A 115,343-nucleotide genomic window follows, 5' to 3' on the forward strand; every position below is an offset into this window, starting at 1 on the left:
CTGACTGGCCAGCTGTGACTGGATCCACCAATCCCTGAACCTGTGCATTACCGGACCCACCGGGTGCGGTAAGACCTGGCTGGCGTGCGCCCTGGGCAACCAGGCCTGCCGGCAGGGGCTCTCGGTTCGCTACCTGCGGGTACCGCGCCTGTTCGAACAACTGCGCATCGCCCATGGCGATGGCAGCTATGCCCGGCTGATGAACCAGTTGCTGAAAACCGACCTTCTGATCCTGGACGACTGGGGCATGCAGAAGGTAACCGCGCAACAGCGACAGGATCTGATGGAAGTGATTGAGGACCGCCACGGCAGGGGCTCAACTCTCATTGCCAGCCAGTTACCAACGGAGCATTGGCACGATTACATCGGCTCCGCCACGCTCGCCGACGCCATCCTGGACCGGCTCCTGCACGGCGCTCACCGGCTCAATCTGAAGGGGGAATCACTGCGAAAAGCGAAAACACAAAAGACGGAATCGGTTGACCCATCGTGACCGCTCAGAGTACAAAATCGACTCCAGCGTGATGGCCGTGTGCAAATCGGTCACGATCCCCGGAATGACCGGTCACGTTCGCCGGAATACGCAGCCTGGTACAGGGCAGCGTCTGCACGCGCCAACCAGCTGTCGACACTTTCACCCGGCTTGAGCAGGGCCACACCGAAGGAGGCAGTGACCGTACCCCCAGGGTGCTTCATATACTTGCGCAGCACCTGTTGCAGGTTATTCATCACGGCTTTGAGACCAATCCCATCCACCCCGGGCAGCAGAAGCACAAACTCCTCGCCGCCAAACCGGAAAAGCTGATCCGATTTCCGCGTGTTCTGGGCCAGCAACGCCACCAGATCAACCAGCACATCGTCGCCGACGCCGTGGCCATGCTCATCGTTAATCTTCTTGAAATGATCGATGTCCAACAGCACCAGGGCATAGGGCAAACCGGTGCGCACGGAGTTGGCCACCGCCAGCTCCAGCTCCTCATCCATGGAACGGCGATTCTTGATGCCGGTCAGGGGATCAACCGTGGCCAGATGCTCCAGCCGCTCACGCTGGTTGTGATTCCTGTAGGCGAACACATAGGCGCAGGCACTGACAACCAGAGCCGTGGCAACGAAGGTCCACATGTGCACTTCCGAGCGAAACGCGCCGCCGTGGACCACGAGGGCAACCACAGACATAATATTGAGCACCACGGCAATGCGCGGGGTGGTCAGGAAGAAAGTGGTCACGAGGCACGGATAGAGCCAGAAAAGGCCCGGTTCGCCGACCACGGCTCCCACCGTCACCGCCCCGCCGCAGGCAATCAGGGCACAGACCAGACCGCTTCTGCGGGTGTCGCCGGTCATCCATGCATAGACGACAGAACCCGTGATACCCAGCAGAATCAGGGTATCAACAATCCCGGCCACCACGTTGCCCTGCAGGAATCGCATAACGGCAAACGGCGTGATGCCCAGTACCGCACTGGCACCGAGCAAGGTAATGATTGACAGTCTGAAATCGGTTTTCAGGCGGTAGAGCATTCAACTGGCTCGTCTGACAAAAGTATGATCTAGGATCCCAGAATAGCGGAAGAATTTTGAGCGGTCGTCAAAGCACTACGTTTTTTAACAATATTTGCCCAATCAGTTTACAGATCCCTATCAAGGAACTCCCGGAAGTTCTCGTCCAGGTCTCCCTCATACTGCTCCAACACGGCTCCCACATCTGCTGCAAGGACATCCAACAGCACAAAACTGTTAACGCCGGAGTCTTCCTTCTGGCCCGCCCGCAATCGTTTGCTCATCGCATGATTCAGTACACGAAGGTCTCGATAGATAGTCTGAAGGCCGTCCATGCTCCAATCTGCGACTTTGCCATGCTGGGCCCTGAGATACTGACCCACAAGGAAGGTACCAAAAACGCGAGTCAGCGTTTCGTCTGGATTGCTCAGAGGCAGATGAAACCGGGCCATGGGCCGAAGAATGGCTGTTACCGGGCAGCCAGAAAACGGCCCGATCAGACCCAGCAGCGAACCCATCGCTCTTTGCAGCGTTGTCTCCGCATGAATTTGCCGACCGCGAGTGCTGACTTCGAGAACAACAGCCTCGTGTGACGCTCGCAACGACGTCTGTTCAACAGGCTCTACCAGGGCAAGCGCGTAGGGGCAGTAACTATGGTCATCGGGCAAAAGCGGGCAGTGGCTGCACTGATGAAAATCCAGCTTCGCCCAATGCGGAATATCATTGGGCAGTGATGGTGCAGAGTCACACCCATCGGCATCAACGACATACCTCCAGGTCACCCCGTCCTGAAACAGAAACTGATACTCAACCGATGCTTTCGTCAAACCATCTCTCCTCCGCAATCCTTCAATTCGGGCGAAGTTACCTGATCAGGTCTACCTTACTCTGTGAGCCCCTGTAAACCCAGCGCCGGGCATATAACCTAACGCTGGAGAAAATATACATTTTTTTACGAGTCAAGGAATTCACACTAGATATACTTGAACTGGCTCACAAAAACGTTATTTGGATAGCATGTTTTGTTGGATCGCCGCCACCATGCCGACATTACTGCAGACAGTCATCAGGATCGAAAAATGTCCAAAGCAGCAAGCCCAGAATCCGAACAGGAAAGGATGAATGCCCAGCTCGAGCAGGCCAGGCGCCAACTGCTCCAGTCGGAAAAGCTCGCCGCGATTGGCCAGCTCGCTGCGGGCGTCGCCCATGAAATCAACAATCCGGTGGGGTATGTCTATTCCAACCTGCAGAGCCTAGAAAGCTACCTCACCGATCTGTTACGGCTGACCGACGCGATTGATAGCGCAGAATCCCTCGACAGCCTGAGGGCGATAAAACAGAGCATCGATTATGGCTTTGTCAGGGACGATCTCAAGGACCTGTTGGCCGAATCCCGGGAAGGCATTGAGCGAGTCAAAACCATTATCTCGGCGATGAAGGATTTCTCACACATTGAGGAGGAAGAGTTCAAGCCGGCGGATATTCAGAGGGGCATCGAAACCACGCTGAACGTGGTGAATAACGAACTGAAATACAAAGCCGACGTCGTCCGGGAATTTGGCGAGCTTCCTCCGGTGGAATGCATCATCTCCCAAATCAACCAGGTGGTTATGAACCTGCTCGTGAATGCAGCCCATGCCATCGATGATTTCGGAAAAATCCATATCCGCACACGTGCCGAGGGTAGCAGCGCCGTCATAGAAATTGAAGACACCGGCAAAGGCATTGCGCCAGAGAATATGAACCGGATCTTCGAGCCTTTCTTTACCACCAAGCCGATCGGCAAGGGCACGGGGTTGGGGCTTTCGCTGTCATTCAACATCATTGAAAAACACAATGGCCACATTGAGGTCGACAGCCAGCCCGGCAAAGGTACCTGTTTCCGAGTCACCCTCCCGGTCAAACAGCCCACGATATCCGAAAACGAACGATCATGAGCGCATCGGAATCTCGGCCCGAAGAGGCGGCAGACGCCAAACCTGCTACAGCAAGGCTGCTGATGGTAGACGACGAGGACAATATTCTTCGCAGCCTGAAACGGGTTCTGCGCAAGGAGCCTTATGAGTTGACCACGGCGGGGTCGGGAGAGGAAGCGTTACAACTGCTGGAAAGCCAGCGGTTTGACCTGGTGATTTCGGATGCCCGGATGCCCGGCATGGATGGGCCCACCCTGCTGGCCAACATCAGGAAACGATTTCCCTGGTGCATCCGCATTCTCCTGACCGGCTATGCGGACATCAATTCAACCATCGCTGCGATTAATGATGGGCAAATCTATCGTTACATCAGCAAGCCTTGGGATGATGATGAACTCCGACTGATTCTCCGTCAGGCCCTGGCCTTTCAGCAATCCGAACGCCGGCGGCTGGCGCTTGAGAAGCTGACACGAAAGCAGAACCGGGACCTGAAAGAACTGAACGCCACCCTCGAGGAAAAGGTTCGTGACCGAACCGCAGAACTCAAGGAAACCGCCGACATGCTCGACCTGGCGTATCAGGAGCTTCGCCAGAGCTATGTGACAACCACGGAGGTGTTCTCCTCCCTGATCGACAAACGACTGCCTGCGAACCGCCAGCCCAATACCAAGGTGATCGCCCTGGTGAAAGCCTTCGCCGACTATCACAAACTGGATGAGGAACTGACCCGAAACCTTACCATGGCGGCAGCCCTCTACAATCTTGGCAAGCTCAGTTGGCCGGATGAGCTGTTTACCGCGCCGTCAGATCTGCTCACCAAAGACCAGAGGCTGGAGTATATGAAATATCCGGTGGCCGGCGAGCAGTTGTTGATGGCACTCGAACCACTACGGGATACCGCCAAAATCATCCGCCACCACCAGGAGAAGTGGAATGGCTATGGCGTGCCCGACCGACTGGCGGGAAAGGATATTCCACTCGGGTCCCGCATCCTGAGGCTGGCGGTAGACTTCATTGAGCTGCAGTTCGGGCTGATTCTGGAACGGCGGGTGCCCAGGGATAATGCCATCAAACTTATCAAGCGCTACCGGGACCGGCTTTACGATCCGGAAGTGGCCGATCAGTTTCTCGAAATGGTGCTGGAAGTGGCCCCGGACATCGACCACGAAGATCCGGATGTTCTGGTGTTAGACACGCTGAGACTGAAGCCTGGGATGGTTCTCGCCCGAAACCTGTATGCCGCATCGGGCATGCTGCTGTTAAACGAGGGCAAGGTACTCACCTCCCTTCTCATCGATAAACTTGCAGCCTTTGAAAAAGGCGAACCGGACGGGCACCGCTACACTCTCTATGTGCATCGCCCGGACGAAGAAACGGAGAGCACCCAATGATCAAGATCCAGCTAGTGGACGACGAGCCAAACATTCTCAGCGCCCTACGAAGGCTCCTCAAGCCCCAGGGCTGGGAAATTCACACCTACGACACGGTGGAATCAGCCCTCGGCGGTCTGCTTGAACACGACTTCGCCGTCATCGTGTCGGACTACCAGATGCCCACCGCCGATGGCGTCACCTATTTACAGTTTGCCAAGCAACGGCAACCGGATGCCATGCGACTTGTGCTGAGCGCCCATGGCGATCGCAATTCCATGATCAAGGCAATCAATCACGCAGAAGTGTACCGCTACCTGTCCAAGCCCTGGGATGACTACGAGGTGGTGGCGTCCATCAAGTCCGCTATCGACCTGTATCAGTTGAAAGTGGAAAACCGGCAGTTACGGGAGGAAGTGGATACCCAGAAGGCCATGCTCCGGGTCCGTGAGGAGGAACTGTTGCGACTGGAATCCGAAAATCCCGGGATTACCCGCGTGCATCGCGACGCCGACGGATCGGTACTCATCGTTGACCCGGACTGAAAAAGCGACGATCCATGCCTGATTTTCAAGTAGACGACAACAAGCTGACGCTCAAGGTTGTATTCTATGGCCCGGCCCTTAGCGGCAAGACCACCAACCTGATGCAGCTCCATTCCCTGCTGAATCCCCAGCGCAAGGGCGAGCTTATGGTGCTGGAAACCCGGGACGACCGCACCCTGTTCTTCGACATGTTGCCCATCGGACTTCGCGGCCGTTCCGGGTTGGATCTGCGCCTGAAACTTTATACGGTGCCCGGCCAGGTTCAGCACGACAGCACTCGCAAGGCGGTGCTTTCGAGAGCGGATGGTGTGGTCTTTGTGGCCGACTCACAACCTTCCCAGCAGGATAATAACGCCACGGCATTCGGAAACCTTGAAGAAAACCTGGAAAAGGTCGGCCTCGACATTGACACCCTGCCGCTGGTGGTTCAGTTCAACAAACGGGACATCCCCGGGGTTATCGGTGAACAGGAGCTCCAGACGCGCTGGGCGGCGACTCCCTGGGCGCCATTGATGATGGCCTCTGCGCTCCGAGGTGAAGGGGTGATCGAGACCTTCAGAGTGCTTCTGGATCGCCTGTATTCTTTCGCGGATCGTGAATGTCACCTGGAACAACAACACGGCATCAGCCGGGAGACCTTCGTAGAGGGCCTGAGCGCCGGTTATGGGGAGCGCCATGCGGAGCTTTGAAGACGACCCCACCCTGAAAGACCTGCTCGCGTCCGATCAACTGGATCGTCTGAACAGTCTCCTTACCAACCTGTGCAGCGAACCGGTTCGGTTAAGTGAGGAGGCATCGGAAGGCTCGGTACCGGTGGAGTTCAACCTGGAGACCATCGGGTGGTTGTCCGGCGGTTCCGTCCAGCAGCGGCATGCGGCCGCAAATCTGGTGAGCTTCATCATGATGTTCGTGGCGAAATACCGACTGGCGGCAAATCTCCACCACGACACCACAGAAGCCAGCTACGCCGAGCTTCAACGCCAGAATGACGCCCTGAAAGCCTCGGAAGCCCGTTACCGGGAGCTATCCGAGCAACTTCAGAACAGGGTTGATGAACAGGTCCGCGTTATACAGAAGAACCAGCAGGAACTCTTTGAAAGCGCACGATTGCGATCGGTAGGGCAACTTGCCGCGGGCGTAGCTCACGAGATCAACAATCCGATCGGATTCATCAGTAGCAACCTCCGGGTCGCCGAGGATTACCTGGAGGACCTGGGCGCAGCAATACCTGGCACACCCGCAAATCGGGAGCTCCTGGATGACTTCCGGGATTTGCTCGCTGAATCCGTTGAGGGTACCAGCCGTGTCGCACGCATCGTCGCGGACCTGAAAACCTTCTCCAGCATTGATCAGGCGGACTACTCCCTGTGCAACATCAATGATCTTCTGCACAGTGCAATTCATCTGGTGCAGACCGAATTCAGTCACACCCTTCGGATTTCTGAACGCCTGGCCGAATTGCCACCCATCGAAGGCCACCCCGCCCGGCTGTCACAAACCTTTTTCAATCTGCTGGACAACGCCGCCCAGGCGATCAGGGATTCGGAGCAGGATCCGGCAAAGGGGCAGATTGTTGTCCAGTCAAAGCGTGAGGGGAACTCCATCCAAATCATTATTCAGGATAACGGCTGCGGCATTCCGGAGACTGATCGGCCCCGCATTTTCGATGCTTTTTTCACCAGCCGGCCGGTAGGCTCGGGCACAGGTCTTGGGCTAACGGTGGCACGAGATACTGTGAGGGCCCACGGGGGGCAGATTTCCATCAACAGTCGGCCCGGCACCGGCACCCGGGTAACGCTGGACCTGCCCACCGAATCCACAGGGGGCAATCATGGCTAAGCGCTACGCGTCGCTCTTCCACAGTGAGACAGCCGAGACCAGTTCTGACCGTGCACCAGAGTCAAAGAAGGCCCCGTACAGGCTCCTGCTGGTAGATGACGAACCCAACATTCTGACATCCCTACGCCGTGTGTTTCAGCGGGAAAACTACGAGCTTCTGTTTGCCCGTAGCGGCGAGGAAGCACTGAGAATCATGCAGAAACAGCCAGCAGAGCTGATCATGACCGATTTCATGATGCCGGGCATGAACGGCAGTGAATTACTCCGGGAGGTGCGCGAACGGTGGCCGCAGACCATTCGTATCATGCTGACCGGACACGCCAATACCGACGCCGTCATGGGATCGATCAAGGATGGCGCGGTATATCGGTTCATCCTGAAACCCTGGAACGATGATGACATCCGGCTCACCATCGCACTGGCGCTGGAGCAATACGAACTGATCCAACGAACCCGTGCGCTTGAACAGCAAACCCAGAAGCAGAGCCGGGATCTGGAGACCATCAGCAAGCTGACCGCGACGAATCGCAGCCAGCTCGCCATTTTGCTGCACAAGAAAGGCTGGCTGAATCCACAGCAGATCCAGCAGCTACACCGGGAAATGCAAAGCCAGAAAACTCCCGTGGTCCGGCAGTTGCTGAAGCACGAATGGGTCGATTTTCGAAAGGTGTTTGAGCTGCTCCGGGACGAAATGCTCTTCGAAGAGATTGATCTGAGGGAGTTCCAGCCCGATCCGAGCCTGCTGTCATTGGTGCCTCAGAAGATCTGTACCCGCCAATTGGTACTGCCGCTGCGCACGAGCGGCCAGCGCCTGCGCCTTGCCATGGTCGACCCGATGGACATCAACCTGATTGATGAACTGGGCTTTATGACCGGTTACACCATCCACCCCCTGCTCTGTGAGACCTCACAGATGCAAGCCAAGCTTGCTGAGATATTTGGTGAAGGAACCGACCTGGACGACATTACCACCAAGGTAGGTACCGACGATCCCTACGAAGGGATCGAGATTGTCCTGGACGAGGACTCCGATCAGGAGTCGCTTGAGCAGTTACTGGGAAGCTCTGAGGAGCCGCCTGCAATCCGACTGGTCAATGCCATCATTCTGGAGGCCCTACGGCTGGGCGCCAGCGACATACACGTGCATCCTCGTACGAAATCACTGGTTGTCCGCTACCGGATTGACGGCGTACTGCAGGACAAAATCCACATTCCCACCAATCTGTTGATGTCGGTCGTCTCAAGGATCAAGGTGATGGCAGAACTGGACATCACTGAACGCCGCAAGCCGCAAGACGGACGGATTACCGTCAAGACGCCCATGCGAATTGTGGATCTTCGGATCTCCACCCTGCCAACGATAAATGGCGAAAAAGTGGTGATGCGGGTCCTGGAAAGACAGTCCTCTGCCCAATCCCTGGGCGATCTTGGCCTCTCGGAACACAATCTCAAAAGGCTGATGCATGTGGTCGCCAAGCCTCAGGGCATCATTCTGGCCACAGGTCCGACTGGCAGTGGCAAGACCACGACCCTGTATGCATTGCTGCAGCATAACGCCTCACCAGAGCGTAACTACGTAACGATTGAAGACCCCGTGGAATTTCACGTGGACATGGCGGGCCAGGTACCCGTTAAAGAACGAATCGGTCTCAACTTTGCCAGCGTTCTTCGGGCGATACTCCGTCAGGATCCGGATGTCATCCTGTTGGGCGAGATCCGGGATGAAGAGACCGCCGATGTCGCTTTCCACGCGGCGATGACAGGGCACCTCGTATACTCGACACTGCACACGAGCTCAGCGGCGGCAACCGTCGCACGCCTGCTTGATCTTGGACTGAAGCCCTTTGTGCTGGCTTCTGCCCTGGAGGCCATCATTGCACAGCGTCTGGTCCGGCGCATCTGCACCCATTGCCGGGAGCAGACACCGCCGCCTTTTGACGTTCTAAACCAGTTGGGCCCTCAATTTCAAAGCCCCGATCTGGTGTTTTATCGTGGCCGGGGATGTGAGAAATGCCACAAAGGCTACAAGGGGCGTGTGGCCATCCACGAAGTACTTACCATGAACGAAGATCTGCGCATTGCGATTACCGAGGGGGCCAGCGCCATGCAGATCGAAACCATTGCCAGGGAGCAGGGCATGCAGGTGCTGCTGGACGACGCCCTCGAAAAATTGCGGGCTGGGCTGACGACAGCGGACGAAGTGCTGCGGCTCCTCGGGCCACAGGTGCTGAATGATTAGCACCCGAAACCGGGAGATCTTCTGGTTTTGCCTGGCTCTGGCCCTGGCAATCTCGCTGGCGTCGGTGGGCGCCATCATCCTCTATGATTTCTTGAGCGGCGGCCCCGACACGCCGGGCAGGATATCCCTGCATCCCGGCAGTGGCGTTCTTTCGCTACTGCTGAGCGCAACCTTTCTGGCGCTCCTGTTCCAACGCCCCAGACTATCCACCACGACAGCAATCCTCGGCCTTGTGACCGCCCTGGTCATGGGAAGCATGCCGTTTTGGCCGGTCTCCCGGGATCTCTCAGCCATCGCGATCACCCCTGCCTTGCTTCTGGTCACCCTACTCATTTTTTCGAGTGCTCTGGCTGCCATGCACTCTTCGAAGGGATGGCGCGTCGGCCTGATTGCTATGCCCGTCGTGTTCAGCATTGGCCTGTTTTCGCTACTATCCCGCTGGCTCCCCCAAACCGACGGTAGTGGGATTGGCAGTCTTTCCGAATCCTCTGTGGTGATCAGTCCATTGATGATGCTGATCGGTCTGACCCTGCCCTTTCTGCGCCGGGTATACCACCGGGATATTCCCGTTGATTCCCGAGTACTCATCCTGCTCGGTGTACTGGGTATTTTCGCCACCACCATGACCTGGCATGTCATGCGGCTCCAGCATAGCGAAAACCTGATTACGAGGGCTGAGAGCCAGTCCGCGCAGCTCGCAGCGAGCACTGCCTCCGCCTTTGCCATAAAACTGGCTCTGATCCGGCGGTTGGCGGAGCGTTGGGAACTGTCAAGCACCGCCCCCTCGGAATTACTGTGGCAGCTTGAAGCCAGCAGTTACCTCCGAGACTTCCCCGAGTTGAAAGTGATAGCGCTTCTCGATAATCGGTTGACTCACATACGCATTGAATCCAGAACACCGGAATACCGTTATCTGCTCGACAGTTTTTTTGCGGACGCGAGGGCGAGGAAATGGCTGAGCCACACGATTGAGTCCAACAGGCCCCACCTGAGCGAGCCGATAGAAGACAGACAAGGCAGCGCTCATGCCATCATCTCGGCTCCCGTTACACCCCATGCTGGGGACTCCCGGGTAGTGATTGCAGTGGTCAATCTACAGAGTGTGTTCGAAGAACTTTCTCTGCCTTTCGGTGGCAATATCGAACAGGCAGTGTTCCACGAGCATAAGAAGGTGTTTGACTCTTTACCGAGGCTAACCGAATCGAACAAGGTTCAACTCACAGCGGCGATTGTGGAGTCGCACCACGACCATGATTGGCGGATTGAAAGCTATATCGCCAAAGGAACGTTGGCAACTGACCAGCTTTATCTGCCACCCCTGATTCTCTTCGGCGGAATCGGGCTGACCTTCCTTGTCATGCTCAGCCACCTTTTCTGGCGTGAATCCGAACGCCGCTCCATGGTGTTGAGTGACCTAAACAACACCCTGAACCATCATCTTGAGCAGGAGCGAAGCCTTCGAAAGACCAACGACCGGATCATGCAGTTTTCAAAAGATCTTCTTTGCTCTATCAGCCCAGCAGGTCGCTTCCTTGCGGTCAGCCCAGCCAGTCGGGCAATGCTCGGCTACGAACCAGAAGAACTGCAAGGCAGGCACTACGGCGCTCTATTGGCGCCCGAGGATCGAGACTCAACGGTAGAAGAATTCCAGAGGCTGGCCTCGGGCCAGCGCGACACATCCACGGGCTTCCGTACAAGGCTTCGGCACAAAGACGGTCACACGGTAACCGTGTCCTGGACCGCTGAATGGTCAAAGGAAGACCACGCAATGTTCTGTGTCGGCCGGGATATAACCGACGAACTGGTGGCTGAAACCCTTTCCCGGGAGCGGGATCAGTTTTTCTCCCTGTCTCCGGACATGTTCTGCATTGTCGATCTGAACAGTCACTTTTTTGAGATGAACCTCACCTTCCTGGAAACGCTTGGGTATACCCGCGAGCAGTTGTTGGGCACCTCGTATATGCAGCTCATCCACCCCGAAGATCATGAAAAAGTCGTGAGTGCCGTCAACTCTCTGACCGAAGGTAACACTGTGCAGGACCTTTCCGTCAGGGCCCTGGATGCCCGTTCCGACGTACACTGGCTTCAGATCAATGCGATCCTGAGCGCTGATGACCTCATCTACGTAGTCGCCAGAGATATCACAGATGCACTCGAAACCCAGGAGCGTCTGGCTCAAAGTGAAGCGCTGCTGAGGATTGCCGAGAAAACCGCCATGATCGCGGGATGGAACCTCGATATTTCCTCCGGCAAGCTCACCTGGACTTCCGCCATGTTCGATATTTTCGAAGTCCCTGAAGACGCGGAACCGGACCTTGATACAGGGCTGGGCTGGTGCACCGACACGTCCCGAGAAAGCCTTACCGCGGCAATCGAGCTGTGCATCAGCACCGGCATCCCTTTCGACGAGGAAGTACAGTTCCGAACGCTTGGCGGAAGGCTCCGCTGGGGTAGGGCTATTGGCCATGCTGTCAAAGACGAGACCGGCAGAATCGTGCGATTACAGGGCGGTTTTCAGGATATCACCGCATCCCGGCAAACAATGGACCAGATCAGACGCTACGCCGAGCGCCAGGCGGTCATCTTCGAGAGTATCACCGATGCTTTCTTCACAGTGGATAGGGACTGGCGCTTTACCTATGTGAATCGGCGATCAGAGGAAATTCTGCAAAAACCCCGCGAAGAGCTGCTCGGCCACAGCCTTTGGGAGATGTTCCCGGCGGCCGTTGGCTCTGAAATCGACCGGCAATATCGATACGCCATTGAAACCGGCGAATCGGTGTTCTTCGAAGCCTACTACGAGCCTCTCGATAATTGGCTGGAGATCAGCGCCTACCCCTCCGAAGAGGGCCTCGCGGTTTATTACCGCAGCATCCGTGAGCGGAAAGAGGCCCAGATGAGGCTTGAAGCGACGATGGAAGAGCTGGAGAGAAGCAACCGGGACCTACAGGATTTCGCTTTTGTTGCGTCCCATGATCTTCAGGAGCCCCTCAGAAAAATCCGAACCTTCTCGGATCGACTGCTGGTGAAGTCCAACCAGCTTGGTCCTGATGAACAGGATTACCTGAGGCGAATGCAATCCGCGGCTGCACGGATGCAAGCGCTGATCTCAGACCTGCTCACTTACTCCCGGGTAACCACTCGCGCAAAAATGTTCGAGGAGTGCGACACTCATGCCATTTTTCAGGGCGTTCTTCAGGACATGGAAACGTCCATTGCCAATGAAAAGGCAATAATCGAAATAGCTCCGTTACCCTTGATCCTTGGCGACGAAAGCCAGTTAAGGCAGGTTTTCCAGAACCTGCTCAGTAACGCCTTGAAATTCCACGAGCCAGGCAAGCCACCCAGGATTATGGTCTACCCTGAAGAGGTAACGTCCACTTCGTGGGTTATGGTGGTGAAAGACGATGGCATCGGTTTCGATCAGAAGTACGCCGACAAGATTTTTCATCCGTTCAAGCGCCTCCACAATCGGGACACTTATGCGGGTACGGGGATCGGCATGGCTATTGTCAAAAAGATCCTGGACCGTCATGGTGCGGATATTAGCGTCTCCAGCGCTGCCGGAGAGGGCACCACGTTCCGGATCCATTTCCGCCACCGGGGCTCGCGCAAGGAGGCGAACCATGGCCGCTCTTGAAAAGCGCCCCTACGTACTGATCGCCGAAGATGACCCCGACGACCGAGAGCTTCTCAAGGAGGCTTTTGCCGATCGCTGCCGGGACTGTGATTTGCAGTTCGTTCAAAACGGCGAGGAGTTGCTCGACTTTTTGGCAACTCGGGCCCAGAAAGGCACGGTCGCGACCGGTTACGTTTTTCCACACCTGCTTTTGCTCGATCTCAACATGCCCCTCAAGGATGGCCGCGAAGCCTTGTTGGCGTTAAAGGCAGACGAGCAGTATGCGGCCATCGACATCGTTATCCTGAGCACCTCGGAGAGCCCTGAAGACCGAGTGTTCTGCATGAAACATGGCGCCAGGGAGTACCTGATCAAACCTCCGGGCTACACCCAACTGCTGGAACTGGTCGCTCGCCTGTCGGTGTACCTGCGACCTGAAAAACACGAACCATATAAACCCGAGCATCATGAGTAGCAAAGACCCTATTCTCCGAATCCTGCTGGTTGAGGATGACGAAGACGACTTTCTGATTACCCGGGACCTGCTTGTCGAAGCAAGCCCGGTCCCCATTGAGCTGAATTGGCGCAACAGTCTCGACAGCGGCATTCAGGCGCTGCACGAGTTGTCCATCGACGTGGCACTGGTCGATCTCTTACTTGGCCCCGACTCAGGGCTTGATCTGATCCAATATGCACGAGACGAGGGCATCACCACTCCCTTCATTCTTCTGACCGGCCAGGGCCAGAAGGAGCTGGATGCCAGAGCCGTGGCACTGGGGGCTGCCGACTACCTCACCAAGGGAGAGACAGACAGCCATACTCTTTTACGAAGCATCCGTTATGCCATAGACCGGGCACAGGCCAATGAGAATCTGGCCAGCAGCGAGGCGCATTACCGGCTGCTGTTCGAGAACAATCCGGCGCCCATGTTCCTCGTTGCACCCGACGAGGACACCATACAATCCATGAATCACTCTGCCAGGGAACTTTATCAATTTCCCGCTGATGACCTGATCGGTAAACGCTGGGGAACCCTGCAGAGCCCTGACAATGACCTGCCGACGCATCTACATGGTCTTGTTCTGCGGAAGCATGGCACGCTTGAACATCACCGGACCCGGGACGGTCGAAACCTGTATGTTGAGGTTTTGTCCGAAGAGATTGTCATCAATCATCGAAACCTGGTCCTGCGGATGTTGACGGATCTGACGGAACAGATCGCCAGCAGCCAGAAACTTCGTTTGCTTCAGCGCTGCATTGAGTCCAGCTCCAATGGCATTGTGGTGTCGGATGCACAGCAACCGGATTTTCCACTGGTTTACGTCAATCCAACCTTTGAAAAAGTCACCGGTTATTCCAAAGAAGAAGCGATTGGCAGGAATTGCCGATTCCTTCAGGGCTCGCCTCCAGACCCTGACAACGCGCAGGCACTAGCGGAAATCCGCGACGCCCTCGACGGTGGGCGGGAGGTCGTCGCGGTGCTCCGCAACTACCGGAAGGACGGAACCCCATTCTGGAATGATCTTTATTTGTCGCCCGTCAAAGACGAAGAGGGGCTGATCACTCACTATGTCGGCGTGCAGAACGACATATCCGAGCGCAAGTTTGTTGAGAGCGAACTTGCCTACAACGCGAGCCATGACGTTTTGACCGGTCTCCCGAACCGGACACTTTTGGAAGATCGCCTTGTCCAGGCATGCCAACTTGCACAACGTTATCAACGGTTTGTTGGGGTGCTTTTTGTCGATCTTGACGGATTCAAGCTGATCAACGATTCCCTCGGACATCGGATTGGAGACCAGATCCTGGTGGAAGTCGCCCGCCGGCTGAAAGATATGGTGCGGTCCGGCGATACAGTCTCACGCATCAGTGGTGATGAGTTTGTCCTCGTTCTTCCTGACATCGCCCAGGTCAACGACATCATCGGCATCGTCGAGAAGGCCCAGTCGGTACTTGGCGCTCCTTACAGACTGGCCAATGACACCCTTCATCTGACGGCCAGCATCGGAATTTCAGTAACCGATGGTTCAATTGGAGAACCCATGGAACTGATCCAGCAGGCGGATCTGGCCATGTACAGTGCCAAACAGCTCGGCCGCAATACCTACCAATGGTTCGCCGAACAACTGAACGCCTCTGCAAGCTATCGGGTCAAGCTCCGGAATGAACTACAGGACGCGATTGATAACGACAGTCTCGCGGTCTTTTACCAACCGGTCGTCGATTCCCGCTCGGGCCAGGCACGCTCCGTGGAAGCGCTGGTACGCTGGGAACACCCCTCCAGGGGGCTTGTTTCTCCGGCGGATTTTATCTCGCTGGCAGAAGATACAGGACAGATTATTGCCCTGGGCAAACAGGTGCTGCGCAAATCCTGCAGAGATATGGTGACCCTTCGGGCTTCTGGATTCAGGGACTGCCGTGTGGCGGTCAACGTATCGCCCATACAGATTCGCAAAGGGGACTTTGTCGGGACAGTGCGTGAAGCTCTTACCGACTCGGGCCTGCCACCGGAAATGCTGGAACTGGAGATCGTTGAATCGGCAGTGCTCCAGGACACTGATCAAGTCTTCAGCGTCCTGCATGAGCTCCGAAATATTGGAGTTCGACTCGCCATCGATGATTTTGGCACCGGCTTTTCCAGCCTGAGCTATATAAAACTCATGCCTGCGAACAAAATCAAAATAGACCGCACATTCATCACCGATGTCATCCAGAATCGAAGCGATGCCGCTATAACCCAGGGTGTGATTTCCATGGCCCACCATCTCGGCCTGGAAGTGGTTGCCGAAGGTGTTGAAACAGAGGCCCACGCTGCTTTTTTGAGAAAGCACCAGTGTGATCTGCTTCAGGGGTTCGCCTTTGCCAGACCGATGCCCTTTGAGGACCTCAAAACCTATATGGCCCAGTCTGGTGTCAGGCCGACAGATTCAAGAGAACTCCAAGATCAGGGCCAGGAAACGCTGCTGCTGCTTGATGACGAGGAGAATATTCTGCGCGCACTTGTGCGAGTTTTCCGAAGAGACGGCTATCGCATACTCTCCACAACGAGTATCAGCGAAGCCTTCCGGTTGCTGGCAGAAAATGAAGTGCAGGTGATTGTTTCAGACCAAAGGATGCCCGAAATGTCCGGTACTGAGTTCTTTAGTCAGGTAAAAGCAATCCATCCGGATACGGTTCGAATTGTTCTGTCCGGATACACAGACCTGAAATCGGTAACGGATGCCATCAACCAGGGCGCCATCTACAAGTTCCTGACCAAGCCCTGGGATGATAAACAGATACGTGAGCACATCCAGCAGGCATTTCAATACCATGCCGCCATGCGTTCCTCCTGAGACCATGGCAGGAGCGGCCCGCGTTGACTGGAGTTAAATCCGGGTTCAGGGGTAGACTGTAGCGACCATAAGCAGTATTCAGGAAACATTGATTTGAACGACCTCGTCCGAATTGCTCCCGGCGCCCTGACCATTGGCCGCCCATTGCCCTGGACCGTTTATGATACCGACGGCAATGTATTGCTGCGCCAGGGCTATGTGATTCAGACCAATTCCCAGCTGGAGCAGCTGTTCGAGCGGGGCCGGTTCAAGCCCCGGAAAATCGAACGGCCCCAGGAGGAAGTGTTCGAGGACAACCGGGAACGCAATCCCTTTGCCGACTACCCGGATCTGCTCCAGGCGCTGGAAACAACACTGAACGCCATTACCGAAGGCGATCCCTCGGCCCAGAAGCGGCTGCTTGGCCTGGCCCGGATGGTGGAACGCTCCTGCACCGAATCGCCAGAGGCGACCCTCGCATTGGTGCACCTCTACTCCATCGGGCCGGTGATCTACGAACAGATCCTGTTCTACGCCATTCTGTGCCAGTTCGTCGGTCGCCAGTTCGGGCTCGAGGAAAAACGCATCAGTGTGCTGACAGCCGCCGCCTTAACGGCCAATCTGGCGCTGGTGCCCATTGCCGACAAGCTCAACGCGTCCAACACCATTCTTAACGAAGAACAGCGCGGGGTGATCCGACGGCATCCGCACCGAAGCATCCAGGCCCTGCGCGATGCCGGCATCGACAACAAGCTCTTGCTGACCATCATCGCCCAGCACCACGAACAGGCCGACGGCAGCGGCTACCCAAAGGGTCTGAGCGGTACCGAGATCCGGCCGGAAGCAGAGATTCTGGCCCTGGCCGAACGCTACGTGGCCATGATCACCAAGCGGGCCTACCGCAACCGGATGAACATCGCCCAGGCCCGCAAACTGATCGCCAACCTGGCCGACGGCAAGTTCCGCCCGGCTATCCCGAAGGCGCTTCTGCAGGTGTTGGGGGAGTATCCGCCCGGCGTTCTGGTGCGGCTGGAAAACAACGAGGTGGGCGTGGTCACAAAACGACCGGTGCGGGCCCGTGGCCCCTTCGTCAAAGCCATCTTCGGCCCTCGTGGAAATCGCTACACCGGTACCTTTGAGCGCGACACCAGCCTGCTGGAGTTCAATATCCGGGCCCTGGAAGAGCCCGAGATCATGCCGTCCATGGACTTCAGCCTGGTATGGGGCTTCGGTTCCTGACGTCGCCTCTACAACCCCAGCGCCCGGGCATGATGTTGCAGATGATCCTCGATGAACGACGCGATGAAGAAGTAGCTGTGGTCATACCCACGGTGCATGCGCAGGTTGATGTGATGGTGAAACTTCTCGCAGACATCCGCCAGGGCGTCCGGGTTTAACTGGCTGTCCAGGAACTCGTCGGCCGTGCCCTGATCCACCAGCAGCGGCAGTCGCTCACGGGCGGTGGGGATCAGCAGCGTGGCATCCCATTCTTCCCAGCTTCGCGGGTTGTCGCCCAGGTATCCCTTGAACGCCTTCTGGCCCCACGGACACTCGGTAGGATTGGCAATGGGCGCGAACGCCGACACCGATGCATAACGCCCCGGATTCTTGAGGGCACAGATCAGCGCCCCGTGACCACCCATGGAATGCCCGCTGATGGCGCGCTGATCGGTCACCGGCAGCTCGTTCTCAATCAGCTGCGGCAGCTCCTTGACCACATAATCGTACATCCGGTAGTGAGGCGCCCACGGCTGTTGCGTGGCGTTGATGTAGAACCCGGCGCCGGTTCCGAAATCATAGCTGTCGTCCTCGCCGGGCAGGTTCAGGCCCCGGGGGCTGGTGTCCGGGCACACAATCGCCAGGCCCAGCTCGGCCGCCTTTTTCTGGGCACCGGCTTTCTGCATGAAATTCTGGTCTGTGCAGGTCAGGCCCGACAGCCAGTACAGCACCGGTACCGGTCGGGCCCTGGCGCCTACCGCACCGGGCGGCAGGTACACCGCAAACTCCATGTCGCATTCGAGGGTCGCGGAGGTGTGGCGATAACGCCGGTGCTCACCATCGAAACAGACGTTGGTGGATAAAAGTTCCATAGTGTCCTCAGTCGGTGAATGGGAAGTGGATCAATCCTCGGCGCTGGCGTACCTGGGCAGCTCCAGGCCACAACCGGTGCGCGCCAGTTCCGACAGGATAGCGGTACGAGTAACAATGCCCACCAGTTTGCCGTGATCCACAACGGGATACACTTTCGGTTTGCCCGCCCCCAGGTTCTGGGCCAGATCCACCACCGCCAGTTCCGGAGAAATGGTCAGCGGTTTCCGGAACATGACGTCGTCAACAATCGGTTCGCCCTCGCTGTGGTAACTGCTGACCAGCAATGAGTGAATGCAGTCCTGTTCGGAGACAAACCCCAGTACCTGCCGTTTGTCGTCCACCACCGGCAAGCCGGTCACGTGGTTGTGCAGCAGGGTTTTAACCACGGAGGTCAGCGGGGTACCGCACCGGATCGGCTCGATGTGGTTCCACATGACATCAGAGACCTTGAGCGAACGCATGGGCAGAGTCCCTCCCATTGATGAATGTTGCTGCGGCCCGAATGTTCCCGACCGCCTTTGCTATAAACATAGGCAATCCTCAGCTGATACACCACTTTTCGCCGACTGTCAGTTTACAAGGCAAATTATCTAATTAAACTCAAAGGGTTATCCCCAACAGGGGCTCACTATCAAACCCATCCATGGCACATTCAGGGAGACCCCATGGAAGCGATATCCGCATTTGTAGGCGAAATAAACGGACTGGTCTGGGGCCCGCCCATGCTGGTCATGATTCTGGGCGTCGGCCTGTTCCTGAGCATTGGCCTGAAATTGATGCCCATCCTCAAACTGGGCGCCGGTTTCCGGCTGATGTGGAGCGGCCGGGCCCGGGGCGATGCCTCCGAGGGTGAAATACCCCCGTTTCAGGCCCTGATGACGGCCCTTTCAGCCACGGTGGGCACCGGTAACATCGCAGGTGTTGCCACCGCGGTGTTCCTGGGCGGACCTGGCGCCCTGTTCTGGATGTGGCTGACCGCCCTCGTGGGCATGGCCACCAAGTATTCCGAGGCCGTCCTGGCCGTGCGGTTCCGGGAGGTGGACGAACGCGGCGCCCACGTAGGCGGCCCCATGTACTACATCCGCAATGGCCTTGGCAGCAAGTGGGCCTGGCTGGGGATCCTGTTTGCGGTGTTTGCCTCGGTGGCGGCCTTCGGCATTGGCAACACGGTGCAGGCCAATTCGGTGGCGGATGTGCTGGAAACCAACTTCGGCCTTCCCCACTGGCTGACCGGCCTGATCCTCATGGTGCTGGTGGGCCTGGTGCTGATTGGCGGCATCCGGCGTATCGGTCAGGTGGCCAGCGCGCTGGTGCCGTTCATGGCGGTGTCCTATGTGTTCGTGGGCCTGGTGGTTCTGGCCATCAACGCCCATGACATACCAGACGCCTTCGGGATGGTATTCACCCACGCCTTCAGCCCAATCGCCGCCCAGGGTGGCTTCGCGGGCGCTGCCGTGTGGGCCGCTATCCGGTTTGGCGTGGCCCGGGGCATTTTCTCGAACGAGGCCGGCCTGGGCTCGGCGCCCATCGCCCACGCGGCGGCCCAGACCAACAACCCGGTCAAACAGGGCATGGTGGCCATGCTCGGTACCTTTATCGACACCATTATCGTGTGCAGCATTACGGGCCTGGTTATCATCACCTCCGGCGCCTGGACTTCCGGCGAAACCGGCGCGGCGCTCACCTCCCTGGCCTTTGAACAGGGTCTGCCGGGCTTCGGCAACTACCTGGTGGCCATTGCCCTGGCGATCTTCGCGTTCACCACCATTATCGGCTGGTCCTTCTACGGTGAGCGCTGTATCGAATTTCTGTTCGGGGTAAAGGCCATCGTGCCCTACCGGGTACTGTGGATACTGGCCATTCCGGTAGGCGCGACGGTAAATCTGGGCTTCATATGGCTGGTGGCGGACACCCTGAACGCCATGATGGCTCTGCCGAACCTGATTGCGCTGCTGTTGCTGAGCCCGGTGGTATTCAGGCTGACCAGGGACTACTTTGATAAAGAGAAAACTCTTGGCGTTAAATGAACGCCCGATTAGAGCGTCTGTTCATAAGGATGTGAGCAGACAATCGAATGATTGAGGCCGGGAAGGCTTGTTTTAACGGCCTTCCGCACCAAGGTTTTACCTGTACAACACAGTGTCTAAGTTAACCTGACAAAGGAAAGGAGAGCATCAATGACTCTGCGTCTTGGAGATACCGCACCGGATTTTGAGCAGGATTCCAGCGAAGGCAAAATTTCCTTCTACGACTGGCTGGGCGACAGCTGGGGCATTCTTTTCTCACACCCAGCAGACTTCACCCCGGTGTGCACCACCGAACTGGGCCTGACCGCCAAGCTCAAGGACGAATTCGCCAAGCGCAATGTGAAGGCCATCGCCCTGAGTGTCGATCCGGTCGATTCCCATCGGGAGTGGATCAAGGACATCAACGAAACCCAGGGCTGCTCGGTGAACTTCCCGATCATTGCCGACCAGGATCGCAAGGTGTCCCAGCTTTACGACATGATCCACCCGAACGCTGACAGCAGCCTGACCGTGCGCTCACTGTTCGTGATTGATCCGAACAAAAAAGTGCGCCTGATCATCACCTACCCGGCCAGCACCGGCCGCAATTTCAACGAGGTGCTGCGGGTGGTCGACTCCCTGCAACTGACCGACAGCCACAAGGTGGCCACCCCCGGTAACTGGGAGCGTGGCGGCGACGTGGTGATCGTGCCATCACTGCAGGATGAGGATGAGATCAAGGAGCGTTTCCCCAAAGGCTACAAAGCAGTGAAATCCTACCTGCGGATGACACCGGACCCGAAGGCCAACTGGAGCGGCGAGTAACTCGCCACGTTTCAGGGCCCTGAAAACACAAAAGGCCGGGCAGCGTGGCTGCCCGGCCTTTTTCATGTCCGACCACCCGGTGATCAGAACGCCGGCACAACCGCACCTTCGTACTGCTTCTTGATGAAGTCACGAACCGCATCAGAGGTCAGCGCATCCGCCAGCTTCTGCATGGCCTCGCTGTCCTTGTTGTCCGGACGGGCCACCAGGATGTTCACGTAGGGGGAGTCGGAGCCTTCAATCACCAGCGCATCCTCGGTGGGGTTCAGACCCGCTTCCAGCGCATAGTTGGTGTTGATCAGGGCCAGGTCCACCTGGTTCAGGATACGCGGCAGGGTCGCTGCTTCCAGTTCCTTGAAGTCCAGATCTTTCGGGTTCTCCGCGATGTCCCGCGGTGTTGCGGTGATCTTGCTCTCATCCTTCAGGGTAATAAGACCCGCTTTCTGGAGCAGCAGCAGGGCACGGCCGCCGTTGGTGGGGTCGTTCGGGATGGCCACTACCGCGCCTTCTTTGAGTTCGTCCAGCGAGTCGATCTTGCTGGAGTAGGCGCCGAAGGGCTCAACGTGCACCCCGGTGACGGTCACCAGATCGGTGCCACGGCCAGCATTGAACTCATCCAGATACGGCTTGTGCTGGAAGAAGTTGGCGTCCATCCGCTTCTGGTCCACCTGAATGTTCGGCTGGATATAGTCGGTGAATACTTTCACATCCAGCTCAACGCCTTGCTCGGCCAACTGGGGCTTCACGAATTCCAGGATTTCGGCGTGGGGTACCGGCGTGGCCGCTACGGAGAGTTCCTCGGCAGCAACCGCACCGGAGAAAGTCGCTGCGGCAGCCAGTGCCACGAAAGTTTTCTTCAGATTCATAAATCAGTTCTCCTGTTGGCAGTTAGAAAAAATCTTGTTGGCTCACCTGACAAGTCCGGGCCGCTGGCGGGAAAGCCCTTCCGAAAACGTGGAGCGCCAGGGATGGCGCGACCGAGCCCTACAGGGACGTATTTACGGGCGTTTTTCGGAAGGGCTTTCCCGCCAGAGGCTTGCACCCAGGCATGCCTACTTCCGGCTGAAGTACAGGACCAGGCGGTCACCGACCATCTGGAGCACCTGTACGAAGATGACCAGTAAAGCGACTGTAATGACCATTACGTCGGTCTGGAATCGTTGATATCCGAAGCGGATGGCCAGGTCACCGAGGCCACCGCCACCGATCACGCCGGACATGGCGGCGTAGGAAACCAGGGTTATAGCCGTTACGGTGATGCCGGCGATGATGCCGGGAAGGGCTTCCGGGAGCAGGGCACCGAAAATGATCTGGCGCACGCTGGCGCCCATGGCCTGGGTGGCTTCGATGATGCCGCGGTCCACTTCCCGCAGGGAGGTTTCCACTAACCGCGCGAAGAACGGGGCGCCGCCAGCAACCAATGGCGGAATCGCGCCGGCCACACCTAGTGACGTGCCGATCAGCATCACTGTAAAGGGAATCATCACGATCAGCAGGATGATGAACGGCACCGAACGCAGTACGTTCACCACGAACGACAACACCGCGTAGGCGACTGGCTGTTCCAGAAGCTGGCGTTTGCCGAACAGGAACAGCAGCACGCCGATGGGCAGGCCGATCAGCACACTGAACAGCAGGGACATACCCACCATCACCAGGGTATCCCAGCTGGCCCAGCCGATTTCGGTCCAGTCCACGTTACTCAGCAAGGCTTCCATCAGCGCAATACCTCCACGTGTACGTCGGCGGCCTCGAAGGCCTGCATGGCCACGTTCAGGTCACCGCCCACCAGCGACAGAGTCAGCTGCCCGTAAGGGATGTCCTTGATGTGATCAATTCGGCCGGACAGGATGCTGAAATCGACACCGCTCTGCCGGGCCACGCTGCCCAGCAGCGGCTTGTAGGTGGATTCGCCCTTGAAGGTCAGGCGCAGGATTCGGCCGTCAGCCTTGCTCAGGTCCTCCTGCAGCTCGTCCCGGTCGATGCTCTCGCTTTCGAACACGAAATCCCGGGTGGTCTGGTGTTTGGGGTGCAGGAACACCTCGCTCACCGGGCCCATTTCCACCACCTTCCCTGCGTCCATCACTGCCACCCGGTCGCAGACCCGGCGCACCACGTCCATTTCATGGGTAATCAGAACGATGGTCAGGCCCAGTTCACGGTTGATGTCCGCCAGCAGCTTCAGCACAGACTGTGTGGTTTGCGGGTCCAGGGCGCTGGTGGCCTCGTCGCAAAGCAGAATGGTGGGCCGGCAGGCGAGGGCCCGGGCAATGCCCACCCGCTGTTTCTGGCCGCCGGATAGCTGGGAAGGGTACTTGTTGGCGTGGTCGCTGAGGCTGACCCGTGCCAGCAGTTCCTCAACCCGGTTGCGGATCTCTGCCTTGGAATAGATACCGGCGAGCTTCATGGGGAAGGCGATGTTGTCCGCCACGGTCTTGGACGACAGCAGATTGAAGTGCTGGAAAATCATGCCGACCTTGCGCCGGAACGCTCTCAGCTCGGCGGCATCGTAGCCGGTGATGTCCTCGTCGTCGATCAGTATACGCCCGCCGGTGGGCGGCTCCAGCAGGTTGATCAATCGCACCAGAGTCGACTTGCCCGCCCCGGAATGGCCAACAATGCCGAACACCTCGCCGGTTTCAATGGTCATATCGGTGGGATTAAGCGCGGGGATCGCCCGGCCGCCTACCTGATACGATTTCTGTACCTGGTCAAATACAATCACGGTCAGCGCCTTGTGGGTGCAGCGTTAAAACCGGCGATTATAGCCCATCCGGCGGGCAAACCCGAGTTCGGGCACCCCCGGCTTTGTGGGTAGTTGTCCCTACACAAACCGTTACCTGACACGGTTCACCCGCTGGATTAAACTTGGATCGTAAAAGAACCTTCAATTTCTCCAGAGGCGCCGGCCCCAGAGGCTCACAACCGTGACCACCGAAAAACCAATCGCTCCCGCAAGAATGAACTCCACCCAGGCCTGGGTAACCTATCTCAGCAAAGTCGAGTTGCCGGTTCTTGCCAACACCCTGCGGCGCATCAATGAGCTGACCGACAGCCGCAACAGCACCGTCAACGAGCTGGCCAACGTGATTCTCAACGACGCCCAGCTCACCTCCCAGGTGTTGCGACTGTCCAATACGGTGTTCTATAACCAGACCCGCACCCAGGTCAGCACCGTCAGCCGAGCCATTACCCTGATCGGCTTCGATGCCGTCAAATCCATGGCCATCTCCTCACTGATTGTCGATACCCTGCTCAAGCGCAACGATCGGCCGCATCTCCTGAGGTGCCTCGCCCGGGCCATTCACGCCGCTGTTCAGGCCCGATGCCTGATGCCCAAGCGCAACGAGACTGCCCTTGAGGAGGTGTTCATCGGGGCCCTGCTGATGAACATCGGCGAGCTGGCATTCTGGTCCTGTGAAACCGAGCAGGCAACGGAACTGGAGGAGCGCCTGCGTCTGGATGAGACTCCCGTCGAGGCGCAAAAAGCGGTGCTGCATACCACCTTTACCGAGATCACCCGCGGACTGGTAGAGGCCTGGTCCCTGGGCCCTTTCATCAAGGATGTGGTGTCACCGGGGCAGGCCAATTCTCTGGGTTCCAGCCTGGTTCGCAACTGCGTCGATATGGCCCGGCTGTCCGAGCAGGGCTGGAGCGGGCCGCATATGGACAAGGCACTGGAGCGGTTGGGCAAGGACATTGGCGAAAGCCCGGCGGTGGTTCGGGACCAGCTCAAGGTGAACGCCTCAGAAGCGATGCGAGTTGCCGTGTCGCTGGGCATTCCGCAGGTTACCGCGCTGATGCCGGGAGCCTCGGGCGCTGCCGGGGAGGCGGTCCCGGAGGCACCGACCATGGACCCGGAACTGCAACTGGAAATCCTGCGTGAATTGAGCCAATGCCTGGCGGAAAAGCCCGACATCAACGAGGTCTGTCAACTGGTAATCGAGGGCATACACAGGGCCATCGGTATGCAAAGGGTGGCGCTGCTGATGGCCGACCGAGCGGGGGACAAGCTGGTACCAAGGAAGCTTGGTGGCCGGGGAACTGAAGAATGGCGGCAGCACTTTCTGATCCACAAGGATGGCACAGGGTCCCTGGGCGGACTGCTTCCCCATGCCCATGCGAGCATCTACCAGCCCAAACCAAACGCCGAAGGGGTACCCTACGACCGATGGCTCGGAAAAGTACCTGCCCTTATCGGCCCCATCAAGGCCAATGGCCGGCTGGTCGGCCTGTTCTATGCCGACAATGCTGGGGGTGGCTATGTGCCCTCGAATGAGCAGCTGTCCGCCTTCGGCCACTTCCTCCAGAACGCCCAGCTTTGCCTGACCCTGATCTCTGGCCGGTAACCGCCCTAGAGATCGTAGAGTTTGGCCACGTGGAGTATCGGACCGGTCGGAGTGCCGGTTGGCGAACCGCCTGAGGGTTCAAGGCTGATGGCCAACGTCCTGCTACGAACAAGCTCCCTCATGGCCTGATCGGACAAACGGATCTGGTGTGTGCCACCAATCGGCACCACGCCGAGAGACAAAGGCGCCCCATTCTCCGGCACGACCCACAGTTCATAGTCTTTGCTGGCACCGGCCGCTGTTGCCGAGACCGGTTTCAGTCTGAGCAGGTTATCGCGACCTGCTTCGCTAATCAGCCACAGGGGCGTGTCGCTGCCAGACTGGACAATGGCTCCCGCCAGCTGCTGTTGCTCAACATCGGGCAAGGGCCGCTGAACCAGCAGAACCGCAAGCACCAGCGCAACTGCCGTCGCCAGCAATCCCCATCCGGGCCAGAGCCAGTGCGGTCGGCCCAGGCGCTCTGCCGACTTCGGTGTCTCTTCGGGCCACAACCGCCGGGTCAGTGCCGACCAAATCTCCGCAGGCGGTTGCTCCGGTTCGGCGGAATTCGAAAGCGGCCCCAGGGTCTGCTCCCAGAACCAGACCTCCTGACGAACCCGACCAGACTCCATCATCCAGCCCTCGAAACGTCGACGCGCCTGGCCCTGCAAAGAGCCCAGCACGTATTCCGCCGCCAGTTGTTCAATGCGCTCAACAGATTTTTTCATGGTTCCAGACACCGTTTCAGAGCAGCGAGCCCACGCCTTACCCAACTCTTGACCGTACCGATCGGTTTACTCAGTGCTGCCGACAGTTCGTCGTGGGTCAAACCGCGGTAATACACCAGCAGGATGCTGTCCCGCTGAACGTCGCTCAGCTGCTCGAGGCAGCCGGTGAGCTGGTTCGCACCGTCGCGGCGAAGGGACTCATCAAGTGGGCCGTGCCCGGCATCCTCAAGCTGGCTAAGCTGATCATCGCTGTCAGACAGCCTCGCTCTGCGTGCACGGATCAGATCCAGGGTCCGGTAGCGCGCAATGGTCATCATCCAGGCCAGTGGTGCCCCGCGGTCGCTGTGATATTCACCCGCGTGATGCCATATCTGGATAAAACTTTCCTGAAGCGCCTCTTCGGCCAGCTCCCGCTGGTTGGCAAGCTTCAGACATAGCCCAAACATGCGCGCCGCAACCTGGCCGTATAGTGCCTCAAAGGCCTTCCGATCTCTCGCCGCGACCCGTCGCAACAAACGCATCAGCTCGTCCTGGTTTACGCTCCCGGCCGACATACCTTCTCCCGAATAACAGAGCTTTCTCTGCAGTACGGGCGAGAGCCATGAATAGTTGCAGTTCAACAGTCAACTTTCTTCCGAAGCGAGTGCATCTTTTTGCAACCCTGCCTCGTTCCCTCCCTTGCAACACCTCAGACCTTCATGAAAGGAGTTTGGTATGAACACGATTTTCAACCGCGCCGGTCTGGCCGCAGCCGTGGCAGGAGCCTGCCTGACGGCGGGCCTTGCCCATGCGTCAAGTCACCGGGAGGCACCGTTTATCACGGAGATGCCGAAAGTCGACGGCACCGATTTCTACATGTTTCGCAGTTACGAAAGCGGTCGGGAAGGCTTTGTTACCCTCATTGCCAACTACCTGCCATTGCAGGATGCCTACGGTGGCCCGAATTACTTCGACCTCGACGATGACGCCATCTACGAGATCCATATCGATAACACCGGGGATGCGGTCGAGGACCTGACCTTCCAGTTCCAGTTCTCCCCCGTCGAGAATCCGATCGTGCTGAACGTCGGCCCGGCTGGCGACCAGAAAGCCGTGGCCATCCCGTTGAAAGGCGCCTCGGCTGGTGTTGGCACTACCCCTGAAGAGGGCGACAAGTTCCAGGTCAGCCAGGAGTACGAGCTGACAGTGATCTCTGGCGACCGCCGCACAGGCACCCGGCAAGCGGCCATGAATGTCACCACCGGCCAACCCACCTTCCGAAAGCCCATCGATAACATCGGTGCGAAAACCTTCAGCGATTACGAAGCCTACGCCAACAGCCATATCTATGACGTTGCAATCCCGGGTTGCACGTCCAACGGCCGGGTGTTTGTGGGTCAGCGTAAAGAAGCGTTCGCGGTCAATCTGGGCGAAATATTCGACCTGGTGAACACCGACCCGATTGCGGAAACCGAGATTGAGCGCAACGACGAGCAAAACGATCTGGCCGACAAAAATGTCACCAGCTTTGCTCTGGAGGTGCCCGTCGCCTGCCTCACAGGTTCTGCCGTGACAGGCACAGGCGACCCGGTTATTGGCGCCTGGACCACCGCAAGCATTCGCCAGGCCCGCGTCATCAACCCGGCGCCCAAGGCCAATGACAAAGGCGCAAGCATCGAAGGTGGTGCCTTTACACAGGTTTCCCGTCTGGGCATGCCGCTGGTCAACGAAGTGGTGATCGGCCTGCCGGACAAGGATGCCTTCAACGCCAGCGAACCGAAGGACGATGGCCAGTTCGCCACCTACGTCACCAATCCGACATTGCCGGAGCTGCTGGAAATCCTGTTCAGTTCAGCCGGCGCTACGGCCCCGAACAATTTCCCCCGCAACGACCTTGTTTCCGCCTTCCTGACCGGTCTGACAGGCCTCAACCAGCCCAGCGGCGTTACCGCCTCGGAAATGCTGCGACTCAACCCTGCCATTCCGGCGGTTGCTGAGAGCAGCCAGGATGATCTGGGCGCCCTCGCGGGCGACAACGCCGGCTTCCCGAACGGACGCCGTCCCGTTGACGATGTGGTGGACATCGCGCTTCGGGTGGCCATGGGCGCATTGACCACGGATGCACCGAATCGGGACGTACCCTTCACCGACGGTGTACGCGTTGATCCCCTGAACCTGCAGGAAACCTTCCCATACCTGGCAACACCGATTGCCGGTTCACCGAACGGTACGCCGTAAGCGCGGGAGGACACCATGAAAACGACCATCCACGTTCTGGCATCCACGCTGGCCGTCATGGCGCTGGCCGGCTGTTCGGATAACAGCCGTGCGCCCAGGGAGGCCTTGCCGGTCGACTTTACCTCGTTCGTGAAGACCGAGGTTCAGAAACAGGCGGTCGACCTGCAGCCGGTCAACATCAACCCGTTGGAGTTCACCTTCAATGACCAGAGCAATGAACAGGCTTACGACGAGCTGTTCTTGCAATAAAAACCACCGGCGGCACTCGTGTATGGAGACTGCCGCCGTCGACGCTCCTGCCCGCTCAGGCAGGAGCGTTCGTTGTGGTTTTGTATTGCTGATCGGTTTGCTGAATGTCGGAGCTGGCGCCAACGCGGCGCCGGCCCCCATAGATACCCACTTTGCTGACAGTGAGGTGCTGATAGCGCTGCCGGATGCCTCCCTGACCACCAGCGACCTGCCATCAAACCCGGAACAACTGGCCGATCGGGTCAGGCAACAGATCGATGAGGCCCGAGCCACGGGCGATCCCCGCTTCTACGGCTATGCCACCCGCACACTACAGCAGTGGCAAGGGCCCATGACGGATCGTCTGCTGGTACTCAGGGCCACGGTTCAGCAGAGCCTTCATAACTTCGACAATGCCCGCGGTGACCTATCCACCGTCATCAGCCGGGCGGCCGACGCCCGCCAAGCTGCGCAAGCCATACTGTTGCTGGCAAACCTTGAGACCGTCCAGGGCAATTATGGACGCGCCCGACAACACTGCAAGGACCTGCAAAGCCGCATGCCCGGCCTGATTTCCGCGAGTTGTCTCGCCCAGGTTGACGCACGCACAGGCAATGCGCCCGGCGCCTATCGGGCACTGTCCCGATACCTGGAAACGACCCCGGCCGACCGCACATCGCAGCTCTGGGCCGAGGGAACCCTTGGAGAAATCGCGGCACAACTGGGAATGCCTGAGGCAGCGGCACACTGGCAAAGGGTGCTCGTGGCAAACCCGGACGACCTGTATACCCGGGCACAGCTGGTGGACTGGCTGATCCGTCGGCAACAGTTTGATCGGGCATTGGCGCTTACCAGCAACTACGAGCAAGTGGATGCGTTGGCAGTGCTACGGGCCGTTGCCATGCGCCAGTCTGGTCATCCGGAAGCAGACGACCTCACAGCCAGTCTGGATGAACGCTTCGCCGAAGCTCGCTGGCGCGGGAATCTGCTCCACGCCCGGGACATCGCCCGGTTCGAGCTCGACGTCAAGGGCAACGCCCAGGCCGCCGTTGCCCTGGCACTGGACAACTGGCAGGACCAGCGCGAACCGGCGGACACTCGCCTGTTGCTTCGCGCGGCAGAGGCGGCAGGCAGCCCATCCTCCGCACGTCTGGCGAGGGCCTGGCTGGCAGAGCAACGCCAGGCCGACGTTCGTTATCCGGAGGAACAGCCATGAGTGGCTTCTCGCAGGTACTGCGCTTTATGGCCTTCGGGCTGTTGCTATTCGCCAGCCTGGCCTACGGGCATAAGGCCAGCGACAGCTTCATATACTACGATCAGGACGAATCGACCCTGCGTGTCGACGTGGCATTGCGTGATCTGGCCCTGGTGCTTCCGCTGGATCGGAACCACAATCAGCTGCTCAGTGGCGCTGAATTGCGGGCGAGCCGAGGGGACATCACGGGCTGGACTGAACAGGGCCTCCGGCTATCGAATGACAGCGGTGTCTGTCGCCTGAAAGGCCAGCAGTGGGGACTCTCCAGCCACAGTGACGGGCCCTACGCGGCTGCCCTCTACCAGGTAATCTGCCCAGACAAGGGGACGCCCACCACGCTTCAGTACAATCTTCTTTTTGAACAGGACCCCTTGCACCGCGGCTTGCTCAGTATCGATACCGGAGCGGCAACAATGCTCAGGGTGGCGACTCCGGATCAGAGGACTGTCGCACTTGCCGTCAACGGAGACGGCACAGCCCTGGCCCTGTTTGGCACGTTCCTGTACGAGGGGGTTCTGCACCTGCTGATCGGGCTCGACCACATGCTGTTCCTGCTGGTTCTGATCCTCCCGGCCACATTTCGGAAAGACGACGGATTTCCGGGGAGCGGACCGAGCGACACGTTCCGCTCGCGGCTGTGGAACCTCGCGGGTATTGTCACGGCCTTCACGGTGGCCCACTCGATCACCCTGGGCCTCGCCGCATTCGATGTGCTTGCACTGCCCATTGCCTGGGTGGAAACCGTCATTGCACTGTCCATCGCGCTGGCAGCCCTGAACGTGGTGTGGCCGGTGCTCGGCCGGAAGACCTGGAAGCTGGCTTTTGGTTTCGGCCTCGTACACGGCTTCGGATTTGCGAGCGTTCTCGGCGACCTGACGAATGGTGTGAGTGACCTGGCGCTGGCTCTTGCCGGCTTCAATATCGGTGTCGAGCTGGGGCAACTGGCCCTGCTGGTGGTGGCGTTCCCGGCACTTTACCTGCTGGCCAGTCACAGGGCGTATGAGAAGGCCGTCGTGCCTGTGCTCCTGGTGGCCACCGGTGCCCTCAGTCTGCTCTGGGTGGTGGAGCGTGCGCCCGTTTTCTGAGCGCACGCTGCCCCCGGTTAATGCAGCGCCCGCATCTGCCGTGGGTAGAGTGCGGCACTGACCTCGGGTTCCTCCAGAAGGTTGGCCAGTTCCTGATCCACCTCAGTCTCGGCACCTTCCTCCGGCAGTGGCTCGAACAGGGTGCTGAGCCAGGACGCTACGGATGGCGCTTCGTCACGTTTGTAGTCTGTGGACAGCGCCTTGATCCGGCGGAAGCCGATGATGCGCTGATGCTTGGGATCTCGAATTTGCTCAAACCCGCGCCAGTAGACATGGTCCCGGGTGTGCAGCTGTACGAACAGGGTATCGATGGGTCCGTCTGCGCCCTCGTTATCCTCCTGTGGGTCTTCCTGGGCAGCCTCGACTTCGAGATCGGGCTTCTTGTGACGGATGGTGGTCCAGGCGGGGTAGAGCACCGCCACGGCGTCTGCTTCCACATGCTCGCGGGCGGCGCGGAGGATCAAACCCCAGCGGGCCTTGTCGGCATCGGTTTCAAGGGAATTAATGGGCAAGTCGTAGCTTTGTTCGCTGGACAGGACGATAGCCATCATCGGGGCATCAAGCTCCCCCATGGCCTCGGCCTGTGCTACTGATACCAGATCGTCGATTGCCATCGGTTGGTTCATAATACGCTCGCCTCCTCGATGCCATCAGGGTCTGTCAGGAAGAAAGGGTCTTCCTGACTCACAGCATAGCCTGTTCCCGCTACAAAGATAAACGTGGAGTTTCGCCCGCCGGATCACAACCCCGGGGTGGTTTGTCAAAAGGCGTTGTCGAGTTTCTCGTACTGGCCGAACCAGGGCCGGGCCTCTTCCAGCTGCGCCGCCAGTTGCAGCAACCGGGCCTCGCCACCATGGGGCGCGCCAAACTGCACACCCACCGGCAGTCCCTCTTTGGTCCAGTGCATGGGTACCGACATGGCCGGGGTCCCGGTCAGGTTGGCCAGCTGGGTGAAGGGCGTGCGCGCCAGGCTCTCAAGCGCCATCTGATCCACCTGGCCGGTGCGGTGCACCAGTTTGCCGGCCTTCAGTTTGAGCATGATACTGGCTGCGAACTTCAGGTGAGCCGGTGTTTCCAGCTGTCCGATGGCGGCCGGTAACTGTCCGGTGGTCGGACACAGGTACAGATCGTACTGGCCAAAATAGGCGCCCAGGGCCCGGGCAAAGTCGTTCCATTGCTGCCGGCGGCGTACGTAATCAGCCAGGGGCATGGTGTCACCCAGCATCCCGATCAGACGGGTGTCCAGCTCGAAGTCCTGGTCGCTGGCCCCGAACTGTTCCCGGGCCCGGGCCATCAGTGCAGATACCTCGCCGAAATAGAGCCCCAGGTAACAGCGGGCCAGGGCCATGCCGTCAAACTCCGGCGCCGCGTATTCCACGGTGTGGCCGAGGCTTTCCAGAATCCTGGCGGTTTCATCAACGGCGGCCACGCACTCGGGGGCGACCTCGGTGTCGTAGGGCGAGGAGGTGAACACACCAATGCGCAGATTGCCGGGCGCCTGTTGCATGAGATCGGCGTAAGCCGCCAGCGGCCCGGGGATCACGAACGGATCGCCCGGCGCCGGGCCCTGGAGCACGTCCAGCATGGCCGCGCTGTCGCGGACCGTGCGGCTCACCACGTGATCCGTGGACGCCCCGGTCCAGGCCTCGCCCACCAGTGGTCCTGACGAGATGCGGCCGCGGGAAGGTTTCAGACCGAACAGACCGTTGTAGGCCGCGGGTATGCGAATGGAGCCACCGCCATCGTTGGCCCCCGCCATGGGCACAATGCCCGCCGCAACCGCGGCCCCTGATCCGCCGCTGGAACCACCCGGGGTCAAATCGGTGTTCCACGGGTTGAGCGTGGGTCCCCACAATGCCGATTCGGTAATCGCTTTCAGACCAAACTCAGGGGTCGCCGTGCGGCCCAGGAACACCAGGCCACCGTTGCGGGCGCGACGCACAAACTCCGAATCCCGGGTCGCAACGTTTCGCTTCAAACTACGACTGCCATAAGTACAGGGGTGACCGGCCTGTTCCTGGGCCAGATCCTTCAGCAGCAGGGGTACACCGGCAAAGGGTGCCTGCTGCGGGTACTCCTGGCTCAGGGCCTCGGAGAACTGCGGGTGGCAGATAGCGTTCAGCGTGCCGTTTACGCGGGTTGCCCGCTCCACGGCGGCTTCGCACACTTCCCGGGAACTGACTTTGCGGCGCCGGATCAGGTCGGCCAGGGCAGTGGCGTCGTATCGAAGGTATTCGGATTGCTTCATGGCGGGTTCCATTTTGTTATTCTGGTTTGGCAAACGTCACGGGTATAACGTTTATGGTCCGATTTCTCAAGCGCTTACACTGGCTGGTTCTGTTCCTTGGCCTCAGTTGCCCTATTCTGGCCTCCGGGGCTGAGCAGACCACTGGAAACCAGGACAGGAAGGACTGGACTGACATCGTTCGAACGTCCCCCTACTGGGTCAGCCAGGGCGTCTTCGACAACATTCTCACTATACGGCGCTGGGTACTCAAGGAAACCGGATACTGTGCCGAGAGCGATCGCCACGTGCTCTTTGACATGCGCGGACGGTTTCTGGCCTGGATCAGCGACGGCCTGACGCGGGAGATCACCCAGCGCCGCCTTAATGAAACCCGACAATCTCTGCACGAGCGGGGTGAGGTGGATCACTGGGTGCCGGGCGACACCGGCCAGACCGGCTACCCCTTTGCCCTGGCCTGTGACCAGCCCCACGTGAATCTTGATGAGGCGGTTGCCCGCTACCTGGGCACCCTGCCGCCCGATCGGATCTGGGGCGCCTGGGATGACCTCGTCTTTGCCTCCAGCGACGCCCCCGGCGCGCTACACGAGGCGATGATGTATGTGGTGGAACGGCGCAACAGTCAGAACCGGCTGACACTGCCAGAAGCACTGCCCCGGTATCTGGCCGGCCAGATCCTGATTGAGAGCGGTGGCCAGGCCCGCGCCCACTCCAGGGCCAACGCCCGCGGCATACTGCAACTGTCGCCTTCAGCCCTCGCCGATTGTCAGATTGCGCCGGACAACTACTGGCACCGCCTGGCCCAGATCGATTGCGCCCTGCGCCTGATGAACCAGAATGCCCGCAACCTTCAACCGGTGTTCAACCAGCGCTTCGGTCACCTGCCAGAGGACAAACGCAACCGCCTGTTCACTCTGCTTTTGATTCAGGCCTATCATGGCGGCGCCGGTCGGGTCCAGGCGCTGCTTGAAGACCCACTGCTGTCGAAGCCGGCCGACTATTTCGCCGACAACCACGAGCGCTTCAGCGCCGGTGACATTGCCTTCGGCCTGATATTCCACAATCTCGGCCGCGACCGGCTGGGGCTGGCGTCCCTGTATTACGTGGCCGATGTGCAACTGGCCACTGAAGCCCTCTGTCGCACTGCCCGACTCAAATCAACGGAATTCTGTGAATGGAACTAGCCCTCTCGCCCGCCGCCTTCCTGCCGGAAAGCCTGAGCCTCACCGTTGCACTGTTCCTGTTGGCCTGCTCCACCATCACCTCCATGATTACCGCCAGTCTCGGCGCGGGCGGGGGCGTTCTGCTGCTGGTTCTGATGGCCTCCTGGATGCCGCCGGCGGCGATCATCCCGGTCCATGGCATGATTCAGCTCGGCTCAAACGTCGGGCGGGCGGCCCTGACCTGGCGGCGGGTGGACTGGCGGGTGATTGCGGCCTTCGCTCCCGGGGTTCTGGCTGGTGCGGCACTGGGCGCATGGCTGCTGGTCAACCTGCCTGCGCACATCTGGCAGCTGACCATCGCACTGTTTGTGCTCTACCTGTGCTGGGGGCCACCCCTGCCCAAGGGTGCACTCGGCACCCCCGGGGTTTTTGTGGCATCGGCGTTAACCAGCTTCGTGAGCCTGTTTGTAGGCGCCACCGGCCCGCTGGTCGCGGCGTTCATCAAGCAGATCCACACCGACCGCTTCCGGACCGTAGCCACCTTCGCCACCGCCATGTCCCTCCAACATGCGCCCAAGGCACTGGTTTTCGGGGCAGCCGGTTTTGTGTTCCTTGACTGGCTGCCCTTCATCCTCGCGATGATTGTGTGTGGCTTTGCCGGCACCTGGCTGGGCCTTCACGTGCTCCGCACGCTGAGCGACCGGCGCTTCACGCTGATTTTCAATGTTGTTCTGACGGCCCTGGCCATCCGTCTGTTGTGGCAGGCCAGCGGTTCAGCCGGCTGGTGGTGAGGGAACAACGACAACCGCATTGCGGCCATGGGATTTGGCGATGTAGGAGCCCTCATCCGCCCGGGACATGACTTCCCGGGGACTGCTGTCCTGAGGCGTCAGCGCGGTGAGGCCGATACTGGCGGTCACACCGAACGAGCGCCCATCGTGTTCAATGCGCAGGCTCTCCACTCCAGAACGTATGCGCTCGGCCAGGGCCTCGGCCCGGGCCATGCCACAGGCCGGCAGGATAATCCCGAACTCGTCCCCACCCAGGCGGGCCACGGTATCCGATTGGCGCACAGATTCCCGGAACAGCTCGGCCAGCCGCTTGAGTAGATCGTCCCCGACCAGATGCCCGCCCTCGTCGTTTACTGGTTTGAAGTGGTCCAGATCAATCAGCATGAGTACCGAGGGAGCCTCCTGGCGGGAGGTCTCGCCCAGGCATTTGATGAGGGAGGCGTTGAAGGCCCGACGGTTCAGGAGGTGAGTCAGGCTATCGTGGGTCGCCTCCCAGGACAGCCGCTCTTCCTGCCGACGCCGATCGCTGTCGTCCCGAAGCACGAACACCAGTCGCTCGTCCTCCCGGCCCCGACGAATGTGCAGCATGGTCAGATCGATGGCAAAACTCTGGCCCTGGTTATTGGCCAGCGTTATATAGAGGCTGTCCAGGTCTTCTCCGGCAAGGAATCTGTCCCGTTGCAGGGGACCTTCTTCGTTCTGAATGGTCACGAGTTCGAAGAAGTTTCTCAGCACACATTCGCCTTCGGTGCCCAGGAAACGGCAGGCTGCGTCGTTGGCGTAACGGATCACACCGGTGACATCCACCATGAGCACCCCTTCCTGGAGCACGCCCAGAATGCTCTCCGCCCGTTGCTGCTCGTCCCGGAGCGCCTCTTCCACTTCCAGTTCACGGGAGATATCACGCACCACGGTGATGGTACCCAGAGCCTTCTCCGGCGTCTGGATCGCCGCTGTCATGACATCGCCCCAGACCACCTGATCCGGATTGATGGTCTCCAGTCTCAATCGGCCACGGAACACGCTCTGGTTCCGGATCGCCTGCTTCCAGCCGGCCACCGCCTGTGCCCGATCGGCCTGATCCACCCGGTTTGCCAGGTAGCTGTAGGTGAGCTCCTCGGCAGGCAGCCCGATGATGGCCTCGAAGGCCGGGTTGGCAAACTCGATGCGCCCCAGGACATCGGTCTGGACAATGCCGATTGGCGCGCTCTGGGTCAGTGAACGGAAGAAGGCCTCGCGCTCCGCCAGCGACCCCAGCACCTCGTCACGCTCGTCCATCACGGTGTTGAAAATCTCCGCCACCTGGCGGATTTCGGTGCCACCGGAGACACTCACCGGTTCCGACCGCATGCCCAGGTGGCGCTCGCGGATCTGCTCGCCAAGAGCCGTGAGGGGCGCCATCAAACGACTGAAACGCCAGAGAGCCAGAGGCGCGATCAGCAGGATAACCCCCAGCAATGTCCAGACAAACGCGTCCAGCGTCCGGGTGATCGGCGCCAGCGCTTCCCGGGCCGGCCAGGAGGCTGCCACGAACCAGGGCACCTGGCTCATCTGCTGCACCGAAAGAATCGTGCGTTCACCGTCAGCAGCCCGGGTTTCCAGGGTACCTTCAAAGCCCCCCATGGCGTCCTGAAGCACCGGATTGGCAACCCTCACCGGAGACATGATCCGGCCATCCCGCTCATCGGCCACCACAATGCCACTGCGCGTGGCCAGACTCAGCCGCCCGGTTTCACCAATGCGTAATCCGATAAACTGTTTGAGAAAATTGTCACCTTCCAGAAGGATGGCCCCACCGATCATTCCGATGAAGCGCTGCCTGTGGTCAAAAATCGGCGCCGCAATCATCACCGCAGGCTTGTTCTGATAGTTCGAGCGGTATGGCTCACTGATCACCGGCGTGAGCATGGACGACACTCGCTGGAAATACTCCCGGTCGCGCACACTCAAACCGGTCTGCCGGAACGCCTCCGGGTGTTCGGCCACGACGCGGCCGTTCTCGTCCACCAGATAGATACCGTCAAAAAGGTGCTGCAAGGCGGTTTGCCGCCGCACCAGAACCCGCGCACGGGTCTTGAGTACCTGGTCGGACATGGTGAGGCTCTGGGCCACGTGGTTGAGCGCTTCGAGCCGAAGGGCAAGCTTATCGTCAAGTTCTTCGGCCACCAGGGTGGCAATGGTCTGGACCTGGATTTGCGCCTGCTGTTGAAGCTCCGCCCGACTTAGCAGGGAGCCGGCCACCGTCACCAGCAGCGCCGAGAGCAGAATGCCGCCAATAACCAACGCGACCGCCCGGTTGACCAGACTGCCAAACCAGCGATGTCTCAGCATGACAGCCGCACCTCAGGGCGGACCCGACAAACAGCGATGATCTGTTCCTCCTGACTGCAACGGCTTCTTGTGGTTCTGTGGATGCTCCAAGTCTATCCAGCGGAAGCTCTCATGTCAGGCCACTCACTTGCATTTTTAATGATAATCGTTACTATTATTATCCATTTCAGTATTCCGTGAGCGCCTCGAAACATGAGCTCTTTTTTATCCCTGACCGACGGCCCCATTGCCCAACTTATTGATATGGGAGGCCCTGTCATGGTGGTGCTGCTCGCACTTGCCGTGTTCGGGCTGGTGACTTTCGTGTATCTGATGCTCCTGGGTACCTGCTACGCCCCGCGTCTGTCCGGGCGTCTTAAACAAACCGTAATGAACTGGCAGAGCAATCCCGACTCGGTGCGGCCGGCCGAGGTCCGTAGCCAGGCCGGGCGCTGGGGACGGATGAATCCGCTCCTGCACCTGGTGACTAACACCATTGAGGCCCTGCAGAACCGCCAGGACGACCGGCAGATCCGTGAAACCGCAGCGCGGGATGCCCAGCACGCCCTGGAGCCCTTTGAAGCGCCCCTGAAGATTATTGAGGTCATCGCAGCGCTGGCGCCCCTGCTCGGCCTGCTGGGTACCGTGCTCGGCATGATGGAGGCATTCAGCGCCATGGCGGCCACCGATGGCCGGGCCAACGCCACCCAGCTCAGCGGCGGTATCTACGAGGCGCTCACCACAACGGCTGCGGGCCTGGTGGTTGCCATTCCGTTTGCTGCTCTGGCCGCCTGGATTGAATTCCGTCTGCGCCGGATTCACAAGACCATCAACAGCACGCTGGTTTCCATCCTGCACATTGTCCCGGAACAGACTCTGGACGCTCCGGAAACCAACGGCACGGCCTCACAGAGCCGGCTCGCAGGAGAACCGGACAGCGAGCCTGCCGACAACTACGCTACAGCACAGGGTCAGCGATTCGCCCATGCAACTGGTTGAACCGCGGCCCAGCCGGCCGATTCCGATCCGCATCACGCCCCTGATTGATGTGGTGTTCATCCTGCTGGTGTTCTTTATGCTCACCACCCGCCTGCTGCCGGTGGATTATCTGGAACTGGCCAACGACACGGCCAGCCGAACTTCGGTAACCGGGGAACCTCTGCCGGAGCTGACCGTTATCGCTTCGGGCGAAGTCCGCTGGCGGGAGCAGTCCTTCACACTCGATCGGCTGGTCAAGAGCCTGACAAGCGCCGGCATCGGGGAGGTTAATCTGGCAACCACAGACAACACGCCGCTGGGCGCCTTCACCCGTACCCTGAGTGTCCTGAATGACGGTGGCATCGAAACCCACTGGCAGCGGACCAGGCCCCAGACACCATGAGCGATCTGGTTCCACCTCCGTTCACCTCCGGCAAGACCCTGATGGAACGGGTAGAAGATGCGCTTCTGCCGTTGATCAATCTGGTGTTCCTGCTGCTGATGTTCTTCATTGTTGCCGGCCAGCTTGCCGACGCGCCACTGCCGCCACTACCCGGCACCGGAGAGGTCGAGGACCGCAAGGCCCCCGAGGCCGACCTGATCGTGACGGCCGAGGGTAACTGGCAGGTGGGGGAAACGCCGGTTGATCGGGACTCCCTGATCGCACAACTACCTCAACCCGATGCCCAGCAGCCGCTGAAGATTGCCGCCGCAGAAAACACCACCATGGCGGATCTGGAGTCGCTGTTCAGGCTGCTGGAGCGCGCCGGATACCGGGACATTCTGTTGCTCACGGAGCCCGGCCAATGATGCCGCGACCACCTGCCTTCCGCTGGGTGCTTCTGCTACTGGCCGGGGTGATTACCGTGGCTGGCCTGGTGCTCGCTGCACCGGAGAAAACCGTCGAGCTCCACACCCTGGGTGAGTCTGCCGTGAACACCGCACCGGCTATCCGCATCAGACTGGCCGGAGAACCTGCACCAACACCGGAGCCAGAGCCCGAGCCAGAGGTGCAGCCGAAGCCGGCGCCGAAACCAGAGCCTGAGCCAATGCCGGAACCTGAACCGGAGCCAGAACCAGAGCCGGAGCCGAAACCCGAGCCGGAGCCGAAACCCGAGCCAAAGCCTGAACCCAAACCCGAACCGGCACCGGACCCGGAACCGGTGAAACAGCCAAAGCCGGTGCAGGACACCACACCCGAGCCGGAAGTATCCGAGCAGGCCGGCGAGGATGCGGCTGCCACGCGCACCGAAGAGCCGCAGTCCCAGGCAACGGTTCCACTGCAGAATGCCGGCGTTCGATCGGCGGTTGATAACTACCTGTCGAAGCTGAGCCGCCACCTGTCCCGTTATTACGAATACCCGCGGCGGGCCCGGCGACTCGGCCAGGAGGGCACACCGGTGATCGTGTTCGAGTTCCGCCGGGACGGCTCACTGATAGGCCATAGCCTGAGAACCAGCTCCGGGCACCAGCTTCTGGACGAATCCGCGCTCGCGATGCTGGAGCAGGCAGCCCCACTGCCCACCGTACCGGACGACATCAGCGGCCAGAAATTCCGCTACGCGCTGCCGGTTCGCTTCAGTCTCCGCTAACCGACAGGGCCATGCGCCAGCTTGCAGCAGTTGCCGCCCAGAGCGCACCAATCAGGTGCCTCGGGCCCTCGCCCCTCATCTCCCCGGACTCTTTACCGGCAACCAAAACCGCGGCAATCCATTGAATTAACTGTGCTTTCAACGGTTGACATTGTTCTGGCATGGTCCCTGCAATCCACCCTGTATCGAAGCCACTGGCGGTTTCGTTCACAGCGACAGATACATTCAGACGACGGCGTCTACTTGCACCTGCACTTTGCAGGCAGCAGGCAGCGCCGTTTTTTTATGGCCGGAAAAATACGCGGCCAACGAACAGAAGTCAGGGGAAACCAATATGTCCTACATAGCGCCTTCGGAATTCGTCACCAAAATGGTCGACGCCGGCGAATCCAAGATCTACATGTCCACCCGCGACACACTCATCCGGGCCTTCATGGCCGGCGCCATCCTGGCCCTGGCTGCGGCCTTTGCCATTACCGTTGCCGTAGAGACCGGCGTCTTCCTGATCGGCGCCGTCCTGTTCCCGATCGGGTTCATCATGCTGTACCTGATGGGCTTCGACCTGCTCACCGGCGTCTTCATGCTCACACCGCTGGCCCTGCTGGACAAGCGGCCGGGGGTAACGCCGGCGGCCATTCTTCGCAACTGGGGCTGGGTCTTCCTGGGCAACCTGGGCGGCGCACTCACCGTGGCGGTGATGATGGCGTTCATTTTCACCTACGGTTTTAACACCGACCCGGGCGCGGTCGGTGCCAAGATCGCCAGCGTTGGCGAGGCCCGCACACTTGGCTACGCCGAATACGGCGCCGCCGGCTGGGCCACCATCTTCATTCGCGGCATGCTGTGTAACTGGATGGTGTCCATGGGCGTTGTCGGTGCCATGATCTCCACCAGCGTCAGCGGCAAGTTCCTGGCCATGTGGATGCCAATCATGCTGTTCTTCTTCATGGGCTTCGAGCACTCCATCGTCAACATGTTCCTGTTCCCGTCCGCCATCATCATGGGCGGCGAGTTCTCGGTGATGGACTACCTGTGGTGGAACGAGATTCCCACCGTGCTGGGTAACCTGGTGGGCGGATTGGCATTCACAGGCCTGACGCTTTACACCACCCACGTGCGCACGGCACCCAAGCGTCAGATGCCGGGAGCCTACAATGACGGAGCCCTGGCCCGCTCCAACTGAGCCAGAGCTTGCCCGAGCACTCCGGCGGCACAGCCGCCGGAGTTTTTTTGAAGGAAGCCACGCAAACCATGGCCTCAACCCTGTCGATTTCCACAGGCCAGCACTCCCAGGCCGGCCGAAAGACGGTAAACCAGGATTTTCACGGGTTACTGGTGCCAGACAACCACCAGCTTGTCACCAAGGGCGTTGCCGTGGCCCTGGCCGACGGTATCAGTTCCAGTAACGTCAGCCAGATTGCCAGTGAATCGGCGGTGGCAGGGTTTCTCACCGACTACTATTCCACCCCCGACAGCTGGTCAGTCAAGCAATCCGCCCAGCGGGTGCTGCGGGCCACGAATGCCTGGCTCCATGCCCAGACCCGGCAGAGCCAGTACCGTTACGACCGCGACCGCGGCTATGTCTGCACCCTCAGCGTGATGGTGCTGAAGTCCGCCACCGCGCATCTCTTTCACGTGGGCGACTGCCGCATCTATCGGGTTCATCCGAACCGGCTCGAACAGCTCACCTCGGACCACCGGCTCTGGCTGTCCCCGGAGCAAAGCTGCCTGACCCGGGCCATGGGTATCGGGCATCAGCTGGACATTGATTACCACCAGATTGGCATTGTTCCCGGCGACACCTTCCTGCTGACCACCGACGGCGTTCACGAACACCTGGAGGATCGCACCATGGCGGCCACGATCCGTGCGGCGGGTGACGATCTGGACAAGGCCGCGCAAGCGCTGGTGGCACAGGCCCTGGAAAATGGCAGTGACGACAACCTGACCGCTCAGGTGATCCGGGTCGACTCGGTGGCCTCCGACACCGACAACGCCGAACTCTTCCGTGAACTCTCGGAGCGGCCCTTTGCCGATGAGCTGCGTCCGGGGCAGCGGTTGGACGGGTACCAGATCCTGCGGCAGATTCACGCCAGCAGCCGGAGCCATGTCTACCTGGCACAGGATGAGGACAGTGGCGCCCGCGTGGTGCTGAAGCTGCCGTCCATGGAACAGCGGCACGACCCGGCCTATCTGGAGCAGTTTTCCACCGAGCAGTGGATTGCCCGGCGCATCAACAACCCCCATGTGGTACGGCCGTTCGAGCCGGATCGGCGCGGCACGGTACTGTATCAGGCCACCCGGTTTGTTGACGGCTGCACCCTGCGCCAATGGATGCTGGACAACCCGAAACCCGCACTGGAGACCGTCCGGTCGCTGGTGGAGCAAATTGCCCGGGGTCTGCGGGCCTTTCATCGGCTGGAAATGGTGCACCAGGACCTGAAGCCCGAAAACATCATGGTGGATACCCACGGCACGGTAACCCTGATCGATTTTGGCGCCACCCGGGTCGCCGGTCTGGAAGAAGCGGCACCGTCGATCAAAGGGGGGCCAAGGGGCGCCGCGCTGTATAGTGCGCCGGAGACTCTCTTCGGAGAACCGGCCACCTGGCTGGCCGACCAGTTTTCACTGGGCGTGATCAGCTACCAGTTGCTCACCGGCAACCTGCCGTATGGCGCGGAAATCCCCAAGGCCCGGGGTACCAACGATTTGAAGCGTCTGAGCTACCGGCCCGCACGACAGCTGCGGGACGATGTTCCCGGATGGGTCGACCATGCCATTGCCCGGGCGGTGCACCTGCAGCCGTACAAGCGCTACCCGGCGCTGTCAGAATACCTCACCGAGCTGCGCCGGCCCGGACAGGACTGGCAACAGCGTCAGCAGCAACCCCTGATGGAACGCCAGCCGGTGGTTTTCTGGCAGAGCGTCTCGGCCATCCTGCTTCTGGTCCTCCTGACGGTACTGGCAATCCGCTGACCCATCCGCTGACCCATCCGACGAGCAATTTCTTGCCCAGGCAGCAACCACTTGCCCGGCTTCCGGGTACGGGATTGCCCCGCCCGTGAGCCGGACTGCCCGAAAACAACCTAGTAAACTGTTTTCAATGACTTTTCTGCACCTGGCATGGCACTTGTAACCGTCCCCGGTGTCCAGGGAGTACCCCAGGGACTTTTTTCATTCACACGTCACGGAGCAGACTATGCCAACTCCTTGTTATATCAGTATCGAAGGCCAGACCCAGGGCAACATCACCGCCGGCGCATTCACTTCCGACTCGGTCGGCAACATCTACGTGGAAGGCCACGAAGACGAAGTGCTGGTGCAGGAATTCAGTCACGTTGTCACTGTACCGACCGATCCCCAGTCCGGTCAGCCCTCCGGCCAGCGCGTACACAAGCCGTTCAAGTTCACCTCGGCGCTGAACAAGGCCACCCCGCTGATGTACAACGCCCTGGCTTCCGGCGAAATGCTGCCGAAGGTTGAGCTGAAGTGGTACCGCACCTCCGTTGAGGGCAAGCAGGAGCACTTCTTCTCCACCATCCTGGAAGATGCCACCATCATCGACATCAACTGCAACATGCCGCACTGCCAGGACGCCAGCAACGCCGACTTCACACAGCTGGTCACTGTGTCCCTGTCCTACCGCAAGGTCACCTGGGAGCACGCTGTTGCCGGCACCTCCGGTGCCGACGACTGGCGCTCGCCGATCGAGGCGTAATTCGTCCGATGAGCAACAACGGCCGGCACTGCCGGCCGTTGTTGCTTTTACCCCGGCTCCGTCACGGGGTATGATCGCCACAGACCTTCTCTTCACTGTGCGATCCATGGAAACCACCACCCCTCTGGTACTTGGCAAACTGATGTGCGCCGTCACCCGCGACCACCTCTGGCAGCCCGCCAAAGCGTGGATTCGTGAGCGCCATCCGGGCAGCCTCCTGCACTGCCGGGTAGGCTCGGGCCAGGCCACCTATCATCGTTTCGATGCCCACACCGGGCAGCACCTGATCACCTATGGTGCCCGTATGATTGCCGCCAAGCACCGGCCGGAAACCGCCAGTGGCTGGCTGTCAGGGCGGGAGATTTGCAAGCGGGGGTATTTTGACGGCCAGCTGAGCACCCTGAATCTTCTGGCCCACACCTGTTGCCATGAATTCGCCCACCTGTTGCAACAATGCGCCGGCCAGCGCTACCGGGGCTCGGTGCACAACCGACATTTCTACACCATTCTCGATGAGCTGCACGAAAGCGGGGCAGCCCGGACCACGCGGACAGCATTGGCGGAGCTGGCTGGCGAGCAGGGCGTGGCGCTGCCAGACACGCCGTTTGCGCCCGTCGATACCCGCCAGCAACTGGCCCGCTGGCAGGTTGGCGATACCGTGCGTTTCGGCACCGGTCGGCGGGAACTGCACGGAGAGATCGTCCGGGTCAACCGCAAGACCTGCACAGTGGACGGTATTGGCCCCTCGAAAGGGGTGCGCTACCGGGTACCGGTGCAGATGCTGAGCCCACTTACACCGCCTCGGTAGCGACCGGCAGCAGGCTACGGATCTCCGGCAGGCAGGAACCACAATTGGTGCCACACTGCAACGCCTGCCCCAGGGCCTCCACGCTGTCGGCGCCCTGCTCGATGGCTTTCTGGATCTGGCGGTCGCCCACCTGAAAGCAGCTGCAGACCAGGTTGCCCATGTCATCGCCATCCAGGGCTCTCGCCGCCAGCAGGCCTCTACGGGTGGTCTCATCAAGCTCCGGCAGGCTGAAACACTCCGCCACCCAGTCCATGGCTGGCAGGGCGTTCGGATCACGGTCCACCATCAGCACCGCCTCCAGCTGACCGTTGCGAATCCGGGCCGCCCGGAAACGCTCCTCCCGGGCATCCTGCATCACCAATTGTGGGGGACCACCCAGCCAGTCCGCCACCGCCTCGGGCCAGTCCACGGCGGATCGCCCGGCCACAAACCAGCTCTCACATTGAGCGATTGGCTGGTGCGCCCAGTAATCCGCCTGCCAGCGCAGAGGCCGGTTACGGCGAACCAGCAGACGACCGTGCCAGCGAGCCGGCCATTCGGCGAGGGCGGCGCGGCCGTGTTTGGCCTCGGGCTGACCCGACACCGGGTCCACCAGGCTGTCGGTGAGCGCCGTGGCCAGGCCCTGGCCGGTGAACTGCCGGTTCCAGTGAATGGGTACAAACACTTCGCCCCTGCGCTGCTCGGGCGCCACTCGCACCCGGCCAATAAACTGGCCATGGGCGCTGGTGAGTGTGGCCAGCCCGCCGGGCGAAAGCCCATACGTGCGGGCATCGTTCGGATGCACGTCAATGAATGGCTCCGGTCGGTGAGCCAGTAGGCGTCCCGAGCGCCCGGTTCGGGTCATGGTGTGCCACTGGTCGCGGATACGGCCGGTGTTGACCACCAGGGGGAACACGTCTGTGGGCGGCCGAACCGGCAGCCGGGAGCCTACCGGTACCAGTCGGGCCCGTCCGTTACTGGTCGCAAAGCAACCATCCGTGAACAGCCGTTGGGCGACACCCCCGGCGCCTGAACCCGCGCTCCGTATCGGCCACTGGGTCGGCGCCAACTGCTCGTACTGCCAGTCGGTGAGGTTCGCTAAACCGGAAATGTCGAAGAAGCGCCCGCCATCATTCTCAAAACCGGAGAGTCGGGCATGTTCCCGGAAAATGTCCGCCGGCCCCTGGTAATCAAACTTGGGGCCATAACCCAGCGCCCGGGCCACCTGGCTGACAATCCACCAGTCCGGCCTGGCCTGCCCCGGCAACGGAAGAAACCGGCGCTGGCGCGAAATGCAGCGCTCGGAATTGGTGACCGTACCGTCTTTTTCGCCCCAACCCACCGCCGGCAGCAGGATATCCGCGTAGCGCGCAGTATCGGTTTCCCGCACGCAGTCCGAGACAATCACAGTGGGGCATCGGGCCAGCGCCTGGCGGATCCGATCGGTCTCCGGCAGGCTCACCGCGGGGTTGGTGGCCATGATCCACAGCACCTTGATCTCGCCCCGTTCCACCGCATCAAACAGATCCACGGCTTTCATGCCAGGCCCGTCGGCCACGGAGTCTGTGCCCCAGAAACGGGCCACCCGGTCCCGGGCACCGGGGCTGTCGTAGTCCATGTGGGCGGCAAGGGTGTTGGCCAGCCCGCCGACTTCCCGGCCGCCCATGGCGTTGGGCTGTCCGGTCAGGGAAAAAGGCGCCGCACCAGGCTTGCCGATCCGGCCGGTGGCCAGATGGCAATTGATGATGGCGTTGCCCTTGTCGGTGCCGGCCGAGGACTGGTTGATACCCTGGGAAAACGCGGTCACGGTGCGGGGGTGCTCCGAGAACCATTCATAGAAGCGGGTTACTTCCGCTACCGGCAGATCACAGAGGCTGGCCACCGCCTCCACGTTGGGCGCCACGGAGCGGGCAGTGGCGAGGCTGTCGTCATAACCCTCGCAGTGGGCGTCAAGGTAGTGGTTGTCCACCAAACCGTGGTGATCGAGCCACACCAGCAGACCGTTGAACAGGATGGTATCGGTGCCTGGCCGCAATGCCAGGTGCAGGTCCGCCAGGTCGCTGGTGGCGGTCCTGCGTGGATCGATCACCACCACCCGGCGGCCCGGGCGGGCCGAGGCCTGCATACGCTGGTACAGCACCGGATGCGCCCAGGCGGCATTGCTGCCAGCGACCACCAGCAGGTCGGCCAGCTCCAGGTCCTCGTAGCAGCCCGGCACCAGGTCGCCCCCGAAGGCACGCTTGTGGGCGGCCACGGCCGACGACATACAGAGGCGGGAGTTGGTGTCCACATGCGGGGTACGGATAAAGCCCTTGGCCAGCTTGTTGGCCACATAGTAGTCCTCGGTCAGCAACTGACCGGATAAATAGAAAGCCACCGAGCCGGGCCCATGCTGCTCCACAGACGCCCGGATCGCCCCTGCCACCTCGTTAATGGCGGTGGGCCAGTCGGTGTCGCGCCCCCGCACAGCGGGCTTCAACAGGCGCCCCTCCGGCGTCAGGGTTTCATGCAGGGCGGAGCCTTTGACACACAGCCGACCGCGATTTGCGGGGTGCGTCTGATCGCCCTCAGTTCCGGTGGCTGTGGCGTTGACCCCGCAGCCCACACCGCAGTATGGGCAGGTGGTCTTGACGGGTGCGGACGAATGATCGGTGCTGGTCACGGCGCTTCCTCATGCATCAAACACAAAAAAGCCCGCCGGATTCAGGCCGTGGGGCCGTCATGGGCGGGCTTCTTTGCCAGTGGAATCAAATTGTCTCGAACGTAGTCAGAAGTACCTGCAATAACAGGGCCAGCCGGCACCGATAGCACTCCAGGCCAGCCGGGCGCGCCTGACAAGGGTTGTGCTCCGGCGCAGCCCTGACGCAACCCCGGCGCCGGGGTGCGCTCCGGTTTCAAATTGGTGCAAATTTACGCAACGCCGCACTAAAACAATCCGGGTCTTTGCCCGCATTCTCCACCACGCCTTCCCCGTGATTTTGTAGGTCCATGTTTTAAATGAACTTTTCAATATGGCATAGCACGTGCAGGGTCTGACTCAGAGACGCGCGTTCACGAATTAACAGACAACTGATCCCCAGGCACAGGCGCCTGCTTTCCGGAGACGGAGAGCGGGCGTTTTTGCGTTTGGGCCAAACAGAATGAGGTAACGCCATGTACACACTCATAAACCGAACCGCTCGATGGCTCTGCAGCCTGCTGCTGGTGACATCGCTCTGGGGCACCACTGCCCTGGTGCACGCTGAGGTGGGGCCGGCGGAAAAGCCGGACCTCAAGCTGGGCTTTATCAAACTGACCGACATGGCCCCGCTGGCTGTGGCCTGGGAGCAGGGCTTCTTTATGGACGAGGGCCTGTTCGTTGAGCTGGAAGCCCAGGCCAACTGGAAAGTGCTGCTCGACCGGGTGATTACCGGGGAACTGGACGGCGCCCACATGCTTGCGGGCCAGCCGCTGGGTGCCTCTATTGGCTATGGCACCCGGGCGGACATCATCACCGCCTTCAGCATGGACCTTAATGGCAACGCCATCACCGTTTCCAACGATGTCTGGGAGACCATGCGTCAGCAGATCCCGGCCAACGCCGAGGGAAAACCCCAGCACCCGATCAGCGCCAGTGCCCTGAAGCCGGTGGTAGACGCCGCCCGGGAAAAGGGCGAGCGGTTCCGGATGGGCATGGTGTTCCCGGTGTCCACCCACAACTACGAGCTGCGTTACTGGCTGGCGGCCGGCGGCCTTAATCCGGGTTTCTACGCGCCACAGCGGGGCGACACCAGCGGTACCCTGGAGGCCGACGTCCACCTGTCGGTCACTCCACCGCCGCAGATGCCGGCTACCATGGAGGCCGGCACCATCCAGGGCTACTGCGTGGGCGAGCCCTGGAACCAGCAGGCAGTATTCATGGGCATCGGCGTGCCGGTGATCACCGATTACGAGATCTGGCCGAACAACCCGGAAAAGGTTTTCGGCGTGACCCGGCAATGGGCCGAGGATTATCCCAACACCCATCTGCGCCTGTTGCGGGCCCTGATCCGCGCCGCCCACTGGCTGGATGAAAACAACAACGCCAATCGCGAGGAAGCGGTGAGCATCCTGGCCCGGCCCAGCTACGTCGGCGCCGATGAGGCCGTCATTGCCAACTCCATGACCGGCACCTTCGAGTACGAGAAAGGCGATGTTCGAAAGGTCCCTGATTTCAACGTGTTCTTCCGCTATAACGCCACCTATCCGTACCCGTCAGACGCCATCTGGTACCTCTCCCAGATGCGCCGCTGGGGTCAGATTCCTGAGGCCAAGCCGGATAGCTGGTACATGGAAACCGCCGGGCGTGTGTATCGGGCGGACATCTACGAGCAGGCTGCGCGCTCTCTGATCGCCGACGGCACCCTGAAGGCATCGGATTTCCCGGATTTCGAGGCCGAGAATTTCCACCGCCCGCATCAGGGTGAGCTGATCGACGGTGTGGCCTTCACCCCGCGCACACCCAATGCCTACATCGACAGTTTCGAGATCGGCCTGAAAGGAAGCCAGACCCCGTAACCGGGCTGGCAAGGAGGAGTTAAGCCATGACCACCATCACATCTGCCACCCCGGGGTCGCAACCGCCCCGCTGGCTGAAACACCGCCTGCAGGCAATGGCCGAGGCGCTCTCGCCCGCCAGGCTGGCCGCCACCGGCCGGCAAATGCTGCTGCCGATCATTGGCATCCTGCTGTTCGTCGGCTTCTGGCATCTGGCCGCGCCCCAGGTGGACACCTCCCTGGGCAGCTTTCCCGGCCCGGCCCAGGTCTGGGAGCAGTCGGGCCAGCTCTGGCAGGAGCATGCGAACCAGCGGGAGCGGGCTGACAAGTTCATTGCCATGCAGGAAGAACGGAACGCCCGCATCCTGGCGGACAACCCCGACGCCGAGGTGCGTATCCGGCCCTATCCCGGAGCGCCGACCTTCATCGACCAGATCCGGACCAGTCTGTTCACGGTGCTGGCGGGATTCGTGCTGGCGACGGCTATTGCGGTGCCCCTGGGGATCGTGGTGGGCCTGAACCGGCACTTCCAGGCCGCGGTGAACCCGCTGATCCAGGTATTCAAGCCGGTGTCCCCCCTGGCCTGGCTGCCCCTGGTGACCATGGTGGTGTCCGCCACCTACGTGAGCGATGACCCGATGTTCGAGAAGTCGTTCATCACGTCGATGATCACGGTCACCCTGTGCAGTCTGTGGCCCACGCTGATCAATACCAGCGTTGGCGTGGCGGCGGTCAATCCGGACCTGCTGAATGTGTCACGGGTGCTGCGGCTGTCGTTCTGGACCCACGTGCGCAAGGTGGTGCTGCCGTCCTCGGTGCCGATGATTTTCACCGGTCTTCGGGTGTCGTTGGGCATTGCATGGATGGTGCTGATTGCCGCCGAGATGCTGGCCCAGAGTCCGGGGCTGGGCAAGTTCGTGTGGGACGAATTCCAGAACGGCAGCAGCCAGTCCCTGAGCCGGATCATGGTGGCGGTGCTGGCCATCGGGTTTATCGGGTTTGTGCTGGACCGGGTGATGCTGTTGATTCAGCGCAAAGTTGCCTGGAATGAGTGAGTTTTTCTTTGGAGCAGGCCGCACCGGGTGGGTCACGCCTCCCGAAACACGCGGCGAGTACATCCCTGTACGCTCCGCAAAAACATCCATGTTTTTGAGGGTTTCGGGAGGCGTGACCCGCCCGGCGCTCCGATTACTGAGAGGTGCTTTCCATGGGTAAGTCTCATCTTGAATTAACCGGTGTTGAAATGGCGTTTGATACGCCCAAGGGCCCCTTCGTGGCCCTGGACAACGTCAATCTGAAGATCCAGAAAGGCGAATTCGTCTCCCTGATCGGGCATTCCGGTTGTGGCAAATCGACGGTGTTGAACATCGTCGCCGGGTTGCTGCAGGCCACCAAGGGCGGCTGTGTGCTGGATGGCCATGAGGTGAATTCGCCGGGGCCGGAACGGGCGGTGGTGTTCCAGAACCACGCGCTCATGCCCTGGCTGACGGTGTACGAGAACGTGGAACTGGCGGTGCAGCAGGTGTTTCGCAAGTCCATGGGCAAGCAGGAGCGGCGGGACTGGATTCATCACAATCTTGAGCTGGTGAACATGGCCCACGCTGCGGACAAGCGGCCGGGAGAGGTGTCCGGTGGTATGGCCCAGCGGGTGGGGATTGCCCGGGCGCTGGCCATGAAACCCAGTGTGCTGTTGATGGATGAACCCTTCGGGGCGCTGGATGCGCTCACCCGGGCGCATCTGCAGGATTCGCTGATGGAGATCCAGCAGGAGCTGAACAACACGGTGATCATGATCACCCACGACGTCGACGAGGCGGTGCTGCTGTCAGACCGGATCATCATGATGACCAATGGCCCGGCCGCCACGGTGGGCGAGGATCTGCGCATTGAGCTGCCCAGGCCCCGCAATCGGGTGACCCTGGCAGACAATCCGGAATACGTCCATTACCGGCAGGAGGTGTTGCGCTTCCTGTATGAAAAGCAGCGCAAGCTGGAGCATCTGTCGCCCCGCCGGTCCGGAACCAAAGGCACCGGCGAGCCGGAGGAGGGCAAGACCCAGACGCGCGTCGCCCGGGCCTGAGCCGGGCGATTCAGCGCCTGAGGATCACTGGAGGAACGTCACTTCAGAACATCCGCCATGGACACCAGGGCCCGGGCAACCTCGGGCAGTTTGCGGCCCTGGTCCATGGCCAGTTTGCGCAGTACCCGGTGGGCCTCGTCGTTGCTGATCTTGCGGTGTTCCATCAGCAGCAGCACGGCCTTTTCCTGGGTCTTGCGGTCTTCCAGGGCCTCCCGGGCGCTCTGCAGTTCGTCGGTCATCTGCTGCAGGCGCCGGGTCTGTTCCTGCACCAGGTCAAAGATGGAGCGTCCGAACTGCTGGCCAACGCCGTCGCTCTCCCAGGTGTCACCGCCCGGTTGCTCGCCGCCGGAGTCGCACAGTACCAGCAGTGGCCTGGAGGCTGGCTCCCGGGCATCGCGGGCATCGAGGGAGGCGATCAGGGTTTCCTGATGCGCGAGGGAGTTCCGGGCATCGGCGAAGCGCTCGGTGCAGCGGGCGTGGAAGCAACCCTCCACCGAATCCTCCACGGTTTTCAGCTCGTCCATCCGTTCGGTCATCAGCCGGAACCACTCATCGGCCAGGGCCGGATCCAGATCCTTGAAGCGGCCAATGGCGGTGCCCCGTTGCCGGAGTTTTTCGATCTCGCTCTCGCGAGGGTTCTGGCGCAGCTTTTCCCAAAGGGCGAGGGAATCGTCATCGGCGAAGCTGGTAAACACCTCGAAACAGCGTTCTTGCGCTTCAATCAGGTGCATCATGCGCTCCGACAGTGCACGATCAAACCGTCCGCTGGAAAAGCCCGCCGAACCCACCGCCCGCTCCTGGCCGCAGAATTCCTTGCCGTTCATCAGGTGCACCATCGCCACCAGCAGGCCGGCAATGGTGGGGTCCACGGCGGTATCCGCCGCCTCGAACACCACCGCAATCAGATTGTGGATCAGGCTGCTGTAGTCCTCGGTGGCCGATGCCGCCGTCACCTTCCGGGCCAGAACACAGCGGCGCAGTTCCTGCAGGCCGTCCAGGCCGTGCAGGGCGCTGGCCAGCTGGTTAAGCAGCCGGCTGCTGACCGGATGAGCCGTCAGTTCCCGGTGGATTTCGGTCAATGCCTGATAGAAGTCCGCCAGCAACCGGTCGGATTCAGCCACCATGCTCTCGCGCTCACTGGCGAACCGCTCACCACCGGAGCCCAGGAAAACGTTGGATGCCCCGCGCTCGCACTGGAGCGCGTGCACCAGATTGCTGATGCACTGCACCAGTTTGCCCATCTGCAAAAAGTACTGGAGGTTCATCAACTCACAGCTTTTGGAGGCGATCAGATAATCGCCCGCGGTGGGTGCTTTCGCGGCAGGGGCTCTTTTGGCATTCATCACAGACTCCGGAGGCCGGTTGGCCTCATTTCCAGTATTCGTTGGCGGCGCCGGGTTGTGCTCCGGTATTCATTGGCTCCACCTCTGGTCAGACCACAGCAATTACCGGGCCACCGCACTGGCCCCAAACCCGTGCAATCTGCCCTGTTGCGGGGCAGCAATCGCGGGTACAAAGCGGGCATCATCGGCGCATTTTACGGCAAATCACTGTTTTTAAAGGATTTAAAAAACTGGCACGAAGATCGCTAATTCAAAACCATGGACGAATGTCCCGGCCAAGGATCAGGCCGGACCATCAGATCATTGTTGTTGGCATTGGCGCCGGACCATCGACTTCCCTCGGGAATAGATGCTCCGGCTTTTTTTGTTGGCCAGAAAACAGGCGGGTGTAGTCGGAAATGAGTGCAATGAAGGAACAACGGGAATCGGTACTGGTGATCTGCGGCCACGGCATGGTGTCCCAGCGCCTGCTCGAGTCCCTGTGTCGCGATCAGGACCAGCCGTTCGACCGCATTGTGGTGTTCAACGGGGAACGGGCGGACGCCTACAACCGCATCCAGCTGTCCGTGCTGCTGGCAGGTGACACCGACGAGGCCGCCATGGCCCTGCAGTCCGAGGGCTGGTTCCGGGACCGGGGCATTGCCGTCTGCAACGGCGAACCGGTGGTCGCGATTGACCGCCAGGCCCACACCGTGACCACCGCCACCGGTCGCGTCCAGCACTACAGCCACCTGGTCCTGGCCACCGGCGCCGAGCCGGCCAAGCCGCAGCTCCCGGGCGCCGACCTGCGGGGGGTAATGACCTTCCGGGACCTGGAAGACGCCCGGTCCCTGATCGATACCGCTCGCTACCAGCGCCGGGCCGTGGTCATCGGAGGCGGCTTCCTGGGACTGGAAACCGCCGATGGCCTGCGCCAGCGGGGCATGGCGGTGACCCTGCTTCATCGAAGCGGCCACCTGCTGAACCGGCAACTGGATCCGGTCGGCGGCGCGTTGTTGCAACAGCACATGGAGGCCCGAGGCATCAACGTGCTCACCGGAACCTCCCCCAAGGCCCTGCTCGGGCGCTCGCGGGTGCGCGCTGTGCAGCTCGATAACGATACATTGATCAGTACCGATCTGGTGGTGTTCGCCACCGGCATTACCCCCCGCGCTCAGCTCGCCCGGGAGGCGGGGCTGGCCTGCGACCGGGGTATTCTGGTGGATTCCCGGCTGCGCACCAGCGACCCCTCCATCTGGGCCCTGGGCGAGTGCTGCCAACTGGAGGATGTCATCTTCGGACTGGTCGAACCCGGCTACCAGCAGGCGGACGTACTGGCCGAGGTTCTGGTTGCGACTGTACAGGGCCAGGACTGCGGGGCCAGCTATACGCCGGTGGATACCCCGACCCGCCTGAAAATCAGCGGTGTTCCGATCTTTTCCTGCGGGCAAATCAGCGCAGACCGGGACACCGAATCCGTGATCTGGCAAGACCATGAACACAACCACTACTGCCGGCTGCTGATCCGCAACCAGCGGCTGGCCGGTGCGGTGCTGCTGGGTGATACCCGGGACGGCCCCTGGTACAGCCAGCGCATCCAGCAACAGGACGACATCTCCCGATACCGGGACCACATCGCTTTTGGCAAGCACTACTGCGAGGCGGCGGCATAACGCCCGGGCCATCCGCTCGGAGCGCCCTTCGCCCGGAAAGAGGAAAGACCCATGACTAAGAAAACCCTGATCGTTGTCGGCAACGGTATGGTCGGCCACCACTTCCTGGAGCAGTTCTGCGCCAGCCCGGCGGCCGCCGATTTCGAGATCATCGTGTTTGGTGAGGAAAAGCAGCTGGCCTACGACCGGGTTCACCTGTCGGAGTACTTTGGCGGCTCCACCCATGCCGACCTGGCGATGGGCACCCTGGAGTGGTACACCGAGCAGGGCATTCAGCTGCACCTCAATGAGCAGGTCACCGGCATCAACCGGGAGCATCGCACCCTGGAAACGCCCCGGGGTGAGTACCGGTACGATGAACTGGTGCTGGCCACCGGCTCCTATCCGTTCGTGCCGCCGATCGAGGGCAATGACCGCCCCCACTGCCTGGTTTACCGCACCCTGGAAGACCTGGACGCCATTCGCGCCAGCGCCGAGGGCGCCCGCGCCGGTGTCGTGGTTGGCGGCGGCCTGCTGGGCCTGGAGGCGGCTAATGCCCTCAAGAGCCTGGGCCTGGAGGCCCATGTGGTGGAATTCGCGCCCCGGCTGATGCCGGTTCAGCTGGACGCCGACGGCGGCGCCCTGCTGCGCAGTAAGATCGAGGAGCTGGGCGTGCAGGTGCACACCGAGAAAGCCACCACGGCGATTGTCGAAGGCCAGGACGCCCGACTGCGCATGAATTTCAGCGACGAATCTTTCCTGGAAACCGACCTGATCGTGTTCTCCGCCGGCATCCGGCCCCAGGACGCCCTGGCCCGGGCCAGCGGTCTGGAAATCGGCGAGCGCGGTGGCATCGTGATCAACAACCAGTGCACTACCTCGGACCCCCACGTTCACGCCATTGGCGAGTGCGCGCTCTGGGAGCAGAAAATCTTCGGCCTGGTGGCGCCCGGTTACACCATGGCCCGTACCCTCTCGGCCGCCCTGAACAGCGACCGGGAAGCAGCCTTTACCGGCGCCGACATGAGCACCAAGCTGAAACTGCTGGGTGTCGACGTGGGTTCCATCGGTGATGCCCACGGCCAGACTCCGGGTGCCCGCAACATCCGCTTCAACGACGAGCCGGCCGGCCACTACCGGCGCATGGTGATCAGCGAAGATGGCAAAACCCTGCTCGGGGCCATCCTGGTGGGCGACAACAGCCATTACGATACCCTGCTGCAGTACGCGCTGAACGGCATCACCCTGCCGGAGAATCCGGAGACCCTGATCCTGCCGGAAAGCCAGGGCGGCGCGCCCACTCTGGGCCCGGATGCGCTGCCGGAAACCGCTTCCATCTGTTCCTGCCACAACGTTACCAAGGGCGATATCTGCAGCGCCATTGATGCCGGCTGCGCGGATCTGGGCAGCGTGAAAGCGGAGACGAAGGCCAGCACCGGCTGCGGCGGCTGTACCGCGCTGCTCAAGAACGTGGTGGACAGCGAGCTGGAAAAACGCGGCGTTGAGGTCAGCAAGGACCTGTGCGAGCACTTCCCCTACAGCCGCCAGGAGCTGTTCCATATCGTGAAGGTGAACGGCATCCGCACCTTCCGTACCCTGATCAACCAGCACGGCAAGGGCCACGGCTGCGATATCTGCAAGCCGGCAGTGGCCTCAATCCTGGCCACCTGCTGGAACGAGCACATCCTGGCCACCGATCACGTGCCGCTGCAGGACACCAACGACACCTTCATGGCCAACATGCAGAAGAACGGCACCTACTCGATTGTGCCGCGCATCCCGGGTGGTGAGATCACGCCGGACAAGCTGATTGTGCTGGGTGAGGTGGCCAAGGAGTACGACCTGTACACCAAGATCACCGGCGGCCAACGGGTAGACCTGTTTGGCGCCACCCTGAGCCAGTTGCCGGAGATCTGGGAAAAGCTGATTGCCGCCGGCTTCGAGACCGGCCACGCCTACGGCAAGTCCCTGCGTACGGTGAAGTCCTGCGTGGGCAGCACCTGGTGCCGCTACGGTGTGCAGGACAGCGTGGGCATGGCGATCCTGCTGGAGAACCGCTACAAGGGCCTGCGCGCGCCGCACAAGGTGAAGATGGCGGTCTCCGGCTGTACCCGGGAGTGTGCCGAGGCCCAGAGCAAGGACTTTGGCGTGATTGCCACCGACAAGGGCTGGAACCTGTACGTGTGCGGCAACGGCGGCATGCGCCCCCGGCACGCGGACCTGTTCGCCACGGATCTGTCTGACGAGGAGCTGATCCGCACCATTGACCGGGTGGTGATGTTCTACGTGCGTACCGCCGACCGGCTGCAGCGCACCAGCGTGTGGATGGAGAACCTGGAGGGCGGCCTGGACTACCTGAAACAGGTGGTGCTGGAGGACAGTCTGGGGATCTGCGCGGAGCTGGAGGAGCATATGGAGGGCATTGTCAGCACCTACCAGTGCGAGTGGAAATCCGCCGTGGAGGATCCGGAGAAGCGCAAGCGCTTCCGGGAGTTTGTGAATGCGCCTTCGCAGAGTGATCCGGTGCAGGAGTGGACCGTGGAGCGGGGGCAGCGGCGGCCTGTTTTGGAGACTGAGTCTGCGTAGCCTGCGGATTTGGCGTTTTGAGCAAGGCGTCATGGGGATACTTTTCTTCTGGGAAAAACAACTCGCTTCGCTCAGACATCTTTTTCCCGCCAGAAAAGCACCCCCATACCACCTCGCTCGCCAAGCTTTGGTGGTATCGCATCAGAAAATCGTTGAGATAAACGCGGAAGGATTAGGAGAAACACAATGAAACCACGCACTCGTTGGGAAGCGGTTTGCACGGTAGACGACCTGGTGCCGGAATCCGGCGTCGCGGTCTGGACTGACGAAGGCCCGGTGGCGGTGTTTTACCTGCCACATAGGCTGCCGGCCCTGTTTGCAATTAGTCACGCTGACCCGTTCAGTGGCGCCAATGTGTTGGCCCGGGGGATTACCGGGGATCTGAAGGGCGAGCCGGTGGTGGCCTCGCCCCTGTACAAGCAGCATTTCAGTCTGCGCACCGGGGTCTGTCTGGAGGACGATTCGGTGCGGGTGAAAACCTATCCGGTGCTGCTGGATGGCAACCAGATCCGTCTGGAGGTCCGTGCCAGCCAGCGCGACTCAGTGGCGGCCTGACCGCCAGCGTTCCCGCCAGCCCAGGGCCATGATGGTCAGTGAGGGCAGGAAGGTGACGGTCACTATGGCCGCTCCCAGCAGGCCGAACAGGACGATGGCGCCGACGCCCCGGTAGAGTTCGGTGCCTTCGCCCGGCAGGAACACCAGGGGCGAGAGGCCGCAGAGGGTGGTCAGGGTGGTCATGGCGATGGGTCGCAGGCGGGTCTGCACCGCGCCGGTGACCGCCTCTACCACGGTCACGCCTTTCTGGCGCAGGTTCTGGCGGGCCTGGTCCACCACCAGGATCGGGTTGTTCACCACGGTGCCCATCAGGATCAGAAAGCCCAGCATGGTGATCATGTCAAACGGCTGTCTGAGCGGCTGCAGGCCGATCATTGGCATCAGGCTGCCCACCAGGTTCATCAGCGCCAGGCCCACGATACCGCCGGCCACGCCCAGGGGGATGGCGGTCATGATCAGCAGCGGGAAGCCCCAGTGGGCGAAGATCGCCACCAGCAGCAGATAGACGATGGCGATGGCAATGATGAAGTTGCCGGTCAGCGCCTCCCGGGTGGCGTTAAGCTGATCGCTGGCGCCAGAGATGTCCACATCCACGTTGGCCGGCAGCGCGCCGCTGTCGCGAAGGTACTGCAGCAGATCCGTGCGCACCCGGTCCACGCCCGCTTCCAGAGGCACGTCGCCCGGGGGAATCACGTTCAGGGTCACGGTCCGACGGCCGTCCACCCGGCGCACGGTGCTGGTATCCACGGTTTCCTCAATGGTGGCCAGGCTCGACAGGGGCAGGGTGGCGCCCTGGGGCGTGTGCACCATCACGTCCGGTAAATCGTCCAGTTCCGGGTTCCGACCCTCGCTGCCGTACACATAAATATCGATCTTCTCGTCGTCCAGAAAAAAATCGTCCACATAGCTGCCCTCGGTCAGCGAGGCGACGGTGAAGCCGATGCCTTCGGCCCCCAGGCCCAGTTCCGCCGCCCGGTCCCAGTCCGGCAGGATCTGGATCAGCGGCTGGGCCAGGGACAGGGTGGAGGGCTGGCTCTGGATTCGGGGGTTGTCGAAAATTTCCTCGGCCCGCCGGTAGGCGGCGTTGGCGGCGCTGTACACCGACACCAGATCCGGCCCGGCAATGTCCAGGTTGATGCTGCGGGTTCCGCCATCGTTGCTGGAGATGATCGAGCCCTTGGCGGCAAAGGCCCGCATACCCGGGAACTGTTCGTAGAACCGGGTGATCTCGTCCATCAGCGCTTCGATATGCCTGGGATTCAGGGTCTCGGCAATGATGCGGATACGTGTGGGCGTCACCTGCATGTTGAGGTAGGCCATGGGTGGCACCCGGGTTTCGCCGGCGGCGTAGGCGTCGCCATCGGCGTTCACGTGGGGCAGGAAGTAGTCCTCGACCTGGCGGCCGATGGCCCGCATTTCCGACAGGTTATACCCGGGCGGCGCCGACATGGCGGCGAAGGTCTTGGGTTCCTCCCCTTCCGGCAGGTACTCGGCCGGCGGCGTGAGCACAAAGATGATCCAGAGACTGGTCACTGACGTGGCTACCACGACGACCACCCGACGTACCGATCCGTTCACCAGCCAGCGGACCACCCCCATCACGCCCCGGCTCCAGCGACCGGAGATCTCGTTGCCGTACTGGTCGGTATCCGCAGCCCTCCGACCAAAATCCAGGCGCGCACAGAGGGTGGGGATGATGGTAATGGCCACCAGCATGGAGGCGAGGATGGCGGCGGAGATGGCGATGGCGACATCGGAATAGAGCTGGCCCGCCTCCTCTTCGATGAACAGGATGGGCAGGAACACCAGGATGGTGGTGGTCGTTGAAGCGAGCACCGCCGGCCAGACTTCCCGAACGCCCTTGAGGGCCGACTCGAACCGGTCCAGCCCCAGCCGGCGGTGTCGTTCGATGTTCTCCAGCACCACGATGCTGTTGTCCACCGTCATGCCGATGGCAAAGGCAATGCCGGCCAGGGAAATCACGTTGATGGTGCGGCCGGTGATCAACAAGCCGATGAATGCGGCAATGGCACACAGGGGGATGCCCACCACTCCGGCAAAGGTGGCCCGCCCCGAGCGCAGGAACAGGAACATCACGAGGGTCGCGAAGACGGCGCCGATACCCAGGTTGGTCCAGACATTGGCCACGGACGCTTCCACATAGCGGGCATCGTCCGCAGTCAGGCTCAGGTTCATGCCGGCCGGCTCCAGAACTTCCCGGTTGATGGCGGCCACCTCGTCCATCATCGCATGTTTGATATCGATGACGTTGGAGCCGCTCTCCCGGCGCACCTGCAACCCGATGACCCGCTGGCCGTTGACCAGCGACAGTTCGCGGATGCGGGAATGACCCTGCTGAACCCGGGCCACCTCGCCGAGGCGGATCACGTTGTCGCCCTCACGCCGGACCACCAGTTGCTCCAGCGCGGCAATGTCATCGAACCGACCAACGGTGCGTAGCAGGTAACGGCGCTTGCCGGAGTCGATCTCGCCACCGGAAATATCCCGGTTACGGGACACGATGGCATCGCGAACATCCAGCAGGTTCAGACCCCGCTGGGCCAGGGCGGCTTCATCCACGATGACCTGCATCTGCCGGTCGGCACCCCCGCCCACCGTCACCTCGGACACCCCGGGCACGCTCTCCATCCTCGGCCGCACGCGGTCCTCGATGAAGTCGCGCATCAGTTCGATATCCAGCTCCCGGGGGTTGCCTTCCAGGGTGGCAATCCGGAAATACATGAAGGCGTTGGACGAAAAGGACGCCGCCACAATGCGCGGCTCGTCCACGTTGCGGGGGTAATCGGGGACCTGACTGAGGGCATTGTTGATCTGGATCAGCGTCTCGGTGATGTCCACGCCGAAGGGGAACTCCAGTTCGATCTCGGCGGCGCCACTGGAGGCGGTGGCGGTCATGCGGCTGAGATTGGGCACGTTGCGCAGGAAGCGTTCCTGCTCGATCAGGATGTCCTTCTCGATGTCCTGGGGAGTGGCGCCCGGCCAGCTGGTTTCCACGGTAACCGTGCGCACTTCCAGATCCGGAATCATCTGTACCGGTATCCGAAGCGCCGCTGCAGCCCCCAGAATGGCCACAATCAGCGCGACGACGGTGACCAGCGTACCGTGTCGGATAATACCGGCAAACATCAGCGGCTCTCCCGTTCGGAGATCTTCACCCTCATACCCTCGGTGAGGGATTCATTGCCGCGCACCACCACCTTCTGGCCTTGCTCCAGGCCGCGAGTCACCTCCACCTTGCCATCAAAGCCGGCTCCCAGGTACACCCGTTTCTCGCGCACGGTCCAGGTGTCGCCATCATCAGGCTCCGCCAGCCACACAGTCACCCGGCCTTCCGGATAACGGTTGATGGCATCCCGGGAAATGGTGAGTCCCTGCTCACCGGTGGTAACCTGCAGCGTTGCCTGCACCGCCATGCCGGGCAGCAGCCGCACCGGCTCCGGCTTTACCCCGCGAAGCAGGAACGTCCGCGCCTGGGGGTCATTCACCGGCACCAGCAAGTCAATGTTCGCCGGAACCCTGTCGCCGCCGGCGTGGACGAGCAGGCGGGTGTTGTCGTCAACGCGGGCGTAGAAGTCCTGGGGCACCCGGAAATCGAGCCTCAGATTGCCGGTGTCCACCAGGGTCAGCAGTTGATCCCCGGGGGTGACCCATTCGCCGATGTCCCGTGAACGCTGGCTGATCACGCCGTCGAACGGCGCCGTGACCCGGTGTCGCTCCAGATTAACGGCCACCTGACGGCGGGTTGCCTCAAGCCGCGCCAGGGCGGCGCGGCTGGTCTCTACTTCACTTTCCCGGGCACTGACCTCGGTCGCTGCGATGTTACGACCGGCGCCCACCGAGCGGGCCTCGGTGAGCCGGCGTTCGGCCTCCTCCAGCCGGCTTCGGGCTTCCTCGACCTCGGCACTCGCCGCCTCCAGCTCCCACCGGGCCAGTTCATCATCCAGCGCCACCAGGGTATCACCCCTGGCAACCCGATCCCCGGTCTCCACCTCTACCTGCTCCAGCAACCCCGCCACCGAGGCGGAAATGCCGGATACCCGAAGCGCTGTCACCGTGCCGTTGAGGGTGACCTCCTGCCGTATGGTGCCGGGGTTCACGGTTTCCAGTTGCACGCCCGGAAGGTCCTGAGCCGCGACGCCCGGAGACACCACGGACAGAACCAGCAAGACGATAGCCGGAATGGATTTCAACGGATGACCCACTGACCTCTCTCCCTGTGACGTTTCAAATGGATGCAAGTGCTAACCTTACGCTTCAGCTTACGACAGAAACGGCGCTCCGGACCTCGTCTCCGGTTGACCGCGCCTGAGCCCGCGGTTTTTAAAGAAGTCAATTCCGACCGCCCGATTGTGCGTTACCATGAGTCTGTCACCCCGCAAACTCGCCATACAAGGACGCCCCGTGAAGCCCCTCAGCCCCACTGATCAACTCTTCCTTTGGCTGGAAAAACGCCAGCAACCCATGCACGTGGGTGGTTTACAGCTGTTTTCCTTTCCCGAGGGTGTGCCGGACGACTATGTTGCCCAACTGGCCGAACGACTGAGGCAGTACACCCGGGTGACGCCGCCCTTCAACCAGCGGCTGGATTACCGGTTTGGCCAGCCGGTTTGGGTGGAAGATGAGCACCTGGACCTGGAGCACCATTTCCGGTTCCAGGCCTTGCCCACGCCGGGCCGGGTCCGGGAGCTGCTGTCGTTCGTGTCGGCGGAACATTCCCACCTGATGGACCGGGAACGTCCGCTCTGGGAGTTCCACCTGATTGAAGGTCTGGGAGAGCGGCAGTTTGCGGTGTACACCAAGGTGCACCACGCCCTGGTGGATGGCGTGTCGGCCATGCGCATGGCCACCCGGATGCTGTGCCAGGACACCGGCGAGCGGGACATGCCACCGATCTGGGCAATGCCGCCGCGCCATTCTGGCAATCGAGAGGAGAGCGCTTCTTCCCTGTGGCGCAGCGTCGGCCACCTGCTGGGGGAATCCGGCAAACAGCTGGGAACGGTGCCAACGGTCGCCCGGGAACTGCTGCGCACCATCAACAACGCCCGCAAGGACCCCGCCTATTCGTCGATCTTCCACGCCCCCCGCAGCCTGCTTAACCAGAAGATCACCGGTTCCCGGCGCTTCGCCGCCCAGTCCTACGACCTGGCACGAATCAAGGCCGTGGGCGCGGCCTATGGAGCCACGGTAAACGATGTGGTGATGGCGATGTGCGCCAGTGCCCTGAGAAGCTACCTGATGAACCAGGACGCGCTGCCGGAGAAGCCATTGATCGCCATGGTGCCGGTATCCCTGCGCAAGGACGACAGCTCCGGCGGAAACCAGGTCGGGGTGATCCTCGCCTCGTTGCACACCGACATACCCAGCCCGGTCACCCGGCTGATGCAGATCCACGAGGATGTCAAAGTGGCGAAGGAGCGCTATGCCCACATGAGCGCCGAGGAAATCATCAACTACACCGCCCTGACCCTGGCCCCGGCGGCCTTCCATCTGCTCACCGGCATGGCTCCCAGGTGGCAGACCTTCAACGTGGTGATTTCCAACGTGCTGGGGCCAAAGGAGACCTGCTACTGGAACGGCGCCCGGCTGGACGGCATGTACCCGGTGTCCATCGCCATGGACCGCCTGGCCCTGAACATGACCCTGCTCAGCTACGGCGACCAGGTGGAGTTCGGCCTGATCGGCTGCCGCCGCACGCTACCGAGCCTGCAACGGATGCTCGATTACCTGGAAGAAGGCCTGACCGACCTGGAGGCCGCAGCAGGCCTGTGATCGCTGGCGCTTAACCGAAGCGGCGCTCTTCGTTACGGATGGAGATCTGGTTGTTCAGTGTCCAGAAATCGTAGAGCACACCGATCAGGAACAGACCGCCAGTGAGCAGGTAGATAATCCCGGTAATCCACTTGCCCATGTACATGCGGTGAATCCCGAATACACCGAGGAAGGTCAGCAGGATCCAGCCGATGTTGTAGCTCACCTCGCCCTCCTTGAAGCGCAGATCGGCTTCCCGGTCCATGGCCGGTATCAGGAACAGGTCGATGATCCAGCCGATGAACAGCAGGCCCAGGGTGAAGAACCAGATGGTGCCGGTGACCGGCTTGCCGTAGTAGAACCGGTGGGAGCCCAGGAATCCGAAGATCCAGAGCAGGTAGCCGATCACTTTGCTGTGGGTGTCTGGGCGGTCTGTCATGGTTTTAGGGTCCTATTCTTGGTTGGTTCGTGTGCTCTGTTCTTGCCCCAGCCTGAATGTTTCTGGGGCTGGCCGGGGGGAAGGAATATTTTCCCTCGGGAAAAACAACTCGCTGCGCTCAGACATCTTTTTCCTGTCGGGAAAATATTCCTTCCCCCCGTCCGTCCAAACATTGTGGCATAGGAAAGAAAAGACAAATTAAGACAGGGCAATAAAAAACAGGACGGCAGTCTGAACTGTAAGCAGGGCGTGGGGTGGGGGATTATTTTTTCGGGGAAAAAGATGTCTGAGCGAAGCGAGTTGTTTTTACCCGAAAAAATAATCCCCCACCCTGCGACCACGCTCCAAACCAAGAGGTCCCTAAACTCAAGGTCCAACCTCAGGCGCCGGATCCGGACCACCCTCCCGAAACTCGCTGGCCGACTTGCCAGTCCACTTGCGGAACGCCCGGCTGAAGTTGGACAGGTCTGCGTAACCCAGTTCATAGGCAATTTCGCTCACCGACTGGTTGGTGTACCGCAGCAGCTGGATGGCCCGGTCTTTCAGCACCGATTCGAGGATTTCCCGGTAGCTGGTGTCTCGATCCGCCAGGCGGCGTTTCAGGGTGCGGGACGACACGCAGAAGCGTTCGGCCATGGCCTCCAGGGACGGTAGTGGGCCCGGCATCATGCGCAGCATGTTGCGGATCGCCAGTACGATGTCGCCCTGCTCCTTGAGCGCTTTCTGCAGCTCGAATTCGCACTGGTCCCGGGCCATGCGCGAGGCTTCGGCGTCGGCCAGGCGCATGCGCACTTTCAGCAGCTCCTTCGGGAACACCATCATTTCGTCCTGCTGATCGTATTCGAACCGCACCGGCAGCTGGTGGGCGAACTGCCGGTACCAGGGCGGCTCGGGCGCGCTCAGGCAGACGGTGACGCCGGGCAGTTTGCCGTCTTCCAGGGCAAAGCCGTGTCTGGCGGCGTCATCGCGGTCCAGCAACTGTTCGGTCAGCAGGATCAGGGTGGCGCAAACGGTTTCGGCCAGAAACGGGTAGAGCCCGGGCACCTGGAATTCGGTGCAGAGTTTCACCAGCACCTGATCCCCCGCCTCGGACTGGCTCATGCTGAGGAACGGCACGCGGAGGTGCAGGTAACGACGCACGGAATCGAGGGCATCGGCGAAGGTGGGGCTGGTAAGGGCTGCGAAACCAAGGGTGCCATGGATGGTGAGGCGCAGCTCCCGGGCCAGCAGGAAGCTCAGGCCGTCCTTGCCAGCCAGTTCCAGGGCCCGCTGCGCCATGACGATGGCGTCGGTGACGAACACCCGGCTGTCGTTGGTTTTCAGGTCCTCGGGGCTGAACTCCAGGCCGTCATAAAGTGGCCGGTCGTTGTAACCGAGCTGGCGAACGGTGTCAGCCAACACCCGCATGTACACGCCCGGCACCAGGAACAATCCCAGCATCTGCCGTTCTCTGTCTGGTCCGCTTGCGCTCATTGCTGATCCTTGTTGTTGTGCTGGTTCTGGCCCATGGACTGACTCTATCAGAAGGCCCGGGCGGCGACAGTGGGGCCAGACGCACCTGCTGCGCCGTCAGCTTAGCCAATCCATCGTCGGGCTGGGGCCGATGGCGAGCTGTCCCATTTTGATAGATCCCAGTCCTCTTTGCGCATTCCTGCCGGGCGTTGACTTCCCCACACTGGAGCCATGACATCCCCCAGAGTGAGGAGTACACACATGCTGAGTAACAAGACGGCAGAAAACCGCAAGGCCCCGGCAACCCGGGCCTCGAACACGCCGGAGCAGGTCACCATCAAGCCCCAGCGCATGGGCTTCGAGTTCGGCGAGCAGGTGCCGCAGTACTGGCTCGACAACAGCTATTTCCTGAGCCACATGATGAATGCCCTCTCGGTGCTCTTCCCCCAGGGTGAGCAGTTCTTTGTGGATTCGGTGCGCGCCTATCGCGACCAGATTTCCGACCCCAAGCTCAAGGCGGAGGTGCGCGGATTCATTGGTCAGGAAGCCATGCATTCCCTGGAACACGTGGCCATGAACCAGCACGTGCGGGATCAGGGCATGCCGGTGGAAGAGCTGGAGAAGCACCTGGAGGTGGTTCTGGGCATCGCCAAAAAGCTGCCCAAGCGCCACCAGTTGGCCATTACCTGTGCCCTTGAACACATGACCGCGATGATGGCCGACATGCTGCTGGAGCGCAGCGACGTGCGCGAGGACATGGACGAATCCATGCGTCCGCTGTGGGTCTGGCACGCCATCGAGGAAACCGAGCACAAGGCGGTGACCTACGATGTGTTCCAGCAGGTGGGCGGCACTTACGCCGAGCGCGCTTTTTACCAGGTGTTCAGCACCGCAGCCCTGGGCGTAATGGCCAGCTATTTTACCGGGCGCATGATGCTCAACGACCGGAAGAATTTCTCATTGAAGGACAGCGCCCGGGGACTGTGGCGCATGTGGGGCAGGAACGGCACTTTCTCGAGCCTGATTCCGACCTGGCTGGAATACTTCAAGCCCGGTTTTCACCCCTGGGATCACGACAACAGCGAGCTGATTGCGCGGTTCAAGGCCGAGATCCAGGCGCACATTGCGCCTCAGTACCAGAATGGCAATCGGCGAACGCTTCAGTAATAAACATTAGTAACCCTCAGGCTCCGCGGGCAGGCCCGAACAGCCTTCCGGAATACGCTGTGGATACGTCCATGTACGCTCGGCTCCGCCATCCATGGCTCCGCACGATTCCGGAAGGCCGTTCGCGCCCACCCGCTACGAGTCCGGCCTCAAACTACTGACTTACCGGAACGCACCACCACTCCCTTGCGCCACAAACGCCATTCCTCCGGCTGGTAGATATCCCACCGCTCATCGCTGGTGAGCGGTTCGGTCACGATCACGCTGACGATGTCGTTGGGGGTGGTTTCCGATTCAAAATCCACAGTGACATCCGCGTCTTTCAAACGGGCCGGGCCGAACGGGGCGCAGCGGGTAATGCTGGCCATTTTGGTGGTGCAGTAGGTGAACAGCCAGTCGCCGTTGCTGAGCAGGAGGTTGAACACGCCCTGGCTGGCGTAGGCCTGCGACAGGCGCACCAGGCGCTCGACGATGTCGTCGGTGGCGGTGTTGCGGTCGCAGTGGCTGCGCAGGTGGTTGAGGATGTCGCAGAACAGCGCTTCGCTGTCGGTGCTGCCCACCGGTTCGTAGAAGCCCGGTTGCGGGCGGAAGCCGGACAGCTGGCCGTTGTGGGCGAAGACCCAGTAGCGGCCCCAGAGTTCGCGCATGAACGGGTGGGTGTTGGCCAGGCAGATCTCGCCGACGTTGGCCTGGCGGATGTGGCAGATGGCCACTTCGCTCTTGATAGGGTGGGTCTGGACGACTTCGGCGATGCGGGAACTGGCGCTGGCGTCGGCGTCGTGGAAGGCGCGCACGCCCTTGCCTTCGTAAAAGGCCACGCCCCAGCCGTCCTTGTGGGGGCCGGTGGCACCGCCTCGGCGAGTCAGGCCGGTAAAGCTGAAGCACAGATCGGTGGGGGTGTTGGCACTCATGGCCAGCAGTTCACACATGGTTCGGATCAGTCTTGCAGTGGCATGGCCTTACCAGAGTACCGCAATTATCCGGTCTCGCCAGCCAGAATCTCCATCTGCCGCGGATTGGATCCGGCAGCGGCCACCCGGTTGCGGCCTGCCCGCTTGCCGCTGTACAGGCAGCGATCGGCCACCCGCATCAGGCTTTCCGCCTGCCGGCCGTGGTCCGGCCACTGGGCAATACCGAAGGAAGCGGTTACCCGGATCCGGGCCTCGCCGTAGGCCAGTTCGCTGCTGGAAATTCGCTGGCGCAGTTCGTCCATGAGCTCGAAGGCATCGGCCGGTTTCACATCGCGCAGGATCAGGCCGAACTCCTCGCCCCCTAGCCGGCCGACAAAGTCGGTACCCCGGAGGCGCTCGGTCAGGCACCGGCTGATGTTTCTCAGTACGTAGTCGCCCGCTTCGTGGCCGAGCGTGTCGTTCACCACCTTGAAGTGGTCAATGTCCATCACCACCAGCGCAAACCCGGTGCCACTGCGCTCGCACTCGGCGATGGTCCGGTTCAGTGTTCCCTGGAAGTTACTGCGGTTGGCCAGGCCAGTGAGGGCATCGGTCTGGGCCATGTCCACGAGCCGTTGTTCGGCTTCCTCCCGGCGGACTTCATACAAATGCACGAACACCAGCATCAAGGCGCCACACAGGACCATGTTGAGCAGGTCGATGAGCGCGTGGGGGCTGGCGACATTCTCCAGGTACAGGTAGTAGATAACGCCACCGGCAATCATGAACGGCACACTGAGGATCAGGCCCTCGCGTTTGCCCAGCAACAGGTAGGCCAGCACCGGCATCATCAGGACCCACACGAAAGCCGCCACCGAGGCGTTGGGCAGCACAATGATTACCAGGAAAAAGCTGAACAGTGTCAGCAAGTAGGCGTAGATACAGGCCTGGAGATGGCGGGTGGTTTTCAGGCGCCATGTGCCCACGAACAGGACGACACTCGCCGCCAGCTCCCCCAGACCGAGCCACAGGAAGCCGCTGAGAATCTGCAGGCATGCGAAAACCACCAGTGCAGAGCCGGTGGCCACAAAAAGCAGCCGCATCAGCGAGCGGCGATGGTTATCGCGCAGACCGGAGCGGCTCTGTTCCAGTGTGGCTCCCAGATCCGCATGGTGAGACGTTTTCATGCTGACACTTCCCTGAATCAGCTTTCGAGTATAGTCCTGAATACCTGTTTGTAAAATGTACAGGAGAGGCCAATGTCCGGGCCACTCCTGCCACGGCATTCAGGCGCTATACGTACAGATTCTTTCGGGAGAAGCGCTCCACCAGGGGCTGGTAGGCGGCGCCCAGCAGGCGGTTGATGGCTTCAATGCCCCAGGCGTCTGGCCCCACAAGAATGCGGGATTCGTCCTTCAGAATGCCTTTTACAATGGTTTCTGCGGCCTTTTCCGGCGTGGTCATGGCCAGCTTGTCGAACCCCTTGCGCTGGGCCTCGGCGTTCTCGGACTTGCCCATGCGCGCCGCATTGGCGATGTTGGTGCGGATGCCGCCCGGGTGCACGCAGCTGACAGCCACCGGCTGGTTCTCCAGTTTCATTTCCTGGCGGAGGGATTCGGTAAAGCCGCGAACCGCGAACTTGGCGGCGTTGTAGGCGCTCTGCTTGGGTACGCCGATCAGGCCAAACACGCTGGAAATGTTCACCACGTGACCATCGCCGGAGGCAATCAGGTGCGGCAGGAACGCCCGGGTGCCGTGGGCCACGCCCCAGAAGTCGATGTCCATCACCCATTTGAAGTCCTCATCGGTCATTTCCCGCACCGAGGCCGACAACGCCACGCCGGCGTTGTTGATGATGAGATTGACCTGTCCGAAGTCGCTGGCAACCTGCTCGGCATGGGCGTATATGGCGTCGCGGTCGGCCACGTCCAGACGGTAGGTTTTTACCTCGGCGTCCTTGAGGCTGCTGGCTGTCTCGGCGAGACCCGGCTCGTTTACATCGGAAAGCGCCAGCCGGCAGCCGCGCGCGGCAAGCGCCTGGGCCAGGGCCCGGCCGATACCGGAGCCGGCACCGGTTACTACAGCAACTTTGTCCTTCAGTTTCTTCATGGTCACAGGCCTCTTGTTATCTGCTCTGTCAATTAAAGCAGATACTCTAACAGTTGGCTGTGAACCGGATATGGCTCTCGGGCGCGCCCCTACCGGGCGCTCCGGCCACCCTCTGTCAGGCCTCTCCGAGCAGGTTATCGAGGGGTTGATCGTAACTGGGGGCAAATACCCGGAGAAAATAGTCCACCTCGGGAAGCGCGTCCTGCTCAAGGCGACGACGAATCTGCGAGGCGGCCGGTTCGAACTCCTGGTTGCCGGCCCGGATCTCGGCCTGGCACTTGAGCCATGCGGACAGGCGATCCGCCGCCTTGATCAGTTCTTTCTCCGCCGCTGGCAATCCGGATTCCCGGACATAAGGCGCAAAATCCTCCCGGAGATCGTCCGGCAACAGGGCCAGCAGCTCGCCCGCCGCCTTGTGCTCGATGTCTCCGAAAGCCTCACGCATTACCCGCGAGTGGTACTTGACCGGCGTTGGCATGTCACCGGTGATCACCTCGGTGGCATCGTGATACAGGGCAGCAGCGGCAATACGATCTGCACTCACCTGGCCTCCGAAATGCCGGTTGCGGATCAGGGCCAGGGCGTGGGCCAGGGTGGCCACCTCCCAGGAGTGCGTGGCCACGTTTTCCTCAATGGCATTGCGCATCAGGCCCCAGCGCTTGATCCAGCGCAGGCGGGACACATAGGCAAAAAAATGGCTGGCAGCTGTGCCCATAGTCACTGTTCCTGTTTTACAGAAGTTCATGATCTTTTGCTTCAGGTGGTCAAAACGCCCGTGGTATCCTGAACGAGTATTCAATTACTACATAACCGGTGAAAACGGTGCCCGCTCGAGACATTGCCCGGACGATTCTGTTCACACTGTTTGCCATCCTGCTGCCGGCAATAACACAGGCATCAGCGCATCAGACCAAGATCAACCTTGGCGTCTACCATTTCCCCCCCATTGCCAGCGTGGGCCAGAACGGCGAAGCGGAGGGTCTGCTGGGCGATCTTCTGAAGGCTCTTGAACAGACCCACCCCGGCCTCTCCTTCCAGATTGTTCATACCTCGCCCAAGCGCCGCCACCTGGATTTTGACGCTGGCCTGTATGACGTGATCTTTTTCGAAAGCCCCCATTGGGGCTGGTCAGAAAGACCCGTTGATATCACCGCGCCGGTCCTTGAAGACGAGGAACGGTATGTCGCCCTGAACAAACCCGGGCGGGGACCCTCCTTTTTCGAGAACCTCCACCAGCGCACCATTGTCGCCATCTCGGGTTACCATTACCGACTGACGGGCTATGAGACCGACACCCAGGCGCTGGAGGATCAGTTCAACATTGAATTCTCCGACAGCCACAGCCGCAACCTGAAGCTGATTATGGCCGACCGGCCCTCGGTGGCGGAAGTGGCCATCGTGAGCGAGTCTTACCTGCAGCGGTATCTTTCGGAACATCCCGGTGACCTCGACAGACTGCTGATTGCCGAGGAGCCGGATCAGCGCTACCAGCTCAGTATCATCGCACGGGAGAACGCCGCGACCGGGGCCGACGAATTTCTGCGACTGCTGGCGCCGCTGGTACGGAGCGGGCAGTACCAGCGCCTGGTCGAGAAATGGAACCTGGCGGCACCAACGGCCCTGATGGAAGACCTTACCGATCATTGATCAGCGAACATCCAGGGTAAACGCCACCACCACATTCCCGTTACTGCCGAGGTCTGCAGTGCGGGCGGGGTCCAGCAGAAACAGCTGATCCTGCGGCACACCGTGGGTCTCCCGCAGCACCTTGCGAATGGCAACGCCGCGGGCAGACGCCAGGTTGCTCAACGCCTCCGGCGCCAGGGACCGCTCACCGGCAAGATAGGCCTCCCGCGCCGCCTGCCAATCCCCATCCGACAGTGTCCGGGCGCCTCCGTTCGTCAGTTCTTCTCGCAGCAGGGCCAGGCCGTCGGTCTCCGGTGCCACACTGCCACGGATGTTCAGGAGCAGGTCGGGCCGGTCCAGCAGCGCATCCGCCAACGCGGCCAGCTTTTCAGCCTCGCCCTCGGCCAGCCGGACACTGCCTGGCACGAACGCCACCTTGCCAAGCTCCTCACCACTCAGGCCCGCCAGCTCGGCGATGGAGCCCAGCATGCTGAACGGTGAGGCGGCGGCCTTGGCCAGCAGGTTGACGAACGCCCGCATGACCACTTTGCCAACACTGAAATCCGGATTGGCCAGATCACCGCTGATCGGCAGGTCGACCTCAATGACGCCCTTGCGGTCCCGCAGCAGCGCCAGACCAAGCTTGACCGGCGCGTTAACCGCCTGATCACTGGCAACCGCCGAGCCCAGCTCCAGTTGGTCCATCACCACCAGGTTGGTCGCATCGATACGGGTGCCGGCAATTTCGTAATCGAGGTTCAGGTCCAGTTTGCCACTGTCGACACCGTAGCCGAGATACCGCCCGAAATAAGGCGACAGCACTGGCAGAGAAAGATTGTCGATCAGCAGTTTCAGATCACTGACATCTTCGGTGCCCAGAGTGCCGATGGTGCCCTGGAAATCGAGGTCGGCCACGCCACCAACCCGGCCGCGCATGGACACCTTGCCCTGTTGCGGCGAGATGTTGCTCAACCCGGTTACGGTGCCACTCAGGGATTCGAGGCGAGTTGTAAACGCGGGCTGCAGGGTGCGGTCGGTGTAGGCCAGCTCTCCGTCCTCAAGCAGTAATTCACTGATCCGGAAAATGAATTCCGGTTCGTCGTCCGCCGTCTGAGAGGCCCCTTCCGCCGGCTCGCCATCGCTCGTCGGGCCGGACTTGCGGGCGATGCGCTCCACGTTGTGGACACCGTCGGCGTTGCGAACCATGTTGAAAAAGGGCTCAACCAGGGTCACCGTGCCGATTTCCAGCCGGGCCGGGTGCACGTTGTACTCGATCGGGGCCAGACGCAGGGTTTGCCAGGCCATCAACGGCTCCGGCGCCCCGGGCAGTTTCAGATCAAGCCCCGCCACCTCGGCGGTGCCGCTGAAGGTGCCGGTGAGCGGGTCCTGCTGCCCATCCAGGTCGAGATTGCCGTCCACCGACAGGGTGCCACTGGTAACGGCGAGATTGGCGCCTTCGCGGAGGTAGGGCTCGAACGCCGCGAGCGTCACTCCCGAACCGGCAATGGCCGCTTCCAGGGTGAAGGGCGCCGGCGTCACCTGACCGGTCAGGGACAGTTGCCCGCCACTGGCAAGCGTGCCCTTCAGCTCGTAGGTCACCGGCTCATCAAGCTGGTGACTGATGCGCCCGGTCGACACTGACAGTGACTCCAGCTCAATCTCTGCCGCGGTCTCGGGCACTCTGTCCTGCCACAGCACCCGGCCGTTGGCGACGGACACGCCGGCCAGCGACCAACGGAAGGATTCGCCCTCCGGCGGGCTTTCTTCGGCAGTGTCGGCGCCGCGGGTCTCGCCCTCTCCGGTGAACGGCCTCAGCCAGTCAATCTGTCCTTCCGGCCCCCGGGCCAGCGCAACATCCAGGTCCTCAAGCGCTACCTGACCCACCCGGAACTCACGGGCATTGAGATCAAAGGTTATGCCGTCAACCGTGAGCGTACCGTTGCTCAGACGCGCCTCTTCCGCCTCCGGGCTCGGGGCAACGGCAAGGTCATTGAGGGTCAGCTCGCCGTTGCTGGTTTCCAGCCGGAACACCTCCCCGGCCTGTATCGCGTAGTCGGAGCTCAGGCTCACGCTCCCGCCCCGCAAATCGTAGGGCAACCAGGGCGCGAGGAAATGTGCGAGGGTCTGGTGATCCACCGCGGAAATTCGGAGCGAGCCCGTGGAGTAAAGCGGAGCGACACTCAGATCGCCCTGCCATTCAATGACCTGGCTGCCCAGCGCCGCCTGCAGTGAGTAATCGCTGTCCTCGCCCTCCCGTCGCCAGGTGGCCAGATCGTTGAGGGTCAGATCCAGCGGGGTGATCCGGAATTCCGCCATTTGCGACTGGGTGAAGTCACGGAACAGGAGCTCGCCGCCATTGACATCAATGCCGCCGAAGTAGAGTCGGGGCGGGTCTCCGGCTTCAGCCTCTGGCTGCGCCGCATCTGCAGGTTCAGGGTTGGCCCGCTGCCAGTCCCGGGCAAAATTGATGTTGTAATCCTCCAGCAGGTCGAGCCTGATGAAGGGTTCCTCCAGGGCAATCTCTTCGAAGCCGACAATTCCCCGCACCAGCTGGAAAAAATTCAGGTCAACGAGCAGGCGGTCAAAGCCGAGCACCTGTTCCCCGCCGCTGTCAGAGGCGGACAACGCGCCGGCTTCGACGGTAAGGGTGAAGGGATTGGTTCGAATGTCGCCAACCTCGGCCTGCCAGCCCATGCGCTGCTCAAGCTGATCCGGCAGGGTTCGTTCCAGCCACCAGGGCAGCAGCAGGAAACCGGCGAGGGCATAGAGAACGAGGACGGCCAGCAACAGGGCCAGCAGATTCCGGGTCTTGTGACTGGGTTGACGGCTCCGGGCCACGGACATCTCCTTGTAAACAAAGGGCAACGGCGGGCTTTTCGCCCGCCGTCCTGATCACAAGTGTAGTCGGCCCGACAGCGGCTTGTCAGCTGTACCGTTGTTGACCTGGCAGTACCAGCTCGGGGTCGGCCGCCATATTGGTGAATCGCCCGATCTCAGCCAGGTCCCGGGGAACCATGGCTGCCCTGATCAATTTACGGGTTGAATTACCGGTCACCGGAAAAGCCGATTGGCCGGCGCGCCAGGTGATGGGCATTGCCTCCGTGCCAATGCGCTTGTCCAGTTGCCTCAGCCTCTTGTACATAAAGGCATGCCGGGCGTCCTGGTTGTCCGGCACCAGGATGAAAAAGGTACCAGCGGCGTAACGGGCCAGAAGCGCATCCTCAGAGAGGTGCTCCTTCAGTGATTCGGTGACCTCGTTAATCACGGCCACAAGGGATTCCTCACCCATCCGGGCAGACAGCTCGCGGAAATTGGCGATATCCAGGTAGATCAGGGCAAACGGATGATTACGAGCGTCCTGTCGGGCCAGGATATCCAGCAAGTTCTGTTCAAGTCCGGATCGATTCGGCAAACCGGTCGCGCTATCGATAAACGCAAGTTCAGCGACCCGCTGCTGCTCCTGTTCCCGGGCCTCGGCGCGCTTGCGTTGCTGCTTGATGTCGAGCGTCGTCACCGCCAACGCTGATGCCAGCAGGACGCTGCAGAACATCGCCAGTGGAATCCCCATCCACTCGCCCCGCAGAGCGTTGCCAGCGGCCGGGACCGCCCCCTCGGGAAAGGTCATGGCCATCATCCCAGTGTAATGCATACCACAAATGGCCACCGCCATTACGATGGCAGCTACAAACTGCAGTACCAGAGCTTTCTGGCCCTCGGTCTTCTGGAGGATACGGCACAGGGCAAGGGCTGCCGCCGATGCGCCCAGCGCAATCGCCATGGAGAGCACCAGAAAGCCCGTGTGGAATTCCGGGGGCGCCGACATCCGCAACGCGTACATTCCCAGGTAATGCATGACCACAATACTGGCCGCCATGGCAACCGCTGCGCCGGCGAATAGTTTCGCGCCCAACTGGTCACGACCAATCATCTTCAGGGCAACACCAGAGGCCAGAACCGCCGCCAGCCAGGAAATCGTGGTGAGCGCACCATCAAACGCCAGGGGGACGTCGGAGGGCATCGCGCGCATGCCGACAAAATGCATGGTCCAGATGCCCGTACCCATCAGCAAAGCACCCGCGGCAAGCCAACGCCAGCGCGTTTCATCGCTTGCCCCGTGCAGGCGAGCGCCAAAGAACAGAGCCGCGTAGGCGGCCATAACGGCCACCACAAACGAGGCTACCAGCAGCGCGGGATCGTAGTTATTCATCGTCGCTTCAACCCTTTCAGTGAAAATGTTTGCAGACCAGGAGCCCACGCATGACCGGTGATGCTCCTCATGTGCCGGGAAATACGTACAAAAAACGGACAGGATCCATCAGGTTTGTTGTCATTCTGTAAACCGACACGACAGAAAGCTCGCTGACAGCCAGCCCTGAACCCGATATGCTTCCACCACGTAAAACCCGTGTCGTTTCCGCACGAGTATGAGGACGGTTTATGGACATCGGCGACATGCGTCGAGATTTCGAAAGTGAAGGCCTGGATCGTGAATCCCTGGATGACAGCCCCATCCGGCAGTTTGAACACTGGTTCGGCGATGCCAGAGAGGCCGGGATTCTCGAACCCAATGCCATGTCACTGGCGACTACCGGCCACGACGGCATGCCGGACCTGAGAACCGTGTTGCTGAAGTATTTTGATGACACCGGCTTTGTCTTCTACACCAACTACGGCAGCCGCAAGGCCAGAGAGCTGGCGGAAAACCCGCGGGCAGCGCTACTGTTCCCGTGGATCGGGTTAAACCGGCAGGTGCGCATCCAGGGCACGGTTGAGAAAGTGAGCAAAACCGAATCCCTGCGCTACTTTGCCTCCCGCCCCCGGGGCAGCCAGATTGGCGCCTGGGTGTCCGAACAGAGCCAGGTGATCACCTCCCGGGGACTCCTGGAGCAGAAGGTGGCTGAAATCAAGCGCAAGTTCGGTGACGGCGACGTGCCGCTGCCAAGCTTCTGGGGTGGTTACCGCGTGGTGCCTGAGCGCATCGAATTCTGGCAGGGCAGACCCAGCCGACTCCATGATCGATTTGAATACGTTAAGGACAGTGATGGCTGGCTCATCCAACGACTCCAGCCCTGAGCACAAGCCCTCGGTCTGGCTTTGCCACCAGACGGAGGGTATCGAGGAGCCCGAGCCACTCTGGCTCACCGACTATGAGCGCGACACCGTCAGCAAGTTCAGCGGGCCGCGACGCCGGGAATACCTCTCGAGCCGGTGGCTGATTCGCCAGGCCATTGCCGGGGCCTCAGGCCAGAATCCGTCCGGCTGCCGGCCCGTGGACGGGCGCCCGGTGGCTTCCGGCGAGCCCGGGGGCTGGCAACTGTCGCTCAGCCACAGCCACGGCCTGTCCGCCTGCGCCACCCTGGCAGGTTCCCCCATCGGTCTTGATCTGGAGCCCTGCCAGCGCCATCCTCAGTGGCACAAAGTGGCCCGCCGCTGGTTTTCGGCGGTGGAACAGGAGTGGTTGTTCCGGGACGACGACCCCAACACCTTCCTGAAGGTATGGACGTTGAAAGAAGCCTGGCTGAAAGCCACCGGTCGGGGCATCGCCGGCAACCTGCAAACCCTGGAAGTGCGCAGGAACTTCGAGATGTATGGCGATCGCCCGGAAGAGGACTGGCAGGCCTCCTGCTGCTACATTGAAGGGTTCCTGGTCACCGTTGTGTACCGGGGTTCCCGGCCGATCTGGCCGGACTTTTCCCTGCTGGAACCGCCGCCTCCGGCCTTTGCGCTGGTGCAGGCGGAAACCCTCGAAAGCTCCTGGGAGCCCCTGTTCCAGCGGACCATTCGCCCCAAACGCTGACCCCGCGGGAGGACTAGACATGGCAGACGCCGGCCGCTGCCCCTGGTGTGGCAACGATCCACTGTACGTGCACTACCACGATACAGTCTGGGGACGTCCCGAGTACGACGATCTCGCCCTGTTTGAAAAGCTGTGCCTCGATGGCCAGCAGGCGGGCCTGAGCTGGATCACCATTCTTCGCAAACAGGCGTCCTACCGCGCGGCCTTTGCCCATTTCGATCCCGAAAAGATTGTCCGGTTCGATGACGCCAGGGTGGAGGAGCTGATGCAGGATCCGGGCATCATCCGCAATCGCCTGAAGGTCCACTCCATCATCAAGAACGCGCGGGCCTACCTCGCCCTGCGGGATCAAGGCGTTGGTTTCAGCGATTTCCTGTGGTCATTCGTGGACCACCAGCCGGTCCAGAACCACTGGCAGTCCCTGGAGGAAGTCCCGGTGGCCACCGACGCCTCCGAGGCCATGTCCCGGGCACTCAAAAAGGCCGGCTTCACGTTCGTCGGGCCGGTGATTGTCTATGCCTTCATGCAGGCGACCGGCATGGTGAATGATCATCTGGTGCAGTGCCCCCAACATCGTGCCTGTTATTTACTGAGTCAATGATCTCAATAGCCAGGAGGGTCGTACGTTCAGGAGAGCAATGAATCCTGGAGAACATCGTGCGCATCACCCTCGACCAGCTCCGAAGCCTGCAAAACCCGGTTATCGACCTGCTTGAGATACTGTCCCTCGAGGGCCAGCATTACATGGCCCGTCTCAGCCTGGACGGCAAGCTGTTTCTTCTTTCAGACAGACAGGGTACAACCAGCCTGTTCCGAAGTGCCTGGCAGATCCAGGACACGCTCGCCTCGTTCACCATTCGGGAAACGCAGGTTGTGCACCCATCCGCCTACCATGAAATGGTGGGCATGAAACCGGCAGAGATAGAGCCGTTGCGGATCCGGGTGCAGAGGCAGAAATCATGATTTCGGTTTCCAGACTTGCCGTTCTCGTAGGCATTGCCGGTCTTGTTCCGTTTCTGGCCGGCATCTTCGGTCTTTTCCTCGTTCCCCAGCACAGCGTGGCATTGCTGGGGTACTTCTACCTGTACAGCGCCGGGATTCTGGCCTTCATGGCAGGGGTCTACTGGCCTATCGCCATGCAACTGGACAACTGCTCCTATCCGATGTCGCCATTGATGACCATGCTGCTGAGCCAGGTGTTCTTTGTGTCCGCGGGCATTGGCCTGCTACTACCGGTAACCGGCCAGATTGTGCTGTACACGGTGGCCTATCTTGGACTCTATCTGGTGGATGCTCGCTGGATGCGGATCTACTGGCCGCAGTGGTACCTTCGTCTCAGGCTGTTGCTGACTTCGGTCGTACTGGTGTGCCAGGTGATCGCGGCGGCCTCGTTCCTGCTGTTACACGGCGCCTGACCAGCGGTCAGGCGCCAAGAGCATCCTCAGCACTGTCGTACCGGCTCTGCAGCTTACGCAGTGCCGTCTTCTCAATCTGCCTGACCCGCTCCCGGCTGATCCCAAGATCATCGGAAATCACCTGAAGCGTCTCCGGTTCAGGCAGTCCCAGACCGTAGCGGCGCGAGAGAATGTCCTTTTCGCGATCGCTCAGCTCACTCAGCATGGAACTGAGGGTGCGTCGCCGATCACGGTCTTTCATGGGGTGGTCCGGTGCCACTGCATCACCCGCGTCCAGGCTGTCGGCGAGGGTAACCGAGCCATCCTCCACCAGCGGCACATCCGTAGACAGCTCCCGCGTGGCCAGGGCCCTGAGCTCCCCAATTCGAGACGGGGTTGCCTCCATTTCCCGGGCCAGCTCCGTTTGTGAGGGGGTTCTCCCCAGGCTCTGGTGGAGTCGCAACGACACCTTCTGCATCTGGCGGATCTCATCCACCACGTTCTCCGGTGTGTGCACCAAACGGGTGCCCCGCTGCAAACAGCGCTTCACTTCCTCGCTGATCCACCAGTAGGCGTAGGTGGAAAACCGGAAGCCCTTGGTTGGGTCAAACCGCTCCACCGCCTTGATCAGGCCCACGTTCGCATCCTGGATCAGGTCCGACATGGGTATGCCGTGCTGGCCGTAGCGACGGACAATGTGCACCGCCAGACGCAGATTGCTCTGGATCAGCTTGCGGCGACAGGCGGTGGCAAGATGAAACGCCCGGCGACATCGGGATGAAAACGCGCACGCGTCCCCCAGGCTGCCAATCACCTCCCGGAAGGTCTGCGGCGTCTCTGGCGGCAGGGCCAGTTCGTCGCTGATGATCTGGTAGCAGCGAGTGAGTTTACGGGAGAGGCGGCGTTCGGCCTCGTCCGTCAGCAGTTCATACCGGGACGCATCCCTGAAGTACAGCCCGACCAGGGAATCCCTTTCACCATCGTTGGGCGTTGTCGGAGACGGTCCCAGCCTGTCGATGTTAGGCATGGCCAAGGTACCGGTCAGAAAATGTACCAGAAGGTACGAGCGGTGGATGCCGATGGATTTACCGGCGGAGGTCCGTAAAAACGCGCAGGAAAGAGGAAGAAACGCGAAGCGGCGCCGGGCGCCGCTTCGGTTACCTGGGTTCGGCAGGGGTGCCGATCAGGCGGCCACGATGGCGTATTCGTGATTGTGGGGCTCGATCAGGACACCGTGCAGGGCCACGATGGCCTTCTCGTAGTTGTCCTCGTCCACCACAAACTGGATGTCCACCTGGCGCATGCACTGGTGCAGGGCCAATACGCTGATTTCCTCGTCGGCCAAGGCCTTGACCGAGCGGGCCAGGATGCCTGGCACTTTCATGTCGCTGCCAATGGCTGACACCACCGCTACCTTGCGGGTGCTGATCTCGGCGTTGGGGAACTCTTCCTTCAACGCCTTGACCACACGCTTGACGTGCTTGAGGGTGCTGCCCACGTAGTGGGTGATGGTGTTGGCGTTGGTGTCCTTGGACAGGAAACGCACCTTGAAGCGGGCCAGCACGTCCAGAATCCGGCGATCAGACCCCGGCTCACCCTGCATATCCTGGTCGAACACTTCCACGGCAAATACGCCCTTGGCACCGGCGATGATCTCCACCTGGGGCTTCTCACTGACGTAATCGCCGGTGATCAGGGTACCGGTGTGCTCCGGCTCGAAGGTGTTCATCACCCGCAGCGGAATTTCGTTCTGGCGCATACCCTTGCCGGCGCGGGGGTGAATCGCCTCCATGCCGAGGTTAGCCAGCTGGTCGGCCACGTCGTAGTTGGTGCGGCCCAGCGGCACCACCTTGTCGGCCCCCACGATGTTGGGGTCGGCGGAGCTCAGGTGGTATTCCTTGTGAATGATCGCTTCCCGGGCGTTGGTGATCACTGCCACCCGGCTGAAGGTCATTTCGCTGTAGCCTCGGTCGAAAGTGCGCATCAGGCCTTCCTTGCACTGCGCGTACCCGGTCACGATCGGCAGCTCCCGGGACAGGTCCACAGCGTCGAAGGCCTGCTTGAGCTTTTCGTCCAGCGGCAGCAGCTCGTTGTCGCGCCAGCCGGTCAGGTCCACAAACCGGGCGTTGACGCCTTCCTGCTGAAGCTTGAGCGCGGTGTTGAAGGCACTGTGGGCCTCGCCGATACCGGCGAGCATTTCGCGCACGGTGAGCAGGTGTTCCTCGAGCTGGAACTGGCCATAGGAGCACAGGCGCTGAAGATCTATGAGACAGCCGCGAACACCTTCGATACGGTCGGTAATGAACTGGTCCGCCTGCTGCTTGAGCATGGGGTCTTCGAACAGCTCACCGTTGATGTCGGTCAGGAACTTGACCAGCTTGGTGAGGTCGTCGCCCCAGGCCCAGTCCGATTCCGAATCGGCAAACAGGGCATAGACACCCGGCTCTCCGGTCTTCTTGTGCTCCAGCAGTTCGTTGGTCACACCACCGTAGGCGGACACCACGAAAATGCGCTGGTACAGCTCGTCTTTCTTGCGATTCCCGATGATGATGTTATCGCGGACGGCCTCGTAGTTACTCATCGACGTACCGCCGATTTTTTCAACGGTATGTTGTTGGCTAGTCATAGGTTTGCCTTTGCTATCCTGCAGCATGAATGTCCAGCGGAGGGACAGCGGGCCTTACGAGGCCTCGCTGAGCCCTTCCTGCATGATTTCGTCGACACTTTGCGCCAGCAGGGCAGCCCCTTTCTTCAGGTCTTCCTCGCTGGTCGTCAGCGGCATCAGGCACTTGATGACTTCATCATTCGGACCACTGGTCTCGATGATCAGGCCGTGCTCGAAGGCACGCTTGGTAATAGGGCCTGTAATGTCCGCGTGGGTTGCTTCGATACCACGCATCAAACCGCGCCCCTTCATTTTGAACTCACCCGGGTACTTGTCGCAAATCGCCTGCAGGGCGTCGCCCAGCACCTTGGTCTTGGCCTTCACCTCGTTGGCGAAGGCGTCGTCTTTCCAGTAGGTTTCCACGGCAGTACGGGCGGTAATGAAGGCCATGTTGTTGCCGCGGAAGGTACCGTTGTGCTCGCCCGGATCCCACACATCCAGCTCCGGACGGAACAGCACCAGCGCCATGGGCAGGCCGTAGCCACTCAGGGACTTGGACACAGTGACAATATCCGGCTTGATACCGGCGAACTCAAAGCTGAAGAACTCACCGGTCCGGCCGTTGCCGGCCTGGATGTCGTCCAGGATCAGCAGGATATCGTGCTTCTTGCACAGCTCGGACAGGCCCTTGAGCCACTCGGCGCGACAGGCGTTCAGGCCGCCCTCACCCTGGACCGCCTCAACAATCACGGCGGCGGGCAGTTCGAAACCGGAGGAGCCGTCGCTCAGCAGTTTGTCCATGATCTCCAGGGTATCGACGTCCTCACCCAGATAGCCGTCGTAGAACATGAAATCGACGTTGCCCAGGGGCGTGCCGACACCACCACGGTGGTGTTTGTTACCGGTGGTGGCCACCGCACCCATGGTGACGCCGTGGAAGCCGTTGGTGAAGGAGATGATGCCGTTACGGCCTTTTACCTTACGGGCCAGCTTGAGCGCGGCTTCCACACAGTTGGTGCCGGTGGGGCCGGTGAACTGCATCTTGTAGTCCAGACCACGCGGTTCAAGGATGTACTTCTTGTACGACTCCATGAAGTCGTGCTTGGCCTTGGTGAACATGTCCAGGCCCTGGCTCACGCCGTCGGCCTCAATATATTCCAGCAGGGCTTTCTTCAGGATGTCGTTGTTGTGGCCGTAGTTCAGGGAACCGGCCCCGGCCAGGAAATCCAGGTATTCCTTACCGTCCTCGGTGTACAGGTGCGCGTTCTTGGCACGGTTGAAAATTACCGGGAAGGCACGGCTGTACACACGTACTTCGGATTCAGTCGACTTGAAAATTTCCATGATCTTGCCTCTTAGCATGTCAGGTTCGAGGTAGGTGCGTGGCAGCCTGTCACAGTCATACGGTGTCGGTGTCGATCAGGCCCACCGCGCGTTGATTGAAGCCGTCTGGCAGGCCTACCTCAGTAGCCTGCCGGCTGGTTCAGATAACTATTTCCGATAACAGCTCGGTTCAGATAACCACTCGGTCACAACGTTTCGCTAACAACGTCTGGTACAACGCCGGCACAGCGAAAGGCGTCTCAGGCTGGCTTGGTGAAGGGCCCGATGCGCAGCAGAAATTCAGAGTCGTGCTTGCCGCCAAAGTGGGTGCCTTTCTCGAAGTGCTCGTGGTAGGTGAGCTCGGCGCCCATGTCGCGGGCAAACGACCGGAACAGCGCCCAGGAGGCTTCGTTGTCCTCGGTAATGGTCGTTTCCATGTGGGTCACGCCCTTGCACGCGTCGCGACTGACAATGGCGTTCAGCATGCGCTTGGCAAGGCCCTGTCCACGACCTTTCTCGTGCACGGCCACCTGCCAGACAAACACGGTATCGGGCTGTTGGGGAGGGATGTATCCGGAGATAAAGCCGACCAGATCGCCGTCCTTCTCCGCGGCCACGCCGGTTTCGGCAAAGTGGCTGCACTGCAACAGGTTGCAGTAGATCGAGTTGGGGTCAAGCGGCGGGCACTCCGCCACCAGCTGATGAAGCCTGAAGCCATCGTCCTTCGCCGGTTTGCGAAGCGAGATGGCGGTTGTATTCGATCCTTCTGTTGTCATGGCGAGATCAATTCGTGGCAAAAAGTTAGTGTTGAATTATATAGACCACAAAATATATTTCAAGTGAGCCGGAAATGCTGCCCATATCAGTACCTCGGCCCCTTCTTTCAGAATAGACCGATTACCCTCATTCGCCAGTGACAATCCGGTTAATTTTTCGACGAAAAGACAACGTCATCCGGCACCAGGGAGGTCCCGTGAACGAGCCGGTTACGGTAGGAAACGGCCGCCGGTGAACCCGCAGGCCAGAGTCGATCGAATTCCGGAAGCCACTGCTCGAGGCGGTAATCCACCGGCATCAGCGACACGTGAAGTCCTCGCTGTTCGGCACCGGCAACCGGCTCGGTGACAGGGCTGGTAAGGGCAATGCGGGTGATCAGTCCACGGGGATCGGAACGCAGGTTGCCCATGCCGGCCGAGCCGTTATTGACCACCATGCGGGCCCGCTCATCCACCCGACCGGTCCAGAGCACCGGCAGGCAGGTGTGGGTGGAGGCGATGACATCGGCGCCGGTTGCCCGGAACCAGTCCGACAGTCTCTCCCCGTTGCCGGAGACAAAAGACTCGTGGGCCAGGCCCCAGCCGGCCAAGGACTCGGGATCACCATGCACCACCAAAACCTTTAGGCCTCCAAATATCAGGCAGCGGTAGCGGGGCAACAGCGACAACCGCCGCTGAATATCCGGGTGCTCACAGGCGACCGCCTGCAAACGCTCCATGATCCGGTTGGAGCGCTCCACCACCCCCTGATCGACAAAATCCGGATAGGCGCAGCCACAGCCGGCACCGGCGCTGGGCAGGGCCAGTTCGTAATCGACATTGCCAAGACTCACCAGATGGTCCAGCACCCGGTTATTGATCGACCGGAACAGACTGTCACTGGCGTTGAACCAGTTGAAATCGCCGTTGAACACCAGCTTCACCCGGTGCCCCAGGCGCTCCTCGGCCAGCGCCATCTGTTCGATCTCATCCAGGGCCCAGGGATTGCCATACAGGCCGCCGATAATATAGAGCACGTCCTCCGTGACCGTCTGGGGCTCCTGGCACAGGCTCTCAGGTGAGTACCAGTACGCCAGCGGACAGCTGCGGCCCTCGGTCATGGCTCAGGCCTCGCCAGCCGCCAGCGAGCGACCCGCCAGCCGACGTAACACCAGCGGGACAAAGAAACCCGCGGTGCAGATCAGGAAGCCGTAGGCGTTCACGCCCAGCAACATGCCGTACTTGCCATCGCCAATGGCCCAGCTTGCAGGAATCAGCCCGACCGCCAGCAGCACGCCCAGACCAAGACCGGTCCAGAAGCTCAGATGAAAGCTCCAGGGCGACCACAGGGTGAACCCGTAGAACAGGAACACCGGCGCAAGCCCCATCACCATGGTGCCGGAGATGGTCGTGGCCTTGAGGATATCGGTGCCGGCGAACATGGGCAGGTTGCCCAGGAACGCGAAGATCACCATCACCACCGCGCCCACACGCATGCTGGGCAGTTTGTCTGATGCGCGCCGGGCCAGCCTTGGCAGATCCACTGCCAGGGACTTGGCCAGGGAGGTAAAGGTGGAATCGAGGGTGGAACCGGCCGAGGTCATCATCACCACGCTCATGAAGAACAGCGCCGCCAAGCCCAGGGACTGCCCCACCGCCGCGGGCGCGTTGCCCATGGCATCAATGCCGTTAAGCCGGGCATGCACGCCCACCAGGCTGAAGACAAACACCGCCACAAAACCCAGCAGCCCGGCCACCACAAAGCTCTTGAGCATGGTTTTTTCCTTGTTCACGAAGCCCCGGTCGGTGAGCACCGGATCATGGAACGGATAGCTGAACAGCTGCAGCAAAGCCACCAACAACAGATCAAACCCGGCATTGAGCCGGAACTCGCCGTTGGTCAGCAGGGCGCTGGTGTCGTTGGCCGGAACAATCAGGAACAGCACCGCACCCACGAAGAACACGAACACAAACGCCTGGATCACATCGGTAAAGATCGATGACCGCAGCCCGCCTTTCAGGCTGTAGGCGAGAGTGAACACGGTAAACAGCATCGCCGCCGCGTAATACTCCCACTCGCCGGGCAGCCCGAAGTAACCACCCACCACGGCGGTGTTACTCCAGACCTCGTTGTACAGCCGGATCAGAATGGCCGCGGCAAACGCCAGCGCCGCCAGCCGGCCGAACCGGGAGGTCAGAAAATCCTGCAAGCTCCGGGCGCCGGTCTGGGTCCGGATCAGATAAATGATGTAGCCGGCCACCGGAATCGACAGCCAGTAGCTGGCATACGCCAGCCCCCCGACCACCCCGTAGGCCGCCCCCAGGTTGGCGGCGTTGGTCACCGATTTGGCGAAGATCCAGCTGATAAAAATACTCGCCGTGAGTGACCACTGACCCACCGGATTGCCCTGGTCGTCCGCGCCCTTATAGAACGAATTCGCATTCTTGCTCCTCGGCGACAGCCAATACATCACCACGCCGTAGACCAGCAGGAATCCCCAGAACAGGGCGGCCTCTGTGAAGTTCATGTTTTCTTACCTTGTTCTTTGTCGTTTAGTCCGGGGCTTTTCCCGGGGTTTCTGGCTTGGGCGCATTTCGGGTCAGGCCGGATGGGGTTTCAAAAAAACGCCCGTGAACCCATCCATGGGGGGCTTGGTCGCGCCATCCCTGGCGCTCCACATTTTTTGAAACCCCATCCGGCCTGCCCCTTGTTCAACCTAAGTTTTGGCTTCCCCGGCGGAGGAGTTAGACATCAGCCATCCCTTCGGCTCGCTTAATCACTCTTCTGATTTCGCATTTCTTTCCCACTCAGCAACCGAATAGCAAAGTCCTATCCGCGGTCTGGGGGGTGACGTTATTTTCCCGCCAGGAAAAAGATGTCTGAGCGAAGCGAGTTGTTTTTCCCAAGGGAAAATAACGTCACCCCCCAGGCCGCCAATGACCAGCCATCAGTCCTACAGGAAACAAACGCCAAACCTAAACCGGCGCCGAACAACTGGCGCCAAACCGATAACAGGAAAAACACCGGTGGTGCCGCAACATAATCCGCTCATCCATGCTCTCCGCCAGCGTCCCACCGAGGTCGTACTGCGGGTCATCGTCCACCAGCGTGCAGGCATACACCCGCACCTGGTCGCCCTTCTTCACCAGCATCCGCGTATAGGTGCACATAAAGTGCGACCGGGATTCGCGCGTGGGGTACTTTTCCATGCAGGTTTCGGTAATCTCCGGGCTGCCGTCCTCCGAGCCGGGCGTGCCCAGGTCCGGGAACGCGGTGAAGGCCAGATTCTCGGGAATGCCGTGGGCACGGAAAATGGCCCGGAAGGCCGCTTCTACCTCAGAGGGAATTTCCTCCGGATCGGTCTGGCGGGCGATGGACACCTTGAAGCCCTGCTCGATCAGCCAGCGGATGCCCTCGAGGGCTTCGTCAAAACTGCCCTCGCCGCGATCCTTGTCGTGGCGGGCGCGGTCGGGGAAATCCAGGCTGACCCGGAAATGGATCGGGTAGGGGTTGTCCAGCAGGGGCAACACCTGGTGCTGACGTTTGTGCAGCGGTTCGGTGGCGTTGGTCAGCACGAAGCAGGGACGGTGCTGGCTGGCGTAGTTCAGGATGTTGACGAAGTCCCGGATCACGAACGGCTCACCGCCGGTGAAAGAGAACTGCTCCACGCCCATCTCCAGGGCTTCGTGAATGAACGGTTTTACGTCGCTCAGTTTCATGCCCGGAATGCGGCCGTCGCCTGGATGAGAACCCTCCAGACAGAAGGGGCAGGCCAGGTTGCAGGCGGTGCCGGTGTGGATCCACAGCTCCTTGAGTCGGTCGGCGTCGATGTAACCCCTTGGGTCGCCGTTGCGGGTGTGGGTCCAGCTGTCCCGGGCCCTGGGCTCCAGGACCTCCACAGCCGGAATGCGATTTTTTCGGGCCGCTCTGGCTTCGATCACGGGCATGACTGCTCCTCAATACTTCAGTGTTCACGGACCACAGACAGGGGCAGAAGCCAAAGGGTTCACGCCCTACGCCATTCCGTCAGCCTGTGGTCACATCGTTGTGCTTCAGGGGCTGGCGTCTTTCCTTGCCCCGGCGCCAGCCGTGGAGTTTCTCCAACAGCTTCAGAACGCCTTCGGGCGCGTGGGCCCGTTTCCATTCACCGGCTGCGTACTTGGCCGACTCGTTCCAGGTCGGGTAGGGGTGAATGGTTCCAAGAATCTTGTTCAGGCCCAGGCCATGCTTCATGGCCAGGGTGAACTCGGCCAGGATTTCCCCGGCATGGGCGCCCACCACCACAGCGCCCAGGATCTTGTCCTTGCCGGGCGGAGTCAGCACCTTGATAAAACCGTGGTCCTCGCTTTCGGCGATGGCCCGGTCCAGATCGTCCAGCCCATATCGGGTCACTTCGTAGGCCACGTCCTGGGCCTTCGCTTCGGCCTCACTGAGCCCCACCCGGGCCACTTCCGGTGAGGTGAACGTTACCCAGGGCATCACCCGGTAATCCACCCGGAAGCGCTTGAACTGGCCGAACAACCCGTTTACCGCCGCGTACCAGGCCTGGTGCGAGGCCGCGTGGGTAAACTGGTAGGGCCCGGCCACATCGCCGCAGGCAAACACGTTCGGATAACGCAGGCTCATGTCCTCTTCCACCGGAACCGTGCCGTTGGGCAGGGTGTCCACGCCGATGCGCTCCAGATTCAGGCCGGCGGTATTGGCCGCGCGGCCCACGGCCACCAGTACCTGGTCGAAAGGAAGACGCACCCGCTCACCCTCGTGTTCGCAATAGGCCACCTTCTCGCCTTCCTCAATACGGAACTCCGCCGCGGAATGTTTCAGCCGGACATCAATGCCGTCCGCCTGGAACTGCTTCAGCACCAGTTCGGAAACGTCGGTATCTTCTTTCGCCAGCAGGCGATCCCCCATCTCCACCTGTGTCACCTTGCTGCCAAGGCGGGCTAAGGCATGGGCCAGCTCGGAGCCGATTGGGCCGCCGCCCAGTACCAGCAGGCGCTCCGGTTGCTCCTCCAGTTGCCAGAGGTTGTCCGAGGTCAGCGGTTCCATGTCCTTCAGGCCGGGAATGGGCGGTACGGCCGGCTTGCCGCCAGTGGCAACCACGATGCTGCGGGCAGTGAGCCTTTCGGTGCGGCCATCGTTGTGGCGGACTTCCAGCTCCCAGGGCGACACGAAGCTGGCTTCGCCGGCAATGCAGTCCACGCCCAGCTTGCGGTAGCGCTCCGGCGAATCGTGGGGTTCCACTTTCGCGATCACCTCCCTGACCCGGTTCATGATGTTTTTGAACGAGCCTTTGACCGGCACCGACTCCAGCCCGTAGCGGTTGGCGTGGCGCAGGGTGTCCGCCGCTTTGGCACTGCGGATCAGGGCCTTGGACGGCACGCAGCCGGTGTTGAGGCAGTCGCCGCCCATCTTGTCTCTCTCGATCAGTGCCACCTTGGCCTTTACGGCCGCGGCGATGTACGCAGAAACCAGACCGGCCGAACCACCGCCGATTACCAGCAGGTTGTAGTCAAAGTGCGCGGGCTTTTGCCAGCCGGCGTACACCTTGCGGCGGCGAAGAAAGCCCACGACAAACTTGGCAATCAGCGGGAACAGACCCAGCAGGGCAAACGACAGCAGCAGATCGGCCGAGACGATGTCAGCGGTGGATTCGATCTGGCCCAGTTGGGTGCCAGCATTCACATACACGAAGGTACCCGGCAGCATGGCGGCCCAGCTGACCAGCGCGTAGGTGCGCAGCTTCATGGCCGTCAGGCCCATAGCCAGGTTGATCAGGAAGAAGGGGAACACCGGCACCAGGCGCAGGGTGGCGAGGTAGAAGGCGCCGTCCTTCTCGATGCCCCGGTCCATTTTGGCGACGGTCTGGCTGTAGCGCTTGCGCAGCGTGTCCCGCATCAGGAACCGGGCCACCAGAAATGCCAGGGAGGCCCCGATGGTTGAGGCCACCGATACCGCGGCCAGCCCGTACAGGTTCCCGAAGAAGGCGCCACCGGCCAGGGTCATGATGGCAGCTCCGGGCAGGGAGAGCGCAGTTACTAGCACATAGACAGCCACAAAACCCAGCACCGCCAGCCCCAGATTCTGATCGATCCACTGCCCGATGGCCTGCTGGTTGGCCTTCAGATTGTCGAGCGTCAGAACCTCGGTACCGCCGGCGGAGACAAATCCGGTGACAACCGCGGCAATCACGGCGATCAGGATCCATTTCTTGAACGTCATGCAAAAGTCCTTTCTGATTCAGAGCCACGGGCAAAATGACACCCGACCGCGGGGGTTTTAAAGCACAGCCCTGCCGTGCGTATCCAGGCGATATTGCAGTTGTACGTCAGGTAAACCGCCATTGTGTCAACGAATGCTCATGAATATCTAACATTTCGGTTACACCTACCGTGTTCACAGCCGATACGTAGCTTTTCGGCAGCCTCATAGACATATCGCCATTCTTGAACAATCGCTCACCAAAAGAAACAGCGATAGCCGACATTGCCAGCGACTCCACCTATTTTTTGAGCCCAACAACGCCCCGGGAAGCAACGGGCGCTGATACATGGAGCGCGGGGCTACGGTTGTCGGCAAATGCAAAATGATATCTAATGTTTTTGATAATCATTCTCGTTAATCAGGATTGCCACCAATGCTGACCAATAACCGCACGCGCCAATTGATCACCGATGGCTTACCCGCCTTTGGACTCCTGAACGCAGTGCCAACGCCCTGGATGATCGAGATGATCGGCCATGCCGGCTATGACTTTGTCATCCTGGACACGGAACACATGTCCACCAATCCAGAGTCCCTGGAACATATGATCCGCGCCGCCGAGTGTGCCTCCGTCACCCCTCTGGTGCGGGTTCCGGGGATTGATCGCGCAGCGATTACCCGTGCCCTGGACAGCGGAGCCCAGGGCATCGTTGTGCCCCGCGTCCGTAACGCCGCAGAGGCGCAGGAGGTTGTTCAGATGGCCCGCTATGCACCGGCCGGCCAGCGTGGCATTACCGGTGGGCGGACAACCGGTTTCGGCACCCTCCCTCTGAAAGAGTATCTCCGCCAGGCAAACCAGGAAGTCCTCATTGTGCTCATGATTGAGGATCAGGACGGCATTGAAAACCGGGAAGCCATCCTCGATGTTGCCGGCGTCGACTGGGTTCTGCCGGGAGCGGTCGATCTGTCGCAATCACTGGGCTGGCCGGGTGACCCGTTCCATTCATCCGTCAATCACGCCATCGCGGAACTGGCAGCGAGTTGCCGCGGGCGTCCGGTGGAATTTTGCGCTTTGCCCCGAAGCCCTGGGCAATTAACAGAATGGCGGGAGTGGGGAGCAAAAGCCTTTCTGTTGGGAGAAGACCGCAGTCTGCTCTTCAAGTATCTCAAGTCTCACCTTGCGACCTGCCGTACCGAGCCGAGCTCGTACTGAGGCAACCATTCTTATTCAAGTCTGACAAGAGTTTTCCAATGCGCGATACCGTTCTTTTTCTTGCTCATGTTCCAACGCCAGCCGTGAATCGGGGATTTCTGCCAGTCGCCAAGTCGATGGGGTTGAAAGTAATCCTGCTGACAGACCAGGCAGCGACTCATCACCACTATTTCAGTCAACCGGATCTTCCCGCCTATCCGGATCAGATTCTCCAGTGTGATGTCTTCAATCCCCTGTCTGTTATCGATCTTCTTTCAGAACTCCCGGCGCCCCTGGGCGTGTTCTCCAACAGCGATCACCTGCAGACGGTGACCGCTCTGGCCGCAGCCTACCTGAATCTGCCGGGCAAAGACTGGCAAACCTGTTACCGGGCAAAAAACAAGGCCGCCATGCGCCAGTACCTGAAAGCGATCGATGATGGCGCATGCTGGTTCAGGGCTGTGAATGATCAGACATCCCTGGGGAAGGTGATCGACGACGTTCCCTTCCCGTGTATTGCCAAGCCCCGGGAGGGGGTTGCCAGCCTCAACGTCAGGCGCCTCGACAACGCTGGGCAACTTCAATCGTTCTGTGACCAGTTCTGGCAGGAACAACCCGGGCAACCCTTGCTGCTGGAAGAGTTTCTTTCAGGCCCTGTTCACACTCTGGAGACCATTGGCGACGGGAACAGCCTGATTGCGCTCGGAGGATTTGAAGTGCAGCTTTCCGAGCCTCCCCATTTCGTCGAACTTGAAGCGGCGTGGGTGCCCTACCAGCCGGACAGTCCTCACCTGCAGGAAATGTTCAGGCAGGTAAGGCACTTCGGTGTTGGCCTCGGCTCCTGCCATTCCGAATTTGTGATCACCGCCACTGGCCCGAGACTTATCGAGATCAATTACCGAACGGTGGGAGATGGCCGCGAATTCCTGCTTGACCGCATGACGAATCATGGACTGTTCCATGCCATCCTTCAGGCCCATGTTGGCAACCCTCTTGAATTATCCCCTCCCACGCAGGCGGCGCAGATACGCTATCTCAGTGCTTCTACCAGCGGGCGGGTTCGCCGTTCAGCTCCTGAGCGCAGGGAGCCGTGCGGTGACGGCATTGCCGAGTTTGAGCCTTTGAGGAAAGTGGGCGATGACGTCCGACTGACTCATTCAAACAAGGACTACCTGGGCGTGCTGCGGTTGTTTTCCAGCGATCCCTCGCGGGTGCAGGATACCTTGGCCGAATGGGCCACCGATCTTGAAGCAGAGTGGGAGATAGGCTGATGACCAGCAACACCGCTCTGTCTTCAACAGCCCCCGGGCAGTATCTGACCCGGAGGCTGGTCGATGCCCTGATCCGCGAAGACGTGGCCGGCTGTCAGAGCGATGCTCAGGTAGTTGGGGTGGACAGCGTGCCCGGCTCCCCGGGAACACCGGCGACCTGGTTAAGGTGGGCGCTGGCGCAGGGCATCTTCTGGTTGCCTGTCCATCCGGCAACCTTCATGCAGCGTTGGCAGTGGAGTGGCGACAAGCTCATCTGGCAGCCCGCGGATCACACCGCGAGCGTGTCGGAGGTAGATCACTATGAACAGGTCCTGGCCTGCCTCAGTGCGGGGGAACAAGGCGATTCCACGAACCCGTTACAGGTGTATGCCGATGAGTGCAGAACAGCGGAGGCCCACGACACCCTCTGCCGGGCGGAGCGATCCCGGTGGTTTGATGAAATCTGCCGTCAGGGCCATAGCTGGAAGGATTTTCCCCGACTCGCCCAACGCATGCTCTACTTCGATCGTCTCGCGGCCTTCCTCGATCACCCGTTTTATCCCAGTGCCCGCGCCAAGAGTGGCTTTGATAAGGCGGCACTGATGGCCTACGCGCCTGAATTTGCCCCGCGTTTCCAGTTAAGGTGGCTTGCCGTCCCCGGCTCGGAAATCACTTCGATGGGGGAGCTCCCGGGTTGTTGGCCGGATTTCAGCGAGGTAGGGCTGGATAACCGGCTTGCCGACAGCTACCAGCTCTTGCCGGTGCACCCTCATCTCTGGGACACCGCGCTGAGTGAGTATCTGTCGACCACAGACATCGGTGCCAGGGTTATCCGTGCGCCAGCGCCTGCGCTTTGGGTTCAGCCAACACTGTCGGTACGAACCCTCCAGCTTGAGGCAGCGCCGGAGGTCCACGTGAAAGTCCCCTTGACCATTCGCACACTGGGCAACCGGAATATTCGAACGGTCAAACCGAGCACGCTCTATGATGGTCATACGGTTCAGCAAATCCTGCAGGAGATAGCCGGCAAGGACCCGCTGCTTGCAGGGACCTTTGCCGTAGCCGACGAATCCTCAGGCTTGCACGTTGGCGATCTGCCCTGGCTGGGGTGCATCGTACGCCGGTTTTACGGGCTTTATGACCAGCAGCAGATCGTGCCCGTTGCCTCCCTGTTAGCCGACAACCCTGACGGTCGCTGCGTTGCCCAGATGATGGCGGACGAGTTCAATAACGGCGACCTGACACAATGGGTGCGCCAGTACGCTGCCCTGACGCTGGAGGTGCATCTTCGACTCTGGCTGGTCTACGGCATTGCGCTGGAGTCCAATCAGCAGAACTCCATGGTGCTGCTCACGCCGGGGCGTCCACCGCAGCTGCTTTTCAAGGACAACGACGCCCCCAGGCTGTGGCCAGACAGGCTATGCGGCCAGATGCCGTCCATGGAGTCAAAAATCGCGCAACTCCGGGATCAACGCATCCTGGTCAATGATGAAACACCTCTGGCGCAGATGTTTACCACCATCACCCTGCAACTGAACCTGGCGGTTATTCTTGAGGGCCTGTCCGCACGGGGGCTCGGATCCAGGGCCCACTGGTATAGGGTGCTTCGTGAGGAGGTGATCAGCGTCCTCGATCAGCTTGACGACCTCGGCGTCAATACTCAGCCAGCGCGCAAGGTGCTGCTGGAGGATCGCCAGCTTTACACCAAGTATCTTCTCAGGGCTGGCAGCCTGGAAAGCAAGTCCCGCACCGGCGCCGCTGACATCAATAAATTCTACGGTAAGCTGGCCCCGAACTTTCTCAGGAACGGATCATGAGCCAGTCTGTTCTGCCGGTGGTCCTGCTCAGCCACTTTACCGCGGCCTTGGTGGCACTGGGGATGCCACCATTTTTTGGGCTGATCCTGACCGACACATTTGCGGTTGAACACACCGTCTGGGTGGGCTGGTTCTATATTATCCCGACGGTTTTCACGGCGCTGGCGGCGCCGTTCTGGGGGAGGGTGGCAGACCGTTTCGGCCGCCGCTGGTCGCTGCTGCGGGCCCAGATTGGCCTGGCCGTGGCCTTCGTAATCGCCGGATTGGCGCCGAGCGTGGTTACCTTTGCCATGGCACTGATGGTTCAGGGCTTTCTGGGCGGAACCTTTGCCGCATCGAGCGCTTACCTCTCCACCGTTGCTCGCGGTCAAAACCTGACCCAGTCACTGAACTGGATGCAGGGCTCGGCCAGGTCGGCCATGATACTGGCGCCCATCCTTTTCGGTTTTTTCATGACCTGGGTCCCAGCCCAGCGTCTGTACCTCTACATGGCCATTCTGCCGCTTCTGTCGGCACTGCTGGTATGGAAGCTTGCTCCGCCAGATCCGGTTTCGGGTGGGGCTGGTGGCCAGAAACATTCCCGTGAAAGGGTTTCGGCATCCGCTAGTTGGCTGCGATTGCGGTTACTTTACTTCGGTTTCAATTTCGCACTGGTGGCCAGTTTTCCCTACTTCATTCCCTGGACCCAGGAACGAACGGGCAGCACCGCTGCGATGGCCGGAGTTCTCTACAGCCTCCCTCATGCCATCTACCTGATTATTCTGGTCAGCCCACTGCGACGAAGCGTGTTTTTCGGTAACCCGTTGACCTTGCCCGCGGGCCTGGCACTGTTCGCACTGTCCTACGTTATTCAGGCGACGGCCGGAACAACGGCCGCCATTCTCGCCGGACGATTGGTCATGGGGCTGGGCATGACGACCTGTCTTTTTGCCCTTAATGCCGAAACCGCACGCCTCACACGGATAGAAAACGCTGGCCAGAGCTTTGGCGCCCTCGACAGTGCGGGCAAATGGGCCGGTGTCGCCGCGGGGGTACTCGCGGGTGTTGCCACAGGGATGAGCAATCAGACGGCGCCGTTCTGGCTGGGCGCCGGGGTAACACTTCTTACTATCACTCTGAGCGTCTACCGATCCCGCTCTCCCGCCACTGAACCAAGAACACCTAAACAAGGAGTAAAGCCATGGCAATGACAGCCTCGCATCATTATTTCAGAGATCAGCACTGCGACTTTCAGGCCGATCAAGCCAGCATGGAGGCCCTGCTGAACTGCTACTGTCGGGATCTGGCCCAACCCTCCGGAGAACTGGCGGTTCATCGAGGTGAAGGCAGCCGATCCTGGCCGCAGGGACTCCGTGTCCGCCTGGCTCTGGAACCGGTGAGCGTGCTACAGATTGCATTCCCGGAATCCGAAGATCTTCTGCTGGTTCTGGTGGCGGGAGACTCGCAGACCTGCAACTACCGCTACCTGTCCGCGCCGTATCACAAATCCGCGCTCAGGGGCTGGCGGGTCCTGGAGCTGGAGCAATTGGGCCGGATCCTGCTCCATCAAATGGCACGGCGCTTCAATGAACCCTTCAACGGCGAGCTCTACCGACAGATTCTTCTCAGCCGGAACGTCATGCGGAGCATTCTCGAATACACCCGCGTTCCCGCGGATTGGGGACAGGGGCTGGAGGCTTTCCGCTGGTCTGAGCAATCCCTGAGTTTCGGGCACCGTTACCACCCGGCACCAAAATCCAGGGAAGGGTTCGACCCGGAAGATATCCTGCAATATTCCCCGGAGATGGGCGCGGGCTTCGCTCTCTCGTATTTCGCTGTTCATCCGGACGATCTTCGCATCCGGGGTGACATTGCCGGGCCAGTTTCAGCCTCCGGTCCGGACATCGGGCTGGATGTGCCCGACGGTTGGGTCGCGGTTCCTGTACACCCCTGGCAGGCACGCTACCTCATGCGCCTGCCCGTCATCCTCAGTGCTATCCGTTCCGGGCGCATCCTGCCCCTGGGCCAGGCCGGTCAACGATTCTACCCGACCGCATCGGTTCGCACGCTGTACCAGCCCGGCAACCCCTACTTCCTCAAATTTTCAACCCACGTCCGACTGACCAACTGCATCCGGAAAAACGCGGTCTATGAATTGGAGAGTGCTGTAGCCCTCTCCGCCGCACTCAAGACCTACCTTGCCCCGTCACTGGCCCGTTGGCGCGGGTTCAGGCTGCTGTATGAGCCCGGCTACCAGACGGTTGATTTTACCGATCACCCGGAGCCTGATCGCCGCACCATAGCAGAGGGATTCGGCGTCATTATGCGAGACAGTATCGAACCGTACCTCGACCCTGGTGTCACACCTTTGCTGGCCGCAGCACTCTTCAGCGAAGACTGTTTCGGCCGCTGCCCAGCCATCGAAGCTGCCGATACCATGGGCCTTGCAGAACGGCTCACCGTTTTGGAGGCCAGACTGGCGTGGTTCGAGCAGTACCTCACCTTGCTGATCCCACCGATCTTCGAGTCGCTGTTCCATCATGGCGTGGTCTTTGAACCACACCTTCAAAACGTGGTTGTGGGCATTCGGGAGGGGTATCCCGTCCAGGTTTTTGTTCGTGACCTGGAGGGAACGAAACTCGTGCCCGGGCGATGGTCGGGACAACTGCCGGATACCCTCGATGAACAAACACTGGCGTCGGTTCATTACAGTCAGGACAAAGCCTGGAAACGGATCGCATACTGCCTGTTGATCAATCACCTGTTCCAGGCCGTCGCCTGCCTCTGCGGAGGAGACGAGTCTATTGAACGCCGGTTATGGCAGGCACTCGCCGGAGTCGTGCGCGACTGGCTGGAAGAGACCGACGACCCATGGGCCATGGATGTTCTCGGCAGGCTTCTGGAGGGCGACCCGATTCCCAACAAAAGTAACCTGATGACTCGACTGTTCAAGCGCCCGGACCGTGAGTCACAGTACACCCGGGTACCCAACCCGCTGGCGCTGACGATGCCTTTCTCCGTGGAGACCATGGAGGAGCTGTGCCATGCCTGACGTACCTGCCTCCGTTCAGCAGGCCATCCACGCGCTCAAGCGCGGTGAAAGCGACCCGCTGTGCGCCTATGTGTATGACCTGCCCGGACTCCGCAACCGAATCAAGGGCATTGTCGAGTGCTTGCCGGCCGGCTGTGACATGTTTTATGCCGCCAAGGCGAATCCGGCATTGCCGGTGCTCGGCGCCTTGGCCCCCTTTGTACGGGGCTTTGAAGTAGCGTCGGGTGGAGAACTGGACTGGGTGCGTCGTCATTTCCCCACCACGCCCGTAATTTTTGGCGGCCCCGGCAAACTGGCATCGGACCTCGAAAAGGCTATTGATCAGAAGGTTGAACGGATCCATGTGGAAAGCCTGCTGGAATTACGGCGCCTGTGTGACATCGCCGACCGAAAACAGACCCCTCAGGACATTCTGCTGCGCATCAATCTCGAACTGGCCGAAACACCCTCCACACGGCTTACCATGGGCGGCGTGCCCACGCCGTTTGGCATGGAGGAAGCCTGTATACCAGAAGCACTGGCATTGCTGGCGAAGCAGAACCGGGTCAGGCTGCGTGGCTTTCACTTTCACCTGATGTCACACCAGCTCGACGAGAAACGTCATCTTGCGTTGATAAGGCACTACCTGGAGTCGGTTCGCGCCTGGGAAACGACGTACGACCTGAACCTTGCCGAGATCAATGTCGGCGGCGGAATCGGGATCAACTATACACAGCCCCATCAGCAATTTGACTGGCCAGGGTTTTGTGCCGGTCTCGACGAGCTGCTTCAAGCTCACTCGGATCGGGCCTGGAACATCCGCTTCGAATGTGGCCGTTTCATCACCGCCCCCTGCGGTTTCTATGTTGGCGAAGTCCTGGATGTCAAACGCTGTGGCGACGAATGGTTTGCGATTTGCCGGGGTGGGACACACCACTTCCGGACCCCTGTGGCGCAAGCACACAATCATCCATTTGAGGTATTGCCCGCCTCCGAGACAACCTTCGAATCACCCGGCGTCAAAGGCAGCCCTGTCACCCTGGTTGGCCAGCTGTGCACACCCAAGGATGTCTTTGCCCGCCGGGTTGAGGTCGACTCGCTCGGGATTGGCGATCTGGTGATCTTCCACTACGCCGGGGCTTACGCCTGGAACATCTCCCATCAGGCCTTTCTGATGCATCCCCACCCAAACGAAGTTTTCATCGAGTAACCGGACAGCCGATTGACCCGTGGGACAATCTGACATGATTGTAATGCGAATTATTATCAGTACAATGCGCACTAAAATTAAACACGTGCTGGAGAACACAATGTCGAAGTCTGAAGTTTCAACGCCACTAAAGCGCCACCCTTTGTCTGTAGCCATCGCCATGCTCCCCGTCTCCCTGCTGGCCATGGGCATCGCACCCGGCGCCGTGGCACAGGAGCAGGCTGAGGCTGCTGCCCTGCTTCCGGGACTGAACGTCACCGCAGACTGGCTGGGGCCGCCGACAGAGGCGTCCGAAAGAACCTACACAGGGGCCCGCACCGTGGTGGAGGAAGAGGAGCTTCAGGATACCGGCGCTCTGAACCTGGAGGACGCCCTGCGCCCGGTACCCGGTGTTACAGTGCTTGATGAAACCGGCACGGGCATTCTTCCCAATATCGGCGTGCGTGGTCTGAACCCGCTGCGCAGTGAACGACTTCAGATTCTGCTGGACGGTTACCCGATTGCCATCGGCCCCTACAGCAACGTCGGCGTGTCGCTCTTCCCCGTTACCCTTCCGAGCCTGGAAGTCGTGGATATTGTGCGGGGCGGCGCCTCGGTTCATTACGGGCCTAACAACGTGGGTGGCGTGGTGAACTTCGTTACCAAGCCGATTCCGGCGGAAACCTCCCAGACTCTTCGCGAACGGGTAACCATTGCGGAGGAGACCGGAAACGTCTTTACCGACACCTACTACCGGGTCGGCGGCCGGGCCACTGACAAGCTCGACCTGCAGTTCCAGGCCAATGTCCAGCGCGGCGACGGCTTTCGTGACCACTCCGATACCGAAGTGGACAACCTGATCCTGGATGCCCGTTATTACCTGAACGACCAGCATGAACTGGCGTCGCAGCTGCAGTACTACCGTGTCGATGCCGAACTTCCGGGTGCCCTGACACCACAGGCCTATGAGCAGGACCGTACCCAGAGCCAGCGTCCCTACGATGGCTACGAAGCCGATATGAGCCGCGCCACTTTCACCTGGACCTACACGCCGGCAGACAACGTGGAATTCCAGTGGCGCAACTTCGTGCACGATGCCGACCGCACCTTCTTCTTTGGTCAGAACCTCAGCGGCACCGGCAACTGGGCGGATCCCGGCCTGGACTCCACCCACGTTGCGGATTCACCACGTTTGTTCACCGTACTGGGCACCGAGCCCCGGTTCGCGATTCGCCATGGTCGCCATGACATTACCCTGGGCGCGCGATTTGTCAGCGAGGATGTGGAGTTCGATGTCAACCGACTGGAACTTTCCTCCGGTAACCGTTCCGTGGCACGTGACTGGCACCTGGACACCCGGGCTGCGGCCTTCTACGTCAGCGATACCGTGTCCTTCCTGGATGACCGTCTGACCGTGACGCCTGGCCTGCGTTACGAAGACGTCGATATGGATTTCCGCGACAACCTCAGTGGCAACACCGAGGAAAACAACGCTGAGGAGCTGTTGCCGGGTCTGACCGTGGGCTACCAGGCATCTGACGATCTGTTTGTCTTTGCCAACAGCCAGCGTTCCCTGGTGCCGGTCCAGATTGCCCAGACCACCCGTGAAGGTGCCGTAGCCAATGAAACCGCCTGGAACCATGAGCTGGGCGCACGCCTGCAGGTGACCCCGGACCTGTTCTCATCCGCCACCCTGTTCCGTATCGATTATGAAGACCAGATCCAGTTCAATCGCTCAACCAGCCGCTTTGAAAACCTGGGCGAAACCCGCCACCAGGGCATCGAACTGGCAAACCGCTGGAATGTGAACAGCCAGTGGGTACTGGGCCTGGGTTACACCTTCCTGGATACCGAACAGCTGTCCGGCGATAACGAAGGCAACGAGCTTCCCAACGCGCCCACCCATAAGGTCAGCGCCGATGCGGTATACAGCTACCAGGCCTGGGATGCCAGCGTGAACTGGGTGTACGTGAGCGAAAGCTACAGCGATGCCGACAACACCGAAGAAGAAACCAGCAATGGCAGCGCCGGTGAATTGCCGGATTACCACCTGGTGACTGCCCGGGTCGGTCGAGACTTCGCGTTAGGCGGTGATCGTGTGCTGAACCTTGGCCTGGCGGTCAACAACCTGCTGGATGAGGATTACTACTTCCGGGGCGTGGACGTCAGCCCGGTCGGCCGGGTACCTCAGCCGGGCCGAAGCTTCATCCTCGAGGCCCAGCTGGACTTCTGATGGCCTCACTACGGAAACGGATTGCAACGAGCCTGCTGGTTGTCCTGCTTTCGCCTGTATCGGGCTGGGCAGACAACCACAGCATCCAGCTGACGGATGACCGCGGGGAAACCCTGCGGTTGCCCGCTGCGGCAACCCGGCCCGCGGCGATTTCGACTTTCGGCGCGGATGTCGCACTGGCGCTGGGAACAGCGCCGGTTGCGGTCACCGACTACGGACTCCAGGGGGTGCCTGACTACCTGGCGCCACAGTTAAGCGGTGTTCGGGGTCTCGGACCGCGACACCAGCCCAATCTGGAAGTGCTGTCGTCGGTCCGGCCGGATCTCGTGATCGCCATCCGCCGCTATACCGAGAAGGACGGTGACCAGATCGAAGCCATCGCTCCGCTCCTGGCCCTGGACCTGATAACGGTCGAGGACAGCCTGCGGGCGGTGGAGCTGGCAGGCCAGGCGCTGGGTAAGCCGGCCAAAGCGGAGGCACTCAACGATCGGTTCCTCGAACACGTTCAATCGCTCGCGGAGCGCAATCATGGCAAGCCCATGGGGACCGTGGCACTGCTGACCAGCGGCAGTGAAACGCCCTTTGTCTACTACGACCACTTTCTGCCCACTGCAGTGCTTGAACAACTGGGGTTCGACAATGTCGGTGGCAAGCCGCCCAATCCCGAGAGCGGCATCCCCCTGGGCTACCGGATCAGCCTTGAGGCCCTGCTGAAACTCAATCCAGACACCATTCTCCTGTTACCCACCAGTCGTCAGCGGGCGTTCACGATGAATCCGATCTGGCCCTATCTCAAGGCCGTAAGCACCGGGCAGGTCTACGAAGTGCCGCACTACTGGAAAGAGGGCGCCGGACCCATCGCCCGGGAGCGCATCCTCGATGACGTTCAGCGTCTGTTGCTGGCCCCGGACTCCGGCACATGATCGGTAGCGCTTCGACAGCACGCCCCTCCACTCTCTACGTGGCAACTCTGTTGTTCCTGGTGCTGCTGTTTTTCGTTGGTCTGATGGCCGGTTCCCAGTGGGTGTCGCCGCTCCAGCTGCTGTCAGCCATTGATGGCAGCAGCGACCTGCTGACGCGCATTACCGTGCTGGAGTTGCGACTACCCCGCAACCTGCTCGGCATTCTAGGTGGTGCCGCACTTGGGGTTGCCGGGGCCGTCATGCAGGGCGTTACCCGGAACTCCCTGGCATCCCCAGGCCTGACCGGCGTGATTGCGTCTGCCGCCCTGGCGGTGGTATCACTTCGAACCCTGAGTTCTCCGGGCGCAATGTGGCTGCCGCTGATGGCACTGAGCGGGGGCCTGCTCGGGGGTGCTCTGACCTTCGCCATCGCCGGTCGAAGGAGGCTCCAGCCGGAGCGCGTGGTACTCGCCGGCATCGCCGTGACCTCGCTGGCAACGGCACTGACTACCGGCCTTCTGCTGGTATCCGGGGCGGAGGCGGCCGAACTCTACTATTGGCTGGCGGGCAGCCTGATGGGACGGGGCTGGCTCCAGCTCCAGATGGTGCTGCCCTGGCTGCTACTGCCACTCGGTGCCCTGTTGGTCATGCAGCGCCCCTTTCGTGTGTTGCAGTTGGACGACGATCTGGCGCTGGCCATGGGCCTGGCCGTCGGACGCTGGCGTCTGACTTTCCTGTTACTGGCATTGCTGCTGGCTGCCGCGCTGGTCGCCTTCACCGGTCCGATCGTGTTTATTGGCCTGGTGGCGCCACACATCGCCCGGCGGATCGCGGGCGATCAGATTCAGCACTGGCTACCATTGAGCGCTCTGCTCGGAGGGCTGTTGCTGCTGGCCGCCGATATCCTGGCACGGCAACTGGCCTTCCCCCAGGAATTACCCGTCGGTATGCTGACCGCCCTTATTGGAGCCCCATGGCTGATCTACCTGCTCAATTCGCGAACCTCACCCCGGAGCGCATAACGTGACCAGTCCGGCAACAACACCAACCCGGGCAAGCCGCGCTGGCAGTCGGCCTTCGGGTGCCAGCCCTATCGCCTGGCTGTTTCTGGCCGGCGGGCTCAGCCTGGTTGTTGTCATCATCGCTGGCGTTCAGCTGGGGGCGGTGGACCTGACCTGGACCCAGGTGTGGGCAGGGCTCACCGGAGACAGTTCGCAACACGTCCAGAGAGTCGTCTTCGAACTGCGGCTGCCCCGCACCCTGACAGGCGCCCTTATCGGTATTCACTTCGCCCTGTCGGGATGGCTGTTGCAGTTGCTCAGCCGCAATCCCCTGGCCGAAGCCGGCATTCTCGGCATCTCCGCCGGCGCAAGCCTGGTGGCCGTTATCGCCTTCATCGTCGGTGACTGGCTGGTCTCCAGTGAGAACCCCTACAGCAATACCTCCTTTGCCCTTCAATACCTGCCACTGTTTGCGATGGCCGGGGGACTGGTGACGGCGCTTGCGGTGTTTTGCCTTGGCATGCGCCATGGCCAGCTGTCGCCGGTGAAAATGACGCTGACCGGCGCTGTCATTGCCGGCATGCTGCACGCGCTGACCACCGGTGCCCTGGCGTTCTGGGGCCACGCCCATACCGAGCTGGTGGCCCAATGGCTGGCCGGCTCGCTGTATGGTAGCGAGTGGCAACACCTGCACACGTTGCTTCCATGGACACTCATTGGGCTGATCGGTGTGGTTCTGCTCATGCGCCCACTGAATGTGATGCAACTCGACGACCAACACTCACGTACGCTGGGCCTGGGCCTGAACCGCTGGCGTACCTTTGCTCTGCTGATTGCCACCCTGTTGGCGGCCAGCGCGGTCGGCGTGGTGGGCCCCGTTGGTTTCATTGGCCTGCTAATCCCCCACATCAGCCGCCGGCTGGCCGGCGCCAACCTTCCGGTGCAGCTGGTGTTGTGTGTACTATTGGGCGCGGTGCTGGCCGTACTGGCGGATTTACTGGGCCGAACGCTGTTCACACCTTATGAAGTGCCCGTGGGCGTCGTTTCCGCCGTCCTTGGCGTACCTTTCTTTCTGTATCTGTTATCGCGTCAACCCTGAAGCCGGACCCCTTCCCCATGATACGAACCCAGTCTCTCTCACTGGCTTACGGCGACAAAACGGTAGTAGACAACGTCTCGCTGATGATTCCCGAGGGTGGCATTACCTGTCTGCTGGGCCCCAATGGCTCGGGCAAAAGTACCTTGCTGAAAAGTTTCGCCGGCCTGTTGCCCCCCCGGTCCGGTCAGGTTTACCTGGACGACCAACCGGTTGCACAATGGGAGCGGGGCAAGCTGGCCCTCAGGCTTGCCATGCTGCCCCAGAAACCGATTGTGCCGGAGGGTATCCTGGTCCGGGATCTGGTGGCGCTGGGTCGGTTCCCGCATCGTCGATGGTGGCAGCGGAACCTCACCACTGACGAAAACGCGATCCACGACGCCATGGCCATGACGGGCGTCTCGGATCTCGCTGAACGCCCGGTTGAAGCACTGTCCGGCGGGCAACAGCAGCGGGTATGGATTGCCATGGCCCTGGCCCAGGAAACCGACATTCTGCTGCTGGACGAACCCACCACCTTCCTCGATTGGGGCTACCAGCTGGAAGTGCTGGAGTTGTTATCCACGCTGAATCGCGATCACGGCCTCACGGTGGTGATGTCATTGCATGATCTGAACCAGGCCGCACAGTTTGCCGATCGGATTGCGATACTGGCGGACGGCCAGCTCGAAACCATCGGCAGTCCCGGAGAGGTCATCACTGAGAACCTTATCAGCCGTGTGTTTGGCGTAACAACGGCAGTCACGGTCGGGCGGGACAACCGCCCATTCTGTTGCGGCTTTGCCGGGTCTATCAGAACTGACCGTGGTGCAAGTAATCGGCGCCTTTCAGTGACCTGACCTACTTCTCGAAAACCAGCGCGTCCGGCTTGGCGCCCAACCCTTTCAGCGCAGACATAATGCCCTTGTTGAACGGGCCGGGACCGCACACATAGAACGCCTGATCAAAATTCTCGATGTGCGATTTCAGAAAGGACTTGTCGATGACCCCATCCAGAAAGAGATGATCACCCCTGGGCTTTTCATCGGTGATGACGTTAATGAACTGATCACCCAGGATCGTCTCGAACTCGTCCTTGAGGATGATGTCCCGTTCACTCTTGTTGGAAAACAGCAACTGGTTATTGCCGATCTCGCCCTTTCGATGCAGGTCTCTCAGGATGGCGATAAACGGGGTTACACCCGCACCGCCAGCCAGGAACACACCCTCGCCCTTGTATTCGATGGTTCCCCAAGGGTCACCGATGATCAGGTGATCGCCCTTGCTGAGCTTTCCAATCTGATCGGTCACACCCTCGTGGTCCGGGTAGATCTTGATGGTGAACTCGAGATAAGGGTCGGTATCGAGCGAGGTGAAGGTAAAGGGCCGGCCTTCGTCCCGCCAGCCTTCGCGATCAACCGCCACTTCGGTAGCCTGGCCGGGCGTAAACGTGTAACCCTGAGGCTTCTCAAGGCGAATCTGCCTGACATCGTGGGTCACATTCTGAATATCCTGAATTTTCAGTGTATGACTCATAGACACCTCCTCCTTTAACCCTAGAAGCCCCCCGTCGGAGCGTCAACGCCGGTTTCTGGTACGCACCCTTCGAGGAGTGGTGACCACTCCGGCAAAGCCCTAGGATGGAAGGGCCAGGGCACATTGGTCCGGCCTCAGGCAACGGCTCGTACTCTCCGCCAAGGCTCTGTATCCCAATCAAGGAGGCCCGAATGACCGACACACAACCCGGACAACAAAACCCAGCCATGATTGCGGCCCTTGCCGGTGGCTGGGTGGCCGATGCCGCCAGCCTGGGACTGCACTGGCTCTACAGCAGCGAACGCATCGCCGAGGTCGGCGGTGACCGTCCCGAGTTCCTGCCGCCAAGAGCGGAGTACTACACCAAGGGGTTTGGTTACTTTGCCCATGATGGCAAACAAGTGGGGGATGTGAGCCACTATGGCGCTGCCACCCACGTGCTGATGGAAAGTCTGCTAGCCTGCCAGGGCACACTGGACATTCGCGACTACCAGCGCCGTTTCCGGTCGTTTTTCGGGCCGGGCGGGCAATGGCGTGGCTTCATCGACAACCCCACACGCATCACGCTCGAGAACTTTGACGCCATCGAGCGCACTGCGGTAGAAGAGGCTCTGGCCGACATGCCGGCCAGACTCACCGACGAGCAGAAGCGCATCCTGGTACAAAAGGTGATGCCCTACACACGCCGGCTGACCGGCAGCCAGCTGGCCCGGCCGGTGCGCGAGGCCATTAACCTGACCTACCAGGATTCCGGGATCCAGGACGCCGGTGTTCACCTGGCAGAAACCATTGATCGACATCGCGTGGCCGAGAGTGGCGCTGACGACACCCAGCTGCCAGCCGTCTCAAAGCTGGCGCCTCTGGTGGCGGTGTACTGTGACCACCCGGACCTTCTGAAGGTTACAGAAGCAGCGGTGCGGGTAACCAACCACAACGATACGGCCGTGGCATGGGCACGCTGCGCCATGAGGCTGTTGGATCTTCTGTTCCGGGGCGAGTCATTATCGACGGCCCTCGACAGCGCCACCGACGAGTCACCAGCCCCGGATAGTCTGGAAAAAGCGCGGGCCGGCAGGCGGATCGACGGGCCGGGCGCTGGCGACACCTTTGGTCGTACCTGTTACCTTCACGAAGCCATGCCGGTGATCTTCCATGTACTGAGCCATGCCAGCAGCTACACGGAGGCGGTTCGCGCCAACATCCTTTGCGGTGGCGACTCCTGCGGACGGGCCTGGTTGATCGGGCCGGCGATGGCCGCTGTCCATGGCCTTGGCGGTGAGCGCGGGATTCCCCTGAGCTGGCTGGCAAAGCTCGACGACGCGGCAACCGTGTATCGCAATATCGAATTGCTGGTATACGGCTCCTGATATCAACTGGCCAGCCGGTTCACCTGCTCGACAAATCCCGCGGGCACAACATCGAGCACTGGTCGGGCCTCACCGCAGACATCCGGATGCGGGTCCTCGGGTTCTGTCGCCAGTATCCTCGGGCTTTCCGACCAATGCAGCAACTCCAGCCGGCCATCCTGCCGTTCCACCAGAGCAGTGCAATGTTCTACCCAGTCGCCGTCGTTGCAATAAAGTCCGTCTTCACTGCGCAGAAAGCCCGCAGAATGGATATGGCCGCAGATAAAACCATCGTAGTGGCCTTTCTCGGCAACGGTCAGGGCCGCCAGCTCGAACCGGCGGATAAAGGTACGGGCCCGGCCAATCCGGCCTTTGACCCAGGCCGCGAGCGACCAGTAGGGCTTGCCCCGAAACCTTCGCCAGGCGTTGAACCATCGGTTCATGCGCAGCAGCAGGCCGTGGGCCCGGTCGCCCACAAGCAGCATCAACGGGCTGCAGCGCATCACCTGGTCGAACTGGTCACCGTGACAGACCATGAACCGCCGGCCATCGGCGGTGGTGTGCTCGGCCTTGAGGCGCAGTTCAACGCCAGCAATGCTCTGACCGCAGAAGCGACGCAGGAAGTCGTCGTGATTGCCGGGTACGTAGATCACCCGGGTACCACTGCTCGCCAGTTCCATGAGTTTGTGGATGACCGCGCGGTGGGCATCGGGAAAGTGTACCCGTCGCTGCATGGCGATCAGGTCGATAATGTCACCCACCAGGTACAGGGTCTGGCAGTGCACCTGGTTGAGAAAATCCAGCAGGTAGTCGGCCTGGCAATCGGCCGTACCCAGGTGTACATCGGATATGAAAACACTCCGGTAGCGCCGCATGTGGTCTCCCGTCTCTCAGCCAGTCCGGATGCCTAAACCCTGACAGCCTCCGGTGACGGGGAGGTGACAACACAAAGACAGTTCAATGACGGCCAGGGTGTTGCCACACTCGTTGCAGCGCTTTTACGGGGTCAGCGCAAATCCGGGTTCAGTGTGTAGGTGCCGGTAACCCTGGCGCTGGCCAGCACGTGCCCGGCCATGGCCTCGCGCACGTCGTTGCCGTCGAACTCGCCCTCGAGGGCCAGGGTGTCGACATCCAGTGCGTGAACTTCGAAGTGGTAGTGATGGATGATTTCATCGTTCCAGGGCGGACAGGGACCGTCGTAGCCGGCGTAGGTGCCGTTCATGTCCGGATTGCCGGCCAGGAACTGGGTGTAATTGTTCACACCGCGAATGCCAATGGGGCCGGGGCCGGGTTCCTTGCCCTTGGGGATGACACCGTCACTGTCCTCGCCTTCCGGAATGCGACTGATGTTGGCGGGAATGTCCACCAGCAGCCAGTGGAAAAAGTCCACCCGTTCCAGGTCTTTGGAGACGGTCTTGCCTTCTTGGTTTACGTCATCCGCCACACTGGGCACGTCCGGGTCGAACATGATGATCGCAAAGCTTTTGGTGCCCTCCGGCGCGCCTTCCCAGACGATTTCGGGATTCCGGTTGGGACCAAAGCTCATGTGGTCTTCCTCGCTGTAGACCCCGAACGCGAATTTCTCCGGAATCGGTTGGCCTTCCTCGATGCCTCGAACCTCTAGTTTCACGGCGTTGCCTCCTCTTGTCTAGGCGGTTTGGCGTTTGGGCCAGGAACTCATTGGCTGTGACTGGGACAGCCAGGTTCTGTGATAATACGTACGGTTTTAACACAAAATCGATTGACCTGACCACGGAGCCCCGATGCCCAATAACAGACACGGCAAGCCCCAGAAGCCCGCCAGCCAGAAAGACGAAGACGCCGTTGCCTTCGCCCAGGGCATTTTCGAGCTGGCCCGCAATGGCGGTGCCGGACCACTCAGTGTCATGCTGAGCGCCGGCGTTCCGGCCAACATGCGCAACAGTGATGGCGAAACCCTGTTGATGCTGGCCAGCCGCAACGGCCACACGGATACGGTGCGCCTGCTGCTGGAGCAGGGTGCCAGGGCCGATGTGCAGGACAACCACGGCAACACCGCCCGTTCCGTGGCGGCCACAGAAGAGGTCCGACGACTGCTCGACGACCACGGCCAGTAACCCGGCATGTTCAACAAAGGCGAGATTATCCATCACACCCGGGATGCCCTGGGCAGCATTCTGGTGATCGACTACCGCAAGCACCGGGTGCTGACCTTCAACACGGTGTTCGAGCAGAGCAAGATTGACCGCCGCTACCCGTACCTGCCCGTGCACGAATACAACCGGGCCATGATGCTGCCCTCGCTGTTCGCCAACCCCGGGCATGTCACGCTCCTGGGCCTTGGCGGAGGCGTCATGGCAAACGCGTTCCACCATCTGTTTTCGGAGTGCCGGATCCACGCCATCGAATTGCGGCAAGCGGTGCTGGAAACGGCAAGGGAGTTTTTCGAGCTGCCCGACAGCGAGCGGCTTGAGGTTACCATCGCCGACGCCCGCAGCGCCCTGGAGAAGGCGCCGCCCGGAAGCACCGACATGATCCTGGCCGACCTGTACACTGCCGACCGGATGAGCCCTGCCCAGGCCCAGCGGCAGTTTGTGGACCAGTGCGCGCGGGTGCTGGCCGACGACGGCTGGCTGGTGCTGAACTATCACCGGACACCGGACGTCGACGGCCCCTATTTCCGGCGACTGAAGCGCTATTTTGCGGTGCTACTGACGTTCCGTAGCAAGAGCAACAACACCGTGGTGTACGCCAGCAAGCACCACTTCCAGTCAGTGCACCCCAGGGACCCGATACTGGAGGACTTCGAGGCCCGGCTGCCCATCGACTGGCGACGCCTGATGGCCAAGGTCACGCGGATGGAATAGATCGGCGCGGGCTTGCACTTCGGACTTTCGCCTGGGAATGGACCTTGATCAATGGGAACTATGCTCCATAGTTACGGGTAGGGAAGCCCACATGCTCAGGAGGACCCAGAATCATGAGCGAGGACGACTATAAAAAGCTTCATCCGGTGCTCAGTGAAGTCACCCGGACCTACGTGGACCTGTACACCAACCGGCCAAACGAGAAAAACCGTGAGAAGCTGATCAAGCTTGAGGCCCTGCTGCACGAAAAACTGGAAGCGATCCGCAAAGCAAAGGAAGGCGGGGAATAAGGCCCGGCACGGCCGGGCCCCAGGGCCTCAGGTCCACTTTTCTCCCGGGCCCTGGTAACCCTCAAAAGCCCGGTGCAAAGACTCGGGCTGGTCGGTCTGTACCAGCATGTCGATGTATTGCTGGCCAAGGAAACCGGCCTGCTCCATGGTGCTGACCATGGCCAGTAGCGGATCAAAGAAGCCATTGACGTTGTAGATGGCGCAAGGCTTGCGATGCAGCCCCAACTGGCCCCAGGTCCAGGCCTCGAACAGCTCTTCCAGGGTGCCAATGCCACCGGGCAGCGCCACGAAACCGTCCGCCAGGTCCGCCATCAGGGCCTTGCGCTCGTGCATGTTCTTCACCACATGCAGTTCTGTCAGGCCGCCGTGGGCCAGCTCCCGGTCCCGCAGGTGCTCGGGGATAACCCCGTGCACCCGGCCGCCAGCGGCAAGCACGGCATCGGCCACCACGCCCATGAGGCCGACATGGCCGCCTCCGAACACCAGCTCAATGCCGTTCCTGCCGAAATAGTCACCCAGCTCCCGGGCCTTGTCGGCGAAGACCGGATTGTTGCCGGTCCTGGAACCGCAGTAGACGGCGATTTTCATTCGCCGTCCCCGATTTTGTCCTGGGTCCGCAGCTCGAAATCACTGGCGTCATGGCGTTCGTGCAGCTGGCTTTCGGGCTCACCCCAGGCGCGGTTGACCATTCGGCCCCGCTTCACCGCCGGGCGCTTGGCAATCTCGTCGGCCCAGCGAATCACGTGGGTGTAGGTGTGGGCTTCCAGGAATTCCGCCGCGTCGTACACCTTGTTTTTCACCAGGGCGCCGTACCAGGGCCAGATCGCCATGTCGGCGATGGTGTATTCGTCGCCGGCAATGTAGCGGTGGTTTGCCAGCTGACGGTTCAGCACATCCAGCTGACGTTTCACTTCCATGGTGTAGCGGTTAATCGGGTACTCGTAGTGCTCGGGCGCGTAGGCATAGAAATGCCCGAAGCCGCCGCCGAGCATGGGCGCGCTGCCCATCTGCCAGAACAGCCAGTTCAGGGTTTCGGCCCGGCCGGCGGTGTCTTTCGGAAGGAAGGCACCAAACTTTTCCGCCAGGTACAGCAGGATGGAGCCCGACTCGAACAGGCGCAGGGGCGGATTCACGCTGTGGTCCATCATGGCCGGGATCTTGGAGTTCGGGTTCACTTCCACAAAGCCGCTGCCGAACTGCTCACCTTCGGTAATCCGGATCAACCAGGCGTCGTACTCGGCCTCCCTGAAGCCGAGCTCCAGGAGCTCCTCGAGCATTACCGTCACCTTTACCCCGTTGGGTGTGGCCAGGGAATACAGCTGCAGCGGGTGCTTGCCCACCGGCAGTTCCTTGTCGTGGGTCGGGCCGGCGATCGGCCGATTGATACTGGCGAACCGACCCCCGCTCTCGGAGTCCCATTTCCAGACTTTGGGTGGTGTATAGGTCGCGTCGCTCATGGTCTTTCTCCTCACAAAGTAGCAGTCAGCTGGCTCCGAGGTCGCATTGAGCCCGGGGCCGAAAACTCTAGCATGGAAGATCAAACAAAAAGAACCACAGGAGTCCCTCATGCCAGGGCGCCTCGTGCTCCTTGTTGCCTATCTGTTGGTATTGCCTCCGGTCCAGGCCGAGCTGTCAGACAGCCGGCGGGCGCTGATCCAGGAGCTGTTTCCGTCGGCAACCGTCATTGAAGACAAGCTGCCGGATTATCCCGTTTACCCCGTTTACCAGCTCCAGGAGCTGATCGGCTATGCCTACGAAAGCATCGACCACAGCCGACTCCAGGGCTTCGCCGGCAAGCCAATAAGCCTGCTGATCGGCCTGGATACCCGGGGACGCTTTACCGGGGTGAGGGTACTGAACCATCACGAACCGGTGTTTCTCCACGGTCTTGGCGAAGAACCGCTGTTTGCCTTCGTGGATCAATACGAAGGCCACTCCCTGAGAGAGCAGATCATTGTCAGTACCTCCAACTCCAGCCGCAGCGGCCGCAGTGCCGACGGTAACGTGGTGCACTTCGACGGCGTCAGCAAGGCCACGGTCTCGGTACTGATCATCAACGACACTGTGCTGTCTTCAGCCCTGAAAGTCGCCCGCACAAAGCTCGAGGGGTTCGCCCAGAGCGCACCTACCCGGGCCAAACCGGATTTCTACCAGCCGCTATCCTGGCAGCAGCTGGTGGATCGCGGTTATATCGGGCACTGGCGGATTGCCGCCGATACCGTCGAATCGGCGCTGGGCCGGCCGCTGGCTGACTACCCGCAAAGCGTGGAGCCGTCGCCCGGCGAGCCCTTCGCCGAGCTGTTCTTCGGCTATATCAATTCACCCATGGTCGGGCGCAACCTGTTCGGCGATGAAGGCTACGCGCGCCTGATGCAGCGACTCGACGACAACGCCCAGGTGCTGGTACTGGTGTCCCGGGGGGCGTTCCTCCATGTTTCCGACGACTTTGTTCCCGGCAGCGCCCCGGACCGGGTCGGCCTGACCCAGAACAATCTGGCGGTGGAGATGCGGGACCTGAACCTGCTGGATCAGAACCTGGATTTTCGCGCCGAGGGCGTGCCCTCGTTTGAAGCAAGCCACCTGTTTCGAGTAGGCGGCAACGCTGGCTTCAACCCGGGCGCCGAGGCTACCCTGAAGCTCAACGTGGAGCTCGCCCGCAACCACCTCGTGGTCGACCGGGCCACCCTGGATTTCCCGGTGCAATTCAACAGCGACCTGTTTGAGGCCGTTGAGCAGGCGCCGGATCCGGGAGCGTCCCGGCAACCGGTCTGGGTTGGCCTCTGGCAGGAGCGCTGGTGGCAGATTTCACTGCTCATCGCAGGCCTGACCGTACTGACCGTCTTCTTCGCCAAACAGAAGTCCCTGAGCCAGAACCCGAAACTGGTACACCGCTTCCGCTGGGGGTTCCTGCTGTTCACCCTGTTTTTCATCGGTTTCTATGCCCAGGGCCAGTTGTCGGTGGTGAACATTTACACCCTGTTCCTGGCCATCTGGGACGGCTTCTCACTGGATGTCTTCCTGCTCGATCCAGTCATCTTCATCCTCTGGACCTACACCTTTATCACCCTGTTCATCTGGGGCCGGGGCCTGTTTTGCGGCTGGCTCTGCCCGTTCGGCGCCCTGCAGGAAATGGCCGCCTGGCTTGGCGAAAAACTGAAGGTCCGGCAAATCAAGGTGCCGGAACACTGGCACAGGCGCCTGATCTTCCTGAAATATCCGATACTGATCGGCCTGGTGGGCACCGCTTTCTACTCGCTGACCATCGCCGAAAAGCTTGCGGAAGTGGAGCCGTTCAAGACCAGTATTACCCTGTTCTTCGTGCGTTCCTGGCCATTCGTGCTCTACGCCGTGGGCCTGTTGCTGATTGGCATGTTCATCCACAAGTTTTACTGCCGCTACCTGTGCCCGCTAGGCGCCGGCCTGGCGGTGCTCGGCCGCCTCCGCCTGTTCAGCTGGCTCGACAGGGTGGAGCTTTGCGGCAACCCCTGCCAGCACTGCAAGAACGAATGCGGCATCAACGCCATTCGCAAGGACGGTCGCATCGACTACGACGAATGCATCCAGTGTCTGGAATGCGTGGTGATTCTCAAGGACGAGGACCAGTGTGTGGACAAACGCCTGCGCAACAAACAGCGGGCAAAGCAGCCCGTCATCCTGGCCACCGATGCCGCAGCAGTATCTTCCTGATCTGCCCTCTAGCGGGCTCAAATTGACTCACCGCTATTATTGAGTGTTCGTTCAAGTTAAAATTGAATGATCGCTCAGATCCGGAAGCGGGTAAAGTGAATTATGGCCAGACACCCACGCTACGACCGAAAAATCGCCCTGGAAAAGGCCGTTGGCCTGTTCTGGGAGAAGGGCTATCACGGCAGCTCCATGAAACAGATCGAGCAGACTCTGGATATGCGCCCTGGCAGCATCTACGCCACCTTCGGCAGCAAGGACGGCCTGTTCTCCGAGGCGCTTGCCAGCTATGCCGAGCAGGGCGGCCGTGAACTGGCGGCGCACATGAACCGGTTTGATTCTGTGATCGAGGGCCTGCAGGCCTATCTGCGGGCCATTGCAGTCGGCTGCGGCCAGGACGATGCGCCCCCGTCCCGCGCCTGCATGATCGTGAAAACCCTGCTCGAAGCCAGCAACACCAACCCGGCCCTGGCGGATCAAGCTAACGGCATCCTGTCCGCCATCGAACACTCCTTCGAGGAACTGCTGGACCGTGCAAAGGCGCGGGGTGAGCTTAAGGCCTCCGCCGACAGTGGCCGTCTGGCGCGCCTGCTGCAGGCCCAGATCATGGGACTTCGGGCCATGGCCGAGCGCAATCCCGGGCCGAGGACGCTGCAGGACCTGGGCAACGACATGGCCAGCCTTCTGGACGGTTACCGCAGCCAGCACTAGCGTTGCTTCCGGCGAGCACAAAATCGCCACTTCGGTAGAATTGTGCCTGCCGGCACCACCGCGTTACCATTGGCGCCCGTTCCGGACCCCACCCAGACAGTCGAGCCAGCCCAGGCTGCACGTCTGTGTTCCAGTGAGGACAGCCAAGCGTTCTTGCCCGAAGTGCGCTTGGCTCTCTTCACTTACAGGTCTGATCGTCATGGAAAACCTTCATCACATTGTCGTGGTCGGCGGTGGCGCCGGCGGACTGGAACTGGTTACCCGGCTGGGCAACAAACTGGGCAAGAAACGCAAGGCGCGAATCACCCTGGTGGACGCCGGCCTGACCCATGTCTGGAAACCCCTGCTACACGAAGTTGCCTCCGGCTCGCTGGATGCCAGCGCCAACGAAATCAACTACCGCGCCCACGCCCGCAAGCACCACTACGAGTTTCAGCTGGGACGCATGAGTGGCCTGGATCGCCGGAACAAACAGGTGGTGATTGCCCCGTTCCACGACATCGACGGCACCGAGGTGGTCCCCGAGCGCCAGATACCCTACGACACCCTGGTGATTGCCGTGGGCAGCACCGCCAACGACTTCGGCACGCCCGGCGCCCAGGACCACTGCCTGTTCCTGGACAGCCTCAAGCAGGCCCGGCGGTTCCACAACCTGCTGCTCAATGCGTTCCTGCGCAAGAACCACGAGGCCTTCCAGGGCTCCGAGCACACCCTGAACATCAGCATCATTGGTGCCGGCGCCACCGGGGTGGAGCTGGCCGCCGAGCTGCGCCTGGCGTCCCGGGAGCTGCCGGTGTACGGCATGAATCACCTGCAGCCCTCGGATGTGTCCATTACCGTGATCGAAGCCGCCGACCGCATCCTGCCGGCGCTGCCCGGCCGGATATCGGCGGCCGCCACCCGGGAGCTGGAGCATCAGCGGGTCAAGGTGCTCACCGGCCAGCCGGTGAGCGAGGTACGATCCGATTCCGTGGTGATGAAAGACGGCACCGAGCTGCCCTCGGAGATGACCATCTGGGCGGCGGGCATCAAGGCGCCCGGGTTCCTGGCGGAGCTGGACGGGCTGGAAGTGAATCGCGGCAACCAGCTGGTGGTGGAACAGACCCTCCAGACCACCCAGGATGTCGACGTGTTCGCCTTCGGCGACTGCGCCGCCTGTCCCCAGCCGGATTCCGAGCGGCCGGTGCCACCCCGGGCCCAGGCTGCCCACCAGCAGGCCGACACCCTGTTCAAGACCCTGTGCAACCGTCTGGAGGGTGATGAGGCGGTGCCGTTCGTCTACAACGACCACGGCTCGCTCATCAACTTCAGCCGCTATACCACCGTCGGCAACCTGATGGGCAATCTCTCCGGGCGCAGCATGTACATCGAGGGCAAGGTGGCGCGCATGTTCTACCTGTCCCTGTACCGCATGCACCAGGTGGCCCTGCACGGCCCTGTGCGCACCGGCGTGATCTGGCTGATGGACCGCATCAGCCGGGCCATGCATCCAAGATTGAAGCTCCACTAACCGATACTCAGCCCCTGTACCCAGTCGATCATCGGCGCGGGGTAAATCCCCAGCACCAGGATGGTCACCGCCAGCGCCATCAGGGTGATGCCGCCCAGGCGGCTGCCCCAGTCGTTGCTGACATCCCGCCGGCGCATGCCGGGCTCGGGCAGGTACAGGGTCACCATCACCCGCAGGTAGTAGTACAGACCAATAGCGCTGCCGGCCACGATGCCGCCAACCAGCCACCAACGGCTCTCGGCCACGCCCAGGGCAATCACATAGAACTTGCCGATGAACCCGGCCGTCAGTGGAATGCCCGCCAGCGACAGGAAGCTTACCGTCATTACCGCCGCCAGGTAGGGCCGGCGCCAGAACAGGCCCCGGTAAACCGGCAGGCCATCGGCGTCCTCGCCACCAAACGGGCTGGACAGGAGGGTTACCACACCGAAGGCGGTCAGGGTGGTGACCAGGTAAGTGACCAGGTAGACGCCGGTAGTTTCCGTAGCCAGGGCATTGCCTGCAACGATGGCCACCAGCAGGTAGCCGAAATGGGCAATGGAGGAATACCCCAGCAGCCGCTTGAGGTTGGCCTGGAACAGCGCAAGCAGGTTGCCGCCCAGCATGGTCAGCACGGCCAGGGCGGTGATCAGGGTCTGTAACCACTCACTGTGGAACACCGGTGCTGCCAGCACCAGACGCAACAACACCACAAAGACCGCCAGCTTGCTGACCGTGGCCAGGAAGATGGTGGCCGGCGCCGGCCCGCCCTGGTAGACGTCCGGCGTCCATAAATGAAAAGGCACCACCGACAGCTTGAACCCCAGGCCCACCAGCATCAG

At 60.9% G+C, this 115,343-nt stretch carries 97 protein-coding genes and 1 pseudogene (1 of these 98 running past the window's edge); 60 read left to right on the top strand and 38 right to left on the bottom strand.

Going from position 1 to position 115,343, the window contains the following annotated elements:
* Nucleotides 1-4: 4 nt before the first annotated feature.
* Nucleotides 5-493, top strand: a pseudogene (gene istB, locus ACFC20_RS01890) (IS21-like element helper ATPase IstB); the annotation flags it as partial.
* Nucleotides 494-543: 50 nt separating this feature from the next.
* Here the strand turns inward: istB and ACFC20_RS01895 are convergent.
* Nucleotides 544-1,521, bottom strand: a complete 978-nt coding sequence (locus ACFC20_RS01895; protein WP_375191513.1) for a GGDEF domain-containing protein — start codon at nt 1,519-1,521, stop codon at nt 544-546.
* Between the two features lie 107 nt (nt 1,522-1,628).
* Nucleotides 1,629-2,327 (bottom strand): hypothetical protein, encoded by a 699-nt coding sequence (locus ACFC20_RS01900; protein ID WP_375191514.1) that lies wholly within the window; start codon nt 2,325-2,327, stop codon nt 1,629-1,631.
* Nucleotides 2,328-2,579: 252 nt separating this feature from the next.
* On the opposite strand from ACFC20_RS01900, the gene ACFC20_RS01905 reads away from it, so the two are divergent.
* The 10 genes from ACFC20_RS01905 (at nt 2,580) to ACFC20_RS01950 (ending at nt 17,581) form a co-directional block, all read left to right on the top strand.
* Nucleotides 2,580-3,437, top strand: coding sequence for an ATP-binding protein (locus ACFC20_RS01905; RefSeq protein ID WP_375191515.1), 858 nt, complete (start codon nt 2,580-2,582; stop codon nt 3,435-3,437).
* Nucleotides 3,434-4,807: an HD domain-containing phosphohydrolase gene (locus ACFC20_RS01910; protein ID WP_375191516.1), complete on the top strand. Its 1,374-nt coding sequence runs from the start codon at nt 3,434-3,436 to the stop codon at nt 4,805-4,807. The genes ACFC20_RS01905 and ACFC20_RS01910 overlap by 4 nt, the downstream gene beginning before the upstream one ends.
* A complete protein-coding gene (locus ACFC20_RS01915) occupies nt 4,804-5,331 on the top strand; it encodes a response regulator (RefSeq protein ID WP_375191517.1) in 528 nt (175 codons plus the stop codon). The genes ACFC20_RS01910 and ACFC20_RS01915 overlap by 4 nt, the downstream gene beginning before the upstream one ends.
* A gap of 14 nt (nt 5,332-5,345) precedes the next feature.
* Nucleotides 5,346-6,020 (top strand): ATP/GTP-binding protein, encoded by a 675-nt coding sequence (locus tag ACFC20_RS01920; protein WP_375191518.1) that lies wholly within the window; start codon nt 5,346-5,348, stop codon nt 6,018-6,020.
* The gene (locus ACFC20_RS01925) at nt 6,007-7,170 is read left to right on the top strand and encodes a sensor histidine kinase (protein ID WP_375191519.1); all 1,164 of its coding nucleotides are present in this window, start codon (nt 6,007-6,009) and stop codon (nt 7,168-7,170) included. Before ACFC20_RS01920 ends, ACFC20_RS01925 begins: the two co-directional genes overlap by 14 nt.
* Nucleotides 7,163-9,409 (top strand): ATPase, T2SS/T4P/T4SS family, encoded by a 2,247-nt coding sequence (locus ACFC20_RS01930; RefSeq protein ID WP_375191520.1) that lies wholly within the window; start codon nt 7,163-7,165, stop codon nt 9,407-9,409. Before ACFC20_RS01925 ends, ACFC20_RS01930 begins: the two co-directional genes overlap by 8 nt.
* A 64-nt stretch (nt 9,410-9,473) precedes the next feature.
* The gene (locus tag ACFC20_RS01935) at nt 9,474-13,049 is read left to right on the top strand and encodes a PAS domain S-box protein (protein ID WP_375191521.1); all 3,576 of its coding nucleotides are present in this window, start codon (nt 9,474-9,476) and stop codon (nt 13,047-13,049) included.
* A complete protein-coding gene (locus ACFC20_RS01940; RefSeq protein WP_375191522.1) occupies nt 13,036-13,503 on the top strand; it encodes a response regulator in 468 nt (155 codons plus the stop codon). Before ACFC20_RS01935 ends, ACFC20_RS01940 begins: the two co-directional genes overlap by 14 nt.
* On the top strand, nt 13,496-16,363 hold the full coding sequence (locus ACFC20_RS01945) for an EAL domain-containing protein (protein WP_375191523.1): 2,868 nt from the start codon (nt 13,496-13,498) through the stop codon (nt 16,361-16,363). The genes ACFC20_RS01940 and ACFC20_RS01945 overlap by 8 nt, the downstream gene beginning before the upstream one ends.
* A gap of 93 nt (nt 16,364-16,456) precedes the next feature.
* Nucleotides 16,457-17,581: an HD-GYP domain-containing protein gene (locus ACFC20_RS01950; protein ID WP_375191524.1), complete on the top strand. Its 1,125-nt coding sequence runs from the start codon at nt 16,457-16,459 to the stop codon at nt 17,579-17,581.
* A gap of 8 nt (nt 17,582-17,589) precedes the next feature.
* On the opposite strand, the gene fghA is transcribed toward ACFC20_RS01950, so the two are convergent.
* Together fghA and ACFC20_RS01960 are read right to left on the bottom strand one after the other, a co-directional pair.
* Nucleotides 17,590-18,432: an S-formylglutathione hydrolase gene (fghA, locus tag ACFC20_RS01955; protein ID WP_375191525.1), complete on the bottom strand. Its 843-nt coding sequence runs from the start codon at nt 18,430-18,432 to the stop codon at nt 17,590-17,592.
* A 30-nt stretch (nt 18,433-18,462) separates the two neighbouring features.
* Nucleotides 18,463-18,894: a CBS domain-containing protein gene (locus tag ACFC20_RS01960; RefSeq protein ID WP_375191526.1), complete on the bottom strand. Its 432-nt coding sequence runs from the start codon at nt 18,892-18,894 to the stop codon at nt 18,463-18,465.
* A 204-nt stretch (nt 18,895-19,098) separates the two neighbouring features.
* On the opposite strand from ACFC20_RS01960, the gene ACFC20_RS01965 reads away from it, so the two are divergent.
* Together ACFC20_RS01965 and ACFC20_RS01970 are read left to right on the top strand one after the other, a co-directional pair.
* Nucleotides 19,099-20,460, top strand: a complete 1,362-nt coding sequence (locus tag ACFC20_RS01965; RefSeq protein WP_375191527.1) for an alanine/glycine:cation symporter family protein — start codon at nt 19,099-19,101, stop codon at nt 20,458-20,460.
* Between the two features lie 150 nt (nt 20,461-20,610).
* Nucleotides 20,611-21,264, top strand: a complete 654-nt coding sequence (locus tag ACFC20_RS01970) for a peroxiredoxin (protein WP_375191528.1) — start codon at nt 20,611-20,613, stop codon at nt 21,262-21,264.
* 83 nt (nt 21,265-21,347) lie between these two features.
* Here the strand turns inward: ACFC20_RS01970 and ACFC20_RS01975 are convergent, their stop codons facing one another.
* From ACFC20_RS01975 to ACFC20_RS01985, 3 genes are all read right to left on the bottom strand, one after another.
* Nucleotides 21,348-22,130, bottom strand: a complete 783-nt coding sequence (locus ACFC20_RS01975; RefSeq protein ID WP_091989769.1) for a MetQ/NlpA family ABC transporter substrate-binding protein — start codon at nt 22,128-22,130, stop codon at nt 21,348-21,350.
* Between the two features lie 186 nt (nt 22,131-22,316).
* Complete coding sequence (locus ACFC20_RS01980) at nt 22,317-22,982, bottom strand: methionine ABC transporter permease (protein ID WP_091989766.1); 666 nt, start codon at nt 22,980-22,982, stop codon at nt 22,317-22,319.
* Nucleotides 22,982-23,989 (bottom strand): methionine ABC transporter ATP-binding protein, encoded by a 1,008-nt coding sequence (locus tag ACFC20_RS01985; protein WP_375191529.1) that lies wholly within the window; start codon nt 23,987-23,989, stop codon nt 22,982-22,984. Before ACFC20_RS01985 ends, ACFC20_RS01980 begins: the two co-directional genes overlap by 1 nt.
* 202 nt (nt 23,990-24,191) lie before the next feature.
* Here ACFC20_RS01985 and ACFC20_RS01990 point away from each other — a divergent pair, with 202 nt between their 5' ends.
* On the top strand, nt 24,192-25,613 hold the full coding sequence (locus tag ACFC20_RS01990) for an HDOD domain-containing protein (protein WP_375191530.1): 1,422 nt from the start codon (nt 24,192-24,194) through the stop codon (nt 25,611-25,613).
* 5 nt (nt 25,614-25,618) lie between these two features.
* Here the strand turns inward: ACFC20_RS01990 and ACFC20_RS01995 are convergent, their stop codons facing one another.
* Together ACFC20_RS01995 and ACFC20_RS02000 are read right to left on the bottom strand one after the other, a co-directional pair.
* Entirely contained in the window at nt 25,619-26,320 is a 702-nt protein-coding gene (locus ACFC20_RS01995) for an anti-sigma factor domain-containing protein (RefSeq protein WP_375191531.1), read from the bottom strand.
* Entirely contained in the window at nt 26,317-26,874 is a 558-nt protein-coding gene (locus ACFC20_RS02000; protein ID WP_375191532.1) for a sigma-70 family RNA polymerase sigma factor, read from the bottom strand. Before ACFC20_RS02000 ends, ACFC20_RS01995 begins: the two co-directional genes overlap by 4 nt.
* 160 nt (nt 26,875-27,034) lie before the next feature.
* On the opposite strand from ACFC20_RS02000, the gene ACFC20_RS02005 reads away from it, so the two are divergent.
* The 4 genes from ACFC20_RS02005 to ACFC20_RS02020 are packed head-to-tail and all read left to right on the top strand — an operon-like array spanning nt 27,035 to nt 31,105.
* On the top strand, nt 27,035-28,537 hold the full coding sequence (locus ACFC20_RS02005; protein WP_375191533.1) for a DUF4331 domain-containing protein: 1,503 nt from the start codon (nt 27,035-27,037) through the stop codon (nt 28,535-28,537).
* Nucleotides 28,538-28,552: 15 nt separating this feature from the next.
* Nucleotides 28,553-28,786, top strand: coding sequence for a hypothetical protein (locus ACFC20_RS02010; RefSeq protein WP_375191534.1), 234 nt, complete (start codon nt 28,553-28,555; stop codon nt 28,784-28,786).
* Between the two features lie 22 nt (nt 28,787-28,808).
* Nucleotides 28,809-29,981, top strand: coding sequence for a tetratricopeptide repeat protein (locus ACFC20_RS02015; protein WP_375191535.1), 1,173 nt, complete (start codon nt 28,809-28,811; stop codon nt 29,979-29,981).
* Nucleotides 29,978-31,105: a HupE/UreJ family protein gene (locus ACFC20_RS02020; RefSeq protein ID WP_375191536.1), complete on the top strand. Its 1,128-nt coding sequence runs from the start codon at nt 29,978-29,980 to the stop codon at nt 31,103-31,105. Before ACFC20_RS02015 ends, ACFC20_RS02020 begins: the two co-directional genes overlap by 4 nt.
* 17 nt (nt 31,106-31,122) lie before the next feature.
* On the opposite strand, the gene ACFC20_RS02025 is transcribed toward ACFC20_RS02020, so the two are convergent.
* Together ACFC20_RS02025 and ACFC20_RS02030 are read right to left on the bottom strand one after the other, a co-directional pair.
* Complete coding sequence (locus ACFC20_RS02025; RefSeq protein WP_375191537.1) at nt 31,123-31,731, bottom strand: hypothetical protein; 609 nt, start codon at nt 31,729-31,731, stop codon at nt 31,123-31,125.
* Nucleotides 31,732-31,865: 134 nt separating this feature from the next.
* Nucleotides 31,866-33,353 (bottom strand): amidase, encoded by a 1,488-nt coding sequence (locus ACFC20_RS02030; protein WP_375191538.1) that lies wholly within the window; start codon nt 33,351-33,353, stop codon nt 31,866-31,868.
* 53 nt (nt 33,354-33,406) lie between these two features.
* Here ACFC20_RS02030 and ACFC20_RS02035 point away from each other — a divergent pair, with 53 nt between their 5' ends.
* Nucleotides 33,407-34,534, top strand: coding sequence for a transglycosylase SLT domain-containing protein (locus ACFC20_RS02035; protein WP_375191539.1), 1,128 nt, complete (start codon nt 33,407-33,409; stop codon nt 34,532-34,534).
* Nucleotides 34,525-35,304: a sulfite exporter TauE/SafE family protein gene (locus ACFC20_RS02040; RefSeq protein WP_375191540.1), complete on the top strand. Its 780-nt coding sequence runs from the start codon at nt 34,525-34,527 to the stop codon at nt 35,302-35,304. Before ACFC20_RS02035 ends, ACFC20_RS02040 begins: the two co-directional genes overlap by 10 nt.
* Here ACFC20_RS02040 and ACFC20_RS02045 read toward each other — a convergent pair.
* Nucleotides 35,287-37,635, bottom strand: coding sequence for a GGDEF domain-containing protein (locus ACFC20_RS02045; protein WP_375191541.1), 2,349 nt, complete (start codon nt 37,633-37,635; stop codon nt 35,287-35,289). The two genes, ACFC20_RS02040 and ACFC20_RS02045, sit on opposite strands and share 18 nt — an antisense overlap.
* Nucleotides 37,636-37,827: 192 nt before the next feature.
* Between ACFC20_RS02045 and ACFC20_RS02050 the strand changes: the two genes are divergently transcribed.
* From ACFC20_RS02050 to ACFC20_RS02085, 8 genes are all read left to right on the top strand, one after another.
* A complete protein-coding gene (locus ACFC20_RS02050; protein WP_375191542.1) occupies nt 37,828-38,613 on the top strand; it encodes a MotA/TolQ/ExbB proton channel family protein in 786 nt (261 codons plus the stop codon).
* Nucleotides 38,600-38,995, top strand: coding sequence for an ExbD/TolR family protein (locus ACFC20_RS02055; RefSeq protein WP_375191543.1), 396 nt, complete (start codon nt 38,600-38,602; stop codon nt 38,993-38,995). The genes ACFC20_RS02050 and ACFC20_RS02055 overlap by 14 nt, the downstream gene beginning before the upstream one ends.
* Nucleotides 38,992-39,402, top strand: coding sequence for an ExbD/TolR family protein (locus tag ACFC20_RS02060; protein ID WP_375191544.1), 411 nt, complete (start codon nt 38,992-38,994; stop codon nt 39,400-39,402). The genes ACFC20_RS02055 and ACFC20_RS02060 overlap by 4 nt, the downstream gene beginning before the upstream one ends.
* Nucleotides 39,399-40,184, top strand: a complete 786-nt coding sequence (locus ACFC20_RS02065; RefSeq protein WP_375191545.1) for an energy transducer TonB — start codon at nt 39,399-39,401, stop codon at nt 40,182-40,184. Before ACFC20_RS02060 ends, ACFC20_RS02065 begins: the two co-directional genes overlap by 4 nt.
* Nucleotides 40,185-40,518: 334 nt before the next feature.
* A complete protein-coding gene (locus tag ACFC20_RS02070; protein ID WP_375191546.1) occupies nt 40,519-41,367 on the top strand; it encodes a formate/nitrite transporter family protein in 849 nt (282 codons plus the stop codon).
* Nucleotides 41,368-41,435: 68 nt separating this feature from the next.
* The gene (locus ACFC20_RS02075) at nt 41,436-43,160 is read left to right on the top strand and encodes a protein kinase (RefSeq protein WP_375191547.1); all 1,725 of its coding nucleotides are present in this window, start codon (nt 41,436-41,438) and stop codon (nt 43,158-43,160) included.
* Between the two features lie 223 nt (nt 43,161-43,383).
* The gene (locus ACFC20_RS02080) at nt 43,384-43,902 is read left to right on the top strand and encodes an Hcp family type VI secretion system effector (RefSeq protein ID WP_091989719.1); all 519 of its coding nucleotides are present in this window, start codon (nt 43,384-43,386) and stop codon (nt 43,900-43,902) included.
* Between the two features lie 106 nt (nt 43,903-44,008).
* Nucleotides 44,009-44,710: a hypothetical protein gene (locus ACFC20_RS02085; protein ID WP_375191548.1), complete on the top strand. Its 702-nt coding sequence runs from the start codon at nt 44,009-44,011 to the stop codon at nt 44,708-44,710.
* Here ACFC20_RS02085 and ACFC20_RS02090 read toward each other — a convergent pair.
* The gene (locus ACFC20_RS02090; protein ID WP_375191549.1) at nt 44,694-47,351 is read right to left on the bottom strand and encodes a molybdopterin-dependent oxidoreductase; all 2,658 of its coding nucleotides are present in this window, start codon (nt 47,349-47,351) and stop codon (nt 44,694-44,696) included. The two genes, ACFC20_RS02085 and ACFC20_RS02090, sit on opposite strands and share 17 nt — an antisense overlap.
* A 491-nt stretch (nt 47,352-47,842) precedes the next feature.
* On the opposite strand from ACFC20_RS02090, the gene ACFC20_RS02095 reads away from it, so the two are divergent.
* The 3 genes from ACFC20_RS02095 (at nt 47,843) to ACFC20_RS02105 (ending at nt 51,284) form a co-directional block, all read left to right on the top strand.
* Nucleotides 47,843-49,225, top strand: a complete 1,383-nt coding sequence (locus tag ACFC20_RS02095; protein ID WP_375191550.1) for a CmpA/NrtA family ABC transporter substrate-binding protein — start codon at nt 47,843-47,845, stop codon at nt 49,223-49,225.
* Nucleotides 49,226-49,251: 26 nt separating this feature from the next.
* A complete protein-coding gene (locus tag ACFC20_RS02100; RefSeq protein WP_375191551.1) occupies nt 49,252-50,259 on the top strand; it encodes an ABC transporter permease in 1,008 nt (335 codons plus the stop codon).
* A gap of 188 nt (nt 50,260-50,447) precedes the next feature.
* Nucleotides 50,448-51,284 carry an ABC transporter ATP-binding protein gene (locus tag ACFC20_RS02105; protein ID WP_375191633.1) on the top strand — a complete coding sequence of 279 codons (837 nt, stop codon included), beginning with the start codon at nt 50,448-50,450 and terminating at the stop codon, nt 51,282-51,284.
* Between the two features lie 38 nt (nt 51,285-51,322).
* On the opposite strand, the gene ACFC20_RS02110 is transcribed toward ACFC20_RS02105, so the two are convergent.
* On the bottom strand, nt 51,323-52,627 hold the full coding sequence (locus tag ACFC20_RS02110) for a nitrate- and nitrite sensing domain-containing protein (protein WP_375191552.1): 1,305 nt from the start codon (nt 52,625-52,627) through the stop codon (nt 51,323-51,325).
* A gap of 398 nt (nt 52,628-53,025) precedes the next feature.
* Here ACFC20_RS02110 and ACFC20_RS02115 point away from each other — a divergent pair, with 398 nt between their 5' ends.
* The 3 genes from ACFC20_RS02115 (at nt 53,026) to nirD (ending at nt 57,399) form a co-directional block, all read left to right on the top strand.
* The gene (locus ACFC20_RS02115) at nt 53,026-54,279 is read left to right on the top strand and encodes an NAD(P)/FAD-dependent oxidoreductase (protein WP_375191553.1); all 1,254 of its coding nucleotides are present in this window, start codon (nt 53,026-53,028) and stop codon (nt 54,277-54,279) included.
* Nucleotides 54,280-54,330: 51 nt separating this feature from the next.
* Nucleotides 54,331-56,844 (top strand): nitrite reductase large subunit NirB, encoded by a 2,514-nt coding sequence (gene nirB, locus ACFC20_RS02120; protein ID WP_375191554.1) that lies wholly within the window; start codon nt 54,331-54,333, stop codon nt 56,842-56,844.
* 186 nt (nt 56,845-57,030) lie between these two features.
* Nucleotides 57,031-57,399, top strand: coding sequence for a nitrite reductase small subunit NirD (gene nirD, locus ACFC20_RS02125; protein ID WP_375191555.1), 369 nt, complete (start codon nt 57,031-57,033; stop codon nt 57,397-57,399).
* Here nirD and ACFC20_RS02130 read toward each other — a convergent pair.
* Both ACFC20_RS02130 and ACFC20_RS02135 read right to left on the bottom strand, forming a co-directional pair.
* Nucleotides 57,385-60,546: an efflux RND transporter permease subunit gene (locus ACFC20_RS02130; RefSeq protein WP_375191556.1), complete on the bottom strand. Its 3,162-nt coding sequence runs from the start codon at nt 60,544-60,546 to the stop codon at nt 57,385-57,387. The genes nirD and ACFC20_RS02130 overlap by 15 nt on opposite strands.
* On the bottom strand, nt 60,546-61,622 hold the full coding sequence (locus ACFC20_RS02135; RefSeq protein ID WP_375191557.1) for an efflux RND transporter periplasmic adaptor subunit: 1,077 nt from the start codon (nt 61,620-61,622) through the stop codon (nt 60,546-60,548). The genes ACFC20_RS02130 and ACFC20_RS02135 overlap by 1 nt, the downstream gene beginning before the upstream one ends.
* 199 nt (nt 61,623-61,821) lie before the next feature.
* Here ACFC20_RS02135 and ACFC20_RS02140 point away from each other — a divergent pair, with 199 nt between their 5' ends.
* Nucleotides 61,822-63,189 carry a wax ester/triacylglycerol synthase family O-acyltransferase gene (locus ACFC20_RS02140; protein ID WP_375191558.1) on the top strand — a complete coding sequence of 456 codons (1,368 nt, stop codon included), beginning with the start codon at nt 61,822-61,824 and terminating at the stop codon, nt 63,187-63,189.
* Nucleotides 63,190-63,199: 10 nt separating this feature from the next.
* On the opposite strand, the gene ACFC20_RS02145 is transcribed toward ACFC20_RS02140, so the two are convergent.
* Both ACFC20_RS02145 and ACFC20_RS02150 read right to left on the bottom strand, forming a co-directional pair.
* Nucleotides 63,200-63,607 (bottom strand): NINE protein, encoded by a 408-nt coding sequence (locus ACFC20_RS02145; RefSeq protein WP_375191559.1) that lies wholly within the window; start codon nt 63,605-63,607, stop codon nt 63,200-63,202.
* A 366-nt stretch (nt 63,608-63,973) separates the two neighbouring features.
* Complete coding sequence (locus ACFC20_RS02150) at nt 63,974-65,080, bottom strand: helix-turn-helix domain-containing protein (RefSeq protein WP_375191560.1); 1,107 nt, start codon at nt 65,078-65,080, stop codon at nt 63,974-63,976.
* Between the two features lie 240 nt (nt 65,081-65,320).
* Between ACFC20_RS02150 and ACFC20_RS02155 the strand changes: the two genes are divergently transcribed.
* Entirely contained in the window at nt 65,321-66,226 is a 906-nt protein-coding gene (locus ACFC20_RS02155; RefSeq protein ID WP_375191561.1) for a metal-dependent hydrolase, read from the top strand.
* Nucleotides 66,227-66,375: 149 nt separating this feature from the next.
* Here the strand turns inward: ACFC20_RS02155 and ACFC20_RS02160 are convergent, their stop codons facing one another.
* From ACFC20_RS02160 to yfbR, 4 genes are all read right to left on the bottom strand, one after another.
* Nucleotides 66,376-67,155 carry a class II glutamine amidotransferase gene (locus tag ACFC20_RS02160; RefSeq protein ID WP_375191562.1) on the bottom strand — a complete coding sequence of 260 codons (780 nt, stop codon included), beginning with the start codon at nt 67,153-67,155 and terminating at the stop codon, nt 66,376-66,378.
* Nucleotides 67,156-67,202: 47 nt separating this feature from the next.
* The gene (locus ACFC20_RS02165) at nt 67,203-68,303 is read right to left on the bottom strand and encodes a GGDEF domain-containing protein (RefSeq protein ID WP_375191563.1); all 1,101 of its coding nucleotides are present in this window, start codon (nt 68,301-68,303) and stop codon (nt 67,203-67,205) included.
* 106 nt (nt 68,304-68,409) lie between these two features.
* The gene (locus ACFC20_RS02170) at nt 68,410-69,225 is read right to left on the bottom strand and encodes an SDR family NAD(P)-dependent oxidoreductase (RefSeq protein WP_375191564.1); all 816 of its coding nucleotides are present in this window, start codon (nt 69,223-69,225) and stop codon (nt 68,410-68,412) included.
* A 115-nt stretch (nt 69,226-69,340) separates the two neighbouring features.
* Nucleotides 69,341-69,940: a 5'-deoxynucleotidase gene (gene yfbR, locus ACFC20_RS02175; protein ID WP_375191565.1), complete on the bottom strand. Its 600-nt coding sequence runs from the start codon at nt 69,938-69,940 to the stop codon at nt 69,341-69,343.
* Between the two features lie 107 nt (nt 69,941-70,047).
* Between yfbR and ACFC20_RS02180 the strand changes: the two genes are divergently transcribed.
* Nucleotides 70,048-70,872: a substrate-binding periplasmic protein gene (locus tag ACFC20_RS02180; RefSeq protein ID WP_375191566.1), complete on the top strand. Its 825-nt coding sequence runs from the start codon at nt 70,048-70,050 to the stop codon at nt 70,870-70,872.
* Here ACFC20_RS02180 and ACFC20_RS02185 read toward each other — a convergent pair whose 3' ends face one another.
* A complete protein-coding gene (locus ACFC20_RS02185) occupies nt 70,873-73,695 on the bottom strand; it encodes a DUF748 domain-containing protein (RefSeq protein ID WP_375191634.1) in 2,823 nt (940 codons plus the stop codon). It abuts the gene before it with no gap.
* 79 nt (nt 73,696-73,774) lie between these two features.
* Nucleotides 73,775-75,058 carry an MHYT domain-containing protein gene (locus tag ACFC20_RS02190; protein WP_375191567.1) on the bottom strand — a complete coding sequence of 428 codons (1,284 nt, stop codon included), beginning with the start codon at nt 75,056-75,058 and terminating at the stop codon, nt 73,775-73,777.
* 230 nt (nt 75,059-75,288) lie between these two features.
* Here ACFC20_RS02190 and pdxH point away from each other — a divergent pair, with 230 nt between their 5' ends.
* The 5 genes from pdxH to ACFC20_RS02215 are packed head-to-tail and all read left to right on the top strand — an operon-like array spanning nt 75,289 to nt 78,063.
* Nucleotides 75,289-75,924 (top strand): pyridoxamine 5'-phosphate oxidase, encoded by a 636-nt coding sequence (gene pdxH, locus ACFC20_RS02195; protein ID WP_375191568.1) that lies wholly within the window; start codon nt 75,289-75,291, stop codon nt 75,922-75,924.
* Complete coding sequence (locus ACFC20_RS02200; RefSeq protein WP_375191569.1) at nt 75,893-76,648, top strand: 4'-phosphopantetheinyl transferase family protein; 756 nt, start codon at nt 75,893-75,895, stop codon at nt 76,646-76,648. The genes pdxH and ACFC20_RS02200 overlap by 32 nt, the downstream gene beginning before the upstream one ends.
* A gap of 19 nt (nt 76,649-76,667) precedes the next feature.
* A complete protein-coding gene (locus ACFC20_RS02205; RefSeq protein WP_375191570.1) occupies nt 76,668-77,249 on the top strand; it encodes a DNA-3-methyladenine glycosylase I in 582 nt (193 codons plus the stop codon).
* A 56-nt stretch (nt 77,250-77,305) separates the two neighbouring features.
* Complete coding sequence (locus ACFC20_RS02210; protein ID WP_375191571.1) at nt 77,306-77,611, top strand: DUF6482 family protein; 306 nt, start codon at nt 77,306-77,308, stop codon at nt 77,609-77,611.
* Nucleotides 77,608-78,063, top strand: a complete 456-nt coding sequence (locus ACFC20_RS02215; RefSeq protein ID WP_375191572.1) for a DUF3429 domain-containing protein — start codon at nt 77,608-77,610, stop codon at nt 78,061-78,063. The genes ACFC20_RS02210 and ACFC20_RS02215 overlap by 4 nt, the downstream gene beginning before the upstream one ends.
* 7 nt (nt 78,064-78,070) lie before the next feature.
* On the opposite strand, the gene ACFC20_RS02220 is transcribed toward ACFC20_RS02215, so the two are convergent.
* From ACFC20_RS02220 to ACFC20_RS02255, 8 genes are all read right to left on the bottom strand, one after another.
* Nucleotides 78,071-79,069: an RNA polymerase sigma factor RpoD/SigA gene (locus ACFC20_RS02220; RefSeq protein WP_375191573.1), complete on the bottom strand. Its 999-nt coding sequence runs from the start codon at nt 79,067-79,069 to the stop codon at nt 78,071-78,073.
* Between the two features lie 156 nt (nt 79,070-79,225).
* Nucleotides 79,226-80,668 (bottom strand): aspartate kinase, encoded by a 1,443-nt coding sequence (locus tag ACFC20_RS02225; protein WP_375191574.1) that lies wholly within the window; start codon nt 80,666-80,668, stop codon nt 79,226-79,228.
* A gap of 54 nt (nt 80,669-80,722) precedes the next feature.
* Complete coding sequence (ectB, locus tag ACFC20_RS02230) at nt 80,723-81,991, bottom strand: diaminobutyrate--2-oxoglutarate transaminase (protein WP_375191575.1); 1,269 nt, start codon at nt 81,989-81,991, stop codon at nt 80,723-80,725.
* A 239-nt stretch (nt 81,992-82,230) separates the two neighbouring features.
* The gene (ectA, locus tag ACFC20_RS02235) at nt 82,231-82,746 is read right to left on the bottom strand and encodes a diaminobutyrate acetyltransferase (RefSeq protein ID WP_375183300.1); all 516 of its coding nucleotides are present in this window, start codon (nt 82,744-82,746) and stop codon (nt 82,231-82,233) included.
* A 149-nt stretch (nt 82,747-82,895) separates the two neighbouring features.
* The gene (locus ACFC20_RS02240; protein ID WP_375183301.1) at nt 82,896-83,846 is read right to left on the bottom strand and encodes a metallophosphoesterase family protein; all 951 of its coding nucleotides are present in this window, start codon (nt 83,844-83,846) and stop codon (nt 82,896-82,898) included.
* Nucleotides 83,847-83,849: 3 nt separating this feature from the next.
* Complete coding sequence (locus ACFC20_RS02245) at nt 83,850-85,253, bottom strand: sodium:solute symporter (protein WP_375183302.1); 1,404 nt, start codon at nt 85,251-85,253, stop codon at nt 83,850-83,852.
* 448 nt (nt 85,254-85,701) lie between these two features.
* Complete coding sequence (locus ACFC20_RS02250) at nt 85,702-86,673, bottom strand: radical SAM protein (protein WP_375191576.1); 972 nt, start codon at nt 86,671-86,673, stop codon at nt 85,702-85,704.
* A gap of 79 nt (nt 86,674-86,752) precedes the next feature.
* A complete protein-coding gene (locus tag ACFC20_RS02255; protein ID WP_375191577.1) occupies nt 86,753-88,948 on the bottom strand; it encodes an FAD-dependent oxidoreductase in 2,196 nt (731 codons plus the stop codon).
* A gap of 415 nt (nt 88,949-89,363) precedes the next feature.
* On the opposite strand from ACFC20_RS02255, the gene ACFC20_RS02260 reads away from it, so the two are divergent.
* From ACFC20_RS02260 to ACFC20_RS02310, 11 genes are all read left to right on the top strand, one after another.
* Nucleotides 89,364-90,143: an HpcH/HpaI aldolase/citrate lyase family protein gene (locus ACFC20_RS02260; protein WP_375191578.1), complete on the top strand. Its 780-nt coding sequence runs from the start codon at nt 89,364-89,366 to the stop codon at nt 90,141-90,143.
* 38 nt (nt 90,144-90,181) lie between these two features.
* Nucleotides 90,182-91,393 (top strand): hypothetical protein, encoded by a 1,212-nt coding sequence (locus tag ACFC20_RS02265; RefSeq protein WP_375191579.1) that lies wholly within the window; start codon nt 90,182-90,184, stop codon nt 91,391-91,393.
* A complete protein-coding gene (locus tag ACFC20_RS02270) occupies nt 91,393-93,189 on the top strand; it encodes an IucA/IucC family protein (RefSeq protein WP_375191580.1) in 1,797 nt (598 codons plus the stop codon). Before ACFC20_RS02265 ends, ACFC20_RS02270 begins: the two co-directional genes overlap by 1 nt.
* Nucleotides 93,186-94,379, top strand: coding sequence for an MFS transporter (locus tag ACFC20_RS02275; RefSeq protein ID WP_375191581.1), 1,194 nt, complete (start codon nt 93,186-93,188; stop codon nt 94,377-94,379). Before ACFC20_RS02270 ends, ACFC20_RS02275 begins: the two co-directional genes overlap by 4 nt.
* Complete coding sequence (locus ACFC20_RS02280; protein WP_375191582.1) at nt 94,370-96,220, top strand: IucA/IucC family protein; 1,851 nt, start codon at nt 94,370-94,372, stop codon at nt 96,218-96,220. The genes ACFC20_RS02275 and ACFC20_RS02280 overlap by 10 nt, the downstream gene beginning before the upstream one ends.
* A complete protein-coding gene (locus ACFC20_RS02285) occupies nt 96,213-97,409 on the top strand; it encodes a type III PLP-dependent enzyme (protein WP_375191583.1) in 1,197 nt (398 codons plus the stop codon). Before ACFC20_RS02280 ends, ACFC20_RS02285 begins: the two co-directional genes overlap by 8 nt.
* A 100-nt stretch (nt 97,410-97,509) precedes the next feature.
* Nucleotides 97,510-99,621, top strand: coding sequence for a TonB-dependent receptor family protein (locus ACFC20_RS02290; RefSeq protein WP_375191584.1), 2,112 nt, complete (start codon nt 97,510-97,512; stop codon nt 99,619-99,621).
* Nucleotides 99,621-100,544: an ABC transporter substrate-binding protein gene (locus ACFC20_RS02295; protein ID WP_375191585.1), complete on the top strand. Its 924-nt coding sequence runs from the start codon at nt 99,621-99,623 to the stop codon at nt 100,542-100,544. Before ACFC20_RS02290 ends, ACFC20_RS02295 begins: the two co-directional genes overlap by 1 nt.
* Nucleotides 100,541-101,545, top strand: coding sequence for a FecCD family ABC transporter permease (locus ACFC20_RS02300; RefSeq protein WP_375191586.1), 1,005 nt, complete (start codon nt 100,541-100,543; stop codon nt 101,543-101,545). Before ACFC20_RS02295 ends, ACFC20_RS02300 begins: the two co-directional genes overlap by 4 nt.
* A 1-nt stretch (nt 101,546) precedes the next feature.
* Nucleotides 101,547-102,623 (top strand): FecCD family ABC transporter permease, encoded by a 1,077-nt coding sequence (locus tag ACFC20_RS02305; protein WP_375191587.1) that lies wholly within the window; start codon nt 101,547-101,549, stop codon nt 102,621-102,623.
* 17 nt (nt 102,624-102,640) lie between these two features.
* Nucleotides 102,641-103,459 (top strand): ABC transporter ATP-binding protein, encoded by an 819-nt coding sequence (locus ACFC20_RS02310; RefSeq protein ID WP_375191588.1) that lies wholly within the window; start codon nt 102,641-102,643, stop codon nt 103,457-103,459.
* Nucleotide 103,460: 1 nt separating this feature from the next.
* Here ACFC20_RS02310 and ACFC20_RS02315 read toward each other — a convergent pair whose 3' ends face one another.
* Nucleotides 103,461-104,135: an FAD-binding oxidoreductase gene (locus ACFC20_RS02315; protein ID WP_375191589.1), complete on the bottom strand. Its 675-nt coding sequence runs from the start codon at nt 104,133-104,135 to the stop codon at nt 103,461-103,463.
* Between the two features lie 191 nt (nt 104,136-104,326).
* Here ACFC20_RS02315 and ACFC20_RS02320 point away from each other — a divergent pair, with 191 nt between their 5' ends.
* Nucleotides 104,327-105,502, top strand: a complete 1,176-nt coding sequence (locus ACFC20_RS02320) for an ADP-ribosylglycohydrolase family protein (RefSeq protein ID WP_375191590.1) — start codon at nt 104,327-104,329, stop codon at nt 105,500-105,502.
* A gap of 2 nt (nt 105,503-105,504) precedes the next feature.
* Here ACFC20_RS02320 and ACFC20_RS02325 read toward each other — a convergent pair whose 3' ends face one another.
* Both ACFC20_RS02325 and ACFC20_RS02330 read right to left on the bottom strand, forming a co-directional pair.
* A complete protein-coding gene (locus tag ACFC20_RS02325) occupies nt 105,505-106,356 on the bottom strand; it encodes a UDP-2,3-diacylglucosamine diphosphatase (RefSeq protein WP_375191591.1) in 852 nt (283 codons plus the stop codon).
* A gap of 131 nt (nt 106,357-106,487) precedes the next feature.
* Complete coding sequence (locus ACFC20_RS02330; protein ID WP_091989584.1) at nt 106,488-107,111, bottom strand: YbhB/YbcL family Raf kinase inhibitor-like protein; 624 nt, start codon at nt 107,109-107,111, stop codon at nt 106,488-106,490.
* Between the two features lie 133 nt (nt 107,112-107,244).
* Here ACFC20_RS02330 and ACFC20_RS02335 point away from each other — a divergent pair, with 133 nt between their 5' ends.
* From ACFC20_RS02335 to ACFC20_RS02345, 3 genes are all read left to right on the top strand, one after another.
* Nucleotides 107,245-107,577 (top strand): ankyrin repeat domain-containing protein, encoded by a 333-nt coding sequence (locus ACFC20_RS02335; RefSeq protein ID WP_375191592.1) that lies wholly within the window; start codon nt 107,245-107,247, stop codon nt 107,575-107,577.
* Nucleotides 107,578-107,583: 6 nt separating this feature from the next.
* Nucleotides 107,584-108,327, top strand: a complete 744-nt coding sequence (locus tag ACFC20_RS02340) for a spermidine synthase (protein ID WP_375191593.1) — start codon at nt 107,584-107,586, stop codon at nt 108,325-108,327.
* 113 nt (nt 108,328-108,440) lie between these two features.
* Nucleotides 108,441-108,617: a hypothetical protein gene (locus ACFC20_RS02345; protein ID WP_167363232.1), complete on the top strand. Its 177-nt coding sequence runs from the start codon at nt 108,441-108,443 to the stop codon at nt 108,615-108,617.
* Nucleotides 108,618-108,644: 27 nt separating this feature from the next.
* On the opposite strand, the gene ACFC20_RS02350 is transcribed toward ACFC20_RS02345, so the two are convergent.
* Together ACFC20_RS02350 and yghU are read right to left on the bottom strand one after the other, a co-directional pair.
* Nucleotides 108,645-109,205, bottom strand: coding sequence for a TIGR00730 family Rossman fold protein (locus tag ACFC20_RS02350; protein ID WP_375191594.1), 561 nt, complete (start codon nt 109,203-109,205; stop codon nt 108,645-108,647).
* Nucleotides 109,202-110,074 (bottom strand): glutathione-dependent disulfide-bond oxidoreductase, encoded by an 873-nt coding sequence (gene yghU / locus ACFC20_RS02355; RefSeq protein ID WP_375191595.1) that lies wholly within the window; start codon nt 110,072-110,074, stop codon nt 109,202-109,204. Before yghU ends, ACFC20_RS02350 begins: the two co-directional genes overlap by 4 nt.
* Before the next feature lie 109 nt (nt 110,075-110,183).
* On the opposite strand from yghU, the gene ACFC20_RS02360 reads away from it, so the two are divergent.
* From ACFC20_RS02360 to ACFC20_RS02370, 3 genes are all read left to right on the top strand, one after another.
* Nucleotides 110,184-112,304 (top strand): 4Fe-4S binding protein, encoded by a 2,121-nt coding sequence (locus tag ACFC20_RS02360; protein WP_375183266.1) that lies wholly within the window; start codon nt 110,184-110,186, stop codon nt 112,302-112,304.
* Between the two features lie 102 nt (nt 112,305-112,406).
* Nucleotides 112,407-113,012 (top strand): TetR/AcrR family transcriptional regulator, encoded by a 606-nt coding sequence (locus ACFC20_RS02365; RefSeq protein ID WP_375183265.1) that lies wholly within the window; start codon nt 112,407-112,409, stop codon nt 113,010-113,012.
* Nucleotides 113,013-113,211: 199 nt separating this feature from the next.
* The gene (locus tag ACFC20_RS02370) at nt 113,212-114,522 is read left to right on the top strand and encodes an NAD(P)/FAD-dependent oxidoreductase (RefSeq protein WP_375183264.1); all 1,311 of its coding nucleotides are present in this window, start codon (nt 113,212-113,214) and stop codon (nt 114,520-114,522) included.
* Here ACFC20_RS02370 and nuoN read toward each other — a convergent pair.
* Nucleotides 114,519-115,343, bottom strand: the 3' portion of a protein-coding gene (gene nuoN / locus ACFC20_RS02375; RefSeq protein ID WP_375191635.1) for an NADH-quinone oxidoreductase subunit NuoN. It continues 606 nt past the right edge of the window; 825 of the gene's 1,431 nt are visible here — the last part of the coding sequence; the start codon falls outside the window, past its right edge — the gene reads right to left on this strand; the stop codon is at nt 114,519-114,521. The genes ACFC20_RS02370 and nuoN overlap by 4 nt on opposite strands.

The sequence above is a fragment of the Marinobacter sp. genome, assembly GCF_041984545.1.
Taxonomy (GTDB): domain Bacteria; phylum Pseudomonadota; class Gammaproteobacteria; order Pseudomonadales; family Oleiphilaceae; genus Marinobacter.

Bases quoted from the DNA above. Each gene is read 5' to 3' on its own strand.
- ACFC20_RS01895 (WP_375191513.1), bottom strand. From the start codon at position 1,521: ATGCTCTACCGCCTGAAAACCGATTTCAGACTGTCAATCATTACCTTG.
- ACFC20_RS01905 (WP_375191515.1), top strand. From the start codon at position 2,580: ATGTCCAAAGCAGCAAGCCCAGAATCCGAACAGGAAAGGATGAATGCC.
- ACFC20_RS01910 (WP_375191516.1), top strand. From the start codon at position 3,434: ATGAGCGCATCGGAATCTCGGCCCGAAGAGGCGGCAGACGCCAAACCT.
- ACFC20_RS01915 (WP_375191517.1), top strand. From the start codon at position 4,804: ATGATCAAGATCCAGCTAGTGGACGACGAGCCAAACATTCTCAGCGCC.
- ACFC20_RS01920 (WP_375191518.1), top strand. From the start codon at position 5,346: ATGCCTGATTTTCAAGTAGACGACAACAAGCTGACGCTCAAGGTTGTA.
- ACFC20_RS01925 (WP_375191519.1), top strand. From the start codon at position 6,007: ATGCGGAGCTTTGAAGACGACCCCACCCTGAAAGACCTGCTCGCGTCC.
- ACFC20_RS01930 (WP_375191520.1), top strand. From the start codon at position 7,163: ATGGCTAAGCGCTACGCGTCGCTCTTCCACAGTGAGACAGCCGAGACC.
- ACFC20_RS01940 (WP_375191522.1), top strand. From the start codon at position 13,036: ATGGCCGCTCTTGAAAAGCGCCCCTACGTACTGATCGCCGAAGATGAC.
- ACFC20_RS01945 (WP_375191523.1), top strand. From the start codon at position 13,496: ATGAGTAGCAAAGACCCTATTCTCCGAATCCTGCTGGTTGAGGATGAC.
- fghA (WP_375191525.1), bottom strand. From the start codon at position 18,432: ATGGAACTTTTATCCACCAACGTCTGTTTCGATGGTGAGCACCGGCGT.
- ACFC20_RS01960 (WP_375191526.1), bottom strand. From the start codon at position 18,894: ATGCGTTCGCTCAAGGTCTCTGATGTCATGTGGAACCACATCGAGCCG.
- ACFC20_RS01965 (WP_375191527.1), top strand. From the start codon at position 19,099: ATGGAAGCGATATCCGCATTTGTAGGCGAAATAAACGGACTGGTCTGG.
- ACFC20_RS01970 (WP_375191528.1), top strand. From the start codon at position 20,611: ATGACTCTGCGTCTTGGAGATACCGCACCGGATTTTGAGCAGGATTCC.
- ACFC20_RS01975 (WP_091989769.1), bottom strand. From the start codon at position 22,130: ATGAATCTGAAGAAAACTTTCGTGGCACTGGCTGCCGCAGCGACTTTC.
- ACFC20_RS01980 (WP_091989766.1), bottom strand. From the start codon at position 22,982: ATGGAAGCCTTGCTGAGTAACGTGGACTGGACCGAAATCGGCTGGGCC.
- ACFC20_RS01995 (WP_375191531.1), bottom strand. From the start codon at position 26,320: ATGAAAAAATCTGTTGAGCGCATTGAACAACTGGCGGCGGAATACGTG.
- ACFC20_RS02000 (WP_375191532.1), bottom strand. From the start codon at position 26,874: ATGTCGGCCGGGAGCGTAAACCAGGACGAGCTGATGCGTTTGTTGCGA.
- ACFC20_RS02005 (WP_375191533.1), top strand. From the start codon at position 27,035: ATGAACACGATTTTCAACCGCGCCGGTCTGGCCGCAGCCGTGGCAGGA.
- ACFC20_RS02010 (WP_375191534.1), top strand. From the start codon at position 28,553: ATGAAAACGACCATCCACGTTCTGGCATCCACGCTGGCCGTCATGGCG.
- ACFC20_RS02015 (WP_375191535.1), top strand. From the start codon at position 28,809: ATGGAGACTGCCGCCGTCGACGCTCCTGCCCGCTCAGGCAGGAGCGTT.
- ACFC20_RS02020 (WP_375191536.1), top strand. From the start codon at position 29,978: ATGAGTGGCTTCTCGCAGGTACTGCGCTTTATGGCCTTCGGGCTGTTG.
- ACFC20_RS02025 (WP_375191537.1), bottom strand. From the start codon at position 31,731: ATGAACCAACCGATGGCAATCGACGATCTGGTATCAGTAGCACAGGCC.
- ACFC20_RS02030 (WP_375191538.1), bottom strand. From the start codon at position 33,353: ATGAAGCAATCCGAATACCTTCGATACGACGCCACTGCCCTGGCCGAC.
- ACFC20_RS02035 (WP_375191539.1), top strand. From the start codon at position 33,407: ATGGTCCGATTTCTCAAGCGCTTACACTGGCTGGTTCTGTTCCTTGGC.
- ACFC20_RS02040 (WP_375191540.1), top strand. From the start codon at position 34,525: ATGGAACTAGCCCTCTCGCCCGCCGCCTTCCTGCCGGAAAGCCTGAGC.
- ACFC20_RS02045 (WP_375191541.1), bottom strand. From the start codon at position 37,635: ATGCTGAGACATCGCTGGTTTGGCAGTCTGGTCAACCGGGCGGTCGCG.
- ACFC20_RS02050 (WP_375191542.1), top strand. From the start codon at position 37,828: ATGAGCTCTTTTTTATCCCTGACCGACGGCCCCATTGCCCAACTTATT.
- ACFC20_RS02055 (WP_375191543.1), top strand. From the start codon at position 38,600: ATGCAACTGGTTGAACCGCGGCCCAGCCGGCCGATTCCGATCCGCATC.
- ACFC20_RS02060 (WP_375191544.1), top strand. From the start codon at position 38,992: ATGAGCGATCTGGTTCCACCTCCGTTCACCTCCGGCAAGACCCTGATG.
- ACFC20_RS02065 (WP_375191545.1), top strand. From the start codon at position 39,399: ATGATGCCGCGACCACCTGCCTTCCGCTGGGTGCTTCTGCTACTGGCC.
- ACFC20_RS02070 (WP_375191546.1), top strand. From the start codon at position 40,519: ATGTCCTACATAGCGCCTTCGGAATTCGTCACCAAAATGGTCGACGCC.
- ACFC20_RS02075 (WP_375191547.1), top strand. From the start codon at position 41,436: ATGGCCTCAACCCTGTCGATTTCCACAGGCCAGCACTCCCAGGCCGGC.
- ACFC20_RS02080 (WP_091989719.1), top strand. From the start codon at position 43,384: ATGCCAACTCCTTGTTATATCAGTATCGAAGGCCAGACCCAGGGCAAC.
- ACFC20_RS02085 (WP_375191548.1), top strand. From the start codon at position 44,009: ATGGAAACCACCACCCCTCTGGTACTTGGCAAACTGATGTGCGCCGTC.
- ACFC20_RS02095 (WP_375191550.1), top strand. From the start codon at position 47,843: ATGTACACACTCATAAACCGAACCGCTCGATGGCTCTGCAGCCTGCTG.
- ACFC20_RS02100 (WP_375191551.1), top strand. From the start codon at position 49,252: ATGACCACCATCACATCTGCCACCCCGGGGTCGCAACCGCCCCGCTGG.
- ACFC20_RS02105 (WP_375191633.1), top strand. From the start codon at position 50,448: ATGGCGTTTGATACGCCCAAGGGCCCCTTCGTGGCCCTGGACAACGTC.
- ACFC20_RS02110 (WP_375191552.1), bottom strand. From the start codon at position 52,627: ATGAATGCCAAAAGAGCCCCTGCCGCGAAAGCACCCACCGCGGGCGAT.
- ACFC20_RS02115 (WP_375191553.1), top strand. From the start codon at position 53,026: ATGAGTGCAATGAAGGAACAACGGGAATCGGTACTGGTGATCTGCGGC.
- nirB (WP_375191554.1), top strand. From the start codon at position 54,331: ATGACTAAGAAAACCCTGATCGTTGTCGGCAACGGTATGGTCGGCCAC.
- nirD (WP_375191555.1), top strand. From the start codon at position 57,031: ATGAAACCACGCACTCGTTGGGAAGCGGTTTGCACGGTAGACGACCTG.
- ACFC20_RS02130 (WP_375191556.1), bottom strand. From the start codon at position 60,546: ATGTTTGCCGGTATTATCCGACACGGTACGCTGGTCACCGTCGTCGCG.
- ACFC20_RS02145 (WP_375191559.1), bottom strand. From the start codon at position 63,607: ATGACAGACCGCCCAGACACCCACAGCAAAGTGATCGGCTACCTGCTC.
- ACFC20_RS02150 (WP_375191560.1), bottom strand. From the start codon at position 65,080: ATGAGCGCAAGCGGACCAGACAGAGAACGGCAGATGCTGGGATTGTTC.
- ACFC20_RS02155 (WP_375191561.1), top strand. From the start codon at position 65,321: ATGCTGAGTAACAAGACGGCAGAAAACCGCAAGGCCCCGGCAACCCGG.
- ACFC20_RS02160 (WP_375191562.1), bottom strand. From the start codon at position 67,155: ATGTGTGAACTGCTGGCCATGAGTGCCAACACCCCCACCGATCTGTGC.
- ACFC20_RS02165 (WP_375191563.1), bottom strand. From the start codon at position 68,303: ATGAAAACGTCTCACCATGCGGATCTGGGAGCCACACTGGAACAGAGC.
- ACFC20_RS02170 (WP_375191564.1), bottom strand. From the start codon at position 69,225: ATGAAGAAACTGAAGGACAAAGTTGCTGTAGTAACCGGTGCCGGCTCC.
- yfbR (WP_375191565.1), bottom strand. From the start codon at position 69,940: ATGGGCACAGCTGCCAGCCATTTTTTTGCCTATGTGTCCCGCCTGCGC.
- ACFC20_RS02185 (WP_375191634.1), bottom strand. From the start codon at position 73,695: ATGTCCGTGGCCCGGAGCCGTCAACCCAGTCACAAGACCCGGAATCTG.
- ACFC20_RS02190 (WP_375191567.1), bottom strand. From the start codon at position 75,058: ATGAATAACTACGATCCCGCGCTGCTGGTAGCCTCGTTTGTGGTGGCC.
- pdxH (WP_375191568.1), top strand. From the start codon at position 75,289: ATGGACATCGGCGACATGCGTCGAGATTTCGAAAGTGAAGGCCTGGAT.
- ACFC20_RS02200 (WP_375191569.1), top strand. From the start codon at position 75,893: ATGGCTGGCTCATCCAACGACTCCAGCCCTGAGCACAAGCCCTCGGTC.
- ACFC20_RS02205 (WP_375191570.1), top strand. From the start codon at position 76,668: ATGGCAGACGCCGGCCGCTGCCCCTGGTGTGGCAACGATCCACTGTAC.
- ACFC20_RS02215 (WP_375191572.1), top strand. From the start codon at position 77,608: ATGATTTCGGTTTCCAGACTTGCCGTTCTCGTAGGCATTGCCGGTCTT.
- ACFC20_RS02220 (WP_375191573.1), bottom strand. From the start codon at position 79,069: ATGCCTAACATCGACAGGCTGGGACCGTCTCCGACAACGCCCAACGAT.
- ACFC20_RS02225 (WP_375191574.1), bottom strand. From the start codon at position 80,668: ATGACTAGCCAACAACATACCGTTGAAAAAATCGGCGGTACGTCGATG.
- ectB (WP_375191575.1), bottom strand. From the start codon at position 81,991: ATGGAAATTTTCAAGTCGACTGAATCCGAAGTACGTGTGTACAGCCGT.
- ectA (WP_375183300.1), bottom strand. From the start codon at position 82,746: ATGACAACAGAAGGATCGAATACAACCGCCATCTCGCTTCGCAAACCG.
- ACFC20_RS02240 (WP_375183301.1), bottom strand. From the start codon at position 83,846: ATGACCGAGGGCCGCAGCTGTCCGCTGGCGTACTGGTACTCACCTGAG.
- ACFC20_RS02245 (WP_375183302.1), bottom strand. From the start codon at position 85,253: ATGAACTTCACAGAGGCCGCCCTGTTCTGGGGATTCCTGCTGGTCTAC.
- ACFC20_RS02250 (WP_375191576.1), bottom strand. From the start codon at position 86,673: ATGCCCGTGATCGAAGCCAGAGCGGCCCGAAAAAATCGCATTCCGGCT.
- ACFC20_RS02255 (WP_375191577.1), bottom strand. From the start codon at position 88,948: ATGACGTTCAAGAAATGGATCCTGATCGCCGTGATTGCCGCGGTTGTC.
- ACFC20_RS02260 (WP_375191578.1), top strand. From the start codon at position 89,364: ATGCTGACCAATAACCGCACGCGCCAATTGATCACCGATGGCTTACCC.
- ACFC20_RS02265 (WP_375191579.1), top strand. From the start codon at position 90,182: ATGCGCGATACCGTTCTTTTTCTTGCTCATGTTCCAACGCCAGCCGTG.
- ACFC20_RS02270 (WP_375191580.1), top strand. From the start codon at position 91,393: ATGACCAGCAACACCGCTCTGTCTTCAACAGCCCCCGGGCAGTATCTG.
- ACFC20_RS02275 (WP_375191581.1), top strand. From the start codon at position 93,186: ATGAGCCAGTCTGTTCTGCCGGTGGTCCTGCTCAGCCACTTTACCGCG.
- ACFC20_RS02280 (WP_375191582.1), top strand. From the start codon at position 94,370: ATGGCAATGACAGCCTCGCATCATTATTTCAGAGATCAGCACTGCGAC.
- ACFC20_RS02285 (WP_375191583.1), top strand. From the start codon at position 96,213: ATGCCTGACGTACCTGCCTCCGTTCAGCAGGCCATCCACGCGCTCAAG.
- ACFC20_RS02290 (WP_375191584.1), top strand. From the start codon at position 97,510: ATGTCGAAGTCTGAAGTTTCAACGCCACTAAAGCGCCACCCTTTGTCT.
- ACFC20_RS02295 (WP_375191585.1), top strand. From the start codon at position 99,621: ATGGCCTCACTACGGAAACGGATTGCAACGAGCCTGCTGGTTGTCCTG.
- ACFC20_RS02300 (WP_375191586.1), top strand. From the start codon at position 100,541: ATGATCGGTAGCGCTTCGACAGCACGCCCCTCCACTCTCTACGTGGCA.
- ACFC20_RS02310 (WP_375191588.1), top strand. From the start codon at position 102,641: ATGATACGAACCCAGTCTCTCTCACTGGCTTACGGCGACAAAACGGTA.
- ACFC20_RS02315 (WP_375191589.1), bottom strand. From the start codon at position 104,135: ATGAGTCATACACTGAAAATTCAGGATATTCAGAATGTGACCCACGAT.
- ACFC20_RS02320 (WP_375191590.1), top strand. From the start codon at position 104,327: ATGACCGACACACAACCCGGACAACAAAACCCAGCCATGATTGCGGCC.
- ACFC20_RS02325 (WP_375191591.1), bottom strand. From the start codon at position 106,356: ATGCGGCGCTACCGGAGTGTTTTCATATCCGATGTACACCTGGGTACG.
- ACFC20_RS02335 (WP_375191592.1), top strand. From the start codon at position 107,245: ATGCCCAATAACAGACACGGCAAGCCCCAGAAGCCCGCCAGCCAGAAA.
- ACFC20_RS02340 (WP_375191593.1), top strand. From the start codon at position 107,584: ATGTTCAACAAAGGCGAGATTATCCATCACACCCGGGATGCCCTGGGC.
- ACFC20_RS02345 (WP_167363232.1), top strand. From the start codon at position 108,441: ATGAGCGAGGACGACTATAAAAAGCTTCATCCGGTGCTCAGTGAAGTC.
- ACFC20_RS02350 (WP_375191594.1), bottom strand. From the start codon at position 109,205: ATGAAAATCGCCGTCTACTGCGGTTCCAGGACCGGCAACAATCCGGTC.
- yghU (WP_375191595.1), bottom strand. From the start codon at position 110,074: ATGAGCGACGCGACCTATACACCACCCAAAGTCTGGAAATGGGACTCC.
- ACFC20_RS02360 (WP_375183266.1), top strand. From the start codon at position 110,184: ATGCCAGGGCGCCTCGTGCTCCTTGTTGCCTATCTGTTGGTATTGCCT.
- ACFC20_RS02365 (WP_375183265.1), top strand. From the start codon at position 112,407: ATGGCCAGACACCCACGCTACGACCGAAAAATCGCCCTGGAAAAGGCC.
- ACFC20_RS02370 (WP_375183264.1), top strand. From the start codon at position 113,212: ATGGAAAACCTTCATCACATTGTCGTGGTCGGCGGTGGCGCCGGCGGA.